General features: G+C 69.5%; 109 protein-coding genes, 1 pseudogene and 1 riboswitch (1 of these 111 only partly in view). Of the genes and pseudogenes, 46 read left to right on the top strand and 64 right to left on the bottom strand.

Annotation, left to right across the window (positions count from 1 at the left end; translation table 11 throughout):
- A protein-coding gene (locus AC1Q9M_RS24060) for a DUF2726 domain-containing protein (protein WP_382323076.1) crosses the window boundary here: on the top strand, nt 1-721 show its 3' portion. 38 nt of this gene lie to the left of the window's left edge; the window shows 721 of its 759 coding nt (coding positions 39-759); its start codon lies beyond the left edge, outside the window; its stop codon occupies nt 719-721.
- Between the two features lie 102 nt (nt 722-823).
- Here the strand turns inward: AC1Q9M_RS24060 and glmU are convergent, their stop codons facing one another.
- On the bottom strand, nt 824-2,245 hold the full coding sequence (gene glmU / locus AC1Q9M_RS24055; RefSeq protein ID WP_492436137.1) for a bifunctional UDP-N-acetylglucosamine diphosphorylase/glucosamine-1-phosphate N-acetyltransferase GlmU: 1,422 nt from the start codon (nt 2,243-2,245) through the stop codon (nt 824-826).
- A gap of 94 nt (nt 2,246-2,339) precedes the next feature.
- On the opposite strand from glmU, the gene AC1Q9M_RS24050 reads away from it, so the two are divergent.
- Complete coding sequence (locus AC1Q9M_RS24050) at nt 2,340-3,164, top strand: DUF6279 family lipoprotein (protein ID WP_444688893.1); 825 nt, start codon at nt 2,340-2,342, stop codon at nt 3,162-3,164.
- Nucleotides 3,165-3,170: 6 nt separating this feature from the next.
- Here the strand turns inward: AC1Q9M_RS24050 and AC1Q9M_RS24045 are convergent, their stop codons facing one another.
- Genes AC1Q9M_RS24045 through AC1Q9M_RS24030 form a run of 4 tightly spaced genes read right to left on the bottom strand, consistent with a single transcriptional unit; the run spans nt 3,171 to nt 6,814 of the window.
- The gene (locus tag AC1Q9M_RS24045) at nt 3,171-4,451 is read right to left on the bottom strand and encodes an SLC13 family permease (protein ID WP_492436135.1); all 1,281 of its coding nucleotides are present in this window, start codon (nt 4,449-4,451) and stop codon (nt 3,171-3,173) included.
- A 34-nt stretch (nt 4,452-4,485) separates the two neighbouring features.
- A complete protein-coding gene (locus tag AC1Q9M_RS24040; protein ID WP_492436133.1) occupies nt 4,486-5,670 on the bottom strand; it encodes a cyanate transporter in 1,185 nt (394 codons plus the stop codon).
- Nucleotides 5,671-5,674: 4 nt separating this feature from the next.
- Nucleotides 5,675-6,148: a nucleoside deaminase gene (locus AC1Q9M_RS24035; protein WP_444688896.1), complete on the bottom strand. Its 474-nt coding sequence runs from the start codon at nt 6,146-6,148 to the stop codon at nt 5,675-5,677.
- Between the two features lie 6 nt (nt 6,149-6,154).
- A complete protein-coding gene (locus AC1Q9M_RS24030; RefSeq protein WP_492436130.1) occupies nt 6,155-6,814 on the bottom strand; it encodes an ankyrin repeat domain-containing protein in 660 nt (219 codons plus the stop codon).
- Nucleotides 6,815-6,887: 73 nt separating this feature from the next.
- Here AC1Q9M_RS24030 and AC1Q9M_RS24025 point away from each other — a divergent pair, with 73 nt between their 5' ends.
- Complete coding sequence (locus tag AC1Q9M_RS24025) at nt 6,888-7,751, top strand: LysR family transcriptional regulator (protein WP_492436128.1); 864 nt, start codon at nt 6,888-6,890, stop codon at nt 7,749-7,751.
- A 107-nt stretch (nt 7,752-7,858) separates the two neighbouring features.
- Here AC1Q9M_RS24025 and AC1Q9M_RS24020 read toward each other — a convergent pair whose 3' ends face one another.
- Both AC1Q9M_RS24020 and AC1Q9M_RS24015 read right to left on the bottom strand, forming a co-directional pair.
- On the bottom strand, nt 7,859-8,839 hold the full coding sequence (locus AC1Q9M_RS24020) for an MBL fold metallo-hydrolase (RefSeq protein WP_492436126.1): 981 nt from the start codon (nt 8,837-8,839) through the stop codon (nt 7,859-7,861).
- Nucleotides 8,840-8,901: 62 nt separating this feature from the next.
- Nucleotides 8,902-9,519: a TetR/AcrR family transcriptional regulator gene (locus AC1Q9M_RS24015; RefSeq protein WP_382323068.1), complete on the bottom strand. Its 618-nt coding sequence runs from the start codon at nt 9,517-9,519 to the stop codon at nt 8,902-8,904.
- A 37-nt stretch (nt 9,520-9,556) separates the two neighbouring features.
- Between AC1Q9M_RS24015 and AC1Q9M_RS24010 the strand changes: the two genes are divergently transcribed.
- A complete protein-coding gene (locus AC1Q9M_RS24010) occupies nt 9,557-9,910 on the top strand; it encodes a TfoX/Sxy family protein (RefSeq protein ID WP_382162250.1) in 354 nt (117 codons plus the stop codon).
- 88 nt (nt 9,911-9,998) lie between these two features.
- Here the strand turns inward: AC1Q9M_RS24010 and AC1Q9M_RS24005 are convergent, their stop codons facing one another.
- A complete protein-coding gene (locus tag AC1Q9M_RS24005; RefSeq protein WP_382162253.1) occupies nt 9,999-10,496 on the bottom strand; it encodes a DUF2917 domain-containing protein in 498 nt (165 codons plus the stop codon).
- Between the two features lie 127 nt (nt 10,497-10,623).
- Here AC1Q9M_RS24005 and AC1Q9M_RS24000 point away from each other — a divergent pair, with 127 nt between their 5' ends.
- Both AC1Q9M_RS24000 and AC1Q9M_RS23995 read left to right on the top strand, forming a co-directional pair.
- The gene (locus tag AC1Q9M_RS24000; protein ID WP_492436123.1) at nt 10,624-11,652 is read left to right on the top strand and encodes a LysR substrate-binding domain-containing protein; all 1,029 of its coding nucleotides are present in this window, start codon (nt 10,624-10,626) and stop codon (nt 11,650-11,652) included.
- A 68-nt stretch (nt 11,653-11,720) separates the two neighbouring features.
- A complete protein-coding gene (locus tag AC1Q9M_RS23995) occupies nt 11,721-12,638 on the top strand; it encodes a DMT family transporter (RefSeq protein ID WP_492436121.1) in 918 nt (305 codons plus the stop codon).
- A 46-nt stretch (nt 12,639-12,684) separates the two neighbouring features.
- Here AC1Q9M_RS23995 and AC1Q9M_RS23990 read toward each other — a convergent pair whose 3' ends face one another.
- Complete coding sequence (locus tag AC1Q9M_RS23990) at nt 12,685-14,106, bottom strand: hypothetical protein (protein WP_492436119.1); 1,422 nt, start codon at nt 14,104-14,106, stop codon at nt 12,685-12,687.
- A gap of 96 nt (nt 14,107-14,202) precedes the next feature.
- Nucleotides 14,203-14,853 (bottom strand): 5-formyltetrahydrofolate cyclo-ligase, encoded by a 651-nt coding sequence (locus tag AC1Q9M_RS23985; protein ID WP_382323065.1) that lies wholly within the window; start codon nt 14,851-14,853, stop codon nt 14,203-14,205.
- A gap of 87 nt (nt 14,854-14,940) precedes the next feature.
- On the opposite strand from AC1Q9M_RS23985, the gene AC1Q9M_RS23980 reads away from it, so the two are divergent.
- The 5 genes from AC1Q9M_RS23980 to AC1Q9M_RS23960 all read left to right on the top strand — a co-directional run bounded on the left by AC1Q9M_RS23980 (nt 14,941) and on the right by AC1Q9M_RS23960 (nt 19,627).
- A complete protein-coding gene (locus tag AC1Q9M_RS23980; protein WP_492436146.1) occupies nt 14,941-16,899 on the top strand; it encodes a lytic transglycosylase domain-containing protein in 1,959 nt (652 codons plus the stop codon).
- Nucleotides 16,900-16,904: 5 nt separating this feature from the next.
- A complete protein-coding gene (locus AC1Q9M_RS23975) occupies nt 16,905-17,858 on the top strand; it encodes a complex I NDUFA9 subunit family protein (protein WP_492436116.1) in 954 nt (317 codons plus the stop codon).
- A gap of 93 nt (nt 17,859-17,951) precedes the next feature.
- Nucleotides 17,952-18,290: a metal-sensitive transcriptional regulator gene (locus AC1Q9M_RS23970; protein ID WP_382162267.1), complete on the top strand. Its 339-nt coding sequence runs from the start codon at nt 17,952-17,954 to the stop codon at nt 18,288-18,290.
- 133 nt (nt 18,291-18,423) lie between these two features.
- Complete coding sequence (locus AC1Q9M_RS23965) at nt 18,424-19,113, top strand: glutathione S-transferase family protein (RefSeq protein WP_492436114.1); 690 nt, start codon at nt 18,424-18,426, stop codon at nt 19,111-19,113.
- A gap of 7 nt (nt 19,114-19,120) precedes the next feature.
- Nucleotides 19,121-19,627 carry a DinB family protein gene (locus AC1Q9M_RS23960; protein ID WP_492436112.1) on the top strand — a complete coding sequence of 169 codons (507 nt, stop codon included), beginning with the start codon at nt 19,121-19,123 and terminating at the stop codon, nt 19,625-19,627.
- 37 nt (nt 19,628-19,664) lie between these two features.
- On the opposite strand, the gene AC1Q9M_RS23955 is transcribed toward AC1Q9M_RS23960, so the two are convergent.
- Complete coding sequence (locus AC1Q9M_RS23955; RefSeq protein WP_382162276.1) at nt 19,665-20,774, bottom strand: S-(hydroxymethyl)glutathione dehydrogenase/class III alcohol dehydrogenase; 1,110 nt, start codon at nt 20,772-20,774, stop codon at nt 19,665-19,667.
- A 200-nt stretch (nt 20,775-20,974) separates the two neighbouring features.
- Between AC1Q9M_RS23955 and AC1Q9M_RS23950 the strand changes: the two genes are divergently transcribed.
- The 6 genes from AC1Q9M_RS23950 (at nt 20,975) to AC1Q9M_RS23925 (ending at nt 28,330) form a co-directional block, all read left to right on the top strand.
- Nucleotides 20,975-21,970: a GlxA family transcriptional regulator gene (locus AC1Q9M_RS23950; protein WP_382323061.1), complete on the top strand. Its 996-nt coding sequence runs from the start codon at nt 20,975-20,977 to the stop codon at nt 21,968-21,970.
- A gap of 45 nt (nt 21,971-22,015) precedes the next feature.
- A complete protein-coding gene (locus tag AC1Q9M_RS23945; protein WP_492436109.1) occupies nt 22,016-23,311 on the top strand; it encodes a multifunctional CCA addition/repair protein in 1,296 nt (431 codons plus the stop codon).
- Between the two features lie 105 nt (nt 23,312-23,416).
- The gene (otsB, locus tag AC1Q9M_RS23940; RefSeq protein WP_382323059.1) at nt 23,417-24,160 is read left to right on the top strand and encodes a trehalose-phosphatase; all 744 of its coding nucleotides are present in this window, start codon (nt 23,417-23,419) and stop codon (nt 24,158-24,160) included.
- Nucleotides 24,157-25,971, top strand: coding sequence for a glycoside hydrolase family 15 protein (locus tag AC1Q9M_RS23935; protein ID WP_492436107.1), 1,815 nt, complete (start codon nt 24,157-24,159; stop codon nt 25,969-25,971). The genes otsB and AC1Q9M_RS23935 overlap by 4 nt, the downstream gene beginning before the upstream one ends.
- Complete coding sequence (gene otsA, locus AC1Q9M_RS23930; protein WP_382327538.1) at nt 25,971-27,353, top strand: alpha,alpha-trehalose-phosphate synthase (UDP-forming); 1,383 nt, start codon at nt 25,971-25,973, stop codon at nt 27,351-27,353. Before AC1Q9M_RS23935 ends, otsA begins: the two co-directional genes overlap by 1 nt.
- Before the next feature lie 68 nt (nt 27,354-27,421).
- Nucleotides 27,422-28,330: a mechanosensitive ion channel family protein gene (locus AC1Q9M_RS23925; protein ID WP_382323056.1), complete on the top strand. Its 909-nt coding sequence runs from the start codon at nt 27,422-27,424 to the stop codon at nt 28,328-28,330.
- Here the strand turns inward: AC1Q9M_RS23925 and glk are convergent, their stop codons facing one another.
- Genes glk through AC1Q9M_RS23905 form a run of 4 tightly spaced genes read right to left on the bottom strand, consistent with a single transcriptional unit; the run spans nt 28,331 to nt 31,134 of the window.
- Nucleotides 28,331-29,305, bottom strand: a complete 975-nt coding sequence (gene glk, locus AC1Q9M_RS23920; protein ID WP_382323055.1) for a glucokinase — start codon at nt 29,303-29,305, stop codon at nt 28,331-28,333.
- 58 nt (nt 29,306-29,363) lie between these two features.
- Nucleotides 29,364-29,810 carry a thioredoxin TrxC gene (gene trxC, locus AC1Q9M_RS23915; protein WP_382323054.1) on the bottom strand — a complete coding sequence of 149 codons (447 nt, stop codon included), beginning with the start codon at nt 29,808-29,810 and terminating at the stop codon, nt 29,364-29,366.
- 11 nt (nt 29,811-29,821) lie between these two features.
- Nucleotides 29,822-30,016, bottom strand: coding sequence for a DUF2905 domain-containing protein (locus tag AC1Q9M_RS23910; RefSeq protein ID WP_291121019.1), 195 nt, complete (start codon nt 30,014-30,016; stop codon nt 29,822-29,824).
- A 2-nt stretch (nt 30,017-30,018) separates the two neighbouring features.
- Nucleotides 30,019-31,134, bottom strand: a complete 1,116-nt coding sequence (locus AC1Q9M_RS23905) for a class I SAM-dependent methyltransferase (protein ID WP_382323053.1) — start codon at nt 31,132-31,134, stop codon at nt 30,019-30,021.
- Nucleotides 31,135-31,162: 28 nt separating this feature from the next.
- On the opposite strand from AC1Q9M_RS23905, the gene AC1Q9M_RS23900 reads away from it, so the two are divergent.
- Genes AC1Q9M_RS23900 through AC1Q9M_RS23885 form a run of 4 tightly spaced genes read left to right on the top strand, consistent with a single transcriptional unit; the run spans nt 31,163 to nt 34,030 of the window.
- Nucleotides 31,163-31,951 carry an SDR family oxidoreductase gene (locus tag AC1Q9M_RS23900; RefSeq protein WP_382323052.1) on the top strand — a complete coding sequence of 263 codons (789 nt, stop codon included), beginning with the start codon at nt 31,163-31,165 and terminating at the stop codon, nt 31,949-31,951.
- Between the two features lie 17 nt (nt 31,952-31,968).
- Nucleotides 31,969-32,343, top strand: coding sequence for a dihydroneopterin aldolase (locus tag AC1Q9M_RS23895; RefSeq protein WP_382162308.1), 375 nt, complete (start codon nt 31,969-31,971; stop codon nt 32,341-32,343).
- Nucleotides 32,344-32,353: 10 nt separating this feature from the next.
- Nucleotides 32,354-33,283 (top strand): tRNA 2-thiocytidine(32) synthetase TtcA, encoded by a 930-nt coding sequence (gene ttcA / locus AC1Q9M_RS23890; protein ID WP_382323051.1) that lies wholly within the window; start codon nt 32,354-32,356, stop codon nt 33,281-33,283.
- 42 nt (nt 33,284-33,325) lie between these two features.
- Nucleotides 33,326-34,030: a DUF4136 domain-containing protein gene (locus AC1Q9M_RS23885; protein ID WP_291121002.1), complete on the top strand. Its 705-nt coding sequence runs from the start codon at nt 33,326-33,328 to the stop codon at nt 34,028-34,030.
- A gap of 22 nt (nt 34,031-34,052) precedes the next feature.
- Here the strand turns inward: AC1Q9M_RS23885 and AC1Q9M_RS23880 are convergent, their stop codons facing one another.
- Nucleotides 34,053-36,422 (bottom strand): hybrid sensor histidine kinase/response regulator, encoded by a 2,370-nt coding sequence (locus AC1Q9M_RS23880; RefSeq protein WP_492436101.1) that lies wholly within the window; start codon nt 36,420-36,422, stop codon nt 34,053-34,055.
- Between the two features lie 105 nt (nt 36,423-36,527).
- Here AC1Q9M_RS23880 and AC1Q9M_RS23875 point away from each other — a divergent pair, with 105 nt between their 5' ends.
- Nucleotides 36,528-37,169: a histidine phosphatase family protein gene (locus tag AC1Q9M_RS23875; protein ID WP_492436099.1), complete on the top strand. Its 642-nt coding sequence runs from the start codon at nt 36,528-36,530 to the stop codon at nt 37,167-37,169.
- A complete protein-coding gene (locus AC1Q9M_RS23870; RefSeq protein WP_492436097.1) occupies nt 37,153-38,337 on the top strand; it encodes a DSD1 family PLP-dependent enzyme in 1,185 nt (394 codons plus the stop codon). The genes AC1Q9M_RS23875 and AC1Q9M_RS23870 overlap by 17 nt, the downstream gene beginning before the upstream one ends.
- A gap of 19 nt (nt 38,338-38,356) precedes the next feature.
- Here AC1Q9M_RS23870 and AC1Q9M_RS23865 read toward each other — a convergent pair whose 3' ends face one another.
- Nucleotides 38,357-39,472 (bottom strand): SPOR domain-containing protein, encoded by a 1,116-nt coding sequence (locus AC1Q9M_RS23865; protein WP_492436095.1) that lies wholly within the window; start codon nt 39,470-39,472, stop codon nt 38,357-38,359.
- 102 nt (nt 39,473-39,574) lie between these two features.
- On the opposite strand from AC1Q9M_RS23865, the gene AC1Q9M_RS23860 reads away from it, so the two are divergent.
- Complete coding sequence (locus tag AC1Q9M_RS23860) at nt 39,575-41,359, top strand: lysoplasmalogenase family protein (RefSeq protein ID WP_492436093.1); 1,785 nt, start codon at nt 39,575-39,577, stop codon at nt 41,357-41,359.
- Here the strand turns inward: AC1Q9M_RS23860 and AC1Q9M_RS23855 are convergent.
- From AC1Q9M_RS23855 to ruvA, 3 genes are read right to left on the bottom strand one after another with little or no spacing between them, the layout of a single operon-like run.
- Nucleotides 41,307-42,944 (bottom strand): rhomboid family intramembrane serine protease, encoded by a 1,638-nt coding sequence (locus AC1Q9M_RS23855; protein WP_492436091.1) that lies wholly within the window; start codon nt 42,942-42,944, stop codon nt 41,307-41,309. The genes AC1Q9M_RS23860 and AC1Q9M_RS23855 overlap by 53 nt on opposite strands.
- Before the next feature lie 4 nt (nt 42,945-42,948).
- The gene (ruvB, locus tag AC1Q9M_RS23850) at nt 42,949-44,001 is read right to left on the bottom strand and encodes a Holliday junction branch migration DNA helicase RuvB (protein ID WP_291120989.1); all 1,053 of its coding nucleotides are present in this window, start codon (nt 43,999-44,001) and stop codon (nt 42,949-42,951) included.
- A gap of 3 nt (nt 44,002-44,004) precedes the next feature.
- Nucleotides 44,005-44,583, bottom strand: coding sequence for a Holliday junction branch migration protein RuvA (gene ruvA / locus AC1Q9M_RS23845; protein WP_382162327.1), 579 nt, complete (start codon nt 44,581-44,583; stop codon nt 44,005-44,007).
- 112 nt (nt 44,584-44,695) lie between these two features.
- Here ruvA and AC1Q9M_RS23840 point away from each other — a divergent pair, with 112 nt between their 5' ends.
- The 4 genes from AC1Q9M_RS23840 (at nt 44,696) to AC1Q9M_RS23825 (ending at nt 47,393) form a co-directional block, all read left to right on the top strand.
- Nucleotides 44,696-45,676 (top strand): PhoH family protein, encoded by a 981-nt coding sequence (locus AC1Q9M_RS23840; RefSeq protein ID WP_382162330.1) that lies wholly within the window; start codon nt 44,696-44,698, stop codon nt 45,674-45,676.
- Between the two features lie 13 nt (nt 45,677-45,689).
- Nucleotides 45,690-46,076, top strand: a complete 387-nt coding sequence (locus AC1Q9M_RS23835; RefSeq protein WP_444688915.1) for an MliC family protein — start codon at nt 45,690-45,692, stop codon at nt 46,074-46,076.
- The gene (gene ybeY / locus AC1Q9M_RS23830; RefSeq protein WP_382323043.1) at nt 46,076-46,531 is read left to right on the top strand and encodes an rRNA maturation RNase YbeY; all 456 of its coding nucleotides are present in this window, start codon (nt 46,076-46,078) and stop codon (nt 46,529-46,531) included. Before AC1Q9M_RS23835 ends, ybeY begins: the two co-directional genes overlap by 1 nt.
- Nucleotides 46,532-46,727: 196 nt before the next feature.
- Nucleotides 46,728-47,393: a GntR family transcriptional regulator gene (locus AC1Q9M_RS23825; protein ID WP_444688916.1), complete on the top strand. Its 666-nt coding sequence runs from the start codon at nt 46,728-46,730 to the stop codon at nt 47,391-47,393.
- An 81-nt stretch (nt 47,394-47,474) separates the two neighbouring features.
- Here the strand turns inward: AC1Q9M_RS23825 and AC1Q9M_RS23820 are convergent, their stop codons facing one another.
- The 6 genes and pseudogenes from AC1Q9M_RS23820 to AC1Q9M_RS23795 form a co-directional block, all read right to left on the bottom strand.
- A complete protein-coding gene (locus tag AC1Q9M_RS23820) occupies nt 47,475-48,446 on the bottom strand; it encodes a Bug family tripartite tricarboxylate transporter substrate binding protein (RefSeq protein WP_492436087.1) in 972 nt (323 codons plus the stop codon).
- A gap of 35 nt (nt 48,447-48,481) precedes the next feature.
- Complete coding sequence (locus AC1Q9M_RS23815) at nt 48,482-49,411, bottom strand: fumarylacetoacetate hydrolase family protein (RefSeq protein WP_444688917.1); 930 nt, start codon at nt 49,409-49,411, stop codon at nt 48,482-48,484.
- Between the two features lie 51 nt (nt 49,412-49,462).
- Nucleotides 49,463-49,648, bottom strand: a complete 186-nt coding sequence (locus AC1Q9M_RS23810; RefSeq protein WP_382325917.1) for a hypothetical protein — start codon at nt 49,646-49,648, stop codon at nt 49,463-49,465.
- 1 nt (nt 49,649) lies between these two features.
- A pseudogene (locus tag AC1Q9M_RS23805) lies at nt 49,650-49,739 on the bottom strand (hypothetical protein); the annotation flags it as partial.
- A gap of 47 nt (nt 49,740-49,786) precedes the next feature.
- Nucleotides 49,787-50,230, bottom strand: a complete 444-nt coding sequence (gene dtd / locus AC1Q9M_RS23800) for a D-aminoacyl-tRNA deacylase (RefSeq protein ID WP_492436085.1) — start codon at nt 50,228-50,230, stop codon at nt 49,787-49,789.
- Complete coding sequence (locus tag AC1Q9M_RS23795; protein ID WP_492436083.1) at nt 50,227-51,156, bottom strand: cation diffusion facilitator family transporter; 930 nt, start codon at nt 51,154-51,156, stop codon at nt 50,227-50,229. The genes dtd and AC1Q9M_RS23795 overlap by 4 nt, the downstream gene beginning before the upstream one ends.
- 41 nt (nt 51,157-51,197) lie before the next feature.
- Between AC1Q9M_RS23795 and AC1Q9M_RS23790 the strand changes: the two genes are divergently transcribed.
- From AC1Q9M_RS23790 to AC1Q9M_RS23775, 4 genes are all read left to right on the top strand, one after another.
- Nucleotides 51,198-52,682 carry a sensor histidine kinase gene (locus AC1Q9M_RS23790; RefSeq protein WP_492436081.1) on the top strand — a complete coding sequence of 495 codons (1,485 nt, stop codon included), beginning with the start codon at nt 51,198-51,200 and terminating at the stop codon, nt 52,680-52,682.
- Nucleotides 52,679-53,350, top strand: coding sequence for a response regulator transcription factor (locus AC1Q9M_RS23785; RefSeq protein WP_382323037.1), 672 nt, complete (start codon nt 52,679-52,681; stop codon nt 53,348-53,350). The genes AC1Q9M_RS23790 and AC1Q9M_RS23785 overlap by 4 nt, the downstream gene beginning before the upstream one ends.
- 105 nt (nt 53,351-53,455) lie before the next feature.
- The gene (locus AC1Q9M_RS23780; protein WP_382162358.1) at nt 53,456-53,950 is read left to right on the top strand and encodes a GlcG/HbpS family heme-binding protein; all 495 of its coding nucleotides are present in this window, start codon (nt 53,456-53,458) and stop codon (nt 53,948-53,950) included.
- On the top strand, nt 53,947-54,642 hold the full coding sequence (locus AC1Q9M_RS23775) for an ankyrin repeat domain-containing protein (protein ID WP_492436078.1): 696 nt from the start codon (nt 53,947-53,949) through the stop codon (nt 54,640-54,642). The genes AC1Q9M_RS23780 and AC1Q9M_RS23775 overlap by 4 nt, the downstream gene beginning before the upstream one ends.
- Before the next feature lie 314 nt (nt 54,643-54,956).
- Here AC1Q9M_RS23775 and tyrS read toward each other — a convergent pair whose 3' ends face one another.
- Complete coding sequence (tyrS, locus tag AC1Q9M_RS23770; RefSeq protein WP_382323036.1) at nt 54,957-56,207, bottom strand: tyrosine--tRNA ligase; 1,251 nt, start codon at nt 56,205-56,207, stop codon at nt 54,957-54,959.
- A 203-nt stretch (nt 56,208-56,410) separates the two neighbouring features.
- Here tyrS and AC1Q9M_RS23765 point away from each other — a divergent pair, with 203 nt between their 5' ends.
- Nucleotides 56,411-57,772: a M23 family metallopeptidase gene (locus AC1Q9M_RS23765; protein ID WP_382323035.1), complete on the top strand. Its 1,362-nt coding sequence runs from the start codon at nt 56,411-56,413 to the stop codon at nt 57,770-57,772.
- A gap of 76 nt (nt 57,773-57,848) precedes the next feature.
- Here AC1Q9M_RS23765 and erpA read toward each other — a convergent pair whose 3' ends face one another.
- The 5 genes from erpA to rplM all read right to left on the bottom strand — a co-directional run bounded on the left by erpA (nt 57,849) and on the right by rplM (nt 60,375).
- Entirely contained in the window at nt 57,849-58,214 is a 366-nt protein-coding gene (gene erpA / locus AC1Q9M_RS23760) for an iron-sulfur cluster insertion protein ErpA (RefSeq protein ID WP_204732818.1), read from the bottom strand.
- 85 nt (nt 58,215-58,299) lie between these two features.
- Entirely contained in the window at nt 58,300-58,698 is a 399-nt protein-coding gene (locus tag AC1Q9M_RS23755; protein WP_291121339.1) for a bactofilin family protein, read from the bottom strand.
- 31 nt (nt 58,699-58,729) lie between these two features.
- Nucleotides 58,730-59,437 carry a DUF6776 family protein gene (locus AC1Q9M_RS23750; RefSeq protein WP_444688921.1) on the bottom strand — a complete coding sequence of 236 codons (708 nt, stop codon included), beginning with the start codon at nt 59,435-59,437 and terminating at the stop codon, nt 58,730-58,732.
- A gap of 101 nt (nt 59,438-59,538) precedes the next feature.
- Nucleotides 59,539-59,931, bottom strand: a complete 393-nt coding sequence (rpsI, locus tag AC1Q9M_RS23745; protein WP_291121336.1) for a 30S ribosomal protein S9 — start codon at nt 59,929-59,931, stop codon at nt 59,539-59,541.
- Nucleotides 59,932-59,943: 12 nt separating this feature from the next.
- On the bottom strand, nt 59,944-60,375 hold the full coding sequence (gene rplM / locus AC1Q9M_RS23740; RefSeq protein WP_291121334.1) for a 50S ribosomal protein L13: 432 nt from the start codon (nt 60,373-60,375) through the stop codon (nt 59,944-59,946).
- A 206-nt stretch (nt 60,376-60,581) separates the two neighbouring features.
- Between rplM and AC1Q9M_RS23735 the strand changes: the two genes are divergently transcribed.
- A complete protein-coding gene (locus tag AC1Q9M_RS23735; RefSeq protein WP_492436072.1) occupies nt 60,582-61,499 on the top strand; it encodes a 23S rRNA (adenine(2030)-N(6))-methyltransferase RlmJ in 918 nt (305 codons plus the stop codon).
- A 9-nt stretch (nt 61,500-61,508) separates the two neighbouring features.
- Here AC1Q9M_RS23735 and AC1Q9M_RS23730 read toward each other — a convergent pair whose 3' ends face one another.
- Nucleotides 61,509-62,168 (bottom strand): CAP domain-containing protein, encoded by a 660-nt coding sequence (locus AC1Q9M_RS23730; RefSeq protein WP_444688923.1) that lies wholly within the window; start codon nt 62,166-62,168, stop codon nt 61,509-61,511.
- A gap of 182 nt (nt 62,169-62,350) precedes the next feature.
- Here AC1Q9M_RS23730 and paaA point away from each other — a divergent pair, with 182 nt between their 5' ends.
- Genes paaA through AC1Q9M_RS23705 form a run of 5 tightly spaced genes read left to right on the top strand, consistent with a single transcriptional unit; the run spans nt 62,351 to nt 66,123 of the window.
- A complete protein-coding gene (gene paaA / locus AC1Q9M_RS23725; RefSeq protein ID WP_382327556.1) occupies nt 62,351-63,364 on the top strand; it encodes a 1,2-phenylacetyl-CoA epoxidase subunit PaaA in 1,014 nt (337 codons plus the stop codon).
- Nucleotides 63,361-63,657 (top strand): 1,2-phenylacetyl-CoA epoxidase subunit PaaB, encoded by a 297-nt coding sequence (gene paaB, locus AC1Q9M_RS23720; protein ID WP_492436070.1) that lies wholly within the window; start codon nt 63,361-63,363, stop codon nt 63,655-63,657. The genes paaA and paaB overlap by 4 nt, the downstream gene beginning before the upstream one ends.
- On the top strand, nt 63,657-64,499 hold the full coding sequence (gene paaC / locus AC1Q9M_RS23715; RefSeq protein WP_382323030.1) for a 1,2-phenylacetyl-CoA epoxidase subunit PaaC: 843 nt from the start codon (nt 63,657-63,659) through the stop codon (nt 64,497-64,499). The genes paaB and paaC overlap by 1 nt, the downstream gene beginning before the upstream one ends.
- Before the next feature lie 9 nt (nt 64,500-64,508).
- Nucleotides 64,509-65,012, top strand: a complete 504-nt coding sequence (paaD, locus tag AC1Q9M_RS23710; protein WP_382323029.1) for a 1,2-phenylacetyl-CoA epoxidase subunit PaaD — start codon at nt 64,509-64,511, stop codon at nt 65,010-65,012.
- Nucleotides 65,013-65,016: 4 nt separating this feature from the next.
- A complete protein-coding gene (locus AC1Q9M_RS23705; protein WP_382323028.1) occupies nt 65,017-66,123 on the top strand; it encodes a 2Fe-2S iron-sulfur cluster-binding protein in 1,107 nt (368 codons plus the stop codon).
- Nucleotides 66,124-66,132: 9 nt separating this feature from the next.
- Here AC1Q9M_RS23705 and AC1Q9M_RS23700 read toward each other — a convergent pair whose 3' ends face one another.
- The 5 genes from AC1Q9M_RS23700 to ahcY form a co-directional block, all read right to left on the bottom strand.
- Nucleotides 66,133-66,741: an OmpW/AlkL family protein gene (locus AC1Q9M_RS23700; RefSeq protein WP_382323027.1), complete on the bottom strand. Its 609-nt coding sequence runs from the start codon at nt 66,739-66,741 to the stop codon at nt 66,133-66,135.
- Nucleotides 66,742-66,887: 146 nt separating this feature from the next.
- Nucleotides 66,888-67,322, bottom strand: a complete 435-nt coding sequence (locus AC1Q9M_RS23695) for a septal ring lytic transglycosylase RlpA family protein (RefSeq protein WP_382162399.1) — start codon at nt 67,320-67,322, stop codon at nt 66,888-66,890.
- A complete protein-coding gene (gene metF / locus AC1Q9M_RS23690) occupies nt 67,319-68,149 on the bottom strand; it encodes a methylenetetrahydrofolate reductase [NAD(P)H] (RefSeq protein WP_492436066.1) in 831 nt (276 codons plus the stop codon). Before metF ends, AC1Q9M_RS23695 begins: the two co-directional genes overlap by 4 nt.
- 15 nt (nt 68,150-68,164) lie before the next feature.
- Nucleotides 68,165-68,917 (bottom strand): TlyA family RNA methyltransferase, encoded by a 753-nt coding sequence (locus AC1Q9M_RS23685; RefSeq protein WP_492436064.1) that lies wholly within the window; start codon nt 68,915-68,917, stop codon nt 68,165-68,167.
- Between the two features lie 8 nt (nt 68,918-68,925).
- Entirely contained in the window at nt 68,926-70,356 is a 1,431-nt protein-coding gene (ahcY, locus tag AC1Q9M_RS23680) for an adenosylhomocysteinase (RefSeq protein WP_492436063.1), read from the bottom strand.
- A 67-nt stretch (nt 70,357-70,423) separates the two neighbouring features.
- Nucleotides 70,424-70,512, bottom strand: a riboswitch (S-adenosyl-L-homocysteine riboswitch).
- 102 nt (nt 70,513-70,614) lie between these two features.
- Between ahcY and AC1Q9M_RS23675 the strand changes: the two genes are divergently transcribed.
- The 3 genes from AC1Q9M_RS23675 to AC1Q9M_RS23665 are packed head-to-tail and all read left to right on the top strand — an operon-like array spanning nt 70,615 to nt 73,081.
- Nucleotides 70,615-71,415, top strand: a complete 801-nt coding sequence (locus AC1Q9M_RS23675; protein WP_382328840.1) for an HAD-IIB family hydrolase — start codon at nt 70,615-70,617, stop codon at nt 71,413-71,415.
- Nucleotides 71,412-72,665 carry an MFS transporter gene (locus AC1Q9M_RS23670; RefSeq protein WP_492436061.1) on the top strand — a complete coding sequence of 418 codons (1,254 nt, stop codon included), beginning with the start codon at nt 71,412-71,414 and terminating at the stop codon, nt 72,663-72,665. The genes AC1Q9M_RS23675 and AC1Q9M_RS23670 overlap by 4 nt, the downstream gene beginning before the upstream one ends.
- A 35-nt stretch (nt 72,666-72,700) precedes the next feature.
- The gene (locus tag AC1Q9M_RS23665; protein ID WP_444688929.1) at nt 72,701-73,081 is read left to right on the top strand and encodes a hypothetical protein; all 381 of its coding nucleotides are present in this window, start codon (nt 72,701-72,703) and stop codon (nt 73,079-73,081) included.
- Between the two features lie 4 nt (nt 73,082-73,085).
- On the opposite strand, the gene AC1Q9M_RS23660 is transcribed toward AC1Q9M_RS23665, so the two are convergent.
- Both AC1Q9M_RS23660 and uvrA read right to left on the bottom strand, forming a co-directional pair.
- Nucleotides 73,086-73,412 (bottom strand): hypothetical protein, encoded by a 327-nt coding sequence (locus AC1Q9M_RS23660; RefSeq protein ID WP_382323022.1) that lies wholly within the window; start codon nt 73,410-73,412, stop codon nt 73,086-73,088.
- Nucleotides 73,412-79,291, bottom strand: coding sequence for an excinuclease ABC subunit UvrA (uvrA, locus tag AC1Q9M_RS23655; protein ID WP_492436058.1), 5,880 nt, complete (start codon nt 79,289-79,291; stop codon nt 73,412-73,414). Before uvrA ends, AC1Q9M_RS23660 begins: the two co-directional genes overlap by 1 nt.
- Before the next feature lie 130 nt (nt 79,292-79,421).
- On the opposite strand from uvrA, the gene AC1Q9M_RS23650 reads away from it, so the two are divergent.
- Nucleotides 79,422-80,555: an ABC transporter substrate-binding protein gene (locus AC1Q9M_RS23650; RefSeq protein WP_492436056.1), complete on the top strand. Its 1,134-nt coding sequence runs from the start codon at nt 79,422-79,424 to the stop codon at nt 80,553-80,555.
- 69 nt (nt 80,556-80,624) lie between these two features.
- Here the strand turns inward: AC1Q9M_RS23650 and AC1Q9M_RS23645 are convergent, their stop codons facing one another.
- The 4 genes from AC1Q9M_RS23645 to AC1Q9M_RS23630 all read right to left on the bottom strand — a co-directional run bounded on the left by AC1Q9M_RS23645 (nt 80,625) and on the right by AC1Q9M_RS23630 (nt 86,875).
- Nucleotides 80,625-81,590, bottom strand: a complete 966-nt coding sequence (locus AC1Q9M_RS23645; protein ID WP_492436054.1) for a Bug family tripartite tricarboxylate transporter substrate binding protein — start codon at nt 81,588-81,590, stop codon at nt 80,625-80,627.
- Nucleotides 81,591-81,732: 142 nt separating this feature from the next.
- Nucleotides 81,733-82,173: a universal stress protein gene (locus AC1Q9M_RS23640; protein ID WP_291120538.1), complete on the bottom strand. Its 441-nt coding sequence runs from the start codon at nt 82,171-82,173 to the stop codon at nt 81,733-81,735.
- Between the two features lie 92 nt (nt 82,174-82,265).
- Nucleotides 82,266-85,112, bottom strand: coding sequence for a molybdopterin-dependent oxidoreductase (locus tag AC1Q9M_RS23635; RefSeq protein ID WP_492436052.1), 2,847 nt, complete (start codon nt 85,110-85,112; stop codon nt 82,266-82,268).
- The gene (locus tag AC1Q9M_RS23630; protein WP_492436050.1) at nt 85,109-86,875 is read right to left on the bottom strand and encodes an NADH-ubiquinone oxidoreductase-F iron-sulfur binding region domain-containing protein; all 1,767 of its coding nucleotides are present in this window, start codon (nt 86,873-86,875) and stop codon (nt 85,109-85,111) included. The genes AC1Q9M_RS23635 and AC1Q9M_RS23630 overlap by 4 nt, the downstream gene beginning before the upstream one ends.
- 68 nt (nt 86,876-86,943) lie before the next feature.
- On the opposite strand from AC1Q9M_RS23630, the gene AC1Q9M_RS23625 reads away from it, so the two are divergent.
- Entirely contained in the window at nt 86,944-88,014 is a 1,071-nt protein-coding gene (locus AC1Q9M_RS23625; RefSeq protein ID WP_492436048.1) for a substrate-binding domain-containing protein, read from the top strand.
- 77 nt (nt 88,015-88,091) lie between these two features.
- On the opposite strand, the gene AC1Q9M_RS23620 is transcribed toward AC1Q9M_RS23625, so the two are convergent.
- The 11 genes from AC1Q9M_RS23620 to AC1Q9M_RS23570 are packed head-to-tail and all read right to left on the bottom strand — an operon-like array spanning nt 88,092 to nt 98,314.
- The gene (locus AC1Q9M_RS23620) at nt 88,092-88,769 is read right to left on the bottom strand and encodes a 2-hydroxychromene-2-carboxylate isomerase (protein WP_444688936.1); all 678 of its coding nucleotides are present in this window, start codon (nt 88,767-88,769) and stop codon (nt 88,092-88,094) included.
- 22 nt (nt 88,770-88,791) lie between these two features.
- Nucleotides 88,792-89,019, bottom strand: a complete 228-nt coding sequence (locus AC1Q9M_RS23615; protein WP_382323014.1) for a DUF1289 domain-containing protein — start codon at nt 89,017-89,019, stop codon at nt 88,792-88,794.
- A 4-nt stretch (nt 89,020-89,023) separates the two neighbouring features.
- Nucleotides 89,024-89,533, bottom strand: a complete 510-nt coding sequence (locus AC1Q9M_RS23610; protein ID WP_492436045.1) for a YbaK/EbsC family protein — start codon at nt 89,531-89,533, stop codon at nt 89,024-89,026.
- Nucleotides 89,534-89,545: 12 nt separating this feature from the next.
- On the bottom strand, nt 89,546-90,187 hold the full coding sequence (locus AC1Q9M_RS23605; RefSeq protein ID WP_492436043.1) for a LysE family transporter: 642 nt from the start codon (nt 90,185-90,187) through the stop codon (nt 89,546-89,548).
- Between the two features lie 11 nt (nt 90,188-90,198).
- Complete coding sequence (locus tag AC1Q9M_RS23600) at nt 90,199-91,107, bottom strand: hydroxymethylglutaryl-CoA lyase (protein WP_492436041.1); 909 nt, start codon at nt 91,105-91,107, stop codon at nt 90,199-90,201.
- 18 nt (nt 91,108-91,125) lie between these two features.
- Nucleotides 91,126-92,046 carry a 2-hydroxyacid dehydrogenase gene (locus tag AC1Q9M_RS23595; protein WP_382323010.1) on the bottom strand — a complete coding sequence of 307 codons (921 nt, stop codon included), beginning with the start codon at nt 92,044-92,046 and terminating at the stop codon, nt 91,126-91,128.
- Nucleotides 92,047-92,081: 35 nt separating this feature from the next.
- Complete coding sequence (locus tag AC1Q9M_RS23590) at nt 92,082-94,100, bottom strand: acetyl/propionyl/methylcrotonyl-CoA carboxylase subunit alpha (protein ID WP_492436039.1); 2,019 nt, start codon at nt 94,098-94,100, stop codon at nt 92,082-92,084.
- 8 nt (nt 94,101-94,108) lie between these two features.
- On the bottom strand, nt 94,109-94,729 hold the full coding sequence (locus tag AC1Q9M_RS23585) for a DUF4126 domain-containing protein (protein WP_492436037.1): 621 nt from the start codon (nt 94,727-94,729) through the stop codon (nt 94,109-94,111).
- Nucleotides 94,730-94,745: 16 nt separating this feature from the next.
- On the bottom strand, nt 94,746-95,537 hold the full coding sequence (locus tag AC1Q9M_RS23580; protein WP_492436035.1) for an enoyl-CoA hydratase/isomerase family protein: 792 nt from the start codon (nt 95,535-95,537) through the stop codon (nt 94,746-94,748).
- Between the two features lie 13 nt (nt 95,538-95,550).
- The gene (locus AC1Q9M_RS23575) at nt 95,551-96,687 is read right to left on the bottom strand and encodes an acyl-CoA dehydrogenase family protein (RefSeq protein WP_492436033.1); all 1,137 of its coding nucleotides are present in this window, start codon (nt 96,685-96,687) and stop codon (nt 95,551-95,553) included.
- A 4-nt stretch (nt 96,688-96,691) separates the two neighbouring features.
- Nucleotides 96,692-98,314 carry a carboxyl transferase domain-containing protein gene (locus AC1Q9M_RS23570; protein ID WP_444688943.1) on the bottom strand — a complete coding sequence of 541 codons (1,623 nt, stop codon included), beginning with the start codon at nt 98,312-98,314 and terminating at the stop codon, nt 96,692-96,694.
- Between the two features lie 142 nt (nt 98,315-98,456).
- Here AC1Q9M_RS23570 and AC1Q9M_RS23565 point away from each other — a divergent pair, with 142 nt between their 5' ends.
- Entirely contained in the window at nt 98,457-99,476 is a 1,020-nt protein-coding gene (locus AC1Q9M_RS23565) for an AraC family transcriptional regulator (RefSeq protein WP_382323006.1), read from the top strand.
- Here AC1Q9M_RS23565 and AC1Q9M_RS23560 read toward each other — a convergent pair.
- Both AC1Q9M_RS23560 and AC1Q9M_RS23555 read right to left on the bottom strand, forming a co-directional pair.
- On the bottom strand, nt 99,405-100,067 hold the full coding sequence (locus tag AC1Q9M_RS23560) for an HAD family hydrolase (RefSeq protein ID WP_382323005.1): 663 nt from the start codon (nt 100,065-100,067) through the stop codon (nt 99,405-99,407). The two genes, AC1Q9M_RS23565 and AC1Q9M_RS23560, sit on opposite strands and share 72 nt — an antisense overlap.
- Nucleotides 100,068-100,079: 12 nt before the next feature.
- Nucleotides 100,080-100,466: a YchJ family protein gene (locus tag AC1Q9M_RS23555; protein WP_382327568.1), complete on the bottom strand. Its 387-nt coding sequence runs from the start codon at nt 100,464-100,466 to the stop codon at nt 100,080-100,082.
- A gap of 92 nt (nt 100,467-100,558) precedes the next feature.
- Here AC1Q9M_RS23555 and AC1Q9M_RS23550 point away from each other — a divergent pair, with 92 nt between their 5' ends.
- Nucleotides 100,559-101,263 carry a glutathione binding-like protein gene (locus tag AC1Q9M_RS23550; protein WP_382323003.1) on the top strand — a complete coding sequence of 235 codons (705 nt, stop codon included), beginning with the start codon at nt 100,559-100,561 and terminating at the stop codon, nt 101,261-101,263.
- A 93-nt stretch (nt 101,264-101,356) separates the two neighbouring features.
- Here AC1Q9M_RS23550 and AC1Q9M_RS23545 read toward each other — a convergent pair whose 3' ends face one another.
- The 7 genes from AC1Q9M_RS23545 to AC1Q9M_RS23515 form a co-directional block, all read right to left on the bottom strand.
- Nucleotides 101,357-102,817: a TrkH family potassium uptake protein gene (locus AC1Q9M_RS23545; RefSeq protein WP_444688945.1), complete on the bottom strand. Its 1,461-nt coding sequence runs from the start codon at nt 102,815-102,817 to the stop codon at nt 101,357-101,359.
- A gap of 12 nt (nt 102,818-102,829) precedes the next feature.
- On the bottom strand, nt 102,830-104,221 hold the full coding sequence (gene trkA / locus AC1Q9M_RS23540; RefSeq protein WP_382323002.1) for a Trk system potassium transporter TrkA: 1,392 nt from the start codon (nt 104,219-104,221) through the stop codon (nt 102,830-102,832).
- Nucleotides 104,222-104,467: 246 nt separating this feature from the next.
- Nucleotides 104,468-105,601, bottom strand: a complete 1,134-nt coding sequence (locus tag AC1Q9M_RS23535; RefSeq protein ID WP_492436029.1) for an acyl-CoA dehydrogenase family protein — start codon at nt 105,599-105,601, stop codon at nt 104,468-104,470.
- Nucleotides 105,602-105,627: 26 nt separating this feature from the next.
- Nucleotides 105,628-106,296, bottom strand: a complete 669-nt coding sequence (locus AC1Q9M_RS23530; RefSeq protein ID WP_492436027.1) for an SDR family oxidoreductase — start codon at nt 106,294-106,296, stop codon at nt 105,628-105,630.
- 16 nt (nt 106,297-106,312) lie between these two features.
- Nucleotides 106,313-107,497 carry an acetyl-CoA C-acyltransferase gene (locus AC1Q9M_RS23525; RefSeq protein WP_444688947.1) on the bottom strand — a complete coding sequence of 395 codons (1,185 nt, stop codon included), beginning with the start codon at nt 107,495-107,497 and terminating at the stop codon, nt 106,313-106,315.
- Nucleotides 107,498-107,561: 64 nt separating this feature from the next.
- Complete coding sequence (can, locus tag AC1Q9M_RS23520; RefSeq protein ID WP_382323000.1) at nt 107,562-108,221, bottom strand: carbonate dehydratase; 660 nt, start codon at nt 108,219-108,221, stop codon at nt 107,562-107,564.
- Between the two features lie 34 nt (nt 108,222-108,255).
- Nucleotides 108,256-108,432, bottom strand: a 177-nt coding sequence (locus AC1Q9M_RS23515) for an acyl-CoA dehydrogenase family protein (protein ID WP_492436144.1), incomplete at its 5' end; no start/stop codon positions are given.

Here is a 108,432-nt window from a genome sequence, read left to right as displayed (position 1 = left end):
CCTGGTGGTGCTGGCGCTGTGCGTCTGGGCGGTCCGCCGCCTCAGGCGCCGCGAGTCGTCCGGCCGCGACGACCGGTACTCACCGGAGCGCATCCTCACGGCCGAGCAGGCCCACATGCTGGACTACCTGCAGGACACCTTTCCGGGCCAGATCGTGCTGCCCAACATGATGCTCAAGGACATGCTGACGGTGCGCCGCGCGGCCGACCGCAGGCGCGCCGAGGAGCGGCTGTACGAGCAGAAGGTGGACTTCGTGGTCTGCGGCCCGGACGGTCGCCCCAGCTTTGCGTTCGACGTGGAGCAACACCACCTGAGCGACGCCAAGGCCAAGGCCCTCAAGGTCAAGATCAAGAACCGCATCCTCAAGACAGCGGGCGTGCGTTTCGTGTTTCTCAAGAACGGCATTCACCGCATGCCTTCGCCGGCCGATTTCCGGGCCCAGCTCAACCTGGCGGAACTGCCCAAGCCCAGGAGCCGCGAAGAACGGCGCGAGAACGCGCGCCAGCAGCTGGAAAGCCAGTTCTCCGGTTTCGACCAGCAGCACGGCAACACCGGCTTCCGCGAATCGGAAATCATGGGCATGAGCGGGCTGATGGACCTCAACCGCAATGGCCGCCGCGGTTTCGACGAGGCCCGGCTCAACGGCAACAGCGGCTTTGACAGCCACGAGCGCGGCGACAGCCGCTTCGACGGCAGTTCACAAGACGTGCGCGGGAGGTAGAGAAACACCCCCGCCGCGCTGCGCGCGTCCCCCTCAAGGGGGCGCACCTGGCAGCCTGGCAAAGCCGGTTCTGCGGGTGCTCTGGACGAAAGCCCTTCGCTCCTAGCTTTTCTTCTTGGTCGGGCGCTGCCAGCCGTCCAGCACCATCTGCTTGCCGCGCGCGACCGCGAGCGCGCCGGGCGGCGTGCTCTTGGTGAGGGTGGAGCCCCCACCCACCGTGCCCCCCGCGCCGATGGTGATCGGCGCCACCAGCACGCAGTTGCTGCCCACGTGCACGTCGGCCTCGATCACCGTGCGGTGCTTGTTGGCGCCGTCGTAGTTGGCGGTGATGCTGCCCGCGCCGTAGTTCACCCGCTCGCCCACGGTGGCGTCGCCCAGGTAGGCCAGGTGGTTGGCCTTGGCGCCCGCGGCGAGGGTGCTGTTCTTCACTTCCACGAAGTTGCCGATGTGCACCTCTTCGCCCAGCTGCGCGCCCGGGCGCAGCCGCGCGAACGGCCCCACCAGCGCGCCGCGCCCGACCGACACGCCCAGCTTCTCGCCGTCGATGTGGGTGAAGGGATGGATCACCGCGCCTGCGTCGATGGCGGCGTTGGCGATCACGCAGTTCGCGCCGATGCGCACGCCGTCGCCGAGTTTCACGCGGCCTTCGAACACGCAGTTGACGTCGATCTCCACGTCCTGGCCGCAGAGCAGTTCACCGCGCACGTCCAGCCGCGCGGGGTCCGCCAGGCGCACGCCCTGCTCCATCAGGGCGTCGGCGAGCCGGCGCTGGTAGGCGCGCTCCAGCTCGGCCAGCTGCACCGGGCTGTTCACGCCCGCCACCTCGACCTCATCGCCCGTGGTCACGGCACGCACCACCAAGCCTTGCGCCACGGCATGTTTGACCACGTCGGTGAGGTAGTACTCGCGCTGGCTGTTGTCGTTGGTCAGGCCTTGAAGCAGGGGCTTGAGCAGGACGGCGGGCGCGGCCATGACGCCGCTGTACCACTCGGTGATGCGCCGCTGCGCCTCATTGGCGTCCTTGTGTTCCACGATGGCGTGCACCGAGCGGTCCGCATCGAGGGCGCGCACGATCCGGCCGTAACCGGTGGCGTCGCCACCCGTGTCCACGCTCAGCAGCGCGAGGTGTTGCCCGTCGCAGGCCTGCAGCAAGGTCTCCAGCGTGGCCTGTCCGATCAAGGGCACATCGCCATTGAGGATCAGCACCACGCCGTCGTCGGCCAGCACAGGCACGGCCTGCTGCACCGCGTGGCCGGTGCCCAGCTGGGGCTCCTGGCGCACGAAGCGCAGTTTCGGGGCGGCGCTGTCGCCGGTTGCCACGGGGGTCGTGAGGCCGGCCTCGACCTGCTCGGCGCCGTGGCCGGTGATCACCACCACCGATCGCGCGGACAACCGCGCTGCACAGTCGATCACATGCTGGGCCAGTGCACGCCCGCCCAAACGGTGCAACACTTTGGGCCGAAGGCTTTTCATCCGCGTGCCTTTGCCAGCCGCCATCACCACCACATCCACAGGGAACGACATGAACACCTCTTGCAGAGACGGGTTGCACGGCGTTCTTGCCGGCCATCACCAACCGGGCATTATCGCGCGCCGTGCGCTGCGCCTTGGCGCACTGGTGACGCTGGCAATCCTCCTTGTTGCCTGCACCGCCACGCGCTTGGCCTACAACCAGGCGCCCACCCTGAGCTACTGGTGGATCGACCGCCACGTGGACCTGACGGACACGCAGACCGCGCAGACGCGCGAAGACCTCAAGGCCTTCTTCCAGTGGCACCGCCGCCAGGAGCTGCCAGCCTACGCCAGCCTGCTGCGCCAGTGGCAGACGATGGCGGTGGACCAGGTCTCGCCCGCGCAGGCCTGCGCGCAGTTCGAGGACATCCGCCAGCGGCTGGAGCGGGCCGCGGCCGAGACGGTGGAACCGTTCGCGCGCCTGGCCCTGCAGCTGACCCCGGAGCAGCTGGAGAACCTGAAGAAGCAGCAGGCCGAAAGCAACGAGGACTTTGAAAAGGACTTCCTGCGGGGCAGCCCCCAACAGCGCCTGAACAAGCGGCTGGACAAGGCCGTCGAGCGCAGCGAATCGTTCTACGGCAAGCTCAGTCCGGCACAGCGCGATCTCCTGCGGGACTGGCTGCAGCAGTCGCCCTTCGACCCACAACGCACCCAGGCCGAGCGCCTGCGCCGCCAAGCCGACCTGCTGCAGACGATCCGCGACGCGCAGGCCACGCCCGCCAAGGCCGAGCAGCTGGTGCGCGAGCACATCGCGCGCATCCGCCAATCGCCCGAGCCCAGCTACCACACCTACAACCAGGCGCTCGTGCGCCAGGGCTGCGCCCAGTTCGCCACGCTGCACAACGCCACCACGGCCGAGCAGCGCGCCAACGCCGTGCGCGTGCTCAAGGGCTACGAAGACGACCTGCGCACGCTGAGCGCGCAACGCTGAGGCGCGCTAGGCGACAAAGCGCATCCAGCCCCACACCACGGCCAGCGTGAGCAGCGTCACCGGAATGCCGGTGACCGCGTGGCGTTTCCAGTCGATCACGATGCCTTGCTGGCGCGCCAGGTCGGCCACGATCAGGTTGGCGATCGAGCCCACCAGCAGCAGGTTGCCCGCGAAGGTGGTCACCAGCGCGAGCATCGCGCCGGCCTGCGCGCCGCTGCCGCCCAGGTGCGGCAGCAGCAGCATCACCGCCGGCACGTTGGACACCAGGTTGGACAGCACGGCGCTCACCACCAGCAAGGGCCCCGGCTCGGCCAGATGCACGCCCTGCGTGCCCAGCCAGGCCACCGCCTGCGCGGCCAGGCCGGTGGTCTCGAACGCGTGGTTGACCACGAACAGGCCCATGAACAGCAGCAGCAGCGGCCAGTCGATCAGGCCCAGCACGTGCGAGGAATGCAGCCGCCGGCTGAGCAGCAGCAAGCCCGCGCCCACCAGGGCCGCCACGTCGCGTGGCCAGTCGGTGAACAGGAAGATCAGCATCAGCGCGCCCGCCACCAGCAGGCCCTTGGTGGTCTGCCAGGCGTCGAAGGCGGGCTCTTCGGGCGGCGCTTCGGCCATGGCCGCGAAAGGCCGGCCGGCGGCCTCGGGGGCGGACGCGGTGCGCGCACCGGGCCCGAACGCGAGCCAGAGCCACAACAGCAGCAGGCTGATCAGCACCGGCGCCAGCGCCTGCCGCACATAGCCGCCAAAGGGCAGCTGCAGCACCGAGCCGATCAGCATGTTCTGCGGGTTGCCGATCAGCGTGGCGGCCGAGCCGATGTTGGCCGCGCAGGCCAGGCCGATGAGGAAGGGCAGCGGGTTGATGCCACGCTGCAGGCACAGCCGCGCCACCACCGGCGTCATGGCCAGGCAGATGATGTCGTTGGAGAACACCGCCGAGAGCGCGCCCGAGACCACGATCAGCGCGGCCAGCAGGCCGTTGCGCGACAGCGGCAGCGCGCCCACCCGCCGCGTCACCGCACCATAGAAACCGCCCAGGCGCATCTGCGCCGAGACCACCATGAACGCGAACAGCAGCACGATGGTGGGCAGGTCCACCGAGCGCGCCGCGTCCTCCACCGGCAGGCCGCTCAGGCCGATCACCGCGATGGCGCCGAGCAGGGCCACGCCCGAGCGGTCCAGCTTCAGGCGCGGCAGGCCGCCCAGGAACATGCCCAGGTAGACGACGGCGAAGACCGCGACGATGCCCCAGTCGGTGGCGGTGTGGTGTAGGGCGGAAGTGGTGGGCATGCGCTGCGGATCGTAGCGCGAGCGGGGCCGGCGCTCAGGTGGCGCGCGGCACCAGGCGGATCGCGCCCGGGTAACTGGCCGGGGCCACGCGCCCGTACAGCAGCGCGACGATGGCCACGCAGGCCAGGTGCATCAGCCATCCGGCGCGAAAACCTCCCGTCGCGTCGCGCAGCAAGGCGATGATCCAGGGCGGTATCGCGGCGATCAGGAAGCCGCCGCCCTGCATCAGCGCCGACAGCGCCCCCGCCTGCCCGGGATCGGACAGGTGCTCCAGCGCCACGATCAAGGACAGCGCGAAGCAGCCCCCCAGCCCCGCGCCCAGCAGCACCACCCAGGCCAGAGGCGCCGCATCGGGCCACAGCGCCAGCGCAGCGAAGCCGATGGCCTGCAGGGCCAGCGTGAACCACAGCCAGGGCCGGCGGTCTTCGCGCCGGCCGGCCAGCATCGGCAGGCCCAGGGCCGCCAGCGCCTGGCTCAGCGCCAGCACGGCCAGCAGCGTGCCGCTGCCGGCCGCGCTCCAGCCATGCTCCTGAAAGAACGGCGCCAGCCAGGCCACGACGGTCGAATAACCGCCGTTGACCAGGCCGAAACACAGCATCAGCAGCCAGACGCGCGGCCGCCGCAGGTAGGCCGTCACGGCTAGGCTGTCCTGGCGGCCCGGGGCGTCGGGCGGCAGGCTGCGCGCCGCCAGCGCCACGGCGAGCAGCGCGGGCACGGCCATCCAGGCCAGGCCCAGGTGCCAGTTGCCGCTGGCCGCCGCCACCAGCGGCGCGACCTGCGCGCCGAGCGCGCCACCGCCCATCAGCATCGCCGAGTACAGGCCCATCACCACACCGACATGGCGCGGAAACTGCCGCTTGACGATGCCGGGCAGCAGCGCCTGCACCACCGCCGCACCCAAGCCCAGCAGGGCGGCGGTGCCCACCAGCTGCCAGCCGTTCTGCGTGAACAGGCGAAGCATGGAGCCCAGCACCAGCAGGATCAGCGCGGCCACCACGGCGCGGCGTGCTCCGATGCGGGTCTGCAGCCAGGGGCCCGCGAAGGCGAACACGCCCATCAGCAGCATCGGCACCAGGGTCAGCAGCGACATCCCCTTCAGACCGAGCCCGGTGTACCGGCCGATGTCGGCCGCCAGCGGCCCGATGCCCGCGATGAAGGGCCGCAGGTTGAGCGCGATCAGGGCCACCGCGACCAGCAGCCAGCGGACGTTCACCTTCACGGGCCTAGGCCTTCCGGTTCCGTGCCTGCGCCTGCGCCCATTGCGCGTACAGATCCGGGCGCGGCACCGGCAGGTGGCGAATGTGCATGGACTGCTCGGCCAAGGGCTTGGCGAGGTCTTCGTAGATCGCCGCCGTGGACAGCCCGAACGGCGCGCCCTCCTCGTTGGAATAGGCGTAGGCGACCCGCACCACGCCGGCCAGCCGCATCGCCGCCAGGCACATGGGGCAGGGGTGGCCGCTGGCGTAGACAGCGCAGCCGCTCAGGTCGGGCGATCCGAGCCGGCGGCTGGCGGCGCGCAGGGCCGACATCTCCGCGTGGGCCGTCGGGTCGTGGGTGGCCAGGATCTCGTTGACGCCGGTGGCCAGCACCTCGCCACCGCGCACCACCACCGCGCCGAACGGGCGGCCGCCCTGGGCCATGTTGTCGCGCGCCAGTTCGATGGCCTGGTGCAGGAAGTGGGTGTCTGTGTCGCTCATGGGGCTTCAGCGCGCGTGGGCGGCCAGCAGCATCGCTTCGATCGGCTTCTGGCCCTTGGTGCGGGCATGGCGCAGCGGCGTGACGCCGTCCTTGTCCGCCAGGTTGACATTGGCGCCGGCCTTCACGAGCAGGCCCACGATCTGCTGGTGGCGCTCGCCGCCGTCGCCCAGGATGATGGCCTCCAGCAGCGCGGTCCAGCCGAGCCGGTTGACGTGGTCGACCGCGACACCCGCCTCGATCAGCGCGCGCACCGTCTCCACATGGCCGCGCTCGGCCGCCGGGATGAGCGCGGTGCCGCCGTAGCGGTTGGTGCTCTTGAGATCGGCGCCGTGCGACAGCGTCATCTTCAGGATGGCCAGGTGGCCCCGGGCTCCCGCGTAGAGATAAGGGCTGTCGTTGATGCCGTCCTTGGCATTGACGTCGGCGCCGGCCTCGATCAAGGCGCGGGCCGCCTCGACGTGGTTGGCATGGGTGGCGACCAGCAGCGCGGTCGCGCCACTGCCGTCGCGCGCGTCGATCGGCGCGCCCTCGGCCAACAGCCGACGGATGCCGGCGACATCGTTCCGGCCGGCGGCGACATGCAGCAGGAAGGCCTTCCCGGCCTCACTCCCCGAAGAAGCAAATGGAAGCACGGCGAGTGAGGCAAGGATGGAACGGCGAAGCATGATGGCTCCACTGTAGGCAAGGCGCCCAACATTTGGAAATTAAATGTTAGGATGAATTTCATCCATTTTTCAAATGATGCCTCTGCTCGACCCCCGCCTGCTGCGCGCTTTTGCGGCCATCGCCGATGCCGGCAGCTTCACCCTGGCGGCGGACCGCCTGAGCATGACGCAGTCCACCATCAGCCAGCAACTCGCCCGCCTGGAAGAAGCCGTCGGGCAGGTGCTGATCGATCGCGCGGCGCGGCCGATCCAGCCCACGGCGGCCGGCGAGCGCCTGCTCGGCTACACGCGCCGCATCCTGGCGCTGCAGGAAGAGGCGGCATCGGCGCTGCGCGACCCCGCGGGCACGGTGTCCTTGCGCATCGGGGTGCCCGAAGACCTGGTCAGCGCGCCGATGGCCCAGGCCTTTGCGGACTTTGCGCGGCGCCACCGCGAGATCCACCTGGACGTGACGGCCGGACTGAGCCGCGATCTGATCCGGCGCTACCGGGCCGGTGAACTGGACATCGCCATCGCCAAGGAACAGAGCGCCAGCCCCGATCACCGCGCGAGCTTTCCCGAGGCCATGGCCTGGTTCGAAAGCGCCGAGGCCCCGCCGGCCTGGCCCAATCCCCTGCCGCTGGTGGCTTTTCCGCCCGGCGGTCTCTACCGCGAGGCCATGTTCGAGCGCGTGGAACAGGAGCGGCTGGGCTGGTACATCGCCTTCACGGGCAACAGCCTGCACAACGTGCTGGTGGCGGTGGAGGCCGGGCTCGGCCTGTCGCTCCTGCCCCGGAATGCGGTGGCCGGCTACCGCGTGCGGCGCCACGCGCCGTTCCAGGGCGAACCGCCGATCGCGGTCTCCATCTATGCCGGGGAAGGCACGGGCCCCCTGGCCGAACTGGTGGCGCAGATGGCGGCCGTGCTGGCCGCCCGAAGCGGGCAGCAGCCCGCCTGAGCCAAGCCTGCGGTCAGCCCTGCGGCGCGCTGTGCGCTTGTAGGTCCGCCCGCTTCGCGGTCAGCCCTGCGGCGCGCTGTGCGCTTGTAGGTCCGCCCGCTTCGCGGTCAGCCCTGCAAGGCCGCCCACATGTCCTTGTCGCGCTCGGCCGTCCAGATGCGGGGGTTCTTGATGCCCTTGGCTTCGTCGTAGGCGCGGCTCACGTCGAACGGCAGGCAGTGTTCGTAGATGAACACGTGGCCGAACACCGGGTCCATGCTCTTGCGGGTGTGGGCCATGGCGGTCTTGAGGTCCATGCCGGCGGCGGCAGCTTCCTTGCCGGCCTGGAACAGCGTGGTCACCCAGCGCTTGGTGTAGTCCAGCGCCTTGTCCACATCGGCGCGGCCCTTCATGGCTTCGCCACGGCCGGGCACGATGGCCTCGGCCTGGAGTGCGCGCAGGGCTTCGAGCGTGGCGGGCCATTCTTCCAGCTGCGCGTCGCCGGTGTACACGCCGGCTTCGTATTCCACCAGGTCGCCGCTGAACAGCACCTTCTCTTCTTCCACCCAGGCGATGGTGTCACCGCGCGTGTGGCCCTGGCCCGGGTGCCAGATCTCGACCTTCACGCCACCCAGGTCCACGGTCAGCGAGCCCTGGCGGCCCGGCTGGCCATCGCCCACCACCAGCGTCGGCCAGGTCAGGCCGGGCACGCTCTCGGAGCCCCGGAACAGGCGCGGGAAACGCTCCATCTCGCTCTGCATGTCCTCGGCGCCGCGCTCCACGATGAGTTCGTAGGTGCCGCGGCTGGCGATCACTTCGGTCGCGCCCTCGGCCACGTAGGCGCTCGCACCCAGCACGCGCACCGCGTGGTAGTGGGTCAGCAGCACATACTTGATGGGCTTGTCGGAGACGGTTCGGATCTGCCTGATCAGGTCCTGCGCCATGGCCGGCGTGGCCGTGGCGTCGCTCACCATGATGAACTTCTCGCCAATGATCACGCCCGAGTTCGGGTCGCCTTCGGCGGTGTAGGCCCAGCAATGTTTGCTGAGCTGTTCGAAAGTGGTTTTCTTGTCGTCCAGGTCGGCCTGGGAGGCGAAGGCTTTGCTCATGGGGGGTCTCCTGTGGGGAAGCACAAATTTTACCTAAACGAAATCAATTACGCATACGTAAATCATGATGCCCCCGTGGGGCCACCGGACAAACCGCGTTCCAGCATCTGCACCACCTCCTCGGCGAAGGCGCTGTAGCTCATGGGGCCGCCCGGGCGCAGCCAGGTGAAGGTCCAGTTGATCATGCCGAACAGCATCATGGTCAACGCGGTCTGGTTGGCCGGTGTCACGCGCTCGGGGTAGGCGCGGATGATGAAACGGGTGAACGCCGCCACCACATCGCGCTGGCGGTTGACGATCAGCATGCGCTGCACGGGGCCGAGGAACTTGGTGTCGGACACCAGGGCGATGTGGCGCGTGGCCGAAGTCTCGTACTCGGCCAGGAAGGCCCGCACCAGCTCGCTCAGGGCGTCGCGCTCGCTCAGGTTCTTGCGTTGCGCGCGCGCCTCGGCCTCGCCGATGAGGGCGAGCAGGCGCTGGGTGTAGCGGTCGAGCAGGTCGAACAGGATCGCTTCCTTGCTCTCGTAGTAGTGGTAGAGCCGCGCCTTGCTGGTGCCGCAGGCGGCGGCGACCTCGTTCATGCTTGTGGCGGGAAAACTCTGCGCGGCGAAGCAGCGCGCCGCGACGTTCTGGATTTCGTCGCGCTTGAGCTCGTGGGATGCGGATTTTGGTCGGGCCATCGGCGCATTCTGCCGGATGGCGCCCTAAGATCCGGCCATGGTCAAACCCGTCGATCCCTTCGCCCAACACGCCTGCGAACTGCTCTCGGGCGTGGGGCCGTGCGTGCCCAAGCGCATGTTCGGCGGCTGGGGCATTTCCACCGACGGCATGAACATCGCGATCATTGCGTGGGACACGCTGTTCCTCAAGACCAACGCCGAGACCGAGCCGCGCTGGCTGGCCGCCGGCGGCCGCCCCTTCGTGTACGAATTCAAGGGCAAGTCCGGGCGGCTGCACTACCACACGCCCCCGGACGAGGCGCTGGAGTCACCCGCGCTCATGCTGCCCTGGGCACGGCTCGCGCTGGAGGCGGCGGTGGCCGCGCGCAAGCCGAAACGCAAGCCCCGCTGACGGCCGCAGCGCAGGGCCGCCCCAAGCAAGGCCAGCCCCCTCGGAGGGCAGCGACCCGCGCAGCGACAGAGCGTGGGCGCGCGAGGCCTCAGGGCGGGTTGGATTCGTAGGGCGTGAGCACCCGGCCCCGGCCGGCAACGAGGTACTCGCTGTAGCCGAACAGGCCGCGCATCAGCCGGGCGAACGCCCAGCCTGCCTGCCCCAGGGCCACGGCGAGCTCGCGCGACGGCGCCACCACCTCGCGGCCGAAGCGGTCGGGCTGGTCCACGGCCTGGGGCTCGGCGCACCAGTCGAAACGCACCGGGCCGGCGCTGGCCGGCTGCCAGGGCTCCATCACCAGGCGCGCGCCCGCCGGCACCACCAGGCTTTCACCCGCGGCCAGCATCACGTCACCCGATTCGTTGCCCGCGCCCTGGTGCGGCACACCCAGCGTCACCCACGCTCGGCCCTGCGTGATGTGCAGGCGGCTCGGCACCTGCGGGCGCAGGGTCATCGCGCGGCGCGCGTCGAGGCGCCAGCCACGCAGGGCAGCGGGGCAGGCAACGCGGTCGGACACAACGGCAATGGGGGCGAAACGGGTGTTCATGGAAGGCTCCTTAACAAGGGACGATGGCTCATCCTGGGAATGAATGTTCGGGCCGAACGCCCTCTGCGTCCAATGAATACGCAGTAAGCTATTGATTCGCTAACCGCATCAATGCCCGGAGCCCCCCATGCAGCTCACCAGCAGCCACCCCCGCACCCGCCCCATTGCCGCTGGGCACCTGCGCGCCTTCGAAGCCGTGGCCCGCCACCTCAACTTCCGCGCTGCCGCCGAAGAACTCTCGCTCACGCAAAGCGCGGTCAGCCGGCAGATCCAGGCGCTCGAAGACGAGGTCGGCACCGCCCTCTTCCTGCGCCACACGCGCGCGGTCGAACTCACCAGCGCGGGCTCGCAACTGCTGCGCGCCTCCAGCATGGCGCTGGAGCGCATCGACGCGGCCGTGCGGCAGATCCGCCAGAGCGCAGGCCGCAAGGGCGTGGCCATCACCACCTGGGCCTCGTTCGCCTCCATGTGGCTGATTCCGCGCCTCGAAGCCTTCCAGCGCGACCACCCCGACATCGACATCCGCATCGACGCCACCGACAACGCTGTGGACCTTGCCACCTCCGACGTGGACCTCGCCCTGCGCTACGCCGTGCCACAGGCCATGCCCGCCGACGCGCAGCGCCTCTTCGGCGAACAGCTCACGCCCGTGGCCAGCCCCTGGCTGCTCAAGACCCAGCCCATCCACAGCATTGAAGACCTCTCGCGCTGCGCCCTCATCGAGGCCGGTGACGCGCACCGCACGCGCCACCTCGAATGGCTCACCTGGCAACGCTGGCTCGACACCTTCGGCAACAAGCCCGCCACCCCGGCCGGCAAACGCGGTGGCCGTGCCACGCCGGCCAAGCTCTCGCCGCAGCGCTGGATGTACTTCAACTACGCCAACCAGATCGTGCAGGCCGCACTCACCGGCCAGGGCGTGGCGCTCGCGCGCCTGCCGCTGGTGGCCGAAAGCCTGGCCAGCGGCGCGCTGGTCGAGCCCCTGCCCCACACCCGGCTGGACTCGCCGCTCGTGTACTGGCTGCTGGTCGCGCCGCGCAGCGCGCAGCGGCCCGAGGTCAAGGCCTTTTGCGAATGGCTGCTCAAGCAGGCCGCCGAAACGCGCGAAGCCATCGGCGACGTGCCCGATCCCGACACAGTGGACCAGATGGACTGAGGCGCGGTGGTGCCTGCGCGATCGCGCGCGCTCAGGCACACTCCGGCGCTTTCCCATCCAAAGTCTTCATGTCGTCCTCTCAGCACCTCGCCGCCGGCAACCTGCGCAGCATCACCTTCATGCTCGTGGCCGTGGGCTTCTTCGCGTTCATGGACGCGGTGCTCAAGACCCTCTCCGCCACCTACCCGGTGCTGCAGATCGCCGCGCTGCGTGGCCTCACGGCCCTGCCGCTGGTGCTGCTTTACATCTCGTGGCGCGGTGGCTGGCACACCTTGCTCAAGGTCCGCTGGCCGCTGCACCTGCTGCGGGGCGTGCTCGGCATCACCATGCTCGCGCTGTTCACCCTGGGCGTGCGCGAGCTGCCGCTGTCGGCCGCGTACACGCTGTTCTTCATCTCGCCGCTGCTCATCACAGCCCTCTCGGTGCCCGTGCTCAAGGAGCGCGTGCCCAAGGCGCACTGGTGGGCGATTGCCATCGGTTTCGTGGGCGTGCTCATCGCGCTGCGCCCCAGCGGCGGCGACCTGCAGGCCGGCTTCGTCAGCCTCGGCGGCCTCGCCACGCTGGGCGCGGCCCTGTGCTACGCGATCTCGGCCGTGGTCGGGCGCCTGGCCACCCGCACCGACAGCAGCGAGAGCATGGTGTTCTGGATGATGGTGTTCATGGCCCTCGGCGCGGGCGCGCTCTCCTGGGCCGAGTGGGTGCCGATCCGGCGCAGCGACGCGCTGTTGCTGGTGGCCCTGGCCGTCACCGGCTTCTGCGGCCAGCTCGCCATCACCGAGGCTTTCCGCCACGGCCAGGCCTCGGCCGTGGCCCCGTTCGAGTACAGCGCGCTGGCCTGGGGCCTGGGGCTGGACTGGCTGATCTGGCACACCCTGCCCAGCGCCCACACCTGGGTGGGCGCGGCCATCATCGTGGGCAGCGGGCTCTACCTCGTGCGGCGCGAGAAGCGCATCACCGAGGTGCACGCGAGCGCGGACCATCCGTAGCGGCGCCGGGCAACCGGCATCGAAGACCGGTTTCGCCCAAAGCCGCCTAGACGCCCAATGGTTCCAGCTGCGCCCGCACGAGCATCCTCTGCTCCGGGGGAAGTTGGTCGGCAACGTTCAGAACGGCCTCGCGCGCCAGCACCTTGGCTTCGCTGTCCAAGCCATACAGGCCATTGGCCGCCTCGATCAACACCCCTTCCCGGCCTTCAGTCATCGACTCGACCACCACCAGGAGCGCGTTGAGCACCTGCAGCATCGATGAGCTGTCCGGCAGCACCGAGAGACGGCCAGCCAGGGCGACCAGTGGCTGCGCGCGCTGAGCATCGGGCAATGCCTTCGCCCCATCAAGAACGGCGTCGAACCCGTTTTTGCTGACGTCTTCGGGAAGGTTTGCGCATTGGGTTGCCAACGCAACCAGCACCGCGCCTTGCTCGTCAGCGGGAATGACCTGGTTCATTTGCAGGATCCGATCGAACGACGCCTTTCTTTCTTCATTGGGAATGCACGCCAGTTCTTTGGCCAAGCAGACCAGGCATTCGCTGCGCCGAGCCAGCGGCGCCTCATTCGCGATGTTCAACAGCGCGTTGAACCGGTTTTCCACCGACTCTTCGGTGAGCGAGATCAATGACCCGGCCAGTTCCTCGAAAACAGGCCATCCCTCATCGAACGGCATGTCTTTGGCCAGATTCAGGAGGGCATCGAATCGACCGTGCCGGTCGTCTTGCCACAACTCCCAGAAGCGCCCCCCGAGGGCCACCAGCGGCTTCGATCGGAAACCCTGCGGCATGGCCTCGACAAAGCACAGCATCTGGTCAAACACCTTCGTTCTGTCCTCGATGTCAAAGAGACGGGTCAGCTTCTCCGACAAGGCTATCAAGGGGGTCCCCTGCATGTACTCATCGAGTTGCTTGATGCTTGCCAGGAACGACTGAAACGCCGGCATGACGCCATCTTGTGACCGCGTCACCGAGAAGTGGCTTCTGATCGCCTGGGCCAGCAGCCGGTCTTCGGTGGCCTTCCTGAGTTTTCGGTTGACCGCACCTGCGGCCCGCACGTCCGCCTCGGCCAGATAGCCCGTGATGTGCCGAACCAAGTCGTGTTGCAACGTGTTCAGCGGCGAGGCGCACTGGCGGATGGTCTCTTTCAAGTCGGCGTGAATGTCCTTGGACCACGCGCCATTCGGGTCCGAGAGGCTCAACTCATCGCGCAGAGCTTGCAGTGCGGCCCTCGCCTCACAGCGCCTTTCAGAGGTCAGGGCACTGAATCCGTGGTTCACGGCGGTCAACACCGATCGGCAATCCGCCAGACCCAGGAAGGGGCCTTCGAGCGGGAAGAACGTGCCCAGCGTTTCCTGCATGAGGAGGGCCAGGTCTTCATAGGAGCGAAGGCGACCCTGAGAGCCGACGATGTCGCCTTCATTCGACGCGGCACAGCGGCCGGTGTTCGACGCAATGTGGAAAGAATTCATGTTCAAACAGTCTTTGATACCCAGCACGGCGCTGGAAGACCTGAGTGACCCACCCTTTTCCCCAAGTTCGCCGTGCGACCGACACGGCGGTGCCGCTCAGCGCTCAGGCCACATCACGCCCGTGTCGCTCAGGATCGCGTCCAGCGGCACATCGTGGATCTCGGGCTTGAGGTAGGGCAGCCAGCCGAAGTCGTAGCCCAGGCCCACGGTGAACGGCTTGGGATTCAGGCTGGCGAGCGTGCGGTCATAGAAACCGCCGCCATAGCCCAGGCGGAAACCGCCGGGCCCGTAGCCCACGCAGGGCACGAAAATCAGCGTGGGCACGACGATCTCGGTGTCCTTCGGCTTGGGAATGCCGTAGGCGTCTTCTTCCATCGGGCAGCCCGGGTACCAGGTGTAGAAGGTCAGCGTCTTGTCCACCTTGTTCACCACCGGCAGGCCGATGCGCCGGTGCTGCTGCTGCCCTTGCGCGTCCTCCTCCAGGCCGGCCTCCTGCCAGCGGAACAGCGCGGGCAGCGGATCGAACTCGCCCTTGATCGGCCAATACGCGCCGATGACGGTGTCGGGCCGGTGGATCAGCCACACGCGCATGACCCGCTGCAGCAGGTCGTTGCGCCAGGCGCGGTCGGCCAGGGACTGTCGTTTTTCAATCAGCGATTTGCGCCATTCGACCTTCAGCGCAGCCGCCGATCCGTCGCCCGGCGAAGCGTGGGGTTTGTGGGGACTCTGACCGTCTTTGTTGTCCATAATCGACACATGAATCTGGTTGATGAGAAACAGGGCAGCGCGCGGCGAATCGGTCGACGCCTGCAAGGGCTGGGACTGCGGCTCATTATGGCGGTGCTCGTGACACCGGGCCTTGCGCTGGCACAAGCCACCAGCGGCGGCGATGCCGCGCTGCTGGAGATGCGCTCGGCCTATTCGCGCGGCAACAGCTTCCAGCTCGCCAACCTGCTGCCCACCGTGCGCGGCCACGCGCTGGAGCCGCTGGCGAACTACTGGAGCATCCGCTCGCGGCTGGACATCGCCACGCCGGTGGACATCCGCGCCGCGCTCGACCGCATGGCGGGCACCTACTGGGAAGACCGCCTGCGCAACGACTGGCTGCTGCAGTTGGGCAAGGCACGCGACTGGGCCAACTTCGACGCCGAGCTGCCACGCTTTCGCATGAACGACGACCGCCAGGTGCGCTGCTACGCACTCATGCGCGACGTGATGACCGGCCGCGCGACCGGCGAGGCCGTGGCGCCCGTGGTGCAGGCCAACTGGCACGCGCAGCGCGAGGCCGAAGACGGTTGCGCGACCGCCGCCAAGTTCCTGCTCGACGCCGGGCAGCTCAAACCCCAGGTGGTGTGGCAGCGCGCCCGGCTGGCCATGGACGCCAACCGCGCGCGCGTGGCCACCCAGGCCGTGGCCATGCTGGACCCGGACCTGAGCGCCACGGTCGACAGCATCGCAAGCGACCCCGTGAAATACCTGGACGAAAAACTCACCGCGATCCGGCCGCGCACCAAGGAACTGGTGACGCTGGCCATCATCCGCCTCGCCGCCAACGACCCCACCGCCGCCGCGCTGGAGATGGACCGCACGCGCTGGAAGGCCCAGCTCACCAAGGAAGAGCGCAGCTGGACCTGGGGCGTGATCGGCAAGCGCTCGGCGCAGAAGCTGCAGGCCGAGGCGCTGGGCTACTTCGCCAACGGCGAAGACCGCCACATGCACGACGAGCACCTGGCCTGGAAGGCGCGCGCGGGCATGCGCGCGGGCTCCTGGAGCGCCGTGCACGATGCCGTGGCCGCCATGAGCGAGGCCCAGCAGAGCGACCCGGCCTGGGTGTACTGGGAAGCGCGCGCGGTGCAGGCGCTCAAGCTGCCCGACCCGGTCGCCGCCTCGGCCAAGGCGCGCGAGCTGTTCGAGAGCATCGCCTCCACCCGCGACTTCTACGAACAGCTGGCGATGGAAGAACTCGGCCGGCCCATCACCGTGCCGGCCGCGCCCGCACCGCTCACCGCCGAGGAAGTCGCCGCCGCGCAGAACAACCCCGGCCTGCGCCGCGCGCTGATCGCCATCCGCCTGGGCCTGCGCAGCGAAGGCGTGCGCGAGTGGAACTACACCGTGGGCCTGCACACCCCCGGCGGCATGGGCGAGCGCGAGCTGCTGGCCGCCTCGGCCCTGGCCTGCCAGCATGAGCTCTGGGACCGCTGCATCAACACCAGCCTGCGCACGCCCGAATCGATGGACCACGCGCAGCGCTTCCCCACGCCGCACCGCGCCCAGGTGGTCAGCCGCGCCACCGAGATCGGCCTGGACCCGGCCTACGTGTACGGACTGATCCGGCAGGAAAGCCGCTTCATCACCGACGCCCGCTCGGGCGTGGGCGCTTCCGGGCTCATGCAGGTGATGCCGGCCACCGCGCGCTGGACCGCCAACAAGATCGGCCTGACCAACTTCAAACCCGCCCAGATCACCGAGCGCGACACCAACATCCAGATCGGCACCGCCTACCTGAAGTTCGCGCTCGACGACTTCCAGGGCTCGCTGCCGCTGGCCGCCGCCGCGTACAACGCCGGGCCCGGCCGCTCGCGCCAGTGGCGCAACGGGCCGGTGCTGCCGGGCGAGGTCTGGACCGAGAACATCCCTTTCGAGGAAACGCGCGACTACGTCAAGCGCGTGCTGGCCAACACCACCAACTACGCCGCGCAAATCACCGGCCAGCCGCAGTCGCTGCGCGCGCGGCTGGGCACCGTGGGCCCGCGCCCGGTGAACGCCCCCACCGTCAACCCCGACCTGCCCTGACGCCCATGAAGAACGTTCTTGTCCTCGGTGGCACCGGCTTCATCGGCCGCCACGTCTGCGAAAAACTGCACCGCCAGGGCTGGCGCATCACCGTGCCCACCCGCCGCGCCCTGAACGCCGCGCATGTGCAGCACCTGCCTCGGGTGACGGTGCTCGAAGCCGACGTGCACGACCCCGGGCAACTGCTCAGCCTGCTGGACGGGCACGCCGCACTCGTCAACCTCGTGGCCATCCTGCACGGCAGCGAAGACGACTTCGAGCGCGTGCACGTGGAACTGCCGCTCTCGCTGGCCGAGGCCTGCGCGGCCGACGGCATCCGCCGCGTGGTGCACGTGAGCGCGCTGGGCGCGAGCCTGGACGGCCCGTCACGCTACCAGCGCAGCAAGGCGCGCGGCGAAGAGGTGCTGCGCGGCGCGGGCCTGGACCTCACCATCCTGCGGCCCAGCGTGGTCTTTGGCGAGGGCGACCGCTTTCTCAACCTGTTCGCGCGCCTGCAGGCCGTGCTGCCCGTCGTGCCGCTGGCCGGCGCGAACGCGCGCTTTCAGCCCGTGTGGGTGGAAGACGTGGCCCAGGCGGTGGTGACCTGCCTGCGCGACCGCGACCTGCCCATGAGCAGCGCGGGCCAGACGTTCGAATGCGTCGGGCCCGAGGTGTTCACCCTGGCCGAGCTCGTGCGCATCGCCGGGCGCCATGGCAGCCGGCAGCGCCCCGTGCTGCCGCTGCCCGCACCACTGGCGCGGCTGCAGGCCATGGTGATGGAGGCCATGCCCGGCGACCCGGTGATGAGCCGCGACAACCTCGATTCGATGGCGGTGGACAACGTGGCCTCGCGGCAATGGCCCGACCTTTCGGCACTGGGCATCCGGCCCGCCAGCGTGCACAGCGTGGCCCCGACCTACCTCGGCGACCGCGGCGGGCGCAGCCAGCTGTTGGATTACCGGCACGGCGCCGGCCGCTGAGCCGAAACTTCGGGCTTTTTTGGGGGCGGGGGTATTTTTTTGGCACACTCCGCGTGTGGCAGAAATGAATACCTTTAACCGACAGGAGCCCCAATGGCCGCACCCGTTCTCAAAAAGCCCAACCGCCGCCTCGCCCCCATCCCCACCCCCACCGAGGAAGACTCGACCTACCGCCCCGAGCATCAGCGCGATGTGGTCAACCGGCTCAAGCGCATCGAAGGCCAGGTGCGCGGCCTGATCGAGATGGTTGAGAATGGCCGGGGCTGTGAGGATGTGGCCCAGCAGATGTGTGCCGCGCGCAAGGCGATGGACAAAGCCTTCTACCGGATGATGGCCTGCTCGGTCATGGAAGCGGTGTCGGAATCGGACTCCGAAATCAACACCTTCCTGCAGGTGGAGCGCTCGACGCGCATTCTTGAAAAATACGCCTAAAGCATTCACCTCAGAACACCTTCCGTGAACCCGCTCGGGCCTCATGGGCCGCGAATCAATCGCCTGGCGTTTTGGCATCAATGCGTGGCCGGCGACCCTCTACCATGGGCGGTTCTTTCAGGAGATCCTTTCCATGGCACTGCAGCTCTACGTCGGCAACAAGAACTACTCGTCCTGGTCCATGCGCCCCTGGGTGCTGATGAAGCAGGCGGGCATTGCGTTCGAAGAGAAGATGATCCGGTTCGACTCGTTCGACGTGAATTCGGTCTTCAAGAAGGAGCTGCGCACGGTCAGCCCCGTTGCCAAGGTGCCGGTGCTGGTGGACGACGGCTTTGCCATCTGGGACACGCTGGCGATCGCCGAGTACCTCGCCGAGCGTTTCCCCGAGAAGCAACTCTGGCCGCAGGACGTGTGCGCCCGGGCACGGGCGCGCAGCGTCTGCGCCGAGATGCACAGCGGTTTTGGCGCGCTGCGCAACCACTGCCCCATGAACATCGAGGCCTCGCTGCCCGAGATCGGCCGCCTGATCTGGCGCGACAAGCCGGACGTGCGCGCCGACGTGGCCCGCCTGTGCGGCCTGTGGAGCGAGCTGCTGGCGGCCCAGCCGGCCGGGGCCCTGCTGTTTGGCTCGTTCAGCATCGCCGATGCGTACTTCGCACCGGTGTGCATGCGCATCGCCACCTACGAGCTGCCCGTGCCGGCCGACCTCGCCGCCTACGTGGCCCGCGTGCGCGCGCTGCCCGGGGTGAAGGCCTGGATGGACGAGGCGCTGGCCGAGCACGACTTCATCGATTTCGACGAGCCGTACCGGCTGGGCCGCTGAGCGGGTGATGAACGCCGTCACCCTCGCCGCCCTGGAAGCCTTCCCGGGCCAGCTGGAGGCGCACTTTGCCGCGTTCCCCAGCGGGTTCACGCAATGGGCGCCGCCGTCCTGGGCCGGCGTGCCCAGCGAGCCGCTGACCGCGCTCGAGCAGGTCTGCCATGTGCGCGACATCGAAATCGATGGCTACCAAGTGCGCTTCCACCGCACGCTGAACGAAAGCCATCCGACGCTGGTGTCCATCGACACCGACGCCCTGGTCGTCGAACGCGGCTACGGCACGTCCGACGCGGCGCAGGCCCTGCTCGACTTCCGCGCCGCAAGGGCCCGCACCGTGGCCCTGCTGGCCGGGCTGGCGCCCGATCGGTTCGACCGCACCGCGGTGTTCGAGGGCTATGGGCCCGTGACCCTGCGCGGCCTGGTGCACTACCTCTGCAGCCACGACCAGCAGCACCTGGCCGGCCTGCAGTGGCTGCTCGGCCAGATCGAGGCTTCGCGCGTGCCCGCGAACGGCTGAGCCGTTCACCGCGGTCCCGCCCCGCGAGCGCGATCGCTCAGAAGTGCACGACGGTGCGGATCGACTTGCCTTCGTGCATCAGGTCGAAGGCTTCGTTGATCTCGCTGAGCTGGCGGGTGTGGGTGACGAAGGGCGCCAGCTGCAGATGGCCTGCCATCGCGTCGCGCACCATGCCGGGCAGTTCGGTGCGGCCTTTGACGCCGCCAAAGGCCGTGCCCAGCCACTTGCGGCCGGTGACCAGCTGGAACGGGCGTGTGGAAATTTCCTGGCCCGCACCGGCCACGCCGATGACCACGGACTGGCCCCAGCCGCGGTGCGCGCACTCCAAGGCCGCGCGCATCACGTGGACGTTGCCGATGCACTCGAAGGAATGGTCCACGCCCCAGCCGGTCATTTCCACGATGACCTGCTGGATGGGTTTGTCGAAGTCCTTGGGGTTGACGACATCCGTCGCGCCGAAGGTCCTGGCCAGGTCGAACTTCGAGGGGTTGGTGTCGACCGCGATGATGCGGCCGGCCTTGGCCAGCTTGGCGCCCTGGACCACGGCCAGACCGATGCCGCCCAGCCCGAACACGGCCACCGAGTCGCCTTCCTGCACCTTGGCCGTGTTCTTGACGGCCCCCAGGCCGGTGGTCACGCCACAGCCCAGCAGGCAGACCTGCTCGGGGTTGGCCTGCGCGTCGATCCTGGCCAGGGACACCTCGGCCACCACGGTGTATTCGCTGAAGGTGGAGCACCCCATGTAGTGGTGGATGGGCTGGCCGTTGTAGGAGAAGCGCGTCGTTCCATCGGGCATCACGCCCTTGCCCTGGGTGGCGCGCACGGCCACGCACAGGTTGGTCTTGCCGGATCGGCAGAACAGGCATTCACCGCATTCGGCCGTGTACAGCGGGATCACGTGGTCGCCCGGCTTGACGCTGGTGACGCCTTCGCCGACCTCGACCACGATGCCTGCGCCTTCATGGCCCAGGACCACGGGGAAGAGACCTTCCGGGTCGTCGCCGGACAGCGTGAAGGCGTCGGTGTGGCACACGCCCGTGTGGGTGATGCGGACCAGCACCTCGCCCTGGCGCGGCGGGGCCACGTCGATTTCAACGATCTGAAGCGGTTCTCCGGCCTTGAAGGCCACGGCAGCGCGCGATTTCATCTTTGGGGGGGTCCTTATAGTTGGCTTCGTCTTTCGAAGAGGGCCCCGCACGATATCGGCGACGGCGCCTGAGCGCTACCCGTTGCCGGGCGCTTCGAGCCGGGTTGGCCGGCGCATCGGTCAAGTTGGCCGGATCGGAACGGGCCATTCGTGAAACGACAACACAGGCACAACGAAACCACTGGAACATGGAAGTCCCTATGCACTCTTCACCCGTCCGGGTCGACCTGGTCGTGTACCCAGGGTTCAAGGCGCTGGAGGCCATCGGCACCATGAGCGTGCTGGAGTACGCCAACATCCATCTGGCGCAAAGTGGCCGACCGCCCGGCTACAGCGTGAGGATCGCCTCCACCCGGGTTGGCACGATCGCCTCCGACCTGCAGATGTCGCTGGAAGCCACGAAGGCCGTTGACGCGACCGACCTCCCGGACATCGCGGTCATCGTGGGCGCGCGCGCCATCGAGCAGGCCCTGGCGTCGAACCAGCCTCTGGTGGAATGGGCCCGCGACAACGCCTCCCGGGTGAACCGCCTGGTGGGCCTGTGCTCGGGCAGTTTCTTCCTCGCGGAGGCCGGGCTGCTGGACGGCCTGCGCGCCACCACCCACTGGAGCGCGGCGGGCCTGCTGCAGCGAAAGTTCAGGGATGTGAAGGTGGAGCCCGACGCGATCTACATCCGCGCCGGTCATCTCTGGACGTCGGCGGGCGTGACCGCCTGCATCGATCTGGCGCTGGCCCTGGTGGAAGAGGATTTCGGCCGCTCCCTGGCCCTGGCGGTGGCCCGGGATCTGGTCGTCTACCTGCGGCGCCCAGGCGGGCAGTCCCAGTACAGCATGCACCTGGCCAGCCAGAACACCACGCACCCGGGCATCCGCGAGGTGCAGGACTGGATTCTCTCCAACGTCGCGTCGCCGATGCCGCAGAGCGATCTGGCCCGGCGGGCGGCCATGAGCGAGCGGAATTTTCGCCGCGTGTTCGTGAAGGAAGTGGGCGTCGCGCCGAACCAGTACATCGACGCGGCCAGGCTCGACAAGGCCTGCGTGCTCCTGCAGGACGGGGATCTGCCCTTGAAGTCGATCGCCGGGCGCGTCGGCTATGCCTCCGAGCAGTCGCTGCGCAAGCTGTTCCTGAAGCAACTGGGCGTCACGGCCGAGGAGTACCGGGTGCGCTTCAGCAGCGCGCGCCGGCATTCGGATTGAGCACCCAGGCGCGGCCGGCCAGCCCCTGCGCCTAAACTTGCCTCCATGAAAACCTATCTCGTGGGCGGTGCGGTGCGCGACGCGCTGATGGCGCGCGCTTCGGACGCGCCCGCCGCCGTCTCGCACGCGGACCGCGACTGGGTGGTGGTGGGCGCCACGCCCGAAGCCATGGCGGCCGAGGGCTTCCTGCCGGTGGGGCGCGACTTTCCGGTCTTTCTTCACCCGAAGACCAAAGAGGAATACGCGCTGGCGCGCACCGAGCGCAAGACCGCGCCGGGCTACCACGGCTTCGCTTTCCACACCGAGGCCGGCGTCACGCTGGAAGACGATCTCGCGCGGCGCGACCTCACCATCAACGCCATGGCGGTGGCCGCCGAGCACGCGGACGACCCGGCGCGCGCGCCCTTGATCGACCCGCACCAAGGCCAGCGCGACCTGCGCGAACGCGTGCTGCGCCACGTGACCGGGGCCTTCGCGGAAGACCCGGTGCGCATTCTGCGGCTGGCCCGCTTCGCCGCGCGCTTTCCCGATTTTTCGGTGGCGCCTGAGACCCTGGCGCTGATGCGCGAGATGGTGGCGAACGGCGAAGTCGACCACCTGGTGGCCGAGCGCGTGTGGCAGGAGCTGGCGCGTGGCCTCATGGAGCAACGCCCCAGCCGCATGCTGGAGGTGCTGCGCGACTGCGGTGCCCTGCAGCGGCTGTTGCCCGAGGTGGACCGGCTCTGGGGCGTGCCGCAGCGCGCCGAATACCACCCCGAGGTGGACACCGGCGTGCACCTGATGATGGTGCTGGACATGAGCGCGCGCCTGGCCGCGCCGCTGACGGTGCGCTTCGCTTGCCTGTGCCACGACCTGGGCAAGGGCACGACGCCGGCCGACGTGCTGCCGCGCCACATCGGCCATGAGGAGCGCAGCGCGCGCCTGCTCAAGGGCGTGTGCGAGCGGCTGCGCGTGCCCACCGATTGCCGCGAACTCGCCGACGTGGTGGCGCGCGAGCACGGCAACATCCACCGCAGCGGCGATTTCAGCGCGGGCGCGGTGGAGCGCCTGCTGGAGCGCTGCGACGCGCTGCGCAAGCCGGCGCGTTTCCATGAAGTGCTGCTGGCCTGCGAATGCGACGCGCGCGGCCGCCTCGGCCTGGAAGAAGAACCTTACCCACCGCGCGAGCGGCTGGCGCTGGCGCTGTCGGCCTCGCGCTCGGTGGACACGGCCGTGGTCGCGGCCCAGGCCCAGGCCGATGGGCTGAGCGGCCAGCGCGTGGGCGAGCGCATCCACCGCGCGCGCGTCACCGCCGTTTCGCAGGCGCTGGGGTCTTCGGCGCCCGAAGCGACGGGCGATTGAGCCCATCCGCGCGCCGTCAACCGGCGCCGGAGTCTCTCACCCACGAGGTGGGTTAAAACGATTTTTCACGACATGGGACCGCTCACCCTGTTACGGTAGGGGCCAATGAGCACACTGCCCCAACTGCTGAGCGACCGCTCCGCGCTGTTTCTGGACTTCGACGGCACGCTCGCCGATCTGGCCGGCAGGCCCGATGCGGTGGAGATTCCTCCGGCACTGGTGACCTTGCTGAATGGCCTGCACCAGCGGCTGGATGGCGCGCTGGCGCTGGTGACGGGGCGCGCCCGCGAAGACCTGGAGCCCATGCTGGCCTCGCCCTGGCCGTGGCCGGCGGCGTTCGAACACGGCGCGGTGCGCCTGTCGCCCCACGGGGGGGCGGCCACCACGCGCCCAAGCGGACTGGCGCGCGCGATCGCCGCGGCCGAACAGCTGGTGGCGCGCCACGCGGGGCTGCTGCTGGAGCGCAAGCAGACCTCGATGGCCCTGCACTACCGGCAGGCGCCCATGCTGGAAGCGCTGTGCATGAGCACGCTGACGCAGGCCATCACCGACGAACCCGGCCTGCAGTTGCTGCACGGCAAGGCCGTGGTGGAGGTGAAATCCGCCCGCGTGAGCAAGGGCGCCGCCATCGAGGCCTTCATGCAGGAAGCGCCCTTCGCGGGCCGCGTGCCGGTGTTCGCGGGCGACGATGTGACCGACGAGGCCGGCTTCGACGTGGTGCAGCGCCTGGGCGGCGAAGGCATCAAGGTGGGCGATGGCCCAAGCCTGGCCCGCCACCGCTGCCCCAGCCCGGAGGCCCTGCGCACCTGGCTGGCCGACGCCCTCCTCCTTCCCAGCACACGCCCATGAGCCCCACCCCCGGTTTCGCGCCACCCGCCGCCCCCTCGCTGTCGCTGGGCATGGTCGGCAACTGCGCCTTCAGCGCGCTGATCGACCCGCACGGCCGCGTGGTCTGGAGCTGCCTGCCGCGCTTTGACGGCGACCCGGTGTTCCACGCCCTGCTGGGCGGCGACGATCTCGAAAAGGGCGCGTTCGCGATCGAGATCGAGGGCCTGGCCGAAGCCACCCAGCGCTACGAGCACAACACCGCCGTGCTGGTGACCGAGCTCTGGGACCACGACGGCAACGGCCTGTCCATCACCGATTTCGCGCCGCGTTTTCTCTCGCGCGGCCGCTACTTCCGGCCCACCCAGCTGGTGCGCCGCGTGCGCCCGCTCAAGGGCGCGCCGCGCATCCGCGTGAGCCTGCTGCCACGCTTCGACTGGGGCCGCGTCACGCCCACCATCACCTCGGGCAGCAACCACATCCGCTACGTGGGCGAGGGGCTGACGCTGCGCCTGCACACCGATGCCTCCATCAGCCACGTGCTCTCGCGCGAGCCTTTCCTGCTCACGCGCGAATGCAACTTCATGTTCGGCCCGGACGAGACGCTGGAGACCGGCATCGGCGACACCGCGCGCCACTTCGAGCAGGAGACCCTGGCCTACTGGCGCAACTGGAGCCGGCGCCTGGCGGTGCCGCTGGAGTGGCAGGAGGCGGTGATCCGCGCGGCCATCACGCTCAAGCTTTCGCTGTACGAAGACACGGGCGCCATCGTCGCGGCCATGACCACCAGCATCCCCGAAGCGCCGGGCACCCAGCGCAACTGGGACTACCGCTACTGCTGGCTGCGCGACGCCTTCTTCGTGGTGCGCGCGCTCAACAGCCTGTCCGAGGTCGGCACCATGGAGGACTACCTCAGCTGGCTCGCCAACGTGGTGGTGGGCGCGGGCGGCGGCCACATCCAGCCGCTGCACGGCATCGGCCTGGAGCGCGAACTGCCCGAGAGCATCTGCGACACCCTGCCCGGCTACCGCGGCATGGGGCCGGTGCGCGTGGGCAACCAGGCGCAGGAGCACTTCCAGCACGACGTGTACGGCAACATCGTGCTGGCCGCCGCGCAGGCCTTCCACGACGAGCGCCTGCTGCACCCGGCGGGCCTCGCGGAGTTCGAACAGCTCGAAGTGGTGGGCGAGCGCGCGCTGCGCATCTACGACCAGCCCGACGCCGGCATGTGGGAGCTGCGCACGCGCGCGCGCGTGCACACCAGCTCGGCCCTGATGTGCTGGGCCGCCTGCGACCGGTTGGCCAAGATCGCGCGCACGCTGGAGATGCCCGGGCGCGCCACCTACTGGGCGACCCACGCCGAAACCATGCGCGAGCGCATCCTGCGCGAGTCCTGGAGCGAGGAGCGCCAGGCCTTCGCCGAGAGCTTCGGCGGGCGCGACCTCGATGCCAGCGTGCTGCTGATGGTGGAGGTGGGCATGATCGACCCGATGGACCCGCGCTTCCTCGCCACGCTGGACGCGCTGGAGAAGCACCTGTGCGACGGCCCCTTCATGCGGCGCTACGAGGCCGCCGACGATTTCGGCAAGCCCGAGACCGCGTTCAACATCTGCACCTTCTGGCGCATCGACGCGCTCGCGCGCACCGGCCGCGCCGACGAGGCACGCGCGATCTTCGAGACCATGCTGGCCGCGCGCAACCCGCTGGGCATGCTGTCGGAAGACACCCACGCCACCACCGGCGAGATGTGGGGCAACTTCCCGCAGACCTACTCGATGGTGGGCATCATCAACGCGGCGGTGCGCCTCTCGGCCCGCTGGGATTCGGTGATTTGATGGGACGGCTCGTCGTCATCTCCAACCGCATCGCCGATCCGCGCAAGACCGCCTCGGGCGGGCTGGCCGTGGCGCTGGGCCAGGCGCTCGAGGCCTCGGGCGGGCTGTGGTTCGGCTGGAGCGGCAAGGTGGTGGAGGACGGCACGCCCGGCGAGGGTGAGCTGCACGTGCAGAACGCGGGCAAGGTGCAGCTGGCCACGGTGGACCTCAGCCGCGAGGATCACGACAGCTACTACCTGGGCTACAGCAACGGCGTGCTCTGGCCGGTGTTCCACTACCGGCTCGACCTGGCCGACTTCGACGCCGGCTACATCGGCGGCTACCGGCGCGTGAACCAGATGTTCGCGCACAAGCTCAAGACCCTGCTGCGGCCCGACGACATCATCTGGGTGCACGACTACCACCTGATCCCGCTGGCCGCCGAACTGCGCGCCATGGGCTGCGAGCAGCGCATGGGCTTCTTCCTGCACATCCCGCTGCCGCCCCCGCTGATGCTGGCCGCCGTGCCCGAGCACGACTGGCTGATGCGCTCGCTGTTCGCCTACGACCTGGTGGGCTTCCAGAGCGAGGCCGATGTGTCGCACTTCGCGCGCTACGTGGGCACCGAGACGCCGGCCGACATCCTGGGCGAACACGAATTCCGCGCCTTCGGCAAGACACTGCGCGCGCAGGCCTTTCCGATCGGCATCGACGTGGACGAGTTCATCGAGCTCGGCAAGGGCCGCGAGTCGCAGGACATGCACGAGCAGATGCTCAAGGAGTATTCGCGCCGCCGCCTGCTGCTGGGTGTGGAGCGCATGGACTACTCCAAGGGCCTGCCGCAGCGGCTCAAGGCGTTCCGCCAACTGCTGCAGGCCTACCCGGAGAACCTGGGCAGCGCCACGCTGATCCAGATCGCCGCGCCCAGCCGCGAGACGGTGGACGCCTACGCCGCGCTGCTGCAGGAGCTGGAGAGCCTGTGCGGCGCCATCAACGGCAACTTCGGTGAACTGGACTGGATGCCGGTGCGCTACATCCACCGCAACGTGGCGCGCAAGCGCCTGCCCGGGCTGTACCGCGCCGCCAGCGTGGCGCTGGTGACGCCGCTGCGCGATGGCATGAACCTGGTGGCCAAGGAGTTCATCGCCGCGCAGGACCCGGACGACCCCGGCGTGCTGGTGCTCTCGCGTTTTGCCGGCGCGGCCGAGCAGATGCGCGAGGCCCTGCTGGTCAACCCCTACGACACCACGCGCACGGCCGAGACCATGCAGCGCGCGCTGCAAATGCCGCTGGAGGAGCGCCAGCGCCGCCACCAGGCGCTGCTGCAGGGCATCCGCGAGCAGGACGTGCACTGGTGGCGCGAGCGCTTCCTGGCCGCGCTGGCGGCCGTTCCCAACCCGTAAACCCTTTCACGGCGGGCGCCGGCCGCGAGGCCGGCGCCCGCTTTGCTTTTTCTTTTCCGGAGCACCCCATGAACGAAGCCTTCATCGACATCGCCACCCGCTGGTGGACCAGCCTGGGCGGCGCCGCCGCCAGCCTCACGCGCATCGTGCTGATCGTCCTGGTGGCCTGGCTGCTGGTGGTGGTGCTGCAGCGCGTGGTGGGCACGCTGCGCGAGCGCATCGCCAGCCGGCTGGACGACCGCGAGGCCGCCAAGCGCGCCCAGACGCTGGACCGGGTGTTCCGTTACCTGATCGTCGTGGTGGTGAGCCTGGTGGCCGGCATGCTGGTGCTGGGCGAGGTGGGTGTGTCGGTCGCGCCCATCCTGGGGGCGGCGGGCGTGGTGGGCCTGGCGGTGGGCTTCGGCGCGCAAAGCCTGGTGAAGGACTACTTCACCGGCTTCTTCCTGCTGCTGGAGAACCAGATCCGCCAGGGCGACGTGGTCAAGATCGGCGACCACGCCGGCATGGTGGAGGTGGTGACGCTGCGCTACGTGCAGCTGCGCGACTACGACGGCAACGTGCACTACGTGCCCAACGGGTACATCAACACCGTGGTCAACATGACGCGCGACTTCAGCCACGCGGTGATGGACATCCGCGTGGCCTTCCGCGAGAACGTGGAGGACGTGATGGCCGTGATGCGCGACGTGGCCTCGCAACTGCGCGCCGACCCGGCGTTCGAGCCCCGCATCCTGGCCGACATGGAGATCGCCGGCGTGGACAACTGGGCGGAGTCGGCGCTCATCATCCGCTGCCGCTTCCGCACCCTGCCGCTGGAGCAGTGGGGCATCAAGCGCGAGTACCTGCGCCGCCTGAAGGCGGCCTTCGATGCGCAGGGCATCCAGATCCCGGTGCCACACCTCATGGTGTACCCGGGGCAGGACCGCGAGGGAGCGGTCCCGCCGCTGGGCGCCGCGCAGGCCGCGCCCCAGTCGTGATCAGGGCCGCGCGTCGAGCGCGCGGGCGGCGCCGAGCAGCGCGGGCGATTGCTGCGCGGTGATCACCCACACCGGAATCCCGCTCTGGTAAGCCTCGAAGCGGCCCTTGGCTTCGAAGCGTTCGCGGAACGGCGAGGTATCGAACCAGGTGCCCAGGCGCGGCACCACGCCCCCGCCGATGTAGACCCCGCCGCGCGCACCCAGCGTGAGCGCGAGGTTGCCGGCCACCGCACCGAGCACGCCGCAGAGCATCTCCAGGGCCTCCAGCGCCTGCGGATGCCGGCCTTGCAGCGCGGCCTCGGTGACGGCGGCGGCGCTGCCGAACGCGCGGGCGTCCACGCCATCGGCCTCGCACAGGATCTGGCAGGTCTCCAGCAAGCCGGTGCCGCTGGCCACGCGCTCGGCCGAGGCATGGCCGTGGCGGCGCACCAGCGCGTCCATCACCACCCGCTCGCGCGCGGTGGCCGCGGGCAGGGTCACGTGACCGCCCTCGCCGGCGATCGGCACCCAGCCGCCCGCACCATCGGGCAGCAGGCCCGACACGCCAAGCCCCGTGCCCGCGCCCAGCAGCGCGATGGCCGCGCCGGGCACCGCCGCGCCGCCGCCCACCTGGCGCAGCTCGTGCGCGGGCAGGTGCGGCAGGGCCAGGGCCAGGGCGGTGAAGTCGTTGAGCACGCGCAGCGTGCTCAGGCCCAGTTCGTCGCGCAAGGCCGCCTGCGAGAACGACCAGTCGTGGTTGGTCATGCTCACGCGGTCGCCCGTGACGGGGTTGGCCATGGCGATCGCCGCCGCCGTGGGCTGGCGGCCCAGGCCGCCGAGGTAGACGCGGATCGCGGCCTGCAGGCTGGCGTGCTCGGCCACCGGCAGCACCTGGATGTGCTCGATCGGTGCGCCCTGGCCGTCCTGCCAGGCCAGGCGGGCGTTGGTGCCGCCCACGTCGGCCAGCAGCCGGCCTTGTCGGGGAGATGAAGACATGGTGCGCGGGAAAAGGTCGGACAAGCCCCGACCATACCGCGTCAGGCGGCGGGCGTGTTCAGGACCGCGGCAAGTTCGAGCGCACCCAGCGCACGATGTCGGCCTGCCCCATGGCGCCGGGCTGGCGCGCCACCTCGCGCCCGTTCACGAACAGCGCCAGCGTGGGGATGCTGCGGATCTGCAGTCGCGCGCCCAGGGCCTGGGCTTCTTCCGTGTTGACCTTGGCCAGGCGGACGTGCGGCTCCAGCTCGCGCGCGGCGGCCTCGAACTGGGGCGCCATGGCGCGGCAGGGACCGCACCAGGGGGCCCAGAAGTCCACCAGCACCGGCACCTGGGAGCGGCCCACGTGTTTCTCGAAGGCGGCTTCGTCCAGCGCCGCCGGGTGGCCGTCGAACAGCGCGCGGTGGCATTTGCCGCAATCCGGCGCCTGGCCCAGGGCCTCGCGGGCCAGGCGGTTGGTGGTGTGGCAATGCGGGCAGACGATGTGCAGGGACTCGGCGGTCATGGGGCGCTCCCTCAGATCAGGTAGCCGATCAGGCTGGCGACCATGCTCAGCACGACGGTGGTGGCGAAGGGCAGGAACCATTCCCGGCCAAAGGCCTTGAAGTGGAAGTCGCCCGGCAGCCGCCCGAAGCCCAGCTTGCGCAGCAGCGGCGTGAACCAGCTGATCAGCAGCAGGGCCAGGAAGATGACGATCATCCAGCGGATCATGCTCAGAGCCGGTGTGTGCGGTCGCCGGCCGCGAAACCCAGGGGCACCCAGCCGGCGGCGCTGCCGGCCGGTGCCAGCGCGATCACCTTGAACAGCTCGCCCATCTCGTGCTCGTTGACGAGCTTCTGCATCATCGCGTTCTGCCGTGCGTCGGCGCGCTGCGCCAGGTCCAGCAGGCCGCAGTTCAACAGGAAACGGCCCTGGCTGGCGTAGCCCAGCACGTCCAGCCCCGCGTCCTGCGCGGCCAGGGCGATGCCGGTGAAGTTCACGTGCGCGGTGATGTCCTTCTCGCCCACGTCGCTCAGCGGGTCGCTGTCGCTGCGGTGCGCGCGGTGGCAGATCAGCGTGCCCATGGCACGCTGCGGGTGGTAGTACTCGGCCTCGGGGAAACCGTAGTCGAGCAGGAAGGCCGCGCCGCGCTTCAGGCGGTCGCCCAGGGTGCGCACGAAGGCCTCGGCCTGCGGGTGGATTTCGGTCACGTAGTCGTGCCCACCCTCCACCGCCAGCGGTGGGCGCAGCTCGGTGGCGCGGTCGGCCCAGGCCAGGGCGCCCGCCGCGTCCAGCGCCACCCCGCGCTCGTGCCACACGCCCCCCGTGCGCGCGAGCAGTTGCACCGGCATGGCATCGAGCACCTCGTTGCCGAGCGCCACGCCGTGCAGTTGCTCGGGCAGGGCATCGGCCCAATGAACACGGTCCACGTGCGCGCTCAGGGTGTGGCGCTGGCGTTCGCGCAGGCTGCCCGAGAGGTCGACGATGGTGTAGCGCCGCAGCGGCTGCCCCCGTTCGGCCAGCGCCTCGATCACCTGCAGGGCGAGCGCGCCGGTGCCGGCGCCGAACTCCCACACCTCGTCGGTGCCGCTGGCGGCCAGCGCCTGCGCCACCTGCCGCGCCAGGGCCTGGCCGAACAGCGGGGTGAGTTCGGGCGCGGTCACGAAATCGCTGCCGCCCTGGGGCAGGTGGCCGAATTTCGCCAGCGCGTTGGCGTAATAGCCCAGGCCGGGCTCGTAGAGCGCGATGGCCATGAAGCGGTCGAACGGCAGCCAGCCGCCGCCCTGGGCGATGGCCTCGCGCACCCGCGCCAGCAAGGGGCTCGTTAAACTCTCGTGTTCTGTTGCCATGGGGGTTCGCACCCCCGGATTGTCCTTCATGCCCAGCGCCACCCCCCCGCCTCTTGCCACGCGCACCGTGCTCGTCACCGGCGCGGGCAAGCGCCTGGGCCGCGAGATCGCGCTGGCGCTGGCGCAGTCGGGCTGGAACGTGGCGGTGCACCACCGCCACTCGGCCGACGACGCGCACCGCACCGCCGCCGACTGCGCCTTGCGCAGCGGGCGCGACGGCAGCGCCCACACCTTTTTTGCCGATCTCGGCGACGAGGCCAGCGTGCGCGCCCTGCTGCCGACCGTGGTGGCGCATTTCGGCCAGCTGGACGCGGTGGTCAACAACGCCTCGATCTTCGAACACGACAGCGCGCCCAGCTTCGGCTTCGCCGCGCTGGAGCAGCACCTGCGCGCCAACACCGGCGCGCCCGTGCTGCTGGCGCAGGCCCTGCATGCGCACCTGGAGGCACGGCAGGCCGAGGGCGTGGTGGTCAACCTGCTCGACCAGAAGCTCTGGAACATGAACCCGGACTTCTTCAGCTACACGCTCTCCAAGGCCGCGCTCGAAGCCGCCAACACCATGCTGGCGCTGGCCCTGGCGCCGCGCGTGCGCGTGGTGGGCGTGGCGCCCGGCCTCACGCTCACCAGCCACCTGCTGAGCGACGAGAAATTCGCCGAACTGCACCAGCAGTCGCCGCTGGGCCGCTCGTCCACCCCGCAGGACGTGGCCGCGACCGTGGCCTTCGCGCTGGACAACCGATCCATCACCGGCACCACCCTGCTGGTCGATGGCGGCCAGCACCTGATGCGCTTCGAGCGCGATTTTTCGCTGATGTAACCCAGCGCACGCCCACCATGAACGCCACCGCCGCCGGCAACCAGATCCTCACGCTCACCGGGCTGCGCTTCAACGCCAACCTGGGCATCCTCGACCACGAGAAGTCGAGCCCGCAGCCGATCCAGGTCGATGCCGAGCTCAACCAGGGCACGCAGCCCCTGCTGCCGCACGACGACGACATCGGCCATGTGCTGGACTACCGCAAGGTGCGCCAGATCATCATCGACGAATGCACCGCCGAGCACGTGAACCTGCTGGAGAGCCTGATCGGCAAGCTCACGCGCCGGCTGATCCAGCTGCCCGGCGTGATCGGCGTGCGCGTGAAGATCGCCAAGCTGGAAATCTTCGACGACTGCGAGGTCGCCATCCGCATGGAAAGCGGGCAGTGGTGAGGAGCCCGACATGAACACCGAACTCGAAAACCACAAACTCGAAAAACGCCTGTGCCGCGAGGTCGGCCGCGCGATCGTGGACTACAACATGATCGAGGAAGGCGACCGCGTGATGGTCTGCCTCTCGGGCGGCAAGGACAGCTACGGCATGCTCGACATCCTGCAGAAGCTGCAGGCGCGCGCGCCCGTCAGTTTTGAACTGATCGTGGTCAACCTCGACCAGAAACAGCCCGGTTTTCCGGCCGACATCCTGCCCGCCTACCTCACGAAACTGGGCGTGAAGTTCCACATCGAGAACCAGGACACGTACTCCATCGTCAAGCGCGTGATTCCCGAGGGCAAGACGATGTGCAGCCTGTGCAGCCGCCTGCGCCGGGGCATCCTCTACCGCGTGGCCAGCGAGCTCGGCGCGACCAAGATCGCGCTGGGCCACCACCGCGACGACATCCTGCAGACCCTGCTGCTCAACATGTTCTTCGGCGCCAAGCTCAAGGGCATGCCCCCGAAGCTGGTGAGCGACGACGGCCGGCACGTGGTGATCCGCCCCATGGCCTATGTGGCCGAGAAGGACCTCAGCCGCTGGGCCGAACTGCGCGAATTCCCCATCATCCCGTGCACGCTGTGCGGCAGCCAGGAAAACCTGCAGCGCAAACAGGTGGGCCTGATGCTCAAGGACTGGGAGAAACGTTTCCCGGGCCGGATCGAGAACATGTTCACCGCCTTGCAGAACATCGTGCCCAGCCACCTGATGGACCGCTCGCTGTTTCCTTTTGAAACCATCCGGGCCACGGGCGAGGCCAGCGAGGACGGCGACAAGGCCTTCGACGACGAGCCCCTGCCCGGGGCGGCACGCGCCTTGCCCCCTGAAACGGACTGGCCCGCACCGCAGGGGAACGCTTCGGCGCCCGCCGCAGTCATACCGATTGCCGCGGCGCACTGAGTTTTCTCCTTGGGCGCCCGCCAAGGCCATTCAGGAGGTTTCATGACCATTCAACAGCTCTTGCGCCCCTTCAAGGTGTGGGGCGCCGCCACCGCCCTGCTGGTGCTCAGCGGTTGCGCCAGCGTGTACCTGGTGGACAACGAGGTGCAGAGTTTCGCGCGCTGGGCCGACCAGGCGGGCAAGCCCGGCACGCCGGTGACGATTCCCCAGGCGCCGCAGATCTACCGTTTCGAGCGCCTGCCCTCGCAGCGCGAAGGCAAGATCGCCACCGGCCAGGACGAGCTGGAGCGCCTCGCCCAACAGGCCCTGGTGAAGGTGGGCTGGACCCGCGCGGCCGAAGGCACGGCATCCCCCTGGCTGGTGCAGGTGGACGCCAGCACGCTGCGACTGCCGCGCGCGCCCTGGGAAAGCCCGTACGACGGTTACTGGGGCGGCTATTGGGGCGGCGGTTTCGGCCCCGGCTTCGGTTATGCCATGCCCGGGCGCGACTACGTGGTGACCGGCCGTGGCCAGATCATCTGGATGCCGATGTACCCGCGCATGGAGTCGCCGTACTACAAGCGCGAGGTGTCGCTGGTGATCCGCCACGCCGCCAGCGGCAAGGTGGTGTACGAGACGCGCGCCGCGCACGATGGCCGCTGGAACAGCACCAACGGCCTGTGGTCGGCCATGCTGGACGCCGCGCTGCGCGACTTCCCGGCGCCGCCGGAAGGCCCGCGCCAGGTCAACATCGAAGTGCCCCGCTGACCGGCGGGCGGCCCAGCAAGGCTCAGCGGGTCGCGCGCTCCAGCAGTTCGCGGATCGCCTCGCCCAGGGCGTCCATGCTGTCCTGCTTGCCCATCACGTCGCTCACACCGGCCTCGGTCGCCTCGGCAATCAGCTTGTCGTTGACGTGCCCCGAGACGATGGCCACGCGCAGGCCCGGGCGCAGCTGGCGCGCCTCGCGTGCCACGTCCACCCCCGAGATGCCCGGCATGTTCTGGTCGGTCACGACCAGGTCCACCGGGTCGTCGGGATGCTCGCGCAACCAGGCGATCGCCGCCTCGCCCGATTCGAAGGTGCTGGTGCGGTAGCCCTGCTTGCGCAGCAGGCGCCCGACCAGAAACACCAGGGCTTCGTAGTCGTCGATGTAGATCACGTGTTTGCCGGGCGCCACCGGCACGGCGGCCGTGGCCACGGTGACGGGCGCGGGCGCCGGCGCCTCGTCGGCCGCCCCGGCGGCCAGGGGCAGGTAGACGTCGAAGCGCGAGCCCTCGCCGGGGCGGCTGTGCAGCGCGATCACCCCGCGGTGGGCCTTGACGATGCCATGCACCACCGCCAGGCCCAGGCCGGTGCCCGCGCCCGGCGCCTTGGTGGTGAAGAAGGGCTCGAAGATGCGCTGCTGCGTGGCCTCGTCCATGCCGGGGCCGTTGTCGGCCACGCTCAGGCAGGCGTAGGCGCCGCCGGCCAGGCCGCCCAGCTGCAGGCCTTGCGAGGCGTCCAGCCGCACATCGCGCAGCGCCACGGTGATGTCGCCCGAGCGGCCTTCCATGGCCTGCCAGGCGTTGGTGCACAGGTTCATGAGCACCTGCTGCATCTGGGTCGCATCGGCCAGCACCGGCAGCCCGGCGGCGGGCAGGCGCGCCACGAGCTTGAGGCTGGCGGGCAGCAGCGAGCGCATCAGGCCCAGCGCCTCCTCCACCAGCGGGGTGAGCGGCTGGCGCACCATTTCCTGCGTCTGGCGCCGGCTGAAGGTGAGGATCTGCTGCACCAGCTGGCGCGCGCGGATGGCGGCGCGGTTGATCTCGGTCAGGCTCTCCTGCGCCGGGTGCTGCTCACCCAGGTCTTCGCGCGCCAGCACGAGGTTGCCCAGGATGGCGGCGAGCAGGTTGTTGAAATCGTGCGCCACGCCGCCGGCCAGGGTGCCGATGGCCTCCATCTTCTGCGACTCGCGCAACTGCGCTTCGAGCGCGCGGTGCTGCGCCTCGGCCTGCTTGTGCTCGGTGATGTCGGTGTGCGTGCCGATCATGCGCAAAGGCTTTCCGCCGTCATCGCGCGAAAGCACCATGCCGCGCGACAACACCCACTTCCACTGGCCATCCTTGCAGCGGATGCGGCGCTCGTTGCGGTAGACCGGCGAGCGGCCTTCGAAATGCGCCAGCCGATCGGCCTGCATCTGGGCCACGTCCTCGGGATGGGTGCAGGCGTCCAGCGCCACCGCCAGGTTGACGTCGTCGGCTTCGTCGTAGCCGAACATCGCTTTCATGCCTTCGGAGAAAAATTCCTCGTCGGTCACCAGGTTCCAGTCCCACAGGCCATCGCCCGTGCTCTCCAGCGCCAGTTTCCACAGCGCTTCGCTGGCGTGCAGCGCGGCCTCGGCCGCCTTGCGGTCGGAGATGTCGAACAGCACCCCCACGCGCAGGAAGCCGTTGTCGTCGGCCGACACCGCGCAAGAACGGTTGCAGATCCACTTGATGGTGCCGTCGGGCAGCACGACCCGGAACTCGGTTTCCAGGCTGGACTGCCCGGCCAGGATGGCCTGGCGGTCGCGCTCCAACATGGCCTGGTCTTCCGGGTGGAAGTAGCGCGCGAGCAAGGCGGGGTTGCGCATCAGGTCGTCGGCCTCGAAGCCGTAGATGTCGCGGATGCCGGCACTCAGGAAACGGTACTCGCGCCCGCCGTCGTTGCGCACGTACACGGCGAACACGGCGCCAGGCACCTGGGCGGTGATCAGGCGCAGTTGCTCCTCGCTCTCGCGCAGGGCTTTCTGGTCGCGCATGCGGTCGGTGATGTCCTCCACCGTGCCTTCGTAGTACTGCAACACGCCCGCCGCATCGCGCACGCCGTGCGCGTTCTCGCTGATCCAGACGCGCTCGCGCGTCTTGTGGCGGTGGATTTCCGAGATGAAGCCGCGCACGAAGCCATCGCGTTCGAGCTGGCACTTGAATTCGGCCCGGCGCGCGGGGTCGACGTACCACTCCAGGGCGATGTCGTTCACCCTAGCCAGCATCTCCTCCTCCGATCCGTAGCCGTTGAGCAACACCAGCGCCTGGTTCGCCCGCAGCATCCGCCCCTCGGGTGAACTTCGGTAGGCCCCGATCGGCAGGAAATTGAAGAGCGTGGAAAAATCCCCGTCGAGCGGGGATGGCGGCGGCGTCATGCAACGAATTGTCTCGCAAACCCCGGTTTTCCTGACGTTTCGGCACGCGCGACAGTGGCGCCCCCGGTACAGTTGCAGTCTTTCGCCCGCGTTCAAGGACCCCCTTTGCAAGTCACCCGCATCCTGGCCGTGCGCCATGGTGAAACCGCCTGGAACCGCGACACGCGCATCCAGGGCCACACCGACATCGCCCTCAACGAGCGCGGCCGCTGGCAGGCCGCCCAGCTGGCCGAAGCGCTGCGCGACGAACCGATTGCCGCCGTCTACGCCAGCGACCTCGGTCGCGCCTTCGAGACCGCGCAGGCGGTCGCCCGCGTCAAGAACCTGAGCGTGACGCCCCACCAGGGCCTGCGCGAGCGCCATTTCGGGCGTTTCGAAGGCCAGACCTGGGCCGAGCTCGAACAGCGCTGGCCGACCGAGGCCCTGGCCTGGCGCAAGCGCATGCCGGATTTCGCCCCCGCCGGCGGCGAATCGCTGGAACAGCTGCAGCGCCGCGTGATCCCCACCGTGCTCGAACTGGCCTCGCGCCACCCCGGGGAACAGGTGCTGATGGTCGCGCACGGCGGCGTGCTCGACATCCTCTACCGCGCCGCCACGCGACTGGAACTCACCGCGCCGCGCAGCTGGGAGTTGCCCAACACCGCCATCAACCGCCTGCTGTGGTCACCCGAGGGCCTGAGCCTGGTGGGTTGGGCCGACACCACCCACCTGCAATCCGGGGCCCCCCTCGATGAACGTGCCACTTGACCCTGCGCGCAGCTCGCGCTGGCAGAACGCCCAGGCCCTGATCGGCCAGGATGTGGCGCAGCTCGACACCCCCGCCCTGGTGATCGACCTCGACGCCATGGAGCGCAACCTCGCGCACATGGCGGCCTACACGCGGGCCCACGGCCTGCGGCTGCGGCCGCACGCCAAGATGCACAAGAGCGCCGAACTCGCCCGGCTGCAGATGGCCCACGGCGCGGTGGGGGTCTGCGTGCAGAAGACCGACGAGGCCCTGGCGCTGGCCCGCGGCGGCGTGACCGACATCTACATCAGCAACGAAGTGATCGCCCTGCCCAAGCTGCAGCGGCTGGCCCAGGCGGTGCGCACCCTACCCGACACGCGGTTCGCCATCGCGGTGGACAGCGCGGCCGGCGTGCTGCGGCTGGCGCAGGCGCTGGAGGCCGCCAGCGTGGGCGGTGAGAACCGCATCGACGTGTTCGTGGAGATCGACGTCGGCCAGGGCCGCTGCGGCGTGCCGCCCGGCGAACCGGCCGTGGACCTGGCCCGCCTGATCGCCCAGCACCCGGTGCTGCGCTTCGCCGGCCTGCAGGCCTACCACGGCGGCGCCCAGCACCGGCGCGACCCGGCCGAGCGGGCCAAGGCCATCGGCGAGGCGGCCTGGGCCGCCGCGCTCACGCGCGAGCGGCTGCAGGCCGCGGGTTTCACGGTGCCGCTGATCACCGGCGCGGGCACGGGCACCTTCTCCCTGGAGACGGCCAGCCACGTCTGGGGCGAGCTGCAGGTGGGCTCCTACCTGTTCATGGACGCCGACTACGCCCGCAACGAAAGCGCGCCGCTGGCCCCGGTGTTCGAGCATGCGCTGTTCCTCAAGGCGCAGGTGATGAGCCGGGGCGCCCAGCACGCGGTGTGCGACGCCGGCCACAAGAGCCACGCCATCGACAGCGGCCTGCCGGCCGTGTGGAGCCCACCGGGCCTGGTGTTCGCCAATGGCGGGGACGAGCACGGCATCCTGCGCGCGGCCCACGCCGGCCAGGCCCTGCCCGATCTGGGCGACACGGTCTGGCTCGTGCCCGGCCACTGCGACCCCACGGTCAACCTGCACGACCTCCTGTTCGGCGTGCGCGGCGGCCTGTCCGAGGGCAAGGTGGAGCGCCTGATCGCCGTGGACACGCGCGGCGCGCTGGGCTGACCGACCGGGCCTCGCCGGCTCAGGGCGCGAACACCACCGCGTCCAGCCCCAGGGCGCGGATGCGCGCGGCCGCTTCATCGGCCGTGGAACGGCTGGCAAACGGCCCGACGCGAACCCGGGTGAACTCGCCCTTGGGCGATTCGACCTTCTGCAGGATCGCCGGAAAACCGGCTTCCACCAGGCGCGCGTGGGCCTTGTCGGCGTTGGCCGGGTCGGCGAACAGGCCGACGTTGATGCCATGGGCCTGCGGCGCCACCACCGCCGCCACCGGTGCCTTGGGGGCCGCGACCTTGGCGACCACCACCTTGGCGGGCTCGGGCGGCGCGGCCTTGGCCACCACGGGTGGCTCGGCCGGCGGGCTGTCCTCGACGGGGGATGGCAAGGCCGGCAGCGTCGGTGGCGTCACGATCACCGGCGCGGGTTCGGGCACCGGTTCCGGCGCGGCTGGCGGTGCGGCTGGCGGCGCGGCTGGCGGCGCGGCGGCCACGGCTTGTTCGACCGGCTCGGGCTCGGCGGCGGGCGTGGCGGGTGCGGCAGGAACGGCCGGCGCCGGTGCTTCGACGAGTTGGGCGGCCGGCGCCGGCAGGCCTTGCTGGAGCCCGCCGCCCAGCCAGCCCGCCCCCAGCGCACCGGCCAGCAGCAGGTTGACCACCACCAGCGCCCCCAGGCGCCGCTTCGAACTCGCCTGCTTTTCCAGCGCTGCGCAGGCCTCGCGCACGGTGCGGGCTTCGCGCACGGCGCGCGTCATGCGGCGGCGGGTGTCGGCGTGCAGCAGGGCGTTGCCGTAGGCGCCGGGGATCGCGATGCTCAGCAACAGCAGCGTGAGCAGCACGCCCCATTCCACCGACGGCGGCCACTGCAGGAAGCGCCGGGCCGCCACCAGCACCAGCAGCGCCAGCCCCTGGGCACAGGCCAGGTACACCAGCGCCGAACCCCAGAGCTGGCGGAACACCAGCCAGTTCAGGGTGAGCAGGCCGGCCGCCGGGTTCCAGACCGGGCTGGCGCGGCCGGCGTCGTCGAAACGCTCGAACACCGCGAGGTAGTGCGCCGTGTTCACCGGCCCCAGCGCGGCGCGGTACAGCGCGGTGGTGGCACTCTCCGGGGCGGTCGCGGCAGCGGGCGGGTGGGCGGACATGCCCGCGATTCTGGCACGGGCATGCGGGTTGATGCCAAGGGTGCAAACACCGGCTTCTGCCCACAATGCGCGCATGCCCCGTTTCCGCTTCGCACGCCTCCCATGAGCCCGAGCCAGATCATCGTGCTGGCCACGCCGGTGTTCTTCGCGCTGATCGCGATCGAGTACGCCATCGGCCGCCAGCGCCGGCACAACACCTACCGACTCGACGACGCCATCAGCAGCATCGGCCTGGGCATGCTCAGCCAGATCAGCGCGGTGTTCACCCGGCTGCTGCGCGTGGGCCTGTACACCGCCGTGTACTCGGCGGTGGCGATCTGGCCCGACCACCCGTTCTGGACCAGCGGGATGGGCTGGCTGACCGCGCTGGTGTTCTACGACTTCTGCTACTACTGGCTGCACCGCGCCGGGCACGAGAGCGCCGTCTTCTGGGCCGCGCACGTGGTGCACCACCAGAGCCAGGACTACAACCTCTCCACCGCGCTGCGCCAGACCAGTTCGGGCGCGCTGCTGGGCTGGGTCTTCTACCTGCCCATGGCCGTGGCCGGCGTGCCGCCGCTGGTGTTCGGCGTGGTCGCGCTGATCGACCTGCTCTACCAGTTCTGGGTGCACACCGAGCAGGTCGGCAAGCTGGGCTGGTTCGACCGCTGGTTCTGCAGCCCCTCCAACCACCGCGTGCACCACGCGGTGAACGACCGCTACCTCGACCGCAACTACGGCGGCATCCTGATCGTGTGGGACCGCCTGTTCGGCAGCTTCAAGGAAGAGGACGAGAAGTGCGTCTACGGCACGCGCAAGCCCCTGCAGAGCTGGGACCCGCTGTGGGCCAACGGCGAGGTGTACTGGGGCCTGCTGCGCGACAGCTGGCACACCCGGCGCTGGGCCGACAAGCTGCGCGTGTGGTTCAAGCCACCGGGCTGGCGGCCGGCCGACGTGGCAGAGCGCTTTCCGTCACCCACGTTCGACCTCGCCAGCGTGCAGCGCTACGCGCCGCCCATGAGCCCCGCGGTGCGCTGGTTCGCGGGCGCGCAGTTCGTCGCCCTGCTCGTGGGCGTGGGGGGCTTCCTGTGGTTCGCCGATGCCTGGCCGCTCTCGCGCAGCGCCGTGGTGTTCAGCGTGCTGCTGGTGGCGCTGTGGGCCATCGGCGCGGTGATGCAGGGGCGCATCGGCATGGGCGAGGCGCTGCTGATCGAATGCGGCGCCCTGGCCATGGCCACCGCCGCGCTGGGCTGGGTGGAGCTGCACCGGGTCTTCAAGCCGCTGGCCATGCTGATCGCGATGGCCGTGGTGTGGGCGCATGCGCGCGCCGCGGGCGGCGTGCGGCGCGCGGACGCCCTGCTGCTCGCCGCGCTGGCCTTTTCACTGGCGGGAGACGCCTTCCTGATGTTCCCCGGCTACTTCATCCCGGGGCTGGTGGCCTTCTTGCTGGCCCACCTGGCCTACATCGCGCTGTTCCACCAGGGCCTGCCCTGGTTCCCGAGCCGCCGCGCGCTGGTGGCCACGCTGGGCCTGGGTGTGGCGATGTACGGCTTCCTGTGGCAGGGCGGCCTGCCGGCCGGCCTGCGCGCCCCGGTGGCGGCCTACGTGCTGGTGATCGCGCTGATGGCCGCGCAGGCCATCGGCCGCGCCAGCGTGCAGCGCGACCGCGCGGCCCTGGCCGTGGCGCTGGGTTCGGGCTTCTTCATGCTGAGCGACTCGCTGCTGGCGACCAATCGCTTCGTGTCGCCGCTGCCGATGTCGCAGGTGTGGGTGCTGAGCACCTACTACGCGGCGCAGGCGCTGATCGTGGCGGGCATGCTGCGCGGCCGGCGCGCCGGTGCCGAACCGGCCTCGCTCACGGCCTGGCCGGCGGCGCGCGCTTCGCTCGCAGACGGGCACCCACACTGACCATCCGGTCCGACAGCTGCTCGAGCCTGGCGTCGGCCTGCGCCGCATCGACGGAGCCCCGGTGTTTGCCCACCTCCAGCGTCATGACCTCCAGCACGATGCCGTGAAGCTCGCGGATCTCCGCGATCGTGGGCGTGTGGGACTGGGGGCCGAGCGCGGCGAGTTCTTCGCCCATCGCCCGGTAGGCCGGGATGTGGCGCTGCGCCATCGCGTCGACGAATTGCGCCCGGCTCAGGCGCCCGTCCTTGTGGTCCCTGGCGTCCTGCTGCAACGCGGTCTCGGCGGCCCTCAGACGGGGCAGCAGGTCCGTCAGCAGCGACTGCGAGCCAAACAACTGCCGGTGGTCCACGCCGGGCCGGGCCAGCCCCACCAGCTCGCCCACCACCAGCACCGTGGCGGCCACGGCCATCACCTGGCGGCGCTGGCGCAGACCACGCGAGGCGCGCTCGTCGACCAGCTCCACCAGCAGCCAGGCCAGCAGGGCCCCCATCACCAGGCCACCCACGTGGGCCGCGTTGTCGATGCCCGGTCGGGCAAAACCCTGCCCCAGCATGATCGCCACGAACAGGCCCTGGCTGGTCAGCAGCTGCGTCGCCATGGCCTTGGGCACGCTCGCACGGTGCTGGTAGACGCCGACCATCAACGCCCCCAGCACGCCGAACACCGCGCCGGAAGCCCCGACCGACACCGCCTGCTGTGACGAAAAATGCAGGCTCAGCGCGCTGCCAGCGAGCCCCGCCGCCAGGTAGATCAGCAGGAACTGGCCGTTGCCGAACCAGCGGCACACCCGCCGCCCAGCGTCCCACAGCGCGAACATGTTCAGGCCCAGGTGCAGCGCGCCGCCGTGCAGCGCGGTGGCGCTGAGCAGGCGCCAGTACTCGCCATCGCGCACCACGGCCGTGGCCGAGTTGGCGCCCCAGGCGAACAGCTCGGCCGAAGTGGGCTTGGTGGGGCTCATGCCGTCGAACAGGTTGAGCACCCACACCGCCACGTTGACGGCGATCACCGCGTACAGCGCCCAGGGCGTGGGGGTGAGGGTGCGCAGGCGCTCCTCGAACGCCTCGTGCGCCTGCCAGGCGTCCAGCCGCTCGCTCAGGGCCGCGCGGGCCTGGCCGGTGGCGTAACGCTGAAAACCCTGCAGCGCCGCCTGCACGGCGGGCTGGCGCTCGGCGCGGCGCAGCGGCGCCAACGCGATCACGCGCTTGAGCCCCTTGCGGAACAGGCCTGCGGTGGCGGCCTGCGAAACCGCGCCCTCGCGCAGCTGGATCTGGATCTGGTGCTGGCCTTGCACCGAGAGGTGCGCCACATCGGCGATGTCGCTCCAGGGAATGGTCTGCCCCTTGAGCAGGTAGCCGCCGATGCCCTCGGGGCCGACGCGCAGGATGGGGTGCGCGCTCAAGAGGGGCTGCAGCAGCAGCCAGGCCATAGCTCCGAAGAAGAGCGCCAGCGCGCCCAGCAGCCAGGCGCCGCGCGGCGTGGCCAGGGCACCCGCCGCGAAACCCGCGGCCATGAGGGCCACGAGCGCCGCCACCCAGACAGCGCTGCCGCGCCAGGTCGCTCGAAACTCCTGGCTGTGGTCGGGCATGCCTTCAGTCGGCGAAGAGTTCACCCGCGTTGCTTGGCGGCGCCACCCCCAGGTGCCGGTACGCCGCCAGCGTGGCGATGCGCCCGCGCGGCGTGCGCTGCAGGAAGCCTTGCTGGATCAGGTAGGGCTCGATCACGTCCTCGATGGTGTCGCGCTCCTCGCCGATGCTGGCCGCGATGTTGTCCAGCCCCACCGGCCCACCGTCGAAGCGGTGGATCACGGCTTCGAGCAGCTTGCGGTCCATGAGATCGAAGCCCTGCGGGTCCACGTCCAGCATGGCCAGCGCGCGGTTGGCGATGTCCTGCGTGATGGTGCCGCGGCCCTTGACCTCGGCGAAGTCGCGCACGCGGCGCAGCAGGCGGTTGGCGATGCGCGGCGTGCCGCGCGAGCGGCGCGCGATCTCGAAACCGCCCTCGGGGTCCATGGGTGCGTTCAGCAGCCCGGCGCTGCGCTTGACGATGCGCGCGAGTTCCTCGGCGGTGTAGAACTCCAGCCGCGCGACGATGCCGAAGCGGTCGCGCAGCGGGTTGGTGAGCATGCCCGCGCGCGTGGTCGCGCCCACCAGGGTGAAGGGTTGCAGGTCCAGCTTGATGCTGCGCGCGGCCGGGCCTTCGCCGATCATGATGTCGATCTGGTAGTCCTCCAGCGCCGGGTACAGGATTTCCTCGACGACCGGGCTGAGCCGGTGGATCTCGTCGATGAACAGCACGTCGTTGGCCTCGAGGTTGGTCAGCAGCGCGGCCAGGTCCTTGGGTTTTTCCAGCACCGGGCCGCTGGTCTGGCGCAGGTTCACGCCGAGTTCCTGCGCGATGATGTGCGAGAGCGTGGTCTTGCCCAGCCCCGGCGGGCCGAACAGCAGCACGTGGTCCAGCGCCTCGCTGCGCTTCTTGGCCGCACCGATGAAGATTTCGAGCTGCTCGCGCACCTTGGTCTGGCCCACGTACTCGTCGAGCAGCTTGGGGCGCAAGGCGCGCTCGATCGCCTCTTCCTTGGGCGAGGCGGGCGCGGCGGACACCACGCGCGGCGCGGGGGTGAAATCGTCGGTCTGGATGCTCATGGTTTATTTGGCCAGTGCTTTGAGCGCGAGCTTGATGCCTTCGCTCACGCCCACGTCCTTGGGCAGGGCCTTGAGCGCGGCGGTGGCGTCCTTGTCGCTGTAGCCCAGGGCCATCAGCGCCTGCTGGATGTCGCTCTGCACGTCGCTCTGGGCCGGGCCGGCACCGGGCAGGTTCAGGTCGGCGCCGAGCTTGCCCTTGAGTTCGAGCAGCAGGCGCTCGGCGGTCTTCTTGCCGATGCCGGGCACCTTGACGATGCGCCCGCTTTCCTGCGCGCTCACCGCCTGCGCCAGGTCGGTCACGCTCATGCCCGAGAGCACCGACAACGCGGTGCGCGGGCCCACGCCGCTGATCTTGATGAGCTGGCGGAACGCCTCGCGTTCCGAGGAGGTGCCGAAGCCGTAGAGGATCTGGGCGTCCTCGCGCACCACGAAGTGCGTGAGCAGGGCCACCTTCTCGCCGGTGGCGGGCAGGTTGTAGAAAGTGCTCATGGGCACATCCACCTCATAACCCACGCCATGGCAGTCCAGCAGGATCTGGGGCGGATTTTTTTCCAGCAGCGTACCGGTCAACTTGCCTATCATCGGGAAAATTCCTTTCCAGTCGTTCGCAGGGCCGCCCCCAAGAACGACTGCACCCCCTCGGGGGGCCTGGCACCGCCAGGGTTGGGGGCCATCAACTCACTGGATTATCGGTTTGATTCTCAGGCACACCTTCTCCCCACCGGACAACACCCGCATGGCGCACCTGTGCGGCCCCATGGACAGCCACATCCGCAGCATCGAGGCCGCTTTGCAGGTCAAGGTGGCGCACCGATTCGAGCAGTTCCGCATCGAGGGGCCCAAAGCCAAGGCCACCCAGGCGCTGGAAACGCTGCAGGCGCTGTACGAGATGGCGAAGAAGCCGATTCCGGCCGAACAGGTGCAGCTCATGCTCAGCGGCGACACCGCCCTGGCCGAGCCCGGCGACGGCGCGCTGGCCATGCAGACCCGGCGCGGCGAGGTGCGCGGGCGCACGCCCAACCAGGCGCGCTACCTGGAAAACATGGCCACGCACGACATCACCTTCGGCATCGGCCCGGCCGGCACTGGCAAGACCTACCTGGCCGTGGCCTGCGCGGTCGATGCGCTGGAGCGCAGCGCGGTGCAGCGCATCGTGCTCACGCGCCCGGCGGTGGAGGCGGGTGAGAAGCTCGGCTTCCTGCCCGGCGACCTGGGCCAGAAGGTGGACCCCTACCTGCGCCCGCTGTACGACGCGCTCTACGACCTGATGGGCGCCGACAAGGTGCAGAAGGCCTTCGAGCGCCAGCAGATCGAGATCGCCCCCCTGGCCTTCATGCGCGGGCGCACGCTCAACCACGCCTTCGTGATCCTGGACGAGGCGCAGAACACCACCGTGGAGCAGATGAAGATGTTCCTCACGCGCATCGGCTTCGGCAGCAAGGCCGTGATCACGGGCGACGTGAGCCAAATCGACCTGCCCCGCACCCAGCTCAGCGGGCTGATCGACGCCGAGCGCGTGTTGAAGCGCGTGCAGGGCATCGCGTTCACCCGCCTGTCCAGCGCCGACGTGGTGCGCCACCCGCTGGTGGCGCGCATCGTGGACGCCTACGACGCGCGCAACCCCGACACCGAAGACGCCCCGCCCGCGAAGCGCGCGCGCCGCGCCGCCCACTGACGCCATCCACCGTATGCTCACACGCACCCTGCTCGCCAGCTTTGTCGCCGTGCTGGCCCTCGATGCATCCGCCCAGGGCTCGGCAACACCACAACCCCAGTTGGTCTTCAGCAGCCAGGCCGTGCAGTACAAGTGCGATGGCGGAAGCGAGATCGAACTGGCCTACCTGAACCTGAGCAACGGCACCTCGTTCGCGGCATTGCACCACGGTGGCCGCACGCTGATGCTGCAGGGCCGCCGTGCCACCACGGGCGTGCGCTTTTTCGCCCTGGACCCGCAGTCCCGGCTGAGCTGGTACACGCAAGGCATGAAGGGGGAACTGAGCGCCATCGCCGCCGACCCCAACACGCAAGACCAGACCCTGATGTCCAACTGCTTCGCCCAACCGGCCAAACGCTGATGGCCCTGCCTGCCCTCACCCTCTCCCTGCAGTTCGGCGAGCTCGCCGACGCCGCCGCGCACCGCGCCGCCCTGCCCCGCCACTGGGTGGTCCGCTGCATCCGCCACGCGCTGGACGCCGATGCCGAGATCACCGTGCGCATCGTCGATGCCGAAGAAGGCCAGGCGCTCAACCGCGACTACCGCGGCCGCGACTACGCCACCAACGTGCTCACCTTCGACTACGCCACCGAACCGGTGGTGATGGCCGATCTCGTGCTCTGCGCCCCCGTGGTCGCGCGCGAGGCGGCCGAACTGAAGAAGCCCCTGGCCCAGCACTACGCGCACCTGCTGGTGCACGGCACCCTGCACGCGCAGGGCTGGGACCACGAAACCGGCGAGCAGGACGCCGAAGAGATGGAGGCGCGCGAGACCGAGATCCTCGCGGGCCTGGGCCAGCCGAACCCCTACGCCTAGGTGTTGAGTCTCAGGAGCTTGTTCATGGCCGGGATGCGGCTCATGGGAGGCTGGTGGTTGAGAGCGGCGTGTGGCCGGCGCCCTATGCCGCTGGGCCGGTTTCCACGGCACGACGGGGCCGTCGGCGCGCAACATACTCGATAGAATCAGCCACGCCTGGTGGCCTTCCACGCAGGCGCATTGCTTCCCATCCAACATGCCCACTCACACCGACAGCAACGGCAAGTCCATGGGCCAGGTGGCCTACGGCAAGCTGCACGAAGCCATCGAGACCGGTGTGCTCAAACCCGGCGACCGCATCAGCGTCAACGGCCTGGCCGACACCCTGCAGATCAGCCGCACACCGGTGCGCGAAGCCATCGCCTGGCTGGAGACCGACGGCCTCATCGTGCATGAGCCCTATCGCGGGCGCGTGGTCGCGCAGCTCGATCAGCAGATGGTGATCGAGCTGTATGCGATCCGCTTGGTGCTGGAAACCTCTGCGGCCGCGCTCGCCGCGCAGAATGCATCGGAAGCCGAGGTCGATGTGCTGCGCGAGATGCTGGTGCTCGAACGCGAGGTGCTGGGCGACCCCATGCGCCGCGAGCGGCTGAACCGGCGCTTTCACGACGCGATCTACCGCAGCGCGCACAACCGTTACCTGCTCACCACCCTGCGGGCGCTGCAGACGCCGATGATCCTGCTGGGGCCGGCCACGGCCAGCGAGCCGGCCCGCGCCGAAAGCGCCTCGGCCGAACATCAGCGTCTGGTGGACGCCATCGCGCGGCGCGACGCCGAGGGCGCGCGCGAGGCCATGCGCGTGCACCTGGCGGGCGGCCAGCGCGCGCGCATCAACGCCATGCTCTCGCGCGAACGCGACTGAACGACCGGGAGAGGCCGGGACATGCCGGCCAAAAAAAAGCGCGGCCGAAGCCGCGCGTATGTTCCGGCAGGGCCTGCTGGTTCAGCGCGGCTTGGCGCCCGCCTTGCGCGCCATCGCCTGTTCCAGCTCGCCCCACTTGGTGAGCTCTTCCTGGATGAAGCGGCCGAACTGCTCGGGCGTGCCTTCGGCTGGCTCGGCACCGGCTTCCAGCATGGTGCGCTCCACCGCCGGGTCGTCCAGCGTGCGACTCACGTCCGCGCCCAGCTTGGCGATCACCGCCTTGGGCGTCGCGGCGGGCGCGAGCAGGCCGAACCAGCCCACGGCCGCGTAACCCAGCACGCCCGAATCCGCGATCGTCGGCAGTTCTGGCGTGGCCTTGGCGCGCTTGGCGCTGGTCACGGCCAGCGCGACCAGCTTGCCCGACTTCACGTGCGGCATCACGGTCTGACCAGGGGCGAACATCACGTCAATGGTGCCGGCCAGCAGGTCGTTCACGGCCTGGCCGGTGCCCTTGTACGGCACGTGCATCATCTCGACGTCGGCCACCTGCTTGAAGAGCTCGACCGTCAGGTGCGAGGCCGAGCCTTCACCGGAGGAGCCGAAGGTCAGCTTGCCGGGTTCGGCCTTGGCCTTGGCCACCAGCTCGCGGATGTTCTTCACGCCCAGTCTCGGGTTCACCGTCACCACATAGGGCGAGGCCGACACCAGCGCCACCGGGGCGAACTGGCTGGCGTTTTCCTTGGTGAGCGAGGCGGTGGAGCTCATCATGAGCGTGTAACCGTCGGGTGCCGAGCGCGCCACGTAGGACGCGCCGATGTGGCCGGCCGCGCCCGGGCGGTTTTCCACCAGCACGGTCTGCTTCCAGCTGTTGCCCAGGTGCACGGCCAGGATGCGCGCGAGCGAGTCGGCGCCGCCGGCGGGCGGGAAGGGCACGATCATGGTCACGGCCTTGGTGGGGTAGGGCTGCGGCGCCTGGGCCAGCGCGAGGCCGGCGGTGGCGCACAGGGCGGCCGCCACGGCGGCGGCGAGGGTGCGGTGAAGAGCGCTGTTCATGTTGTCTGTCTCCTGGGTTGGGGGCGGATGGGGTCTCAGGCCTGCGCGGGCGCGACGATGCGGTTGCGCAGGACCATGGGCGGGTTCTCGAAGGCGCACTCGACGACGTCGCCGTGCTTGAGGAACAGCTCCTCGGCGTTGGGCTTGCCGACCGCCACGCCGCCGGGCGCGCCGGTGGAGAACATGTCGCCGGGCATGAGGGGCACGAGGCGCGAGAAGTGCTCGATGATTCGCGGCAGCTTCCAGATCTGGTCGCTGGTGTTCACGCGCATGCGCTGCTCACCGTTGACGCTGCAGGTCACCCAGATGTCGTAGGGGTCGGGCACCTCGTCCATCGTGATGATGCAGGGACCCAGCGGGCCGAACCCGGGCGCGTTCTTGGCGGTCCAGAAGCGCGAGCCCGAGGCGACCTCGCGCTTTTGCGTGTCGCGGCAGGTCAGGTCGTTGAGGATGGTGATGCCGGCCACGTGCGAGAACGCGTCCTCAGCCTTCACGTTGTAGGCGGCCTTGCCGATCACGAACACCAGCTCGGGCTCGTAGTCGAGGTGGGTGACGCTGGGCGGGCGCACCACGTCGTTGTCGTGGCCGGTCAGGCAGTCGTTGAGCTTGATGAAGCCCGTCGGCTCGTTGGGCAGTTCCTTGATCAGGTCGGTGCGCTGCAGCTCCTCGAGGTGGGTGCGGTAGTTCTTGCCCACGCACAGGAACTTGTGCGCGTCGGTGATGGGCGGCAGGAAATCGATCGCATCCAGCGCGTGCGAGCTGTCGGCGGCGCCCGGGCCGGCGATCAGCTCGCGCACCCGCGCCAGGCCGGCGTCGCCCAGCGCAAGCAGCGCCTTCATCGTGTCCGGCAGGGGGGCGTTGCTGCGTGTGGCCAATGCGGCCAGGTCGAGCATGCGGTCACCGGCGAGGACGCCCAGGCGCGGGTGAGCGGCTTGGCCATGCAGGGAAAAATTGGCGAGTCTCAAGGGGTCTCCTTTGGGGAAAGACCGCATCATATCAATTGAATTCAGCTGAATTCAATTGGCGCGGCAGTCGACGGCCTGGCGCAGGAACAGCGCGCGGCCAATGGCCTTCTCGTCATTGAGCACCCGGGCAAAGGAAACCCGGGAGGGGTCGTCGATGGTCAGAGGCACAGCGTCCCAGCCAATGCCCCGGTTGCGTTGCTGGCGCTGACCTGTGATGCGGTCGCGAGCTGCGATCACACAGCCCTGCGGCGCCTTCGGCCCCGAAGCGGGCCAGCCACTTGAAGCCGGTGCGCCAGTCCTGACTTGAGTGGCTGGGCCCGGCAACCACAGCGTCCCCAATCCGGGACGGATGAACGACCTATTGAGGTTTCACACCTAGGCCGTCATCCGCAGCGGGATGGTCACCGGTCCGTCGTTGACCAGGTGCACCTTCATGTCGGCCCCGAAGCGGCCGGTCTGCACCAGCGGGTGCTGCGCGCGCGCCGCCTTCACGAAGGCCTCGTAGAGCGCCTCGCCCAAGGCGGGCGGCGCCGCGCCGGTGAAGCCCGGGCGGTTGCCGCTCTTCGTGTCGGCCGCCAGGGTGAACTGACTCACCACCAGCAGGCCGCCGCCGATGTCCTGCACGCTGCGGTTCATCTTGCCGGCGTCGTCGCCGAAGATGCGCAGCTTCAGCACCTTGGCCAGCAGCCTCTCGCCCACGGCCTCGGTATCCTCGGGTTCCGCGCACAGCAGCAACAGCAGGCCCGGGCCGATGGCGCCCACGGTCTGGCCATCGATGTCCACGCGCGCTTCGCTCACGCGCTGCAACAGCGAGATCATTTCAGATCGTCCTCGTCGAAGAAGTGGGCTTCCACGTCGCTGGGCAGCAGCTGGATGGTGGCGCGCAGCCCCGGCACCGCGCTCATCAAGGCCTGCTCCACGCTGGCCCGCACGGCGGCCGCGCGCCCGAGCGTCCAGGCCGCGGGCATGTGCATGTGCAGGTCCACGAAGCGCCGCTGGCCGGCGCGGCGCGTGCTCACGTGGTCGAAGCGGATGATGCGGGTGTCGCCGTGCGACAGGGCAAACCCGTCCAGCGTCTGCTGGATGGTCGCCATCACCTCGGGCTCCACCGCCTCGTCCATCAGCCCCTGCGACGAGCGCCAGGCCAGGCGCGCGCCTTCCTTCATGATGTTGAGCGCCACGGCCATGGCCACCAGAGGGTCCAGCCAGAGCCAGCCGGTGAGCGTGACCAGCACGACACCGACCAGCACCCCGGCCGAGGTCCAGACGTCGGAGAACAGGTGCTTGGCATCGGCCTCGAGCGCGATCGAGCGGTGTGTCTTCGAGGCCTGCAGCATGGTCCAGGCCAGGCCGCCGTTGAGCACCGAACTCGCCACCGACAGCGCCAGGCCCCAGCCCACCTGTTCGATCGGCTGCGGGTTCAGCAGGCGGCTGCCGGCAGCCCAGAGGATGCCGAGACCGGCCGCGATGATGAGGATACCTTCGAAGCCCGAGGAGAAGTACTCGGCCTTGTGGTGGCCGTAAGGGTGCTCCTCGTCGGCCGGCCGCGCGGCGATGGTCACCATCACCAGGCCGACCACCGCGCTGGCCAGGTTCACCAGCGACTCCATCGCGTCGGACAGCAGGCCCACCGAATCGGTGACCACCCAGGCCAGGGTCTTGAGCGCGATGGTGACCACCGCCACCCCGATCGACGCCATCAGGAGGCGCTTCGGGGTGAGGAAACGGGCGGGGACAAAGCGCATGCCGCCATTGTGCCGGCTGCGGGCATGCCAGAATCCGCCGCATGTGGCAGTCATGGCAGCGCTTGAAGTGGTGGGTGAGCGGCGGAATCCTGCTGTCCCTGGCGGGCGCGGTGTTGCTGGCGCGCCTGTCGCTCGATGAACAGCGCGCGCTGTTCGAGACCGACGCGCGCATCGTCCACCGGCTGCTGAGCCAGCAGGTGGTGCAGCACGACGCGATGCTGGCCACGCTGGCGCTGCTGCAACCGGTGCCCGACAGCAGCAGCGGCGCCTCGTCGCCCGAGCAGCGCCTGCCGGTGCTCTACCCGCAGATCCTCAGCGTGCAGCGGCGCGACCCCGACCAGCGCTGGAACGACCCGCAGCTCACGCAGGCCGAGACGCGCTCGCGCCAGGCGCGCCGCGCCGCCCTGGGCGGGCTGGACCTGCCCGCCGGGCGCTACCAGGTGGTGCTGGCCGCCACGCCCACCAGCTACGCGCTGACGATCGACGTGCGGGCCATGGTGCCCTGGTCCGAATGGCCCATGCAGGCCGACACCAGCCCGGTGCGCGTGACGCTGGAGCACGAAGGCCAGCGCTACGTGGTGCAACCTGGCGCCGCCCTGGACGAGCGGCCCACGCGCGGTTGGCACTTCGCGTTTCACAAGCTGCTGGCGGCCGAGAGCCAACCCTTCGACGTGGTCGCCACCCTTTCGGTGGGCTGGGGCCAGTTGCCCTGGGGGCTGATGCTGGCCTGGGTGCTGGGCGTGACGGCGCTGCTGGCGGCGCTGCACCACCTGCAACGCCAGCGCAGCGCGCGCCGCCGCGCCGAGGAGCTGCTGCGCCTGGGCCAGGTGGCGCGACTGAACACGCTGGGTGAACTCGCCGCCGGCATGGCGCACGAACTGAACCAGCCGCTGACCGCCGTGCTCGCCAACACCCAGGCCGCGCAGCGCCTGCTCAACGAAGACCCGCCCGAACTCGCCACCGCGCGCAGCGCCATGCTGCAGGCCGCGGCGCAGGCGCGCCGCGCCGCCGAGGTGGTGGGCCGCCTGCGCCAGACCGTGGAGCGGCCCGACCGCAGTGGCCAGCACCAGCCCGTGGCGGCGGTGGAGGCCGTGCGCCGAGCCCTCTACCTGCTGGAGCCCGAGTGCCAGCGGCGCGACGTGGTGCCGGTGCTCGACGCCGCGCAGGCGGTGACGGTGCTGGCCGACCCGGTGGCGCTGGACCAGATCGTGCACAACCTGATCCTCAATGCGCTGCAGGCGCTGGAGCAGGTGCCCGCCGCGCAACGGCGGCTCACGCTCACGGTGTCGGCCAAGGACCGCCGGGGCGAGATCACCGTGGCCGACAACGGCCCGGGCATCCCGCCCGAGGTGCTGCCGCGCCTGTTCGAGCCGTTTTACTCCACGCGCAAGGACGGACTCGGCCTGGGCCTGAGCCTGTGCGAAACCCTGGCCAACGGCATGGGCGGCACGCTGGACGCGGCCAACGCGCCCGAGCGGGGCGCGGTGTTCCGGCTGCAACTGCCGCTCGCGGAGGGCCTCCCATGAACGGTTCGCCCGACACCCTCTCGCCCACGGTGCACCTGATCGACGACGACCAGGCGGTGCGCGACAGCCTGGGCCTGCTGATCGGCACCGTGGGCCTGCGCGTGCAGCCCTGGAGCGACCCACAGGCCTTCCTGAGCGATTTCGACCGCGAGGGCATCGGCGCCATCGTGCTCGACGTGCGCATGCCCGGCATCAGCGGCCTGAGCGTGCTCGACACCCTGGTGGCGCAGGGCGTGGACCAGCCGGTGATCATGCTCACCGGCCATGGCACGGTGGACATGTGCCGGCGCGCGTTCAAGGCCGGTGCGGCCGAGTTCCTGGAAAAACCGGTGAACGACGAGGTGCTGCTCGAAGCCTTGCAGAACGCGGTGCGCCAGCACGTGCGCTCGCGCCAGCGCAACGAGGCCGACCGCGCCGCGCGCGAACGTTATGCGCAGCTCTCCGAGCGCGAGCGCGAGGTGCTGGGCCTGATCGTCGAGGGCCTGACCAACAAGGAGATCGGCCGCGCGCTGGGCCTGTCGCCGCGCACGGTGGAAACCCACCGCGCCAACCTGTTCGCCAAGCTGCAGGCGCCCTCGCTGGCGCAGCTGATCCGGCACTACGCCGCGCTGGTGGACGCCCAGGACACGGCCGGCCCGGGCGGCGGCAACGGCAACGGCACTGCGTAGTTCTACGGAGGGCCGCGCGTAGGCGCCCGAATGGCCGTTTCGGGCGCGGATTTTTACAGTTCTCCCACGGTTGATCGAACCGTTTCACAACACCCGGAGAACTCCATGCAAGCCTTCGTCAAAGCGTCCCTCCTCGCCGTTTCCCTCAGCGCCGCCGCCCTGGCCAGCGCGCAGAGCGTGCGCGTGGAGAAGAACATGTCGCTCGAACTCGCCACCCAGATCGCCAGCGCCACCGTCGCGGCCTGCAGCACCGCCGGCTACAACGTGGCGGCCACGGTGGTGGACCGTGCCGGTGGCGTGCGCGCCGTCATGCGCGCCGACAACGCCGGCCCGCACACGCTGGAAGCCAGCCGCCTGAAGGCCTTCACCTCGGCCTCGGCGAAGAACAACACGCTGGCCATCATGGAAGGCGCGCAGAAGAACCCGGCCGCGGCCAACCTGACGGACATCCCCGGCTACCTGCTGCTCGGCGGCGGCGTGCCGGTGAAGGTGGGCAACGAGGTGATCGGCGCCGTGGGCGTGGGCGGCGCGCCCGGCGGCCACCTGGACGAGCAGTGCGCCATCGCCGCGCTCGACAAGGTCAAGGACCAGCTGAAATGAAACGCCGCCGCGCGCTGATCACCGGCCTGCTGGTGGCGTTGGCGAGCACCGCGCCGGCGGTCTGGGCCCAGGTGGGGCCCAGTGCCTCGGAGGTCGCGGCCTACAGCGGCCTGCACGCCGCGGCGCACCAGGGCGACAGCGCGAAGATCGCGCGCCTGGTGGCCGGTGGCGCGGCGCTCAATGCCACCGACGCGCGGGGCCGCACGCCCTTGCACGTGGCCACGTTCGCGCGGCAGCGCGAGGCGATCCGCGCGCTGGTGAAGGCGGGTGCCGACATCGACCGGCTGGAGAACGACCGTTACGACGCCGTGACGATCGCGTCGGTGGCGGACGATGAGGAAACGCTGCGGGTGTTGTTGCAGCTGGGCGCGAGCGCGAAGCAGACAACCAGCCGCTACGACGGCACGGCCTTGATCGCGGCGGCCCACCTGGGCCACGACGGGGTGGTGCGCCAGCTGATTGCCGCCGGTGCGCCGCTGGACCACGTGAACAACCTGCACTGGACGGCGACGATCGAGTCCATCGTGTTGGGCGACGGCGGTGCGCGCCACCAGGCCACGCTCAAGGCGCTGATCGATGCGGGGGCCGGTTTGCAGCTGGCGGACCGTTCGGGGCAGACGCCTTTGGCTTTGGCGCGGTCTCGCGGGTACTCGGCGATGGTGGCGATGCTCGAGAAGGCTGGGGCTCGCTGAGTCTTTCGCTCTTTCTTTCAGGTTGCTTCTCTCGGCCTGAGTGCGTGGGGGCGGAGGGCTCCGCGACTGTCCCCCGGGTCGGCTTCGCCGCCCCTCCTCCTTTACGTCGCTGCGCCCTCCACCCCCACGCACTCAGGCACACCACGCAAGCGCGAAAGAACGAAAGAGCGAACCCCAACCTGTTTCGGCTCGGGGGGCCTGGGCGTTCTGCGCAGCGGGGTAAAGGAGGAGAACCGGCGAAGCCGGTTCGGGGGACACCCGCGGAGCAGAGCGCCCGGGCCCCCCGAGCCCGCGAGGTAGAAGACGGAAAGGTCTTAGCTCAAAGTCACGCGAGCAAACTTCCGCTTCCCGACCTGAACCACAAAGGTCCCCGCAGGCAGCTTCAAGCCCTTGTCGCTCACGACAGCGCCGTCGACACGAACACCGCCACCATCGATCAGACGGTTGGCTTCGCTGTTGGAGGGCGCCAAACCCGCTGACTTCAGCAGCGGTGCGATCCCCAGCGGCGCGCCCGACAGCGACACCTCCGGAATCTCGTCCGGCACACCGCCCTTGCTGCGGTTGATGAAATCCTGCTCCGCCGCCTCCGCCGCCGCCGCGCTGTGGAAACGCGTCGTGATCTCCTTGGCCAGCGCCACCTTCGCGTCCTTGGGGTTCGCGCCCTGCTCGATCGCCTGCTTCAGCGACTCGATGTGCGCCATCGACTGGAACGACAACAGCGTGTACCAGCGCCACATCAGCGTGTCCGAAATGCTCAGCACTTTCGCGAACATCGAATTCGCATCCTCGGTGATGCCGATGTAGTTGTTCTTGCTCTTGGACATCTTGTCCACGCCGTCCAGCCCTTCGAGCAGCGGCATGGTCAGGATGCACTGCGGCTCCTGGCCGTACTCGGCCTGCAGATGGCGGCCCATCAGCAGGTTGAACTTCTGGTCCGTGCCGCCCAACTCCAGATCGCTCTGCAGCGCCACCGAGTCGTAACCCTGCATCAGCGGGTACAGGAACTCGTGCACGCTGATCGGCGTGCCGGCCTTGAAACGGTCGTGGAAATCGTTGCGCTCCATCATGCGCGCCACCGTGTACTTGGCCGCCAGCTGGATCATGCCCATCGAGCCCAGCGGCAGGCTCCACTCGCTGTTGTAGCGGATCTCGGTGCGCGCCGGGTCCAGCACCAGGCTGGCCTGCTTGTAGTAGGTCTCGGCGTTCGCCTTGATCTGCTCCGGGGTCAGCGGCGGGCGCGTGTTGTTGCGGCCCGAGGGGTCGCCGATCAGGCTCGTGAAGTCCCCGATCAGGAAGATCACCTGATGCCCCAGGTCCTGCAGCTGGCGCATCTTGTTCAGCACCACCGTGTGGCCGATGTGGATGTCGGGCGCCGTGGGGTCCAGCCCCAGCTTGATGCGCAGCGGCCGGCCGGTGGTTTCCGACTGTGACAATTTTTTGACCCAGTCGGCCTGAGGTATCAATTCTTCGCACCCCCGCAGCGTGACGCTGAGGGCTTCCTGGACACCGTCCGTCAGTGGCACGGATTTCTGAGAACTTTCGGCGTCGTTTCTGGAGGCGGTCATAGGGGTTTTTTCAGATGCGAAGGACGGTACGCTGGCTAAAATACCGGGCGCGAATGACGGATTTTAGTTGGCCCGCTTTTTGCACGATATCAAGCCAGTTCGTCACCGCATGAGCGCTTGAGTGAACTTGTTCCGCCTCAACCGCTCTTTTTTTGTGCGCGCGGCCCCAACCACCGGGGCCGGCCTTACCGGAAACAACGATTTTGACCCGTTCGCTACTTCACACGCTGGCCAGCCTCGCTGATGCCACGAGCCAAAGCCTCGCCCGGCATCCCCGACGCATCATGGGCGGCCTCGGTGTGCTGCTGCTGGGCACGGGCGTCACCGCCTTCGGCATCGCGCCGCTGGCCCCCGACGCCGCCGACCTGCCCGTGCGCCAGGTCGTCGAAGCCCTCGACGCCCCCACGCAGCAAGACATCCACAGCCTCCTCGCGGCCCAGCCCGCCGCGCCGCTGGTGTTGTTCCGCAGCGAGACCACCCGCCGCGACGACACCGCCCAGAGCCTGCTGCAGCGCATGGGCGTGACCGATTCGCAAGCCCAGACCTTCCTGCGCAACGACGCCATCGCGCGCCAGCTGCTGGGCCGTGCCGGCCGCCTGGTGAGCGTCGAAGCCACCGAGAAACAGGAACTGCTGCGCCTGACCGCGCGCTGGCTCTCCGCCGACGAACGCAGCTTCACCCGCCTCGTGGTCGAAAAGGATGCCCAGGGCGCGCTCGGCTCGCGCCTGGAACAAGGCGCGCTGACCGCCTCGTCCCGGCTGGCCAGCGGCGTGATCCGCAGCTCGCTGTTCGCCGCCACCGACGCGGCCGGCATCCCCGACCCGGTCGCCATCCAGCTGGCCGAGATGTTCTCCAGCAGCATCGACTTCCGCCGCGACCTGCGCCAAGGTGACCGCTTCAACGTGGTCTACGAAAGCCTGGAAGCCGATGGCGAGAGCCTGCGCACCGGCCGGATCCTGAGCGCCGAGTTCGTCAACGAAGGCAAGGAACACCAGGCCGTCTGGTTCGAAGAAGCGGGCCACAAAGGCGGCTACTACGGTTTCGACGGCCAGAGCTCGCGCCGCTTCTACCTGGCCTCCCCGCTGGAGTTCTCGCGCGTGAGCAGCGGCTACGGCATGCGCTTTCACCCCATCACGGGCGGTCGCAAGGCCCACATGGGCGTGGACTACGCCGCCCCCACCGGCACGCCGGTGCGCACCATCGGCGACGGCACGGTCGAGTTCGCGGGCGAACAGCGCGGCTATGGCAATGTCATCTACATCAAGCACCGCAGCAACCAGGTCACCGTCTACGCCCACCTGAGCCGCATCGGCGTGCGCAAGGGCCAGCGCGTGAACCAGGGTGACTTCATCGGTGCCGTCGGCACCACGGGCGCCTCCACCGGCCCGCACCTGCACCTGGAGTTCCGCGACAACGGCGTGCACGTGGATCCCCTGGCCATCGCGCGCCAGAGCGAGTCCATCCCCGTGCCGGCCGCCCTGCGCCAGCGTTTCGACGCCGTGGCCCAGCTGCAGCGCATGCAGCTCAATGCCGCCGCCAGCATCCAGCAGGCGAACGCCCAGTAAGCGACCCGGTCTCGACACCCAACAAAAAAGGGAGCCAGCGGCTCCCTTTTTCGTTGCGGCGAGAAAACGCCGTCGGTCAGACGCTGAAGCTCGAACCGCAACCGCAGGTGGTGGTGGCGTTGGGGTTCTTGATCACGAATTGCGCGCCTTCGAGGTCTTCCTTGTAGTCGATCTCGGCGCCGACCAGGTACTGGTAGCTCATCGCGTCGATCAGCAGGGAGACACCGTTCTTGGTCATGGTGGTGTCGTCTTCGTTGACGATTTCGTCGAAGGTGAAGCCGTACTGGAAACCCGAGCAACCCCCACCCTGCACGAACACGCGCAGCTTGAGATCGGGATTGCCCTCTTCGGCCACCAGCTCGGCCACCTTGGCCGCCGCGCTGTCGGTGAAGACCAGCGGTGCCGGCATGTCGGTCTGGATGTTTTCGGCGACTGCGCTCATGGGATACCTCTTGACGGAAATGTGGGGTGGGTGCGGTACACCCGCATGTCCGAGTGATACTAAATCAAATCGCTCGGGTATGTGCTCACCCGTTGTTTGCCGCCAGCTTCAGTGTGGGTTTGTCCTCGATCCCGCCGACCATGGGCTTGAGCTGACCGGAAATGGTGGCGCCCTGGTGCATTTCAAGCGCCTTGTAGGACACATCGCCCTCGATGTGGGCCTTGGGCTGCAACTCCAGCAATTCGAACGCGAGCACCGGGCCCTTGACGTTGCCATTGATGATCACGTGATCGGCATGGATCTGCCCCGTCACGGTGGCCACTTCGCTGACCACGAGGATGCTGGGCTTCTCGTCGCTGGCGCGCAGGTCGCCGATCACCTCGCCGTCGATGCGCAGACCGTCGTGGAAGAACACATTGCCTTCGATGCGGGTGCCCTGGGCGATGAGGCTCTTGATGGGGGGTTGTTTTTTCTTGGCAAACATGAGGCTCTCTCCCGACGGTGGACCGCGATGGTTACAGGTTGAAGGATTGCATGGACCTGACCGAACTGCCCTGCAGGATCTTGGCCGTCACATTTTCTACCACGGCCTGCGCGGGCACGTCCACCACGCCTTCCATGCGCAGGTAGCCCTTGATCAGCACCGGCTGCGGCGCGGGCGCGGACTTGGCGACCCAGGGCTTGCCCGCCAGCGTGCCGGTGAGCGTGACCTCCAGCGCACCCTTGAAGTCGGGCGCGTTCTTGCTGGCCTGGATCATGAGCACCTGCCATTTGAGCTGGGTGGGCGACAGGCGCTCGGCCTGCAGGCCGCGGATGCTCAGCGAATCGTTGCCGGAGCCGGGGATCAGGCGCTCGAAGAAGCCCAGGTCGCTGCGCAGCAGCTCGTTGTCGGCCTGCAGTTGCCGGATCTGCATCGTCAGCTGTTCCTGGGTGCTGCGCTCGGCGATCAGCAGGCTGTCCGAGGTGTTGGCCACCGACTGGGCCTCGCTCAGGTCGGTGCGCAGGATCTGCACCTCGCGGCGCAGTTGCGCAAGCTCCTGCTGGGCATTGCGGTCCAGCCCGGCGATGTCCTTGCCGAACTCGAAGGCCCAGACCGCCAGCGCGCCCGAAAACCCCAGCACCAGTGCGCCCAGCACCCAGCGGAAAGGCCACGGCAGGCTGCTGCGCACCGAGACCCGGGGCGCACTGACCGTCAGCCTTCTCCGCAACAGGCGAAAACGCATTCAAACCTCTCCAACTGCAAGCAAACGCAACCAAGCCCTAGAAAGCAAAAACCGCCCCAAGTTTGAACTTGCAGGCGGTTTCTGGGGCATGGACAGCGTGCTTAGCGCTTGCTGAACTGCTTGCGGCGGCGCGCGGAGCGCAGACCGACCTTTTTCCGTTCCACTTCGCGGGCGTCGCGCGTCACGAAGCCGGCTTGCGACAGACCCGACTTGAGCGTCGCGTCGTAGTCGATCAAGGCGCGGGTGATGCCGTGGCGCACGGCACCGGCCTGACCGGATTCGCCACCACCGTGCACGTTGACCTGCACGTCGAAGGTCTCGGCGTGGTTGGTCAGCACCAGGGGCTGCTTGGCGATCATGATCGAGGTCTCACGGCCGAAGTAGGCCTGGATGTCCTTGCCGTTGACCGTGATCTTGCCGCTGCCTTTTTTCAGAAACACGCGGGCGACGCTGGATTTGCGACGGCCGGTTCCGTTGTTCCATTCACCAATCATCTCAAGGCTCCTTTAGAGTTCCAGCACTTGCGGCTGTTGGGCGGTGTGCGGGTGCTCTGCACCGCCGTACACCTTGAGCTTCTTGATCATGGCGTAGCCGAGCGGGCCCTTGGGCAGCATGCCCTTGACGGCCTTCTCGAGCGCGCGGCCAGGGTGCTTGGCCTGCATGTCGCGGAAGTTGGTGCCATAGATACCGCCCGGGAAACCCGAGTGACGGTAGTACACCTTGTCGAGGGCCTTGTTGCCCGTGACGCGGAGTTTGGCTGCGTTGATGATGACGATGAAGTCACCGGTATCGACGTGAGGCGTGTAAATGGCCTTGTGTTTGCCGCGCAAACGGAGAGCAACTTCACTGGCTACTCGTCCGAGGACCTTGTCGGTCGCGTCAATCACAAACCACTCGTGCGTCACGTCAGCGGGTTTGGCGCTGAACGTTTTGGTCATGAGTTTTCTCTTGAAGAGTTGGTTTGGCGGCTCTTTTCCACGGTCGGTCGTTCTCTGTCGGAACGCTCTTAGGTGGGTTTTGAATGCTTCGCCGCGGAGCCAGCAAATCGCTGCGAAGCCCTCGATTGTACGAAATTCCGGCCCCGGATGGCAAACCGCCCGTCCCCGATGGTCGGGCGCAGAGGGCAAACGGCTACCATCAGGGCATGTTCAGCTACCGACACGCCTTCCACGCCGGCAACCACGCCGACGTGCTCAAGCACATCACCCTCATCGCCACGCTGCGCCACCTGATGCAGAAGGAGGCGGGTCTGACGCTGATCGACACCCACGCGGGCGCGGGCTTGTACCGGCTCGACGGCGACTACACCGAGACCGGGGGCGAGGCCAAGGACGGCGTCGTCAAGCTCATGGGCGCGCTGCGCGCGGCCGACGGGCCGTCGACCGAGGCCGTGGCGCCCGCCATCGACGACTACCTCGATCTGGTCGCCAGCTTCAACCCGTCGGGCGCGTTGCGGGTCTATCCCGGCTCGCCGTTCGTCATGCACCAGCTGCTGCGCGCCGAATCGCGCGACCGGCTCAAGCTCTTCGAGCTGCACCCGACCGACAGCCGCACCCTGTCCGCCAACATCGCCCAGCTCGAAGCCGGCCGCCAGATCGCGGTGGTGCGCGAGGACGGTTTCGAGGGCGTGAAGCCCCTGCTGCCGCCGCCGCCCTCGGCCACCGGCTCCAAACGGGCCATGGTGTTGATCGATCCGAGCTATGAGATCAAGAGCGATTACGGAAAAGTGAGCGCCTGCATACAAGATCTCATCCGGCGTTTCCCAACCGGCACCTACCTGGTCTGGTACCCGGTGATTCCGCGCCCCGAGGCGCACGATCTGCCGCGCCGCCTGCGCACCCTGTCGAACCAGGCCCAGAAACCCTGGCTGAACGCCACGCTGGCCATCGGCCAGGACCCGACCCACGGTCCCGACGACCGGCCGGGCCTCACCGCCAGCGGCATGTTCGTGATCAACCCGCCGCACACCCTCAAGGGCACGCTGCAGGCCGCCTTGCCGCAGCTGCTGGCCCACCTGGGCCGGGGACGCGGCAAATCCCAGGCGCTCGAATCGGGCGGCTGAACGCCGGATTCAGCGTGGCCGGGCCAGGGTCATGGTCCAGTAGCGGCCGTAGGTGGTGCCGCTGCGCTGCACGCAGCTCACACCCACGTGCTGGTACTCGGCGCGCATGATGTTGGCGCAGTGGCCGGCGCTGGCGAGCCAGCCGCTCATCACGGTCGAGACCGAGGTCTGCCCCGCCGCGATGTTTTCCCCCACCCACGACCACGCATAACCTTCGGCGGCGATGCGCTGGGAGGCCGTGCGGCCGTCCAGCCCGGTGTGGGAAAAGTAGTTGTTGACGGCCATGTCGGTCGAATGCCGCGCGGCGGCGGAGAACAGCGCGTCGTTCCAGGCCAGTGGCGCGACCGCCGGCATCGCGGTGCCGCCGCAGCTGCGCGCCACGGCCCGCGCCGCGTTGATCTGTTGCAGCAAGCTGTTGCGGAAGTCGGGCAGGTTGCAGCTGGTGCTGGCGTCCAGGGCGACCAGCGTCGAACCGCCGCTGCCCGAGCCGGCGCCGCCCGCGCTGTTCGGCGGTGAGGGCACGCCGATCGTCGCATCGGCCCCGCCGCTGGCGCCCGCGTCGCCGCCACCGCCCCCACCACCGCCGCAGGCGGTCAAGGTCAGCAGGGCCCCCAGGATCAAGCCCACACCAGCGAGTCGTTGTTCATCAGGAAGAGACAGGTGTTGCATGCGCTCCACTCTAGGGTCGGGCCGACGGAGTAAGGTAAGCGGATGTAGAAGACGACCGCTCCTCGGCCAGGCAGCGCCGCCGTTCCGAAAACCGTTGGGCGGGCATTGCAAAATTAGCCGACCGATCGGTCGGCTAATTGGCTATACTGCGATCCGCACCCCCACTGCGCAGGAGATTCCGCATGTACACCCAGTCCTTCAATGTGCCCGACGCCGACGCCCAATCCGGCACCCCGCTCAAGGCCGTGCCCCACGACACCGCCCTGCAGGCGCACTTCGACGCCGTGATCGACGCCGACGGCAAGATCGAGCCGCGCGACTGGATGCCCGACGCCTACCGAAAGACGCTGGTGCGGCAGATCAGCCAGCACGCGCACAGCGAGATCGTGGGCATGCTGCCCGAGGGCAACTGGATCTCGCGCGCGCCCAGCCTCAAACGCAAGGCGATCCTGGTGGCCAAGGTGCAGGACGAAGGCGGCCACGGCCTGTACCTCTACAGCGCGGCCGAGACGCTGGGCACCAGCCGCGACCAGATGTTCGACGCGCTGCACAGCGGCAAGGCCAAGTACAGCTCCATCTTCAACTACCCCACGCTGACCTGGGCCGACGTGGGCGTGGTCGGCTGGCTGGTGGACGGCGCGGCGATCATGAACCAGATCCCGCTGTGCCGCTGCAGCTTCGGGCCCTATGCGCGCGCCATGATCCGGGTCTGCAAGGAAGAAAGTTTCCACCAGCGCCAGGGCTTCGAGTCGTTGATGACCATGATGCAGGGCACGGCCGAGCAGAAGGCCATGGTGCAGGACGCGGTGAACCGCTGGTGGTGGAAGTGCCTGGCCATGTTCGGCCCGCCCGACGCCGACAGCCCCAACAGCGTGCAGGGCATGCGCTGGGGCATCAAGCGCATCAGCAACGACGACCTGCGCCAGAAGTTCGTGGATGCGACCGTGCCGCAGGCCGAGGTGCTGGGCGTCACCCTGCCCGATCCGGCGCTGAAGTGGAACGAGGCACGCGGCCACCACGACTACGGCCAGATCGACTGGGACGAGTTCTGGGCCGTGGTCAACGGCGACGGCCCGTGCAACAAGGAACGCCTGGCCACCCGCGTGAAGGCCTGGAACGACGGCGCCTGGGTGCGCGAAGCTGCCCTCGCCCACGCCCGCAAACAACAGCAACGCGCCATGAAGGAGGCCGCATGAACACCACTGTTTTGAAGGAATGGCCCCTGTGGGAGGTCTTCGTGCGCAGCAAGCAGGGCCTGGAGCACAAGCACTGCGGCAGCCTGCACGCCAGCGACGCCCAGCACGCGCTGCACCTGGCGCGCGACGTGTACACGCGGCGCCAGGAAGGCGTGAGCATCTGGGTCGTGCAAAGCAGCGGCATCACGGCCAGCGAGCCCGACAGCAAGGACAGCTTCTTCGACCCGGCCGCCGACAAGGTGTACCGCCATCCCACCTTCTACGAGATCCCCGACAAAGTGGGGCACATGTGATGAGCGGCACGGCACCGATCGACTACCTGCTGCACCTGGCCGACAACGCGCTGGTGCTGGGCCAGCGCAACGCCGAATGGTGCGGCCACGGGCCCATCCTCGAAGAAGACCTCGCGCTGGCCAACAACAGCCTGGACCTGCTCGGCCAGGCCCGCCTGCTCTACCAGCACGCGGCCACGCTGATCAACGCCGACCCGGCCCAGGCGCAGCGCTTCGCCCACCTGCAGGGTGCGCGCACCCACGGCGCGGTGACCGAGGACACGCTGGCCTACTTCCGCGACACGCACGAATTCCGCAACCTCACGCTGCTGGAGCTGCCGCACAGCGGCCCGCTGGCCAGCACCGCGTCCGGCGACCGCGACTACGCGACCACCCTCGCGCGCAACTTCCTCTACAGCGCGCTCATGGTGCTGGTGTGGGACCGGCTGCAGACCTCGGCCGATGCGCAGCTCGCCGCCATCGCGGCCAAGTCGCTGAAGGAGGTGCGCTACCACCTGCGCCACGCCAGCGACTGGCTGGTGCGCTTCGGCGATGGCACCGACGAATCGCACGCCCGCGCGCAGGCCGCGCTGCAGCACCTGCTGCCCTACTGCCAGGAGTTCTGGATCGGCAGCGAGGCCGAAACCGCCGCGGTGCACAACGGCACCGGCGTCGACGCGGCCGGCCTGCAGGCCGACTGGGACGCGCTGGTGGACGACACGCTGAACGAGGCCACGCTGCAGCGCCCCGCCGTGCAGGGTCATGTGCCGCAGGGCAAACACGGCGTGCACTCCGAGCACATGGGGTTTCTGCTCGCCGAGATGCAGAGCCTGGCACGCACGCATCCGCAGGCCGTGTGGTGAGCGCCCACCATGCACACCGAAATCCATGACGCGCTCGCCGGCCTGGCCGACCCGGAAATCCCGGTGGTCAGCCTGAGCGAGCTCGGCATCCTGCGCGGCGTGCGCACCGGCTCGGACGGTGTTCCCGAGGTGGTGATCACGCCGACCTACAGCGGCTGCCCGGCCATGGGCCAGATCGAGGACGACGTGCGCGCCGCGCTGGCGAACGCGGGCCTCACCGCGCGCGTGGTCACGCAGCTCGCGCCGGCCTGGACCACCGACTGGATGAGCGAGGCCGCGCGCGAGAAGCTGCGCGCCTACGGCATCGCGCCACCACAATGCGGCAGCGAGCCGCCGGCCTCCGCCGCGCCGCTGAAGTTCTCGCGCCAGGCCCTGCGCCGCGAGACCGTGCCCTGTCCGCAGTGTGGCTCGACCCACACCACCGAGACCTCGCCCTTCGGCTCCACCGCCTGCAAGGCGATGTACCGCTGCCTCGACTGCCTGGAACCGTTCGACTACTTCAAGCCTTATTGACGCCATGTCCACCGCCGCCCGCTTCCACGAACTCCCGATCGCCCGCATCAGCCCCGAGGCCGCCGGCGCGGTGGCGATCACCTTCGCGATCCCACCCGAGCAGCGCGCCACCTTCGCGTTCGAGCCCGGCCAGTTCCTCACCGTGCGCGCCACCATCGACGGCCAGGACGTGCGGCGCAGCTACTCCATCAGCAGCCCGCGCAGCCTGCTCACGCAGCGCGGTGAACTCACGCTGGGCATCCGCCCCGTGGACGGCGGCGTGTTCTCCAACTGGGCCGCGACCGCCCTGAAGGCCGGCGACACGCTCAAGGCGATGCCGCCCGACGGCCGCTTCACCGTGCACAAGCCGCGCGCGGTGCACCGCGTGGGCTTCGCGGCCGGCTCGGGCATCACGCCCATCCTCTCGCTCATGGCCAGCACGCTGGAGGAGTCGCCCGCCTCGAAGTTCACCCTCGTGTACGGCAACCGCCGCATGGGCAGCGTGATGTTCAACGAGTCGCTGCAGGATCTGAAGGACCGCTACGCGGACCGCCTCACGCTGATTCACATCCTCTCGCGCCAGGCGCAGGAAGTGCCGCTGCTCGAAGGCCGCATCGACGCCGACAAGGTGCGCGCCCTGATCGACACCCTGCTGCCCGTGGGCAGCATGGACGAGGTCTTCATCTGCGGCCCCGAGGCCATGATCGAGGCGACGGAAAAGGCCTTGCTCGATGCGGGCGTGCGCCCCGACCGCGTGCACACCGAGCGCTTCACCTCGCCCACGCTGGAGGCCTTGCCCGCCGCGCAGCGCCGGGCTGCCGTGCTCGGCCAGCCGGCCGTGCGCGCCGAGGGCGAGGTCGCGCTCACCGTGGTGCTCGATGGCAAGCCGCACCAGTTGCGCATGAACCGCGACGAGCGCGTGCTCGACGTGGCCCTGAACGCCGGACTGGACCTGCCCTGGTCGTGCCGGGGCGGCGTGTGCTGCACCTGCCGCGCCAAGGTGATGGAAGGCGCGGTGCAGATGGACAAGAACTTCACGCTCGAGCCCTGGGAAACCGACAAGGGCTTCGTGCTGAGCTGCCAGGCGCGGCCCACCACCGACCGCGTGGTGGTGAGCTACGACGAGCGCTGAAGCTGTCGCTCAGAAGCGCCAGCCCAGGCCCACGCCGACCAGCACGGGGTCGGCCTTGAACTGGCCGATCTTCGCGCCACCGGCGCTCACGTCGGTCTTGATGAAGACCTTCTTCACGTCCACGTTCAGGTAGAGCTGCTTGCTCAGCGGAATGTCCACCCCCACCTGCAGCGCCGGGCCGAAGCTGTGGCGCTTCACGTCGGCCGCGCCGCCCAGCAGGTGCACCGAGCTGAAGCGCGTGTAGTTGAGGCCCGCGCCCACGTAGGGCTTGAAGCCGGGCGCGTCGAAGTGGTACTGCACGGTCAGCGTGGGTGGCAGGTGGCGCAGCGTGCCGATGGCCGCCCCGTTGGACGTGAGGGTGTGTTTCTGCGGCACCGTGAGGATGAGCTCGGCCGCGAGGTGCTTGCTGAAGAAGTAGCTCACGTCGACTTCGGGCAAGCCCTTGTTGTTCATGGCCAGGCCCAGGCCGGTGCCGTCCTTGTCGGCGCTGTCCAGGTGCACGGCGCGGGCGCGCACGAGCACGCTGCCGGCCTGGAAGTCGTCCTGCGCCAGGGCGGCGCCCGAGGCGAGCAGGCAGGTGGACGCGAGGGCGGCCAGGGCGAAGTGGTGCGTATTCATGATGGTCTTCTGTGTTGCGTTGACTCGGGAGAATCCCCGCGTCCATTACAGAAGACCGTGCGTGGCGCGGCGTTGCGCCACGTCAAACCGGCCGGAGACCTGGCCCCGCTGGTGCGGGTTGCTTGACGCAGGTCAAGCCACGCGCGTCAGTCGCGCAACAGCACGACCCGGCCGACGCCGCCCTGCACGATGCCCAGCGCCGACGCGGCCGCGCGGCTGAGGTCGATGATGCGGCCCGGCACGTGCGGGCCGCGGTCGTTGATGCGCACCGTCACCTCCTTGCCCGTGCGGGCGTGGCGCACGCGCACGCGGGTGCCGAACGGCAGGGTCTTGTGGGCCGCGGTGAGTTCGTTCATGTCGTAGACCTCGCCGCTGGCGGTGCGCCGGCCGTGGAAAGGCTCGCCGTACCAGGACGCCAGGCCCCGCGCGATGACGCTCTCGCTGGCGTCCGGGGTGTCGGTGTCGTCGGCCGAGGCATCGGGCACGCTGCCCAGGTCGGGCATGTCCGGCGCTCGCGTCGCGCAGCCGCCGAGCCACAACAAGGTGGCCAGCGCCAGCGTGACCGCGGGCTTGAGGCTCATGCAAGACCGAGGCGCTGGACGATGTCCGTCGTGGCCCCGCTCTGGTTCATGGTGTAGAAGTGCAGCCCCGGCACGCCGCCGCCGCGCAGGCGGTCGCACAGGTCGGTCACCACGTCCAGGCCGAAGGACTTGATGGACGCGGTGTCGTCGCCGAAGGCCTGCAGGCGCATGCGGATCCAGCGCGGGATCTCGGCGCCGCAGGCGTCGGAGAAGCGCATCAGCTGCGTGGAGCTGGTGATGGGCATGATGCCCGGCACCACCGGCACGTCCACGCCCACGCGCTGCAGCTCGTCACGGTAGCGGAAGTAGGCGTCGGCATTGAAGAAGTACTGCGTGATGCCCGAATCGGCACCGGCCTTCACCTTGGCCGCGAAGGCCTCGAGGTCGGCCTCGGGCGAGCGGGCCTGCGGGTGCGTTTCCGGGTAGGCCGCCACCTCGATGTGGAATCGGTCACCGGTCTCGGCGCGCACGAAGGCCACCAGGTCGCTGGCGTAGCGGAACTCGCCACCCACGCCGTAGCCGCTGGGCAGGTCACCGCGCAGGGCCACGATGCGGCGGATGCCGGCGGCCGCGTAGGCCGCCAGGCGCTCGCGGATGCTCGAGCTCGACTGGCCGATGCAGCTCAGGTGCGGCGCGGCGGGGCAGCCCTCGCCCATGATCTCGGTCACGGCCTGCAGCGTGCCGTCCTGCGTGGAGCCGCCGGCGCCAAAGGTCACCGAGCAGAACTCGGGCTTGAGCGCGTACAGCTGCTGGCGCACCGCGCGCAGCTTGACCGCGCCTTCGGGCGTCTTGGTCGGGAAAAATTCCAGGCTGATGGGAAGACTCACGGCCCCCTCCTTACATCACTTGCTCGCATACACAAAAAACTCGCGGTTGCCGTCACCCCCGGTGATCGCGCTCTCGACGTAGTCGCGCATCCGCAGGCCCTGCTCTTCGCAGGCCTGCGCGATGCGATCGCGCACGATGGCGTAACTCGCCGCGTCCTTCACCAGACCGCCCTTGCCGATGTGCCCGGGCTGCAGCTCGAACTGCGGCTTGACCAGCATCAGCATCTGCCCACCCGGCGCCAGCAGCGGCACCAGGGCCGGCCACACCAGGGTCTGCGAGATGAACGACAGGTCGCCCACGATCAGATCGAACGGCGCCGCGCCACCCGCGTCCTGCAGCGCCTGGGCCGAGAGATCGCGCGCGTTGCATTTTTCAATGCAGATCACGCGCGGATCGCCCTTGAGCTGCGGGTGCAGCTGGCCCTGGCCCACGTCCACACCCATGACCCGCGCCGCGCCCCGCTGCAACAGGCAGTCGGTGAAACCGCCGCTGCTCTGCCCCACATCAAGGCAGCGCAGGCCGCTCACGTCCAGGCCGGTGTGGCGCAGCGCGCCTTCCAGCTTGAGGCCGCCGCGCGACACATAGCGCGTCTCCGCCGTGTCCAGCAGGCGCAGCTCGGCCGCGTCGCGCAGCTCCTCGCCGTTCTTGGTGACCGCTGTCCAGTCGCCACCCGGCGCACGCCATTGCACGCCCGCGGCGATGAGCCGCTGGGCCTGCGAACGGGTAGCGGCCAGGCCGCGCTCGACGAGCAGCTGGTCGGCCCGCATGGGCGCGATCAATACCGGTAGGTGTCCGGCTTGTACGGGCCGGCCTTGCTCACGCCGATGTAGGCGGCCTGCTCGTCGGTCAGCTCGGTCAGCATGGCGCCAACCTTCTTCAGGTGCAGGCGCGCGACCTTCTCGTCCAGGTGCTTGGGCAGCACGTAGACCTGGCCCACTTCGTACTTCTTCGGCTGCGTGAACAGCTCGATCTGGGCAATGGTCTGGTTCGCGAACGAGCTCGACATCACGAAGCTGGGGTGGCCGGTGCCGCAGCCCAGGTTCACCAGGCGGCCCTTGGCCAGCATGATGATCTTCTTGCCGTCGGGGAACTTGACGTGGTCGACCTGCGGCTTGATCTCTTCCCATTCGTACTTCTCGATCGAGGCGATGTCGATCTCGTTGTCGAAGTGGCCGATGTTGCAGACGATGGCCTGGTCCTTCATCGCGGCCATGTGGTCGTGCGTGATGATGGATTTGTTGCCGGTGGTGGTCACGAAGATGTCGGCCTTGTCGGCGGCGTACTCCATGGTCACGACCTTGTAGCCTTCCATCGCGGCCTGCAGGGCGTTGATGGGGTCGATCTCGGTCACCCACACCTGGGCCGACAGCGCGCGCAGCGCCTGGGCCGAACCCTTGCCCACGTCACCGTAGCCGGCGACCACGGCGACCTTGCCGGCGATCATCACGTCGGTGGCGCGCTTGATGCCGTCGACCAGCGATTCGCGGCAGCCGTACAGGTTGTCGAACTTGCTCTTGGTCACCGAATCGTTCACGTTGATGGCGCGGAACGGCAGCGTGCCCTTGGCGCTCATTTCCTTCAGGCGGTGCACGCCGGTGGTGGTCTCTTCGGTCACGCCGATGATCTGGCTGGCCTTGCGGGTGTACCAGGTCGGGTCCTGCGCGAGCTTGGCCTTGATGGCGGCGAACAGGCAGGTTTCTTCTTCGCTGGTCGGCTTGCTGATGACCGAAAGGTCCTTCTCGGCCTTCTGGCCCAGGATCATCAGCAGCGTGGCGTCGCCGCCGTCGTCCAGGATCATGTTGGGGCCTTCGCCTTCGGTGCCGGCGGCGCCGAACTCAAAGATGCGGTGGGTGAAGTCCCAGTACTCGGCCAGGGTCTCGCCCTTGTGCGCGAACACCGGCGTGCCCTGCGCGACCAGCGCGGCGGCGGCGTGGTCTTGCGTGGAGAAGATGTTGCACGAAGCCCAGCGCACGCTCGCGCCCAGGGCCTGCAGGGTTTCGACCAGCACCGCGGTCTGGATCGTCATGTGGATGCTGCCGGTGATGCGCGCGCCCTTGAGCGGCTTGGCGGCGGCGAATTCCTCGCGGATGGCCATCAGGCCGGGCATTTCGGTTTCCGCGATGCGGATTTCCTTGCGGCCCCACTCGGCCAGGGAAAGGTCGGCGATCGCGCTGTCGGCGGTCGGGTTGTTCAGACGTGCATTCATGGTTCGCTCCGGAAAGGATGGACAAACCACATCTGGCATTGAGTCAAAAAGAACTCATCGCACGGGATGTGGATGAGCGTCGTTGCATGGATGGTCCGAGCCTCACGCCCCGCTGCTGAAGTGTTCAGTGGGGGCGCTGCAACGCTCCTCGGATCGCGCGATTCTACCGCAGCGGCCTCGATCTGCCCCCTGCCGCGCGTCGCCGGTGGCACCTGCGGCGCCCGGGGCCCTGTGCGACACTGCCCGCCTTCCATGCGCATGAATCCCCTCACCCTCTGGCCCGCCACGGACCGCGCCCGCATCCACGGCGTGCTGACCGACATCGACGACACCCTCACGACCGAGGGCGCGATCACCCCCGATGCCCTGGACGCCTTGCACCGCCTGCGCACCGCCGGCCTGCCGGTGTTCGCCATCACGGGCCGGCCCGCCGGCTGGAGCGAGGCCTTCGCGCTGGCCTGGCCGGTGGACGCCATCGTGGCCGAGAACGGCGCCGTGGCGCTGTGGCGCGGCGACTCGGGCGAACTCAGGCGCGACTACCTGCAGGACGCGGCCACGCGCGCCGCCCATTTCGCGAAGCTGCAGGCCACCGCGCGGCGCGTGCTCGCCGAGCTGCCGCAGGCCCGCCTGGCCACCGACAGCCCGGGGCGCGAGACCGACATCGCGATCGACCACAGCGAGTTCGCCCACCTGAGCGAAGCCGACATCGCCACGGTGGTGCAACTCATGAAAAGCGAGGGCCTCAACGCCACCGTGAGCTCCATCCACATCAACGGCTGGATCGGCGAGCACGACAAGCTGGCCGGTGCGCGCTGGATCGTGCGATCGCGCCTGGGCCGCTCGCTCGACGACGAACTCGACCGCTGGGTCTACGTCGGCGACTCGACCAACGACGCGCGCATGTTCGGCCATTTCCCGCACAGCGTGGGCGTGGCCAACGTCGCGCGCTTCTGGGGCGCGCTCACGCAACACCCGCGCTACGTGGCCGCGGGCGAGCGCGGCGCGGGCTTCACCGAGGTGGCCGACGCGGTGCTGGGCGCGCGGGCCGCGGGCGCATGAGCGAACACCCGCTGCCGCCCACCGGCCCCCTGCCGGAGCACCCACCCGCCCAGGCCCGGCTCGGCCTGGTCGCGATCTTCGGCTCCACCTTCTTCGAGCTGGTGGGCTACTTCATGCTCACGCCGCTGCTGCTGTTGCGCCTCAAGGGCGGCGGCGAATCGACCGCGCTGGCCGGTGTGTTCGCCGCCAGCGGCTGGCTCGGCGTGTTCTTCATGACGCCGTTCGCTTCGGCCATCACGCAGCGCCTGGGCCGGCGGCCCACGCTGTGGCTGGCCGCGCTGATCCCGGTGATCGCCACCGCCGGCTTCGCCTTCACGCCGCTGCTGTGGCTCTGGTTCGTGTTCAAGATCGCCGCCGGCATGGCCTCGGGCCTGCGCTGGGTGCTGGCCGAGGCCGTGGTGGCCGAGTTCTCGCCGCCCGGGCAGCGCGGGCGCTACGTGGGCATCTTCGAGACCATGGTGGGCATCACCTTCGTGGTCGGCCCGCTCATGCTGGCCTGGGTCGGCGCCGACAGCGACGCGGCCCTGTGGATCGCGCTCGGCTTCATGGCCATCGGCCTGGTCTGGAGCCTGCTGATCCCGCGCCTGCCCGACGCGGCCGACGCGCACAGCGCGAAGGTGGGCCTGTCGGGCGTGTGGCACGCGCTGCTGGCCCATCCGCTGATCATGACCGTGGGCTTCGTCGGCGGTTTCTTCGAAAGCGGCCTCACGTCCATCCTGCCGCTCTACGGCCTGGCGCTGGGCCTGGGCGCCACCGTGGCGGCGCTGCTGGTCTCGGCCAGCGGCCTGGGCAGCGCGCTCATGATGCTGCCGGCCGGCGTGCTGGCCGACCGCATGGCCCACCACCCGGCGCAGCGCTGGGGCGACGGCCACCGCGCGCGCCTGGCGATCATGCGGGTCTGCGCCCTGATCACCCTGCTGGCCACCTTGGTCATCCCCTTCGTGGCCGGCACGCCCTGGCTGGCCGCGCCCGTGGCCTTCCTCTGGGGCGGCGCGGGCGGTTGTCTGTACACGCTGGCGATGATCGACATCGGCTCGCGCGAGGAAGGCATCACCCTGGTCAACAGCACCGCCGTGCTGGTGCTGTCCTACACCCTGGGCGGGGTGCTCGCGCCCGCGCTGGGCGCCGCCGCGCTGCAGTGGGCGCCCACGCTGGGCTTCCCGGCCCTGCTGCTGTCGGTCGCCGGCCTGGGCTGGTGGCTGTTGAGACGGACCGTTTCGGCCCCATCTGAAGGAACCCCACGCGGCTGAGGGCCTCCTAACCTGACAAGAGAAAGGATCTCCTCATGGCCATTCCCTGGCTGGTTGCCCTGAAAGTGATCCCCTGGGGGGACGTGATCGAACACGCGCCCACGGTGCTCAACGCCGCGCGCAAGCTGCTGGACCGCTCGAAGGCGCCACCCGCCGGCACGACCGCGCCGGTGCCGCTGGACCTGGGCGACGCCCCGCCCACCCTGGGGGAACTCAAGAACCGCCTGATCGAAGCGCGGCAGCTGATCGACCAGCAGGCCGCGGTGCAGGCCCAGATGGCGCAGACCCTGACCGAACTGGCCGAGCAGAACGCGCGCCTGGTGGGTGCCGTGGACCTGCTGCGCAAGCGCACGCGCCTGCTGATGGGGGCCCTGGCCGTGCTGGCGGTGGGCGTGGTCTGGCTGCTCGCGCGCTGAGCGCTCAGCCGCCGCGTTCGGCCTGCAACGCCGCGTCGCACCCCACGCCGGCCGCGATCCAGCGCCGCGCCAGCCGCTGGAACACCGGCGCCGCCCAGCGCCAGCGCGGGCCCAGCACGCCCCGCGCGTCGGTGATGGCGCCACAGCGGTAGACCGACAAGGCGCCGTCCCAGCGCAGCGCGTCGCACGCGCCCACGCGCTTGCGCGAAATCACCCGCCCCAAAGGACAAGGCTCGGCCAGGCAACACACCCCGCAGCCGTTGCACGGCGCGCCCAGAACCGGCTTGGCCGGCGCCTCGGCGTGGATGTGGATGACCTGGCCCTCGGGCATCACGTCCTGGCCAGCACCGGCCCCAGCACACGCCCGGTGTGCGTGTCCAGGCGCACCACCTCGTCGGGTGGCGCGGCGGCCACGATGCGGCCCCCGCCGTTGCCACCCTCGGGGCCCAGGTCGATGATCCAGTCGGCCTCGGCCATCACGTCCAGGTCGTGCTCGATCACCACCACGCTGTGGCCGCCGTCCACCAGGCGGTGCAGCACGCGAATCAGCTTCTCCACGTCGGCCATGTGCAGGCCCACCGTGGGCTCGTCGAGCACGTAGAGCGTGTGCGGTGGCTTCTGGCCCCGGCGCGTGACGTCGTCGCGCACCTTGCTGAGTTCGGTCACCAGCTTGATGCGCTGCGCCTCGCCGCCGCTGAGCGTCGGGCTGGGCTGGCCCAGCGTGAGGTAGCCCAGGCCCACGTCCTTGAGCAGCTGCAGCGGGTGGCTGATGTTGGGCATGCTGGCGAAGAAGTCCACCGCCTCGTCCACCTCCATCTGCAACACGTCGCCGATGCTCTTGCCCTTCCAGGTCACGGCCAGCGTCTCGGGGTTGAAGCGCGCGCCGTGGCAGACCTCGCAGGGCACCTTCACGTCGGGCAGGAAGCTCATCTCGATGGTGCGCATGCCCTGCCCTTCGCAGCCCGGGCAGCGGCCTTCGCCGGTGTTGAAGCTGAAGCGGCCGGGGCCGTAGCCGCGCGCCTTGGCCTCCAGCGTGTCGGCGAACAGCTTGCGCACCGTGTCCCAGAAGCCGATGTAGGTGGCTGGGCAGCTGCGCGGCGTCTTGCCGATCGGCGTCTGATCGACTTCGAGCACGCGGTCCACGGTCTCGAAACCACTCACGCTGGCGCAGCCGCTCCAGGCGGGGTGCTTGCCCTTGTCCATGGCGTCGCGCCCGGCCTTGGTGCTGCGCTGGCTCACGGCGGCGGCCACGTTGGTCAGCAGCACGTCGCGCGCGAGCGTGGACTTGCCCGAGCCCGACACGCCGGTGATGACCACCAGGCGCTGCAGCGGCACCGCGGCGTCGAGCTCGTTCAGGTTGTGCAGCTTCGCGCCGCGCACGCGCAGCCAGGGCGCGCTGTCGTCCAGCGCCGGCAGCACGCCACGGCGCGCCTGCAGCGGGTGCTTCATCGCGTGCAGCAGGTAGCGCCCGGTCACCGAGTCGGCGTTGGCCGAGAGGTCGTCCACCGACCCCTGGGCCACCACGCGCCCGCCGCGCTTGCCCGCGCTCGGGCCGATGTCGATGATGTGGTCGGCGCGGCGGATGGTGTCCTCGTCGTGCTCCACCACCACCAGGGTGTTGCCCTGGTCGCCGAGCTTGTGCAGCGCGTTGAGCAGGATGGCGTTGTCGCGCGCGTGCAGGCCGATGGTGGGCTCGTCGAGCACGTAACACACGCCCTGCAGGTTGCTGCCCAGCTGCGCCGCCAGGCGGATGCGCTGCGCCTCGCCGCCGCTGAGCGTGGGCGCGCCGCGGTCCAGCGTGAGGTAGTTCAGGCCCACCTCTTCGAGGAAGGCCAGCCGGCTTTCGATCTCGGGCAGCAGGTCGCGCGCGATGTCGGCCTCGCGCGCGCTGAGCGCCAGGTCTTGCATCAACCCTTGCACCCAGGCGCGCACCTCGCGCACCGAAAGGCGGGCCACGTCGGCGATGCCCACGCCGGCGAAACGCACCGAGCGGGCCTGCAGGTTCAGGCGCTTGCCCGAGCAGAACGGGCAGACCTCGTCCGTCACGCCATCCACCTCGGGTTCGGCAAAACTCTGCTCGCGGCCTTTTTCCTTGTCGTCGCGCACCGAATCGTCCAGCGCCTTGAGCTGGTCGCGCGAGAGCTTCACGCCGGTGCCCACGCAGTCGGGGCACCAGCCATGTTTGCTGTTGTACGAGAAGAGGCGCGGGTCGAGTTCGGGGTAGCTGGTGGCGCACTCCGGGCAGGCGCGCGTGGTGGAAAACACCTCCAGCTTGCCGAGCTCGCGCGTGGACCGGCCTTCGGCCAGCGCCTGGGCCAGGCCGTCCAGCGGCGAGAGCACGTGCACCTGGCCCTTGCCGATCTCCAGCGCCTTGGTGAGCTGCTGGCGCAGCGCGGTCTCGTCGTCGGCGCTGACCACGAAGTCGGCCACCGGCAGTTCGATGGTGTGCTCCTTGAAGCGGTCGATGCGCGGGAAGCCGGTGGTGGGCAGGAACTCGCCGTCCACCCGCAGGTGGGTGTGGCCACGCGGGCGCGCCCAGTCGGCCAGCTCGGTGTACACGCCCTTGCGGTTGACCACCAGCGGCGCGAGCAGGCCGATGTGCCGGCCCTTGTAGCGCGCCAGGATGGCGGCGACGATGCTGTCGGGGCTTTGCGGCATCACGACCGCGCCGTCGTACATGCAGTGCTGCGTGCCCAGCTTCACGTACAGCAGGCGCAGGAAATGCCAGACCTCGGTGGTGGTGCCCACGGTGGACTTGCGGCCACCGCGCGAGAGGCGCTGCTCGATCGCCACCGTGGGCGGGATGCCATAGACCGCGTCCACCTCGGGCCGGCCCGCGGGCTGCACGATGCTGCGCGCATAGGCGTTGAGGCTCTCCAGGTAACGCCTCTGGCCTTCGTTGAACAGGATGTCGAAAGCCAGCGTGGACTTGCCCGAGCCGCTCACGCCGGAGATGACGTTGAACTTGCCGCGCGGAATGTCCACGCTCAGGTTCTTGAGGTTGTGCTCCTTGGCGTTGACGATGCGGATGGCGTGGGCGTGTGGCCCCTCGTTGCGCGCGCGCGCCGGCTGCAGGCCCTTGGCCCGGCCTTCGCGCACTTCGTGCACCTCGCCCATGGCCAGCGCGTACTCGCGCAAAGCCTTCGCGGTGTGGCTGCTGGCGTGTTCGCGCACGGCCTCGGGCGGGCCCTCGGCCACGATCAGGCCGCCCGCATCGCCGCCCTCGGGACCCAGGTCGATCAGCCAGTCGGCCGAGCGGATCACGTCCAGGTTGTGCTCGATCACCACCAGCGAGTGGCCGGCGTCGAGCAGCTTGCGCAGGCTGCGCATGAGCTTGGCGATGTCGTCGAAGTGCAGGCCGGTGGTGGGCTCGTCGAACAGGAACAGCGTGCCCTTGCGCGCCACCGCCTGGCGGCTCGCGCTGCTGTTCTTCGAAGCCTCGGCCAGGAAGCCCGCGAGCTTGAGGCGCTGCGCCTCGCCGCCCGAGAGCGTGGGCACGGGCTGGCCCAGCTTCACGTACTCCAGGCCCACGTCCACGATGGGCTGCAGCACGCGGATCACCTCGCGGTCGCCCGCGAACAGCGCGGCGGCCTCGCTCACGGTGAGGTCCAGCACGTCGGCCACGTTGAGCGAACGGCCTCCGCGCTGGATCTTCACCTCCAGGATTTCGGGCCGGTAGCGTTTGCCGTCGCAGTCCGGGCAGCGCAGGTACACGTCGCTCAGGAACTGCATCTCCACGTGCTCGAAGCCCGAGCCGCCGCAGGTGGGGCAGCGCCCGTCGCCGCTGTTGAAGCTGAACTTGGCCGGCGTGTAACTGCGCTGGCGCGACAACGGCGCCTCGGCGAACAGCGAGCGGATCGCGTCCCACGCGCCCACGTAGCTCACCGGGTTGGAGCGCGCCGTCTTGCCGATGGGCGACTGGTCGACGAACACGACCTCGCTCAGGTGGTCGGCCCCGAGCAGGCGGTCGTGCGCGCCCGGGCTCTCGGTGGACTTGCCGAAGTGGCGCAGCAGCGCGGGCGCCAGCACGTCCTGGATCAGGCTGGACTTGCCCGAGCCGGACACGCCGGTGACCACCACCAGGCGTTGCAGCGGGAACTCGACCGACACGTCCTTGAGGTTGTGTTCGCGCGCGCCTTCGAGGATGAGGCGCGGCGTGCTGTCGGTGACCATGCGCTTGAAGCCCATGCCGATGGTCTTGCGCGAACCGAGGTAGGCGCCGGTGAGGGTGTCGGCCGAGCGGATCGCTTCGGGCGTGCCGTCGAACACGATCTGCCCGCCGCGCTCGCCCGGGCCCGGGCCCATGTCGATCAGGCGGTCGGCCGCGAGCATCACGGCCGGGTCGTGCTCCACCACCACCAGCGTGTTGCCCGCGTCGCGCAGGCGCAGCATGGCGTCGTTGATGCGCGCCATGTCGCGCGGGTGCAGGCCGATGCTGGGTTCGTCGAGCACGAACAGGGTGTTCACCAGCGAGGTGCCCAGCGCGGTGGTGAGGTTGATGCGCTGCACCTCGCCGCCACTGAGCGTGCGGCTCTGGCGGTCCAGCGTGAGGTAGCCGATGCCGACCTCGCACAGGTAGCGGATGCGGGTGTTGATTTCCTCGAACAGCAGGCGCAAGGCCTGGGCCTGGCCGGCGGCGGCCGTGTCGCTGCCCACGGGCGCCAGCGTGGCGTCGAGCGCGGCGAAGAAGCCGCGCAGCTTGTCCAGCGGCATCAGCATCAGGTCGTGCAGGCACAGACCGGGCATGGCTTCGAGCTGCGCGCGGCTCCACTTCACGCCCTGCGGCAGGTAGCGCTTCTGCGCGGGCAGCACCGCGTCGGCCTGGGCCTTGCTGCCGATGCGCCAGAGCAGGCTGTCGGTCTTGAGGCGCGCGCCGTGGCAGCTCGGGCACTCGGTGTAGCTGCGGTACTTGGACAGCAGCACCCGGATGTGCATCTTGTAGGCCTTGCTCTCCAGGTACTCGAAGAAGCGGTCGACGCCGTACCACTGCTGGTTCCACTTGCCGTTCCACAAGGGCGAACCGGCCTTCACCCAGTGCTGCTGCTCGGGCGTGAGCTTGGCCCAGGGTGTGTCGCGCGGGATGCCGGCGGACTCGGCGTGCCGCATCATGTCGTCCTGGCATTCCTTCCACGCGGGTGTCTGGAACACCTTGACCGCGCCGGCGCGCAGCGTGAGCTTGTCGTTGGGGATGACCAGGCCGTAGTCCACACCGATCACGCGCCCGAAGCCCCGGCAGGCCTCGCAGGCGCCCACCGCCGAGTTGAACGAGAACATCGAGGGCGTGGGTTCGCTGTAGCGGATGTCGCTTTCCGGGCAGTGCAGACCGGTGCTGAAGCGCCAGATCTCGGGCTCGCCTTCTTCGGCCAGCACATAGACCATCAGCTTGCCGCTGCCGCGCTTGAGCCCGGCTTCGATCGCCTCCATCGCGCGCGCCGGCTCGACCGTGCCGATGCGGAAGCGGTCGGCCACCACGTCGAGCACCTTGACCGATTCGCTGGCCACCGCCTTGGCCTTGCCCTTGGCGGGGGTCTTGGACTCCACCGGCGCCACCTCGCGCTGCACCACCCGCTCGGCCTGCACGCGGGTGTAACCGCTGGCCGAGAGCCATTGTTCGACTTCCTCAGCGGTGGTGCTGGCCGGCAACTCCACCGGGAAAGTCAGCACCAGGCGCGGATCGCCCTGGCGCGCCGCGCGCGCCTTGAGCTCGGCATAGATCGATTCGGGCGAATCGTGCCGCACCGGCAGCGCGGTCTCGCGGTCGAACAGGTCGGCGCCGCGCGCGAACAGCAGCTTGAGGTGGTCGTTGAGCTCCGTCATGGTGCCCACGGTGGAGCGCGAGGAGCGCACCGGGTTGGTCTGGTCGATCGCGATCGCCGGCGGCACACCGTCGACCCGGTCGACGGCCGGTTTGTCCATGCGGTCCAGGAACTGGCGCGCGTAGGCGCTGAAGGTCTCGACGTAGCGGCGCTGGCCTTCGGCGAACAGGGTGTCGAACACGAGGCTGGACTTGCCCGAGCCGCTGGGCCCGGTGACCACGGTGAGCTCACCCGTGCGGATGTCGAGGTCGAGGTTCTTGAGGTTGTGCTGGCGCGCGCCCCGGATGCGGATCAGCCCGGAGCCGCCTTCCGTCGGGTGGTCGCGCCCTTCGGCCTCGGACACGGTTGAAATCGCGCCCACGGGTGGATCGGCGGGCAGAAAGGCATCGGACATGCATGGGCTCCAGAGGGGGACGCAAAGATTCTACGGAGGGGTGTGACAAAACATCGGTGCGGTAGGTCATATCCACAATTTCCCGCGCCCGCGGGCTGCATAGACTCGGCTCACCCAAGGAGACGCCTATATGAAACGGATTCGCTTGTTTTCAAGCCCGGTCTGGACCGCCTGGGGGCTGGCCGGGCTGCTGGTGTTCGCGGCCCCCGCCTGGGCCCAGCTGCGCGTGGGCATGCCCTCGGGCTTCAGCGGCTCGGTGGCGGCGGGGGTGAAGGAGAACCACGAGGGGGCCCAGCTGTACTTCGACACCATCAACGCGCGCGGCGGTGTCAACGGCCAGAAGATCGAGCTGATCACGGTGGACGACAAGTTCGACCCCAAGGTCACGGTGGAGGTGGCGCGCGAACTGATCACGAAACAGCGGGTGCTGGCCCTGTTCCTGAACCGCGGCACGCCGCATTCGCAGGCCCTGCTGCCCATGCTGGCCGAGCTCAAGGTGCCGCTGGTCGGGCCAAGCACCGGCGCCATGGCGCTGCACCAGCCGGTCAACCCCTGGGTGTTCAACGTGCGCGCCACCTACCAGCGCGAGGCCGCCAAGGCCATCGAACACCTGGCGAGCATCGGCATCACGCGCATCGCGGTGCTGGAGACCGACGATTCCTTCGGCGCCGATTCGGCGGCCGGGGCGCTCAAGGGCTTCGACAAGGCCAAGCTCAAGCCGGTGCTGCATGAAAAGTTCCCGCGCGACAAACCCGACTTCACCGAGCTGTCCAAGCGGGTCAACGAGAGCAACGCGCAGGCGGTGATGGTGATCGGCTCGGCCGGCAACACCGCCAACGCGGTCAAGGCGGTGCGCACCGCCGGTTCGCGCGCGCAGGTGGTCACGCTCTCGAACAACGCCTCGGACGGCTTCATCAAGCTGCTGGGCGAACACGCGCGCGGCGTGATCGTGACGCAGGTGTTCCCCAACGAGCGCTCGGTGGCCTATGGCCTGATCAAGGAAGCGCAGGAATTCGCCAAGGCCAAGGGCCTGGCGGGTGTGTCGCCCGCCATGATGGAAGGCTACGCCGCCGCCAAGGTGCTGACCGAAGGCCTGCGCCGCGCCGGCCCGAATCCCACGCCCGTGGCCCTGCGCGACGCGCTGGAGAACCTGAAGAGCTACGACCTGGGTGGCCTGACCGTGCATTACAGCCCGAGCAACCACACCGGGCTGGATTTCGCCGACCTGTCCATCGTGGACGCCAGCGGCAAATTCCGCCGCTGACCCCAAAAAAAGACGCGGCACCGGGCGGCGCCGCGTCAACACCCCACAAAGGGCCCCTTGCGCGCCGGGCTACAACATGCCCGACAGGAACAGGATCGCCGTCGTGGCGGCGTACTCGAATTCGACGAAGGCCTCGAAGTCCCGGCCCGTGGTGAACGCGGGCGTCCAGCCATGGCGCTCGGCGGCCTGCCGCCAGGCCGGCGACTTCACGGCCTCGGCCACCGCCTGCGTGAGCGCGGCGCGCTGAGCGTCGCTGATGCCGGGCGCGCCGTAAACGCCGCGCCAGTTGCCGATGGTGACGTCGTAGCCCTGCTCCTTGAGCGTGGGCACGTCCGGCAAGCCGGGCAGGCGCCGTTGCGCGGTCACACCGAGCAAGCGCAGCTGGCCTCGGGCGATGCCCTGGGCCAGTTCCCCGTAGCCACCGCCCACCACATCGATCTCGCCCTTGAGCAGGGCGGCCACCGCGTCCGCGCCGCCGCCATGGGGCAGGTAGCGGATCTCCCGCGGCGGCACGCGCAGGCTGCGCGCGAACATCGAGACGGCGATGTGCTCGGTCGAGGCCTTCGAACCGCCCCCGAAGCGCACGCTGCCGGGGGCCTGGCGCAGCCGCTCGGCGACGGCGCCCAGCGACCGGATCGGGGAGCCGGCGGCCACGGCGAAGGCGCTGTACTCGCTGGTGAGGCGAGCGATCGGCGTGCACTGCTGCAGCTGGCGCAGCGGGGTCTTCGACGACACCAGGCCACCGATCATGACCGCGCCCATGATCAGCAGGGCATTCGGCTGACCCCGCGCCGCCTGGACGAAGGCGGCCAGGCCCAGGGTGCCCGCGGCGCCGCCCTGGTTGTAGTAGACGGCCTCGCGGTAGCGCCCGGTCGCGACCATCGCCGCACCGAGCGCGCGGCCGGTGGCGTCCCAGCCGCCGCCCGCGCTCGCGGGGATCAGCACGGACAGGCGATCCGCGCCGCTGGCGCGCGCGGGCAGGCAAGACGCCGCCGCCCAGCCGCCCAGTGCCATGAGGAATTGATTGCGCCGCATGTCTCCTCCGGTGTGGCGCGGCACGGCGCGCCATCTGTGGAAGAGATGCTAGGAAGCCCCGCTGTCAACTCGCTGTCAGCGGGTCAGGCAGGGGCCCCATCCAAGGGTTCACCCCGATGGGCAGGCGCCGAACAGTCGGCCCTCAGCCCTTGACGATCAGCACCGGCACCTTGGCGTGCGTCAGCACCTTCTGCGCCACGCTGCCCAGGATCAGCGCCTTCACGCCCTGGCGGCCGTGCGAGCCCATCACGATCAGGTCGCAGCCTTCGGCCTCGGCCGTTTCGATGATGCCTTCGTAGACCACGTTGCGTTCGATGGTGTCACCCGCCGCGAACACCACGCCCTGGGCCTCGCAGGCCTGGCGCACCGCGTCCAGCGCCTGGCCGGCCGCGCTCTTGGCTTCGGTCAGGTAGGCCTGCAGGCCCACGGCCGAGGCGTCGCCGATGCCGATGTACGGAAACGGGTCGATCACGTTGACGCCGATGATCTGCGCGTTCAGGCTCTTGGCCAGCCCCAACGCGACCGTGGTGGCCTGCGCGGCCAGCGTGGAACCGTCGGTGGGCACGAGAATTTTCTTGAACATGGTGGCGCTCCTTGCATGAGATGTGAACCGCCCCACCCGTCGGGCGGAGGGTTCATCGTAGGAGTCCCGTCAATCTGCCGCGTTGAGGCAGGTCAATGCCGGGCCGGATCACGCGCGGCCACAACGGGCCGCACGTCCACCGCACAGTACTTCAATTCCGCGATCTTGCCCACCGGGTCCAGGGCGGGGTTGGTGAGCAGGTTGGCCGCGGCCTCGGCGTAGGCGAAAGGAATGAAGGCGGTCTCGCGTGGCATGCCGTCGTCGATCCGCACCGGCAGGGCCACCTCGCCGCGCCGGGAGCGCACCTGCGCTTGCGCGCCGGCCCACAGCCCGAGCCGCCGGGCGGTCTCGGGGTGCAGGCTCACCACGGGGCTGGGTTCGAGCGCGTCGAGCACGCCGCTGCGCCGCGTCATGCTGCCGGTGTGCCAGTGTTCGAGCTGGCGGCCGGTGATGAGCACCATGGGGAATTCGGCGTCGGGCTGCTCGGCCGGCGGCGTGAGCACCGCCCCCACCAGCGAGGCGCGGCCGCTGGGCGTGGGGAAGCCGTCGGTGAACACCACCGGCTGGCCGGGGTCGGCGTCGTCCGCCACCGGGTAGGTGACCGCGCCCTCGCGGCGCAGGCGCGACCACGACAGGCCGGCGATGCTGGGCATGAGGGCGCGCATTTCCTCAAACACGGCGCCGATGCCCTGCGCGGCGTCGTCCGTCCCGCTGCCGTCGGCGGCGACGCCGTAGGTCCAGCCCAGGCCGAGGCGGCGCGCGAGCTGTTCGGTGATCCAGGCGTCGGCGCGCGCGTCGCCCGGCGCGGGCACGGCCTTGCGGCCGAGCTGCACGCAGCGGTCGGTGTTGGTCACGCTGCCGGTCTTCTCGGGCCAGGCGGTGGCGGGCAGCACCACGTCGGCCAGGCTGGCGGTCTCGGTGAGGAAGATGTCCTGCACCACCAGGTGGTCCAGCCCCGCGAGCGCCTCGCGCGCGTGGGCCGCGTCGGGGTCGCTCATGGCCGGGTTCTCGCCCTGGATCAGCATGGCGCGGATCTCCTTGCGGTGGGCCGCGTCGACGATCTCCACCACCGTGAGGCCGGGTTCGCTGCGCAGCGTGCCGGGCGCGAGGTGCCACAGGCGCTCGGCCTTCTCGCGCGCCGGGCCGTCGGCCACGCGCTGGTAGTCGGGCAGCACCATGGGGATGAGCCCGGCGTCGCTCGCGCCTTGCACGTTGTTCTGGCCGCGCAACGGGTGCAGGCCGGTGCCGGGCCGACCGATCTGGCCGGTGACCAGCGCGAGCGCGATCAGGCAGCGCGCGTTGTCGGTGCCGTGCGTGTGCTGGCTGATGCCCATGCCCCAGAGGATCATGGAGTTCTTCGCCGTGGCGTAGGCGCGCGCGACCTCGCGCAGCGTGGCCGCGTCGATGCCGCAGACCGGCGCCATCGCCTCGGGCGAGAAGTCAACCAGGTGGGCCTTGAGCTGCGCGAAGTCCAGCGTGTGGGCTTCGATGTAAGCCGGGTCGGTGAGGCCTTCGAACACGATGGTGTGCAGCAGCGCGTTGAGCAGGGCCACGTCGGTGCCGGACTTGAAGCCCAGGTGCTTCCAGCTGTGGCGCGCGAGCTCGGTGCGGCGCGGGTCGGCCAGCACCAGCTTCAGGCCGTTTTTCTTCACCGCGTTCTTGATCCAGGTCGCGCCCACGGGGTGGTTCTGCGCCGGGTTGGCGCCGATCAGCAGCACGAAGTCGGCGAACTGCACGTCGCGCAGCGGGTTGGTGACCACCGCCGAGCCCAGGCCTTCCATCAGCGCGGCCACGCTGGAGGCGTGGCACAGGCGGGTGCAGTGGTCCACGTTGTGCGTGTCGAACGCGGTGCGGATCAGCTTCTGGAACAGGTAGGCCTCTTCGTTCGTGCCCTTGGCCGAACCGAAGCCGGCCACCGGGCCCTGGCGCCCGCGCGCCGGTGTGGCGGCCAGGGCCTGGCGGAAACCTTCGGCGGCGGCGTCCAGCGCCTCGTCCCAGCTGGCTTCGCGGAAGCGCTCGCGCACCTGCTCGGGCGTGAGGCGGCGCAGCTCGCCGTGCGGGTCCTTGGGCACGCCGGCGCGGCGGATCAGCGGGCGCGTGAGGCGCTCGGGGCTGTGCGCGTAGTCGAAACCGAAGCGGCCCTTGACGCACAGGCGGCCTTCGTTGGCCGGCCCGGCGATGCCTTCGACGTGTTCGATCTGGTCGTCGTTGACGTGGTAGGTGAGCTGGCAACCGACGCCGCAGAAAGGGCAGACCGAGTCGACCTGCTGCTGCGAGGGTTTGGCGAAGGCGCCATTGGCCGGCGCGATGGCGCCCGTGGGGCAGGCCTGCACGCACTCGCCGCAGGCCACGCAGGTGCTGGCGCCCATGGGGTCGTTCTGGTCGAACACGATCTGCGCGTGGCCGCCCCGGAAGGCCAGGCCCAGCACGTCGTTGCCCTGGGTCTCGCGGCAGGCGCGGATGCAGCGCGTGCACTGAATGCAGGCATCGAGGTTCACGGCCATCGCCGGGTGGCTCAGGTCGTGCGCGGCGGCGGCGCGCGCGGGGAAACGCCCGGGCAAGGCGCCGGCCACCTCGGCCCAGTGCGCCAGCTCGCTGTCGAACTTGAGCGCGGCGGTGTCGGGCGCGTCGGACAGCAGCAGCTCCAGCACCGTCTTCTGCGCGGCGCTGGCGCGGGCGTTGTCGCTGTGCACCACCATGCCGGCGCTGGGCGCGCGGCAGCACGAGGGCGCGAGCACGCGCTCGCCTTCGATGTCGACGACGCAGGCGCGGCAGTTGCCGGGGCTGCGCAGGCCGTCCTTGTGGCACAGGTGCGGAATCTCCACGCCCGCGCGCTGCGCGGCTTTCAGGATGCTCTCGCCGGGCGCGGCTTCCAGCGCGCGGCCGTTGAGGGTGAAGGCGATCGGCGTCGCGTCCAGGGGCAGGTCGTCGGTCTTCATGCCGCACCTCCGGCGTTCACTTCATGGGCAAAGAAGCGCAGCACGCTATCCACCGGGTTGGGCGCGGCCTGACCCAGGCCGCAGATGCTGGCGTCGCGCATCACCTGCGAGAGCTCACCGAGCAGCGGCGCGTTCCACACCGGCGCCTGCATGAGCTGCACCGCCTTCGTGGTGCCGGCGCGGCAGGGTGTGCACTGGCCGCAGGACTCGTGCTCGAAGAACTGCATGAGGTTGAGCGCGGCGCCGCGCGCCGTGTCGTGCTGGCTCATCACCACCACGGCCATGGAGCCGATGAAGCTGCCGTGGTCAACCAGGGTGTCGAAGTCCAGCGGCACGTCGGCCAGCGAGGCCGGCAGGATGCCGCCCGAGGCCCCGCCCGGCAGGTAGGCGTAGAGCGTGTGGCCTTCGGCCATGCCGCCCGCGTGTTCGTTGACGAGCTCGCGCAAGGTGATGCCGGCGGGCGCCAGGTGCACGCCCGGCTTGTTGACGCGGCCCGAGACCGAGAAGCGCCGCAGGCCGGTGCGCCCGCGCAGGCCCTCGCCGGCCAGCCAGGCGCCGCCCTTGGCCAGGATCAGCGGCAGCCACCACAGCGTTTCGGGGTTGTGCGCCAGCGTGGGCCGGCCGAACACGCCGTGCATCGCCACGATGGGCGGCTTGAGCCGCGGCAGGCCGCGCTTGCCTTCCACCGATTCGATCAGCGCCGACTCTTCGCCGCAGATGTAGGCGCCCGCGCCGCGCCGCAGCTCGATGCGCGGGGGCGTGTAGCCGGGGTGCTGTTCGATCAGCGCGCGCAGGGTGGCGTCGAGCCGCGCGAGTTCGCGCGTGAGCAGTTCGCGCACGTCGTGGTATTCGTCGCGCAGGTAGATCCAGGCGTGCGAGATGCCCACCACCTGGGCGGCGATCAGCAGGCCTTCGAGCATCTGCGGCGCGCCGGCCTCGGCGCTGCTGAGCACCTGCCAGTCCTTGAAGGTGCCGACCTCACCCTCGTCAATGTTGACCACCATGTGGCGCGGGCCGGGCTGGGCGCGCACCGTCTCCCACTTGCGCCAGGACGGAAAGCCCGCGCCGCCCAGGCCACGCAGGTTGGAGGCTTTCAATTCGATCAGGACCTGTTCGGCGCTGAGCGCACCTGCGAGCAGGCTTCGCAGTTGTTTGAATTCAGAGCCGGCTGGCTCGGGCAGCTGGCGCGGCCCCGTCTCGCCGCTGGCGAGCAAGGCCTGCACGCCTGCCACGCTGGCTTGCGGCAGTTGCCGCTGGCCCACGCAGGCGGCGGGCGCCACATGGCACTGGCCGATGCAGGGCGCGGCCTGCGCGCGCACCGTGCCATCGCCCGCCAGCGCGGTCTGCAGGTCGGCCAGCAGTTCCTCACCGCCGGCCATGGCGCACGAGAGGCTGGTGCACACGCGCACCACGGTCCGTGGCACGGGCGCGGCGTCGTCCACGATCTCGAAGTGGTGGTAGAAGCTCGCGACCTCGAACACCTCGACCTGGCTCAGCCGCAGGCGCTCGGCCAGCGCGGCCAGGTGGCCGTGGCGCAGCGCGCCCTCGGCATCCTGCAGGCGGTGCAGGTGTTCGATCAGCAGGTCGGCGCGCGGCGCCAGGCCATCGCACAGCGCGGCCACGCGCTCGCGTGCTTCGGGTGAGGTCTGCCTCCCCTTGGGCGTGTGGCGCGCCTTGCCGCGCCCCATCGCCTCGATCGGGCGGATGGGAATCACGGTGCTGGTGGGGCGCTCGGGGGTCTCGTGGGCCGTCGTTCTGGTCATTTTTTCAGCGTAGCACCGTATGGGTTGTTTTAATATGTTTGGCAGTTCATAAAGTCGGGCTTCCCCCCATGCTGCGCATCACCCTCCAACCCCAATGGCGCATCGCCCAGGAAGACGGCCTCGCGCTCGACGCCAACACCTTGCTCGGCCTGCTCGCGGCCGTGCAGGGTTCGGGCAGCATCTCGCAGGCCGGGCGCGAGCTGGGCCTGTCGTACCGCCACGCCTGGGGCCTGCTGCAACAGGCCGAGCAGCTGTTCGGCCAGCCGCTGCTGGTGCGCGGGCGCGGGCGCGGCTCGGCGCTCACGCCGCTGGGTGAAAAACTCATCTGGGCCGATGCGCGCATCGGCGCGCGCCTGCAACCCTTGCTCGAATCGCTGGCCTCGGAACTCGAAGGCGAGCTCGGGCGCGTGCAGCGCCGCCAGCGCGCCGTGCCGCGCCTGCACGCCAGCCACGGCTTCGCGGTGGCCGCGCTGCGCGAGCAGCTGGCGGCGCGCCAGGTGCCGGTGGAGCTGCGTTACCGCAGCAGCCTGGAGGCCGTGGCCGCGCTCGCGCAGGGCGATTGCGAGCTGGCGGGTTTTCACGTGCCGCTGGGCGAGTTCGAGGCCGCCGCCGCCCAGCGCTACCTGACCTGGCTCAAGCCCGACCAGCACCTGCTGGTGCAGCTGGCGGTGCGCACGCAGGGGCTGTTCGTGGCGGCGGGCAACCCGCTGGGCCTGCGCGGCCTGGCCGATCTCGCGCGGCCCGGGCTGCGCTTCGTCAACCGGCCCGAGGGCTCGGGCACGCGGGTGTTGACCGACCTGCTGCTCAAGCGCGAAGGCATCGCGCCGCAGGCGGTGGCGGGTTACGACAACACCGAGCTCACCCACGCCGCCGTGGCCGCCTACGTGGCCAGCGGCATGGCCGACGTGGGCATCGGTGTGCAGACCGCCGCGCACCGCTTCGGCCTGCATTTCATTCCGTTGCTGAAGGAGCGCTACTTCTTCGCGCTGCCGGCCGACGCGCTGGACCGCGCCGAGCTGCGCCCGGTGCTCACGGTGCTGCGCTCACCGGCGTTCCGCGCGCGCGTGGCCGCGCTCAAAGGGTATGAAGCCGCCCACACCGGCGAGGTGATGGGCGTGGCCGCTGCTTTTCAAACTTAAGAGCCCCCACGCTCCGTCGCTGCGCGGGTCGCTGCCCCCCAAAGGGGGCTGGGCCTGCCTTGGGAGCGGCCCGGCGGCTAGCCCGTCTGAGACCGGCGCACGCCTTCGGGCCGCTGCGCCGCCGCGCCCCACTGGGTCTCGAACCAGCTGTCGCCGTCCAGGTAGGCGCGCAGCATGGGCAGGGCGTCCTGTCCCCAGAACACGCGGCCGTCCACCACCATCGCCGGCACACCGAACAGGCCGAGCGCGAGCGCCTCGTCGGTGTTGGCGCGCAGGCGCTGCTTGACCACCTCGCTGTCGGGCGCGTTCCACGGCTTGCCGCGCTGCGCCATGTGGTCCTGCAGCAGGGCCTGCAACTCGGCCAGCCGCGCCGGGTCGGCGGCGTCGAGCCCACCGCGCCAGACATGGCGGAACAGCAGCTCGGTGACGTAGCGGTTGGTCTCGCCCGGCGCATCGTCCGTCGCGCAGGCCAGGCCCAGGCGCAGCAGGGGCAGCGGGTTGAACGGGTGCGCGGCCGGCATGTCGAGCGCCACGCCGTGGTGGTGCCCGAGCCAGCTCACGTGGCGGTAGGTCCAGTCGCGCTTGGCCGGGATCTCGGCCGGGCCCAGCTGGCCGTGCGCCTTGAGCAACGCGGCGAACAGCACGGGCCGGTAGCGCACCTGCACGCTGTGGCCCATCAGGGCTTCGGGCAGGCGTTCGAACGCCAGATGGGCGTAAGGCGAGATCGGGTCGTAGAAGAAGCGGATGTCGGTCATGAAGATCTCGTGTGCGAAGGCGTCAAGGCGCCAGCTGCCGGGCTTCGATCTGCTGCCAGATCACCAACTTGTCCGCATCGCTGGCACGGCTCCAGAAACCGATTTCTTCCAGCGTGCGGAAGCACCCCTTGCAGCGGCTGCGGGCCTCGTCCATTTCGCACACCGAGATGCACGGCGAAGGCACGCCCGGGCGCAGACCGGCGCGGCGGCGGGCGGCCTGCAGGGTGATCGTGGGGGTCTCCAGGCTCATGGGGTCAGGCCACCACGGTGACGTCGTGCACCGGCGCGCCGGTCAGCGACTGGAGTTCCACGGGGCTGAGGCGGAACACGGCGTGCGGGTGGCCGGCCGCAGCCCAGATCTCGTCGAAGCGCGAGAGCTGGGCGTCGATCAGCGTGACGGGCGCTTCGGCGTGCGCCAGCGGTGAGACACCGCCGATGGAAAACCCGGTGCGCGCCTTGACGAAGTCGGCATCGGCCCGGCCGAGCTTGCCGCCATCGGCGCAGACCAGGGCCTGCACCTTCTTCTCGTCCACCCGCAGATCGCCCGAGGTGATGACCAGCACGGCCGCGTCGTCACTCTTGCGGCGAAAGATGATGCTCTTGGCGATCTGGCCCAGGGCCACGCCGAGGGCGTCGGCCGCCTGCTGCGCGGTGCGCGCGGCGCCGTCGAGCATCACGGGGGCGTGGGCATGGCCCGCGTCCTGCAGCACGCGCGCCACGCGCTGCACGGTCTCAGGCAAGGCCTGCAATTCGGCTCCACACATGGTTGCGGTCCTTCAGGCGGCGCGTTTGACGAGCAGCAGGCTCGCGCCCATGGCCATGAGCACGCCGCCGAACACGCGGTTCTGCGCACGCCGGGCGCGGGCCGTGGCCAGCCAGCGCTGGGCGCGCGAGGCCAGGAAGGCGTAGCCGTGCATCACGATCAGATCGACCACCACCGTGGTGGCCAGCAGGATCAGCAACTGCAACCCGAGGCCGCGCTGGGGGTCGATGAATTGCGGCAGCACGGCCACCATGAACACAATGCCCTTGGGGTTGGTCACGTTGGTGAAGAAACCCATGACGAAGCGCTCGCGCGCCGAGGGCACGGCCACCTGGGCCGGTGCCGCCCCGTCCGCCTCGGGCACCACGCCCACGCGGGCGCGCCACTGGTTGAAGCCGAGCCAGATCAGGTAGCCCGCGCCCGCGAACTTCACCACGGTGAAGGCGGTGGCCGAGGCCAGCAGCAAGGCGCCGACGCCCACACCGGCCACCAGCAGGATCACCGCCAGCCCCAGTTGCAGGCCCGCGATGGTCGTGCTGGTTTTCTTCACGCCATAGGCCAGGCCGTGCGTCATCGACAGCACCGCGCCCGAACCGGGCGAGAGCGCGATGGCCCACGAGGCCACGAAATACGCCATCCAGACTTGCAGTTCCATATTGCTTTCTTTCAGCCCGCGCGCTTGGCGAGCAATGCGCGGGCCACGCGCGAGCCGGTGGACCGGCCGAGCTGTTCGCTGATGTAGACGCCGGCATCCACCAGCGCGTCGAGGTCGATGCCGGTGGCGATGCCCATGCCGTGCAGCAGGTAGACCACGTCTTCGGTCGCCACGTTGCCGGTGGCGCCCTTGGCGTAGGGGCAGCCGCCCAGGCCGGACACGGAGGACTGGAAGTTCCAGACCCCCATCTCCAGCGCGGCCAGGGTGTTGGACAGCGCCTGGCCGTAGGTGTCGTGGAAGTGGCCCGAGACGTCGTCGATGCCGTAGTGCTTCAGCGTGGCCTCCATCGCGGCCTGCACCTTGCGTGGCGTGCCCACGCCGATGGTGTCGGCCACGTCCACGCGCTGCACGCCGATGCCCTTCATGAGCCCGGCCAGGTAGGCCACGCGCTCGGGCGCAATCTCGCCTTCGTAGGGACAGCCCACGGTGCAGCTCATGGCGCCGCGCACGGCGATGCCGGCCGCGCGCGCGGCCTCGACCACGGGCGCGAAGCGCTCGATGCTCTCGGCGATCGAGCAGTTGATGTTCTTCTGGCTGAAGGCCTCGCTGGCCGCGCCGAACACGACGATCTCGTCCGGCTTGTCGGCCACGGCAGCCTCGTAGCCCTTGAGGTTGGGCGTGAGCACCGAGTAGCGGACGCCGCCCTGGCGCCGGATGCCGCCCATGACCTCGTGGTTGTCGGCCATCTGCGGCACCCACTTGGGGCTCACGTAGCTGGTGACCTCGATCTCTTTCAGCCCGGCGGCCTGCAGGCGGTGCACCAGCTCGACCTTGACGGCCGCAGGCACCGGCTGCTTCTCGTTCTGCAGCCCGTCGCGGGGGCCGACGTCGATGAGCTGGACGCGGGAGGGCAGTTTCATGGGGGTCTTTCGAGGGGGTCAGTACCCGCGCACCGGATCGACCACGCCGGCGATCGGGTCCCCGCGTTCGAACGCGAGGATCTTGCCGGCAATCTGGGCGATGCTTTCTTCGCGCAGCGTGCGCGCCGAGGTGTGGGGCGTGACCGTGATTTTCGGGTGTTTCCAGAAACCATGCTGGGCGGGCAGCGGCTCGGTGCGGAACACATCGAGCGTGGCGCCGGCCAGGTGGCCGCTCTCCAGCAGCGCGAGCAGGTCGTCTTCCACCAGGTGGTCGCCGCGCGCGACGTTGATGACGTAGGCCTCGGGCCGCAGGCGCGAGAGCGTCTCGCGGTTGAGGATGTCGCGTGTGTCGGGCGTGAGCGGCAGCAGGTTGACCAGCACCCGGCACGACGCCAGGAAGCTGTCGAAGGCCGCGTGGCCCGCGTGGCCGATCACGCCGTCGATGACCTTGGGCGAGCGGCTCCAGCCGTGCACCGGGAAATCGAACTGGCGCAGGGCCAGGGCCACGCGCTCGCCCAACACCCCCAGACCCATCACGCCGACGGGGAAATCGGCCCGCAGGCGCGGCTTGCGGTACGACCAGCGGCCCTGCGCCACGTCGGCTTCGTAGGCGTCGAACTCGCGGAAGTGGCGGATCACGGCGTGGCACACGTACTCGGCCATCTGCACCGACATGCCGGCATCGTCGAGCCGCACCACCTTGGCGGCGGGCGGCAGCTTGAGCTTGAGCAGCGCGTCCACGCCCGCGCCGATGTTGAACAGGCCCTTGAGGCCGGGCTGTTCGTCCATGAATTGTTGCGGCGGCGCCCAGACCACGGCGTGGTCGGCCTGGGGCGCGCCGGGTTGCCATTCGGTGACGTTGGCCTGCGGCAGGGCCAGGCGCAGATCGGCCAGCCAGGGGCCGACCCGGGTGTTGACGCAGCAGAAAGTGATGTTCATGCGGCGAGCTTACGCGGCCTCGCGCGGCGGCGCTGTCAGCCCACCGAGAGCTTGAGCAGTTCGGCGCCCTCGTTGACCTGGTCGCCGGGCGCGTAGAGCAGCTCGGCCACGGTGCCGTCGGCCGGCGCGGCGATGGTGTGCTCCATCTTCATCGCCTCCATCACGGCCAGCGCCTGGCCCTTGGTCACCGTGTCGCCGGCCTTGACCGCGAACGACACCACCTTGCCCGGCATGGGCGCGGTGAGGCGCCCGCCTTCGGCGGCGGCTTCGCCCGCGTGGGCCAGGGCATCGATCTCCACGATCTGGGTCGCGCCCAGGGCGCAGAACACATGCACGTTCTCGTCCACCTGCCAGGTCTGCACCGTCTGGCGCTGGCCGTTGAAGCGCAGGTCCATGCGGGTGCCGGTGTCGGCCGGCAGCGCCACGAAGTCCAGCACGGCGTTCACCTCGCCCACGGCGAGCTGCAGCGCGCCGTCGTGCAGGTAGCTCAGGTGGGCCAGCAGGGCTTCGCCCTGGTACTCGAAATCGAAGCGGCGCACGGTGATGCCGTGTGAGCGCCAGCCGTCGCGGCGCGAGAACGGGTCGGCGCCTTCGTCCGCGCGCTCGGCCACCAGGGTCTGCGCCACGGCGGCGGCCACGGCCAGCGGCAGGCCGACCTTGTCCTGGTGGAACAGCGCGGCGGCCTCGCGCGGGATCAGCGCGGTGTCCAGCTCGGCCTGGGCGAACGCGCGGCTGGTGACCACGTGGCGCAGGAACTGCACGTTGGTCGAAAGGCCGACGATGCGCGTCTCGGCCAGCGCGGCGTCCAGCCGCGACAGGGCCTCTTCGCGCGTGGCGCCGTGCACGATCAGTTTGGCGACCATGGAGTCGTAGAACGGGCTGATGGTGTCGCCTTCGCGCACGCCGTCGTCCACCCGCACCGTGCCACGCTCGAAGCTGGTGCAGGCTGGCTTGCGGTAGACGGTGAGCGTGCCGGTGGCGGGCAGGAAGTTGTTGTCCGGCGTTTCGGCGCAGATGCGCGCCTCGATCGCGTGGCCGTGGATGCGCAGGTCTTCCTGCTTCAGCGGCAGGGGCTCGCCGCCGGCCACGCGCAGCTGCCATTCCACCAGGTCCAGGCCGGTGATGGCCTCGGTCACCGGGTGCTCCACCTGCAGGCGGGTGTTCATCTCCATGAAGTAAAAGCGCATGGCCTCGGGGCGGGCATAACCCTCGGGCTGTTCGACGATGAACTCCACCGTGCCCGCGCCCACGTAGTTCACCGCCTTGGCCGCCGCCACCGCGGCCGCGCCCATCTGGGCACGCAGCTCGGGCGTCATGCCGGGCGCCGGCGCTTCTTCCAGCACCTTCTGGTGGCGGCGCTGCACCGAACAGTCGCGCTCGAACAGGTAGACGCAGTCGCCCTGCGTGTCGCCGAACACCTGGATCTCGATGTGGCGCGGGCGCTGCACGTATTTTTCGATCAGCACTGCGTCGCTGCCGAAGCTGTTGCGCGCCTCGCGCTGGCAGCTGGCGAGCGCGGCGGCGAAGTCCTCGCTCTTCTCGACCACGCGCATGCCCTTGCCGCCGCCACCCGCGCTGGCCTTGATGAGCGCGGGGTAGCCGATGCGGTCGGCTTCGCGCTGCAGCAGGGCCGGGTCCTGGTCGGCACCGTGGTAGCCCGGCACCAGCGGCACGCCGGCCTTTTCCATCAGGCGCTTGGACTCCGCCTTCAGGCCCATGGCCTCGATCGCCGACGACGGCGGGCCGATGAAGACCAGGCCGGCCTTCACGCAGGCGTTGGCGAAGGCTTCGTTCTCGCTCAGGAAACCGTAGCCCGGGTGGATGGCCTGCGCGCCCGTGGCCTGCGCCGCCGCGATGATGCGCTCCCACTGCAGGTAGCTTTCCTTGGGCGCGGAGCCGCCAATGTGCACCGACTCGTCGCAGGCGGCCACGTGCTTGGCGCGCGCGTCGGCGTCCGAGTAGACGGCGACGGTCTTCACGCCCAGGCGGCGCGCGGTGGCGGCGACGCGGCAGGCGATCTCGCCCCGGTTGGCAATCAGGATCTTGTGGAACATGGGACTTCCTAGGCGGTGGCGGTGAAGAAGGAGCGCACGCGGCGGAACACCGCGCGCAGGAACTTGAAGAGCATCCAGGTGGCGATCCACATCAGCACGACGGTGATCGCGAGCAACACGACGAAGACCAGTGGGTGGCTGGTGGCAAGCCAGACTGCGCCGACCACCAGGCCGTCCTCGACCAGGCTCATGCCGAGGTTGGAGAACGGCTCGGGCGAGCTGTTGATGGCCGCGCGCGTGGTGGTCTTGGCGGCCTGGCTGGTGGCGGCGAGCGAGCCGCCGAGCAGCGCGGCGGCCAGCGCCACGGTGCCGCCGTCGGCGCCGAACACGCCGGCCGCGAGCGCCGCGCCGGCCGGAATGCGCACCACGCTGTTGACCATGTCCCACAACGAATCGACCACCGGGATCTTGTCGGCGAGGAACTCGACGAAGAGCATGAAGCCGGCCGTGCCCAGCAGCACCGGGTGCTGCAGCGCCTGCAGGCCGGTGGGCAGCTCCATCCAGCCCATGGCGCCGGCCAGGCCGACGATGAACACCACGGCGTACAGGCGAAAACCGCTGGCCCAGCCGAGCGCGCCCGCGAGCGCGAGCAGCTCGGGCGTGCCCAGGGTGTGGAACCAGTCGGCCATGGGGTGCCTCCTCGGGTCAGGCCGCCGGCAGCCAGCCGGGCGGGCGCTTCTGCAGGAAGGACTGCAGGCCTTCGCGGCCTTCGTCGCTGGCGCGCACATCGGCGATGCGGCGCGCCGTCTCGCTGCGCAGGGCTTCGGTGATGGGCTGGCCGCCCACGTCGCGCACCAGGCGCTTGCACTCGCGCGCGGCCTTGGGGCCGTTGGCCACCAGCGTGGCGACGAGCTCGTCCACCTTCGCGTCCAGCGTCTCGGGCGTGGCCAGTTCGTGCACCATGCCCAGCGCGTGCGCGCGCACCGCGCTGAAGCGTTCGGCCGTCACCATGTAGCGGCGCGAGGCCTGCACGCCCAGGGCGCGCGCCACGTAGGGGCTGATGGTGGCGGGCAGCAGGCCCAGGCGGGCTTCGGACAGACAGAAGGTCGCGCCCTCCACCGCCACCAGCACGTCGCAGATCGCCGCCAGCCCCATGCCGCCGGCGTAACAGTCGCCCTGGATGCGGCCGACCACCGGCACCGGGCACTGGTCCAGCGTCCACAGCATATCGGCCAGCTGCTGCGCGTCGGCGCGGTTCTGGTCCCAGCTGTAGCCGGCCATGGTCTTCATCCAGTTCAGATCGGCCCCGGCGCAGAAGGCCTTGCCGTGCGCGCCGAGCACGACCACGCGCAGGGACTCGTCCTGGGCCAGTTCGGTGAAGGTCGCGGTGAGCGCGGCGATCACGTCGTCGTTGAAGGCGTTGCGCACGTCGGGGCGGTTGAGCCACACCTTCGCCACGTGCGGCGTGGGGCGGGTCACATCGATCACGTTGCTCATGTTCAGTCCTGCATCAATAGCGTTTCGCCACTTCTTCCAGCATCACCTCGGTCGCACCGCCGCCGATGGCGAGCACGCGCGCGTCGCGCCACAGGCGCTCGATCGCGGTCTCGCGGATGAAGCCCATGCCGCCATGGAACTGCTGGCAGGTCTGCACCACCTCGTTGACGAGTTCGCCGGTGAGCGCCTTGAGCATGGAGACCTCCTGCACGATGTCGTGCCCCTGGGTCACGCTCCAGGCGCAGTGGTACATGAACTGGCGCGCCGCGCGCGTCTTCGCGTCGAGCATCGACACGCGCTGGCGGATGGTCTGCTTGTCCCACAGCGTGGCGCCGAAGGCCTGGCGCTGGCGCACATAGTCCAGCGTGAGCTTCAGGGCCTGCGTGCAATGGCCGACGGCCATGGCCGCGAGCGCGATGCGCTCGGTCTGGAAGTTCTTCATGACCGAGTAGAAGCCCTTGCCCTGCTCGCCCAGCAAGTTCTCTTCCGGAATGCGCACGTTGTCGAACACGAGCTCGGCCGTGTCGCTGGAGAGCCAGCCGGTCTTCTTGAGCGCGCGGCCGACCGAGAAACCCGGTGTGCCCTTCTCGACGATGAACATGGTCACGTCGTGGCGCGCGGTGCCGGTCTTGGCGGCGACGAAGTACAGGTCGGCGTGCACGCCGTTGGTGATGAACATCTTGGTGCCGTTGAGCACCCACTCGTTGCCTTCCTTGCGCGCCGTGGTGCGGATGCCCGCCACGTCGGAACCCGCACCGGGTTCGGTGATGCCCACGGCAGTGATCACCTCGCCGGCCGTCACGCGCTTCAGGTACTTCGCCTTCTGCGCCGCGTTGCCCGCGTGGTGCAGGTGCGGGCCGGCCATGTCGGTGTGCACCAGCACGGTGATGATGAAGCCGGCGAAGGTGGACTGCGACAGTGCTTCGGCGAACACCAGGTTGGTCAGCGCGTCGGCATCACCACCGCCGTATTCGCCCTCGAACATCAGGCCCAGCAGGCCGGCCTGGCCCATGCGGCGCAGCACGTCGCGCGGCACCATGCCGGTCTCTTCCCAGGCGGCCGCGTGCGGCTCCACCTCGCGTTCGAGGAAGCGCGCGACCTGGTCGCGCAGCAGTTCGTGGTCGGGGTTGTCGTAGATGGTCCTGGCCATGGCATCACATCCGGAAGACGCCGAACTTCGGCTCGCCGATCGGCGTGTTGAGGGTGGCCGAGAGGGCCAGACCGAGCACACGGCGCGTGTCGGCCGGGTCGATCACACCGTCGTCCCACAGGCGGGCGCTGGCGTAGTAGGGGTGCGACTGGTGGGCGAACTGATCCAGCAGCGGCTGCTTGAACTTCGCCTCTTCCTCGGCGCTCCAGCTGCCGCCCTTGCCCTCGATGCCGTCGCGCCGCACGGTGGCCAGCACGCTGGCGGCCTGCTCGCCGCCCATCACGCTGATGCGCGCGTTGGGCCACATCCAGAGGAAGCGCGGGCTGTAGGCGCGGCCGCACATGCCGTAGTTGCCGGCGCCGTAGCTGCCGCCGATGATGATGGTGAATTTCGGCACCTGCGCCGTGGCCACGGCCGTGACCATCTTGGCGCCGTGGCGCGCGATGCCCTCGCTCTCGTACTTGCGGCCGACCATGAAGCCGGTGATGTTCTGCAGGAACAGCAGCGGCACCTTGCGCTGGCAGCACAGCTCGATGAAGTGCGCGCCTTTCTGTGCGCTTTCGGAGAACAGCACGCCGTTGTTGGCGACGATGCCGATCGGCATGCCCTCGATGTGCGCGAAGCCGCAGACCAGGGTGGCGCCGTAGCGCGCCTTGAACTCGTGGAACTCGCTGCCGTCGACCACGCGGGCGATGATCTCGCGCACGTCGTAGGGCTTGCGCGTGTCGACCGGGATGACACCGTAGATTTCCTTCGGGTCGTACAGCGGCGCGCGCGGTTCGCGCAGGGCCTGCGTGGCGACCTTGCGGCGGTTGAGCGTGGCCACGGCCTGGCGCGCCAGCGCGAGCGCGTGCGCGTCGTTCTGCGCCAGGTGGTCGGCCACGCCCGAGAGGCGCGTGTGCACGTCGCCGCCGCCCAGGTCTTCGGCGCTCACGATCTCGCCGATGGCGGCCTTCACCAGCGGCGGGCCGCCCAGGAAGATCGTGCCCTGGTTCTTGACGATGATGGTCTCGTCGCTCATGGCGGGCACGTAGGCGCCGCCGGCCGTGCACGAGCCCATGACGACCGCGATCTGCGCGATGCCGTTGGCGCTCATGTTGGCCTGGTTGTAGAAGATGCGGCCGAAGTGCTCGCGGTCGGGAAACACGTCGTCCTGGTTCGGCAGGTTGGCACCGCCCGAATCCACCAGGTAGATGCAGGTCAGGTTGTTCTGCATCGCCACCTCCTGCGCCCGAAGGTGTTTCTTCACCGTCATCGGGTAGTAGGTGCCGCCTTTCACGGTGGCGTCGTTGCAGACGATCAGGCAGTCCACCCCGCTGACGCGGCCGATGCCGGCGATCACACCGGCGCAGGGCGCGCTGTCGGTGCCGTCGCGGTCGGGGTACATGTTGAGCGCCGCGAGCGGGCTGAGTTCCAGGAAGGGTGTGCCCGGGTCCAGCAGCATCTGCACGCGGTCGCGCGGCAGCAGCTTGCCGCGCGCGGTGTGTTTGGCGCGGGCGGCTTCACCGCCGCCGAGGGTGGCTTTGGCGATCTGGGCCTTGAGGTCGTCGACCACCACCTGCATGGCCTGGGCATTGGCCAGGAAGTCGGCGGAACGGGCGTTGAGTTGTGTCTCCAGGATCGGCATGGCGGCATCCGTTGTGGTGTTTCGGGGCATTGTGGAGGATAGACACGCGGATGAGGGCCGGCCTGCCATGCAGGTTGCAAATACCGCCAGCTCCGGCGAAACTGGCGCCATGCCTACCTCCGTTGACCGCGCCCTCACCCCCATGGCTTTCGTTCGCGCCATGGTGGCGGCCTACCGCGAGCGGGGCGTGGACGCGGCAGGCGCGCTCGAACTGGCACAAATTCCGCCAGGGAAAGTTGATCAGCCGAACGCCCGCATCACCGCCGCCCAGATGGAAGCGGTTTCGGAGGCCGCCATGCGCGAACTCGACGACGAAGGCCTGGGCTGCTTCAGCCGCGCCCTGCCTTGGGGCAGCTACGGCATGCTGGCGCGCGCCTCCCTCTCGGCCCCCACGCTGGGCATGGCGCTGCGGCGCTGGTGCCGCCACCATGGCCTGATCACCGACGATGTGGCGCTCTCGCTGGAGACGGTGAGTGAGCGCGCGCGCCTCGTGCTGCGCCCGCACCGCCGGCCCGGTCCGCTCACCGAGTTCTGCGTGGTCTCGGTGCTTCGCAACATCCACGGCCTGGCGAGCTGGTACGTCGATTCGCGCATCCCGCTGCAGGGTGCGCAGTTTCCCTACGCGCCGCCGCCCCACCTGGACGCGTATGCCGTGCTGTTCGACGGCCCGGCCACCTTCGGCGCGGACGAGGCCGCGATCGCCTTCGACGCGCGTTACCTCACCCTGCCGATGCGGCGCGACGAGGCCGCCATGAACCAGCTGCTGCAGCGCGCCCTGCCGCTCACCGTGCGCTCCTACCGGCGCGACCGCCTGCTGGTGCAGCGTGTGCGCCAGGTGCTGGCGACCCAGCCGCTGGACGCCCACAACGCCGACGACCTCGCCGCGTTGTTGAACGTCTCGGCGCGCACCCTGCACCGCCAGCTCAAGGACGAGGGGGCCTCGCTGCAGGCGCTGAAAGACGAGGTGCGCCGCCAGCGCGCCACCGAGCTGCTGCTGCGCACCCGCCGCCCGATCAAGCAGGTGGCGCAGGCCTGCGGCTTTCAGAACGAGAAGAGTTTCATCCGCGCGTTTCGCGGCTGGACCGGGCGCTCACCGGGCGAGTGGCGCGGCGAACAGCTCGCGCAGCTCGTCCATGTGGCCGAAGACGCGCGCCACCGGTAAGCCCTCGAACGCGCGCCCATGCCCCTCGGGGCAGTAGCCCCACACCGTGGCACCGGCCGCCAGCCCGGCCTGGGCGCCGGTGGCCGTGTCCTCCACCACCAGACAGCGCGCCGGGTCCACGCCCAGGTGCGCGGCGGCGGCCAGGTAAACGTCGGGCGCGGGCTTGGAGCGCGGCTGGTCGTGGCCGCTGAAGACACGGTCTTCGAACAGGGGCAGCATGCCCACAAGGTCGAGCTGCATCACGACCTTGGGCCGGTCGGCGCCCGAGGCGCAGGCGATGCGGCCGGCCACCTGACGGTGGATGGCCGTCACCGCCTCCACCGCGCCCTGCACCGCCTTGAGCTCGGCCAGCAGGCGCGCGTTGCGGCGCGCGTAGAAGCCCTGCAGCCATTCCTCGGTGAACGGTTTGCCGGTCTCGGCCTCGATGCGCGCGCGTTCGTCGCGCACGGCCTTGCCGATGAAGATGTCCATGCACTCGGCCTGGGTCAGCGCCCAGCCGCTCTCGTTGAGCACCTCGCGCAGCACGCCGTTGGTGATGGGCTCGCTGTCCACGAGCACGCCGTCGCAATCAAACAGAACTGCATCAAACATCTTGTCTTTCATTCAGTTGAGGATGTCGCCATCCACATAAAACCAGTGACCGTGCTCGCGCACGAAGCGGCTGCGCTCGTGCAGGCGCTGGCCGCGCCCCTGCACCCGCGAGCGCGCCACGAACTCGACTTCGGCGTGCGTGTCGTCAATGGACTTGTGGTGCTTCGCTTCGAGCCCGAGCCACTTCACACTGCCGTCCAGGTCCAGGGAAGCCGGCCGCTGGCTCGGATGCCAGGTGGCCAGCAGGTGCGCCTCGTCACCGCGCACGAAGGCGGTGTAGCGCGAGCGCATGAGCGCCTCGGCGTCGGGGGCGGGAACGCCGGTGCCGAGGTAGCGGCCGCAGCAATGCGGGAAATCGGGGCCGAGGCCACAAGGGCAGGCGTCTTTCGTCGTGGGCATGAAGAGCCGATTATCGATCCCCTTGCAAGGGTGGGGGCATGGCGAGCGGGTGTTCCAATGGCGCCTCTTGCCTTCGACTTCAAGGACCGCCCATGAGCACGCTCGACACCTTCGCCATCACCCAGAAATGGCCCGCCACCCACCCCGACCGCCTGCAGCTGTACTCGCTGCCCACGCCCAATGGCGTGAAGGTCTCGATCATGCTGGAGGAAACCGGTCTGCCCTACGAGCCGCACCTGGTGAGCTTCGACACCAACGACCAGATGTCGCCGGCGTTTCTCTCGCTCAACCCGAACAACAAGATCCCCGCCATCCTCGACCCGAACGGACCGGACGGCCGCCCGCTGGCGCTGTGGGAGTCGGGGGCCATCCTGGTCTACCTGGCCGGCAAGACCGGCCGTTTCCTGCCCGACGACGCGGCAGGCAAGTACGAAACCCTGCAGTGGCTGATGTTCCAGATGGGCGGCGTGGGCCCGATGTTCGGCCAGCTCGGTTTCTTCCACAAGTTCGCCGGCAAGGACTACGAGGACAAGCGCCCGCGCGACCGTTACGTGAACGAGAGCAAGCGCCTGCTCAAGGTGCTGAACGAGCGCCTGGAAGGCCGCGCCTGGCTGATGGGCGACGCCTACACCATCGCCGACATCGCCACCTGGCCCTGGGTGCGCAACCTGGTCGGCTTCTACGGCGCGGGCGAGATCGTGGGGTTCGCCGACTTCCCGAACCTGAAACGCGTGCTGGAAGCGTTCGAACAGCGCCCCGCCGTGCAGCGCGGCCTGAAAATCCCCGCCCGCGGCTGAAGGGCCTGATCCAGGGACGCCGCGGAACTGGCTTCGCCAGGCCGCAGGCGTCGCCCCCTTGAGGGGGTCGCGCGAAGCGCGGCAGGGGTGGGCTTACTTCCTCCAGAAGTGGGTGGTGAAGAGGACCAGCACGGTCAGGAGTTCCAGCCGGCCGAGCAGCATCGAGAAACTCAGCACCCACAGCTGCACCTCGCTCAGCCCCCCGAAGTGGCCGGTGGGCCCCACCTCGCCCAGGCCCAGGCCGATGGTGTTGACGGTGGCGATCACGGCGGAGAACGCGGTCACCACGTCCATGCCGGTGAGCAGCAGCACCATGGTCAGGCCCACGGTGGTGGCGCCGTAGATGAGCATGAAGCCCAGCACGGCCGTCATCACCGAGGCGGGCATGACCACGCCACCGAGCGTGACCGGATTGACCACGCGCGGGTGGATGATGCGCACCAGCTCGCGCCGGGCCTGCTTGATCAGCAGCACCATGCGGACCATCTTGATGCCACCGCCGGTGGAGCCGGCGCAGGACACGAAGCAGCCCAGGAACAGCAGCAGCACCGGCGCGAACACCGGCCACTTCGCGTAGTCGGCGGAGGCATAGCCGGTGGTGGTCGCCATCGACACGACGTGGAACGCGCTGGTGCGCAACGCTTCGACCCAGTCGCTGTAGCCGCCGTGCGCCACCAGCAGCGTGGCCACCACCACGATGGAGACGGCCATCACGCCGACGTAGGTGCGGATCTCGTTGTCGTCGGTGAGCGGGCGCAACGACCGGCGGCGCAGCACGATGAAGTAGCGCATGAAGCTCACGCCGGAGAGCAGCATGAACACGGTGGCGACGTTCTCGATCGTGGGCGAGTTGAAGTAACCGAAGCTGGCGTCGTGCGACGAGAAGCCGCCCAGGCCCATGGTGGTGCACATGTGCATGAAGGCGTCGGCCCAGCCCATGCCGGCCCAGCGGTAGGCCAGCATGCAGGCCGCCGAGAGCAGCACGTACACGCCCCAGAGGCCGCGCGCGGTTTCCGCGATGCGCGGCGTGAACTTGGTGTCCTTCATCGGCCCCGGCGTTTCGGCGCGGTAGAGCTGCACGCCGCCGAGCCCCAGCAAAGGCAGCACCGCGACCACCAGCAGCATGATGCCCAGGCCCCCGATGTACTGCAGGAAGCAGCGCCACACATTCACCGAGACCGGCAAGGCGTCCAGCCCCGAGATCGCGGTGGCACCCGTCGCGGTGAGCGCGCTCATGGCCTCGAAGTAGGCTTTGGTCACGCCGATGCCGGGCACGGTGTAGAGCAGCGGCGCGGCGGCAAAAGCCGGCAGCACCAGCCACACGAGGTTGACCAGCAGGAAGCCGTCCTTGGTCTGCAGCTCGCGGCGGTGCAGGCGGGTATAGCGCCACAGCACAAGGCCACAGGCCGCCGTGACCGCGAAGCCCACGGCCCAGACCGCCGCGTGGTCGCGCGCGTCCAGGAACCAGGCCCAGGCCAGCGGCACCAGGAAGGCCGGCGCGAACGCGAGCAGGATGCGCGAGAACACGGCGAGAACCGGCAGCACGTTGTACATGGAACGGGGATCTCAGCCGAAGAAGGTGGCGCTCACCTGGAACAGGCGCTCGACCTCGCGGACGAGGCGCTTGTTCGGGATGAAGACGATGATGTGGTCGTCGGTCTCGATCACGGTGTCGTGGTGCGGCATCAGCACCTCGGACTTGCGGCCCTCGCCGCGCACGATGGCGCCGATGCGCGTGCCCTTGGGCAGCTTGACCTCTTCCACCTTGCGGCCGACCAGCTTGCTGGTCTTCACGTCGCCGCGCGCGATGCCTTCGAGTGCCTCGGCCGCACCGCGGCGCAGGCTGTGCACCACGGCCACGTCGCCGCGCCGCAGGTGGGTGAGCAGCTCACCGATGACGGCCTGCGAGGGCGAGATGGCGATGTCGATGGTGCTGCCTTGCATCATGTCGGCGTAGGCGCGGCGGTTGATCAGCGAGAGCACGCGCCCCGCGCCCAACCGCTTGGCCAGCATGGCGGACATGATGTTGTCCTCGTCGTCGCTGGTGAGCGCGAGGAACATGTCCATCTCGCCCACGTTCTCGTCCAGCAGCAGCTCCTCGTCGGCGCCGTCGCCTTGCAGGATCAGCATGTTCGAGGGCAGCTGGCTGGCCAGGTACTCGCAGCGCTTGAGGTCGCGCTCGATGATCTTCACTTCGCACTGGCCCGCGAGGCTGCGCGCCAGCCGCAGGCCGACCTTGCCGCCGCCGGTGATCATGAGCCGGCGCACGGGTTTGTCGATGTTGTGGACCGCGCCCAGCACGTGGCGGATCTTCTCGGTGTCGGCGAGCACGAACACCTCGTCGCCCGCGAGGATGCGGGTCTGCGGCGTGGCTTCCATTTCGGTGTCGAGCCGGTAGAGCGCGACCACGCGCATCTCGGCATGGGGAAAGCGTTCGCGGATTTCGCCGATGGTGTGGCCCACCAGGGCGCCGCCGTGCGCCGCGCGCACCGCGATCAGGCTGGCTCGGCCGTCGGCGAACTCGAGCACCTGCAGGGCTTCGGGGTAGCTGATGAGCTGGTGGATGTAGCGCATCACCGACTCCTCGGGGCAGATCACGTGGTCGACCGCGAAGCCGTTCTTGCCCAACAGTTCGTCGCCTTCGGTGAATTCGGGGGAGCGCAGGCGGGCGATGGTGCTGGGCACGTTGAACACGTCGTGTGCGACTTTGCAGACGACCAGGTTGGTTTCGTCGTGCGCGGCGCAGGCGATGAGCATGTCGGTGTCCTGCGCGCCGGCTTCGCGCAGCACGGAGGGCTGGATGCCGTTGCCGACCACGCCCCGCAGGTCCAGCCGTTCTTCCAGCGCGCGCAGGCGGGCCGGGTCCATGTCGATCACGGTGATGTCGTTCTGCTCGGAGACCAGGCTTTCCGCGACGCTTTCGCCCACGCGGCCGGCTCCCAGGATGATGATGTTCATGGTGGCGCGATCATACGAGGGACGGGTGCATTCCGCGCCTTTCATGCCTGGACCTCGCGGGCTCATGGGCGCCCGGCGCTCTGCTCCGCGGGTGTCCCCCGGCGGCTGGTGCCGCCTCCTCCTTTACCCCGCTGCGCAGAACGCCAGGCACCCATGAGCCAGAAGGGATGTAGGAGCGTCACCGCCCGCACACCAAGAGGTCATCGGCCACCCTCACGGCCGATGACCGCTCTTGCCGGAGAAAAATCAGGCCAGCGCCCGCTGGATCAAAATCTTCTGCACGTCCGAAGTGCCTTCATAGATCTGGCACACCCGCACATCCCGGTAGATGCGCTCCACCGGGAAATCGCTCACATACCCGTAGCCCCCGTGCACCTGGATCGCGTCCGAGCACACCTTCTCCGCCATCTCGCTGGCGAACAGCTTGGCCATGGCGGCCTCCTTCAGGCAGGGCTCCCCGGCGTCGCGCAAGGCCGCCGCATGGTGCACCATCGCGCGCGCCACCTCGATCTGTGTCGCCATCTCGGCCAGCCGGAACCCGACCGCCTGGTGGTTGAAGATCGGCTGGCCAAAACTCTCCCGCTGCTTCGAATAGGTGAGCGCACACTCAAACGCGCTGCGCGCCATGCCCACGCTCTGCGCCGCGATGCCGATGCGACCACCTTCCAGCGCGGACAACGCGATCCGGTAGCCCTCCCCCTCCCCGCCGATCAGGTTCTCGGCCGGCACGCGGCAGTTCTCGAAATTGATCTGCGCCGTGTCGCTGCTGTGCTGGCCCAGCTTGTCCTCCAGCCGCGCGACCACATAACCCGGGGTGTTCGTGGGCACCAGGAAGGCGCTCATGCCCTTCTTGCCCGCGCCTTTGTCCGTCACCGCGATCACGATCGCCAGGTGGCCGTTCTTGCCGCTGGTGATGAACTGCTTGACGCCGTTGATCACGTAGTCGCCGTCGGGCTGCTTCACCGCCGTCGTGCGCAGCGCCGAGGCGTCGCTGCCCACGTGCGGTTCGGTCAGGCAGAACACGCCCAGCATCTGGCCGGCGGCCAGCGGGCGCAGCCATTGGTCCTGCTGCTGGGCATTGCCATAGCGCATCAGGATGGCGTTGACCGGGCAGTTGGTGACCGAGATCGCGGTGCTGGTGCCACCGTCACCGGCCGCGATTTCTTCCAGCACCACGGCCAGGGTCACGTAGTCCAGCCCCGCACCGCCCAGCGCTTCGGGAACACAGATGCCATAGGCGCCCAACTCGGCCAGGCCCTGGTGCACGTCCTTCGGGAAGTGGTGCTCCTTGTCCCACTTCGCCGCGTGCGGCCACAGCTGCTCCTGGGCAAAACTGCGCACCGCGTCGCGGATCATGAGTTGGTCTTGGTTGAGCGGCATGGAAGCGTCTTTCGCAGGAGAGAGGGTTACCAGCTGGCGGCGCGCCGGCCGTCGTGGTGGATGAGGCGGCCGTTGTCTTCGGGAGTGAGCGAGGCCAGCACGCGGCGCAGCCCGGCCACGCTGCGTTCGACCGTCAGCGGCGCGGCACCGCCGCCCATGTCGGTCTGCACCCAGCCCGGGTCCAGCGCCACGCAGGTGGCGCCCGGGTAACTGTGCCGGGCACTGGCCACGGCCATGTTCACGGCCGCCTTGCTCACGCGGTACAGCCAGGCGTCGCTGCCGTCCACCAGGCCGACCTGGCTCATTTCGCTGGAGAAGGCCGCGAAAACCCCACCGGCCGCCTCGACCGCCGGCATCACCTGAGGCATGGCCTGCATCAGGCCGAGCACGTTGGCGTGCATCACGCGGTCGAAGGCCTCGCGCGTGGGCGGCGTCTTCGCGCCGTGGGGGTCGAGCACGCCCGCCACGTACAGGGCCACGTCGAGTTCCTCGCCATCGAGCGACCAGGCCAGGCCGCTCACGCTGGCGGGGTCGGCCACGTCCACACGCAGCGGCTCGGCACCGAGTTCGCGCAGGCGCTCCAGGCCGGCGTCGTCGCGGGCGGTGGCGATCACGCGCTCGCCCGCTTCCAGGTATTGGCGCACGATCTCCAGGCCGATGCCGCGAGACGCGCCGATCACCAGCACGGTGAGCATGGTGGTGCGCCGGGCCTCAGGCCAGTTCGATCGCCATGGCCGTGGCTTCGCCACCGCCGATGCACAGGGTGGCCACGCCCTTCTTGCCGCCCCGCGCCTTCAGCGCGTGCAGCAGCGTGACCAGGATGCGCGCGCCGCTGGCGCCAATGGGGTGGCCCAGCGCGCAGGCGCCGCCGTTGACGTTGACCTTCTCGTGCGGAATCTTCAACTCGGCCATGAGCGCCATCGGCACCACGGCGAAGGCTTCGTTGATCTCCCACAGGTCGACGTCGCCGACCTGCCAGCCGGTCTTCTCCAGCAGCTTCTGCGTGGCGCCCACGGGCGCGGTGGCGAACCAGTTCGGCTCCTGGGCGTGCGTGGCATGGGCCACGATGCGCGCCAGCGGCTTCGCGCCGAGCTGCTTCGCGGTGGACTCGCGCATCAGCACCAGAGCGGCGGCACCGTCGTTGATGGATGAGCTGGAGGCGGCGGTGATGGTGCCGTCCTTCTTGAACGCGGGCTTGAGCGCGGGAATCTTGTCGAGCTTGACCTTGCCTGGGCCTTCGTCGGTGGACACCACGCGCTCGCCGCTGCGGTCCTTCACGGTGACGGGCGTGATCTCGGCGGCGAAGGCGCCGCTGTCGGTGGCGGCCTTGGCACGCGTGACCGACGCGATGGCGAACGCGTCCTGCTGTTCGCGCGTGAAGCTGTATTTGGCGGCGCAGTCTTCACCGAAAGTGCCCATGGAGCGGCCGGCTTCGTAGGCGTCTTCCAGGCCGTCGAGCATCATGTGGTCGTACACCTTGTCGTGGCCCATGCGGTAACCGCCCCGGCCCTTCTGCAGCAGGTAGGGCGCGTTGGTCATGCTTTCCATGCCACCCGCGACCATCACGGTGGCGCTGCCGGCGGCGAGCATGTCGTGCGCCAGCATGGTGGCCTTCATGCCCGAACCGCACATCTTGGACAGCGTGACGGCGCCAGCCGACTTCGGCAGGCCACCCTTGAACGCGGCCTGGCGCGCGGGCGCCTGGCCCTGGCCCGCCATCAGGCAGTTGCCGAACAGCACTTCGTCCACCTGGGCCGGATCCACCCCGGCGCGCTGCACCGCCGCCTGGATGGCCGCGCCACCGAGGTCGTGGGCCGACAGGCTGGCGAAGTCGCTCTGGAAGGCGCCCATGGGCGTGCGCGCGGCGCCGACGATGACGATGGGATCTGCGGACATGGTGAAAACTCCTGATGAACAAAAGTGAAAGGGGATCGGGCCGGCGCACGCGGCCCTGTGGAACTCAGTCGCGTGACCGCACCGCCACGCCTTCGATGGCGCGCAGGTAGACCGCGTCGAGATCGGGGTTGCCGCGCACGGTCATCTGCAGGTCCTGCACGAGGCCGTCCTTGAGGCCATAGACCCAGCCGTGCAGCGCGAGCGGCTGACCGCGGGTCCAGGCGTCCTGCACCACGGTGGTCTGCGCCACGTTGACGACCTGCTCGATGGCGTTGAGCTCGCACAGCGCGTCGTGCCGGTGGCTTTCGGACAGGCCCGCCAACAGGGCGGAGTGGCGGTCGCGCACGTCCTTGATGTGGCGCAGCCAGTTGTCGGCCAGGCCCACGCGCGTGTCGCGCAGCGCGGCGAGCACGCCGCCGCAGCCATAGTGACCCACCACCATCAGGTGCTCGACCTTGAGCACATCGACCGCGTACTGCACCGTCGACAGGCAGTTCAGGTCGGTGGGCACCACCACGTTGGCCACGTTGCGGTGCACGAAGACCTCGCCCGGGTCCAGGCCGGTGATCTGGTTCGCCGGCACGCGGCTGTCGGAGCAGCCGATCCACATGTAGCGCGGGCTCTGCTGTTGCGAGAGCTTGGTGAAGAAGCCGGGACGCTCGGCCTCGACCTGGGCCGCCCAGCGGCGGTTGTGTTCGAGAAGGTGTTGAAGATCGTTGCTCATGGGTGGGATTGTCCGCTCAAGAGGCCTCGGACCTTCACATCGTCTCGGCGAACAGTTCGCGACCGATGAGCATGCGGCGGATTTCGCTCGTGCCCGCACCGATCTCGTACAGCTTGGCGTCGCGCCACAGGCGCCCCAGTGGGTACTCGTTGATGTAGCCGTTGCCGCCGAAGATCTGGATGCCCTCGCCGGCCATCCACGTCGCCTTCTC

Source organism: Hydrogenophaga sp. GW823-FHT04C09, from assembly GCF_058796355.1.
Note: the sequence above shows the minus strand (reverse complement) of the source record. Positions and strands in the feature narration are given on the sequence as shown.

Excerpts from the sequence above, each read along its gene's own strand:
- AC1Q9M_RS23900 (WP_382323052.1), top strand. The coding sequence starts at position 31,163 with ATGCCCAGCGCCACCCCCCCGCCTCTTGCCACGCGCACCGTGCTCGTC.
- AC1Q9M_RS23560 (WP_382323005.1), bottom strand. The coding sequence starts at position 100,067 with ATGTTTGATGCAGTTCTGTTTGATTGCGACGGCGTGCTCGTGGACAGC.
- AC1Q9M_RS23525 (WP_444688947.1), bottom strand. The coding sequence starts at position 107,497 with ATGTCCGCAGATCCCATCGTCATCGTCGGCGCCGCGCGCACGCCCATG.
- AC1Q9M_RS23700 (WP_382323027.1), bottom strand. The coding sequence starts at position 66,741 with ATGAATACGCACCACTTCGCCCTGGCCGCCCTCGCGTCCACCTGCCTG.
- AC1Q9M_RS23685 (WP_492436064.1), bottom strand. The coding sequence starts at position 68,917 with ATGCGGGCCGACCAGCTGCTCGTCGAGCGCGGCCTGGCCGCTACCCGT.
- AC1Q9M_RS23935 (WP_492436107.1), top strand. The coding sequence starts at position 24,157 with ATGAGCCCCACCCCCGGTTTCGCGCCACCCGCCGCCCCCTCGCTGTCG.
- ttcA (WP_382323051.1), top strand. The coding sequence starts at position 32,354 with ATGAACACCGAACTCGAAAACCACAAACTCGAAAAACGCCTGTGCCGC.
- AC1Q9M_RS23910 (WP_291121019.1), bottom strand. The coding sequence starts at position 30,016 with ATGATCCGCTGGATGATCGTCATCTTCCTGGCCCTGCTGCTGATCAGC.
- AC1Q9M_RS23905 (WP_382323053.1), bottom strand. The coding sequence starts at position 31,134 with ATGGCAACAGAACACGAGAGTTTAACGAGCCCCTTGCTGGCGCGGGTG.
- paaD (WP_382323029.1), top strand. The coding sequence starts at position 64,509 with ATGCACACCGAAATCCATGACGCGCTCGCCGGCCTGGCCGACCCGGAA.
- AC1Q9M_RS23650 (WP_492436056.1), top strand. The coding sequence starts at position 79,422 with ATGAAACGGATTCGCTTGTTTTCAAGCCCGGTCTGGACCGCCTGGGGG.
- AC1Q9M_RS23860 (WP_492436093.1), top strand. The coding sequence starts at position 39,575 with ATGAGCCCGAGCCAGATCATCGTGCTGGCCACGCCGGTGTTCTTCGCG.
- AC1Q9M_RS23980 (WP_492436146.1), top strand. The coding sequence starts at position 14,941 with ATGGCGGTGCTCGTGACACCGGGCCTTGCGCTGGCACAAGCCACCAGC.
- paaB (WP_492436070.1), top strand. The coding sequence starts at position 63,361 with ATGAACACCACTGTTTTGAAGGAATGGCCCCTGTGGGAGGTCTTCGTG.
- AC1Q9M_RS23665 (WP_444688929.1), top strand. The coding sequence starts at position 72,701 with ATGGCCATTCCCTGGCTGGTTGCCCTGAAAGTGATCCCCTGGGGGGAC.
- AC1Q9M_RS24020 (WP_492436126.1), bottom strand. The coding sequence starts at position 8,839 with ATGAGCAAAGCCTTCGCCTCCCAGGCCGACCTGGACGACAAGAAAACC.
- AC1Q9M_RS23880 (WP_492436101.1), bottom strand. The coding sequence starts at position 36,422 with ATGACGCCGCCGCCATCCCCGCTCGACGGGGATTTTTCCACGCTCTTC.
- AC1Q9M_RS23590 (WP_492436039.1), bottom strand. The coding sequence starts at position 94,100 with ATGTTCCACAAGATCCTGATTGCCAACCGGGGCGAGATCGCCTGCCGC.
- AC1Q9M_RS23645 (WP_492436054.1), bottom strand. The coding sequence starts at position 81,590 with ATGCGGCGCAATCAATTCCTCATGGCACTGGGCGGCTGGGCGGCGGCG.
- AC1Q9M_RS23705 (WP_382323028.1), top strand. The coding sequence starts at position 65,017 with ATGTCCACCGCCGCCCGCTTCCACGAACTCCCGATCGCCCGCATCAGC.
- AC1Q9M_RS23825 (WP_444688916.1), top strand. The coding sequence starts at position 46,728 with ATGCCCACTCACACCGACAGCAACGGCAAGTCCATGGGCCAGGTGGCC.
- AC1Q9M_RS23865 (WP_492436095.1), bottom strand. The coding sequence starts at position 39,472 with ATGTCCGCCCACCCGCCCGCTGCCGCGACCGCCCCGGAGAGTGCCACC.
- AC1Q9M_RS23755 (WP_291121339.1), bottom strand. The coding sequence starts at position 58,698 with ATGTTTGCCAAGAAAAAACAACCCCCCATCAAGAGCCTCATCGCCCAG.
- AC1Q9M_RS24005 (WP_382162253.1), bottom strand. The coding sequence starts at position 10,496 with ATGAACACCCGTTTCGCCCCCATTGCCGTTGTGTCCGACCGCGTTGCC.
- ruvB (WP_291120989.1), bottom strand. The coding sequence starts at position 44,001 with ATGAGCATCCAGACCGACGATTTCACCCCCGCGCCGCGCGTGGTGTCC.
- paaC (WP_382323030.1), top strand. The coding sequence starts at position 63,657 with ATGAGCGGCACGGCACCGATCGACTACCTGCTGCACCTGGCCGACAAC.
- AC1Q9M_RS23630 (WP_492436050.1), bottom strand. The coding sequence starts at position 86,875 with ATGACCAGAACGACGGCCCACGAGACCCCCGAGCGCCCCACCAGCACC.
- tyrS (WP_382323036.1), bottom strand. The coding sequence starts at position 56,207 with ATGACCGCCTCCAGAAACGACGCCGAAAGTTCTCAGAAATCCGTGCCA.
- can (WP_382323000.1), bottom strand. The coding sequence starts at position 108,221 with ATGAGCAACGATCTTCAACACCTTCTCGAACACAACCGCCGCTGGGCG.
- AC1Q9M_RS23780 (WP_382162358.1), top strand. The coding sequence starts at position 53,456 with ATGCAAGCCTTCGTCAAAGCGTCCCTCCTCGCCGTTTCCCTCAGCGCC.
- otsA (WP_382327538.1), top strand. The coding sequence starts at position 25,971 with ATGGGACGGCTCGTCGTCATCTCCAACCGCATCGCCGATCCGCGCAAG.
- AC1Q9M_RS23990 (WP_492436119.1), bottom strand. The coding sequence starts at position 14,106 with ATGAATTCTTTCCACATTGCGTCGAACACCGGCCGCTGTGCCGCGTCG.
- AC1Q9M_RS23545 (WP_444688945.1), bottom strand. The coding sequence starts at position 102,817 with ATGTACAACGTGCTGCCGGTTCTCGCCGTGTTCTCGCGCATCCTGCTC.
- AC1Q9M_RS24025 (WP_492436128.1), top strand. The coding sequence starts at position 6,888 with ATGATGCCTCTGCTCGACCCCCGCCTGCTGCGCGCTTTTGCGGCCATC.
- AC1Q9M_RS23530 (WP_492436027.1), bottom strand. The coding sequence starts at position 106,296 with ATGCTCACCGTGCTGGTGATCGGCGCGTCTCGCGGCATCGGCCTGGAG.
- AC1Q9M_RS23965 (WP_492436114.1), top strand. The coding sequence starts at position 18,424 with ATGGCACTGCAGCTCTACGTCGGCAACAAGAACTACTCGTCCTGGTCC.
- paaA (WP_382327556.1), top strand. The coding sequence starts at position 62,351 with ATGTACACCCAGTCCTTCAATGTGCCCGACGCCGACGCCCAATCCGGC.
- AC1Q9M_RS24000 (WP_492436123.1), top strand. The coding sequence starts at position 10,624 with ATGCAGCTCACCAGCAGCCACCCCCGCACCCGCCCCATTGCCGCTGGG.
- AC1Q9M_RS23565 (WP_382323006.1), top strand. The coding sequence starts at position 98,457 with ATGGCTTTCGTTCGCGCCATGGTGGCGGCCTACCGCGAGCGGGGCGTG.
- AC1Q9M_RS23695 (WP_382162399.1), bottom strand. The coding sequence starts at position 67,322 with ATGAGCCTCAAGCCCGCGGTCACGCTGGCGCTGGCCACCTTGTTGTGG.
- AC1Q9M_RS24030 (WP_492436130.1), bottom strand. The coding sequence starts at position 6,814 with ATGCTTCGCCGTTCCATCCTTGCCTCACTCGCCGTGCTTCCATTTGCT.
- AC1Q9M_RS23750 (WP_444688921.1), bottom strand. The coding sequence starts at position 59,437 with ATGCGTTTTCGCCTGTTGCGGAGAAGGCTGACGGTCAGTGCGCCCCGG.
- AC1Q9M_RS23925 (WP_382323056.1), top strand. The coding sequence starts at position 27,422 with ATGAACGAAGCCTTCATCGACATCGCCACCCGCTGGTGGACCAGCCTG.
- AC1Q9M_RS23550 (WP_382323003.1), top strand. The coding sequence starts at position 100,559 with ATGAGCACGCTCGACACCTTCGCCATCACCCAGAAATGGCCCGCCACC.
- AC1Q9M_RS23625 (WP_492436048.1), top strand. The coding sequence starts at position 86,944 with ATGCTGCGCATCACCCTCCAACCCCAATGGCGCATCGCCCAGGAAGAC.
- rpsI (WP_291121336.1), bottom strand. The coding sequence starts at position 59,931 with ATGATTGGTGAATGGAACAACGGAACCGGCCGTCGCAAATCCAGCGTC.
- AC1Q9M_RS23885 (WP_291121002.1), top strand. The coding sequence starts at position 33,326 with ATGACCATTCAACAGCTCTTGCGCCCCTTCAAGGTGTGGGGCGCCGCC.
- AC1Q9M_RS23585 (WP_492436037.1), bottom strand. The coding sequence starts at position 94,729 with ATGGCCGACTGGTTCCACACCCTGGGCACGCCCGAGCTGCTCGCGCTC.
- uvrA (WP_492436058.1), bottom strand. The coding sequence starts at position 79,291 with ATGTCCGATGCCTTTCTGCCCGCCGATCCACCCGTGGGCGCGATTTCA.
- glmU (WP_492436137.1), bottom strand. The coding sequence starts at position 2,245 with ATGTCGTTCCCTGTGGATGTGGTGGTGATGGCGGCTGGCAAAGGCACG.
- AC1Q9M_RS23975 (WP_492436116.1), top strand. The coding sequence starts at position 16,905 with ATGAAGAACGTTCTTGTCCTCGGTGGCACCGGCTTCATCGGCCGCCAC.
- AC1Q9M_RS23640 (WP_291120538.1), bottom strand. The coding sequence starts at position 82,173 with ATGTTCAAGAAAATTCTCGTGCCCACCGACGGTTCCACGCTGGCCGCG.
- AC1Q9M_RS23785 (WP_382323037.1), top strand. The coding sequence starts at position 52,679 with ATGAACGGTTCGCCCGACACCCTCTCGCCCACGGTGCACCTGATCGAC.
- AC1Q9M_RS23600 (WP_492436041.1), bottom strand. The coding sequence starts at position 91,107 with ATGAAACTGCCCTCCCGCGTCCAGCTCATCGACGTCGGCCCCCGCGAC.
- AC1Q9M_RS23970 (WP_382162267.1), top strand. The coding sequence starts at position 17,952 with ATGGCCGCACCCGTTCTCAAAAAGCCCAACCGCCGCCTCGCCCCCATC.
- AC1Q9M_RS23610 (WP_492436045.1), bottom strand. The coding sequence starts at position 89,533 with ATGTGTGGAGCCGAATTGCAGGCCTTGCCTGAGACCGTGCAGCGCGTG.
- ruvA (WP_382162327.1), bottom strand. The coding sequence starts at position 44,583 with ATGATAGGCAAGTTGACCGGTACGCTGCTGGAAAAAAATCCGCCCCAG.
- AC1Q9M_RS24035 (WP_444688896.1), bottom strand. The coding sequence starts at position 6,148 with ATGAGCGACACAGACACCCACTTCCTGCACCAGGCCATCGAACTGGCG.
- AC1Q9M_RS23660 (WP_382323022.1), bottom strand. The coding sequence starts at position 73,412 with ATGCCCGAGGGCCAGGTCATCCACATCCACGCCGAGGCGCCGGCCAAG.
- AC1Q9M_RS23950 (WP_382323061.1), top strand. The coding sequence starts at position 20,975 with ATGCACTCTTCACCCGTCCGGGTCGACCTGGTCGTGTACCCAGGGTTC.
- AC1Q9M_RS23620 (WP_444688936.1), bottom strand. The coding sequence starts at position 88,769 with ATGACCGACATCCGCTTCTTCTACGACCCGATCTCGCCTTACGCCCAT.
- AC1Q9M_RS23870 (WP_492436097.1), top strand. The coding sequence starts at position 37,153 with ATGAACGTGCCACTTGACCCTGCGCGCAGCTCGCGCTGGCAGAACGCC.
- AC1Q9M_RS23855 (WP_492436091.1), bottom strand. The coding sequence starts at position 42,944 with ATGCCCGACCACAGCCAGGAGTTTCGAGCGACCTGGCGCGGCAGCGCT.
- AC1Q9M_RS23635 (WP_492436052.1), bottom strand. The coding sequence starts at position 85,112 with ATGAAGACCGACGACCTGCCCCTGGACGCGACGCCGATCGCCTTCACC.
- AC1Q9M_RS23985 (WP_382323065.1), bottom strand. The coding sequence starts at position 14,853 with ATGGACAACAAAGACGGTCAGAGTCCCCACAAACCCCACGCTTCGCCG.
- AC1Q9M_RS23605 (WP_492436043.1), bottom strand. The coding sequence starts at position 90,187 with ATGGAACTGCAAGTCTGGATGGCGTATTTCGTGGCCTCGTGGGCCATC.
- AC1Q9M_RS23945 (WP_492436109.1), top strand. The coding sequence starts at position 22,016 with ATGAAAACCTATCTCGTGGGCGGTGCGGTGCGCGACGCGCTGATGGCG.
- AC1Q9M_RS23960 (WP_492436112.1), top strand. The coding sequence starts at position 19,121 with ATGAACGCCGTCACCCTCGCCGCCCTGGAAGCCTTCCCGGGCCAGCTG.
- AC1Q9M_RS24010 (WP_382162250.1), top strand. The coding sequence starts at position 9,557 with ATGGTCAAACCCGTCGATCCCTTCGCCCAACACGCCTGCGAACTGCTC.
- AC1Q9M_RS23675 (WP_382328840.1), top strand. The coding sequence starts at position 70,615 with ATGAATCCCCTCACCCTCTGGCCCGCCACGGACCGCGCCCGCATCCAC.
- glk (WP_382323055.1), bottom strand. The coding sequence starts at position 29,305 with ATGTCTTCATCTCCCCGACAAGGCCGGCTGCTGGCCGACGTGGGCGGC.
- AC1Q9M_RS24015 (WP_382323068.1), bottom strand. The coding sequence starts at position 9,519 with ATGGCCCGACCAAAATCCGCATCCCACGAGCTCAAGCGCGACGAAATC.
- AC1Q9M_RS23580 (WP_492436035.1), bottom strand. The coding sequence starts at position 95,537 with ATGAGCAACGTGATCGATGTGACCCGCCCCACGCCGCACGTGGCGAAG.
- AC1Q9M_RS23570 (WP_444688943.1), bottom strand. The coding sequence starts at position 98,314 with ATGCCGATCCTGGAGACACAACTCAACGCCCGTTCCGCCGACTTCCTG.
- otsB (WP_382323059.1), top strand. The coding sequence starts at position 23,417 with ATGAGCACACTGCCCCAACTGCTGAGCGACCGCTCCGCGCTGTTTCTG.
- AC1Q9M_RS23795 (WP_492436083.1), bottom strand. The coding sequence starts at position 51,156 with ATGCGCTTTGTCCCCGCCCGTTTCCTCACCCCGAAGCGCCTCCTGATG.
- ybeY (WP_382323043.1), top strand. The coding sequence starts at position 46,076 with ATGGCCCTGCCTGCCCTCACCCTCTCCCTGCAGTTCGGCGAGCTCGCC.
- AC1Q9M_RS23670 (WP_492436061.1), top strand. The coding sequence starts at position 71,412 with ATGAGCGAACACCCGCTGCCGCCCACCGGCCCCCTGCCGGAGCACCCA.
- trkA (WP_382323002.1), bottom strand. The coding sequence starts at position 104,221 with ATGAACATCATCATCCTGGGAGCCGGCCGCGTGGGCGAAAGCGTCGCG.
- AC1Q9M_RS23615 (WP_382323014.1), bottom strand. The coding sequence starts at position 89,019 with ATGAGCCTGGAGACCCCCACGATCACCCTGCAGGCCGCCCGCCGCCGC.
- AC1Q9M_RS23775 (WP_492436078.1), top strand. The coding sequence starts at position 53,947 with ATGAAACGCCGCCGCGCGCTGATCACCGGCCTGCTGGTGGCGTTGGCG.
- AC1Q9M_RS23820 (WP_492436087.1), bottom strand. The coding sequence starts at position 48,446 with ATGAACAGCGCTCTTCACCGCACCCTCGCCGCCGCCGTGGCGGCCGCC.
- AC1Q9M_RS23595 (WP_382323010.1), bottom strand. The coding sequence starts at position 92,046 with ATGAACATCACTTTCTGCTGCGTCAACACCCGGGTCGGCCCCTGGCTG.
- AC1Q9M_RS23555 (WP_382327568.1), bottom strand. The coding sequence starts at position 100,466 with ATGCCCACGACGAAAGACGCCTGCCCTTGTGGCCTCGGCCCCGATTTC.
- AC1Q9M_RS23735 (WP_492436072.1), top strand. The coding sequence starts at position 60,582 with ATGTTCAGCTACCGACACGCCTTCCACGCCGGCAACCACGCCGACGTG.
- AC1Q9M_RS23730 (WP_444688923.1), bottom strand. The coding sequence starts at position 62,168 with ATGCAACACCTGTCTCTTCCTGATGAACAACGACTCGCTGGTGTGGGC.
- rplM (WP_291121334.1), bottom strand. The coding sequence starts at position 60,375 with ATGACCAAAACGTTCAGCGCCAAACCCGCTGACGTGACGCACGAGTGG.
- AC1Q9M_RS23790 (WP_492436081.1), top strand. The coding sequence starts at position 51,198 with ATGTGGCAGTCATGGCAGCGCTTGAAGTGGTGGGTGAGCGGCGGAATC.
- AC1Q9M_RS23995 (WP_492436121.1), top strand. The coding sequence starts at position 11,721 with ATGTCGTCCTCTCAGCACCTCGCCGCCGGCAACCTGCGCAGCATCACC.
- AC1Q9M_RS23895 (WP_382162308.1), top strand. The coding sequence starts at position 31,969 with ATGAACGCCACCGCCGCCGGCAACCAGATCCTCACGCTCACCGGGCTG.
- dtd (WP_492436085.1), bottom strand. The coding sequence starts at position 50,230 with ATGATCTCGCTGTTGCAGCGCGTGAGCGAAGCGCGCGTGGACATCGAT.
- trxC (WP_382323054.1), bottom strand. The coding sequence starts at position 29,810 with ATGACCGCCGAGTCCCTGCACATCGTCTGCCCGCATTGCCACACCACC.
- ahcY (WP_492436063.1), bottom strand. The coding sequence starts at position 70,356 with ATGAATGCACGTCTGAACAACCCGACCGCCGACAGCGCGATCGCCGAC.
- erpA (WP_204732818.1), bottom strand. The coding sequence starts at position 58,214 with ATGAGCGCAGTCGCCGAAAACATCCAGACCGACATGCCGGCACCGCTG.
- AC1Q9M_RS23575 (WP_492436033.1), bottom strand. The coding sequence starts at position 96,687 with ATGGCCAGGACCATCTACGACAACCCCGACCACGAACTGCTGCGCGAC.
- AC1Q9M_RS23955 (WP_382162276.1), bottom strand. The coding sequence starts at position 20,774 with ATGAAATCGCGCGCTGCCGTGGCCTTCAAGGCCGGAGAACCGCTTCAG.
- AC1Q9M_RS23535 (WP_492436029.1), bottom strand. The coding sequence starts at position 105,601 with ATGCCGCTCAACCAAGACCAACTCATGATCCGCGACGCGGTGCGCAGT.
- AC1Q9M_RS23835 (WP_444688915.1), top strand. The coding sequence starts at position 45,690 with ATGCTCACACGCACCCTGCTCGCCAGCTTTGTCGCCGTGCTGGCCCTC.
- AC1Q9M_RS24045 (WP_492436135.1), bottom strand. The coding sequence starts at position 4,451 with ATGCCCACCACTTCCGCCCTACACCACACCGCCACCGACTGGGGCATC.